The sequence below is a fragment of the bacterium genome (genome assembly GCA_020444065.1).
GTDB lineage: Bacteria > Sumerlaeota > Sumerlaeia > SLMS01 > JAHLLQ01 > JAHLLQ01.
Genome location: JAHLLQ010000003.1, coordinates 749731 through 837064, shown reverse-complemented (window position 1 = coordinate 837064; position 87334 = coordinate 749731). Strand labels below are relative to the sequence as shown.

The 87334-nt window shown below is 60.0% G+C and carries 81 protein-coding genes and 1 rRNA gene (1 of these 82 cut by a window edge); 35 read left to right on the top strand and 47 right to left on the bottom strand.

Going from position 1 to position 87334, the window contains the following annotated elements:
- Nucleotides 1-940, bottom strand: a 16S ribosomal RNA gene (locus KQI84_11195); the annotation flags it as partial.
- A gap of 651 nt (nt 941-1591) precedes the next feature.
- A complete protein-coding gene (locus KQI84_11190) occupies nt 1592-2875 on the bottom strand; it encodes a hypothetical protein (GenBank protein ID MCB2155443.1) in 1284 nt (427 codons plus the stop codon).
- A gap of 159 nt (nt 2876-3034) precedes the next feature.
- On the opposite strand from KQI84_11190, the gene KQI84_11185 reads away from it, so the two are divergent.
- The 7 genes from KQI84_11185 (at nt 3035) to KQI84_11155 (ending at nt 10290) form a co-directional block, all read left to right on the top strand.
- Nucleotides 3035-4150, top strand: a complete 1116-nt coding sequence (locus KQI84_11185; protein ID MCB2155442.1) for a hypothetical protein — start codon at nt 3035-3037, stop codon at nt 4148-4150.
- Between the two features lie 163 nt (nt 4151-4313).
- Nucleotides 4314-5135 carry a superoxide dismutase gene (locus tag KQI84_11180; protein MCB2155441.1) on the top strand — a complete coding sequence of 274 codons (822 nt, stop codon included), beginning with the start codon at nt 4314-4316 and terminating at the stop codon, nt 5133-5135.
- Between the two features lie 207 nt (nt 5136-5342).
- Nucleotides 5343-5990: a biliverdin-producing heme oxygenase gene (locus KQI84_11175; GenBank protein MCB2155440.1), complete on the top strand. Its 648-nt coding sequence runs from the start codon at nt 5343-5345 to the stop codon at nt 5988-5990.
- A 39-nt stretch (nt 5991-6029) separates the two neighbouring features.
- Nucleotides 6030-7502, top strand: a complete 1473-nt coding sequence (locus KQI84_11170; GenBank protein ID MCB2155439.1) for an AMP-binding protein — start codon at nt 6030-6032, stop codon at nt 7500-7502.
- A 159-nt stretch (nt 7503-7661) separates the two neighbouring features.
- Complete coding sequence (locus tag KQI84_11165) at nt 7662-8573, top strand: response regulator (protein ID MCB2155438.1); 912 nt, start codon at nt 7662-7664, stop codon at nt 8571-8573.
- Nucleotides 8574-8672: 99 nt separating this feature from the next.
- Nucleotides 8673-9131 carry a dTDP-4-dehydrorhamnose 3,5-epimerase family protein gene (locus tag KQI84_11160; GenBank protein ID MCB2155437.1) on the top strand — a complete coding sequence of 153 codons (459 nt, stop codon included), beginning with the start codon at nt 8673-8675 and terminating at the stop codon, nt 9129-9131.
- Between the two features lie 298 nt (nt 9132-9429).
- Complete coding sequence (locus tag KQI84_11155; protein MCB2155436.1) at nt 9430-10290, top strand: hypothetical protein; 861 nt, start codon at nt 9430-9432, stop codon at nt 10288-10290.
- 285 nt (nt 10291-10575) lie between these two features.
- Here the strand turns inward: KQI84_11155 and KQI84_11150 are convergent, their stop codons facing one another.
- Both KQI84_11150 and KQI84_11145 read right to left on the bottom strand, forming a co-directional pair.
- Nucleotides 10576-11811 (bottom strand): redoxin domain-containing protein, encoded by a 1236-nt coding sequence (locus KQI84_11150; GenBank protein ID MCB2155435.1) that lies wholly within the window; start codon nt 11809-11811, stop codon nt 10576-10578.
- A gap of 159 nt (nt 11812-11970) precedes the next feature.
- Nucleotides 11971-13107, bottom strand: a complete 1137-nt coding sequence (locus KQI84_11145; GenBank protein ID MCB2155434.1) for a 4-phosphoerythronate dehydrogenase — start codon at nt 13105-13107, stop codon at nt 11971-11973.
- Nucleotides 13108-13219: 112 nt separating this feature from the next.
- On the opposite strand from KQI84_11145, the gene KQI84_11140 reads away from it, so the two are divergent.
- The 3 genes from KQI84_11140 (at nt 13220) to KQI84_11130 (ending at nt 16177) form a co-directional block, all read left to right on the top strand.
- Nucleotides 13220-14503 carry a hypothetical protein gene (locus tag KQI84_11140; protein MCB2155433.1) on the top strand — a complete coding sequence of 428 codons (1284 nt, stop codon included), beginning with the start codon at nt 13220-13222 and terminating at the stop codon, nt 14501-14503.
- The gene (locus KQI84_11135; GenBank protein ID MCB2155432.1) at nt 14500-15042 is read left to right on the top strand and encodes a hypothetical protein; all 543 of its coding nucleotides are present in this window, start codon (nt 14500-14502) and stop codon (nt 15040-15042) included. Before KQI84_11140 ends, KQI84_11135 begins: the two co-directional genes overlap by 4 nt.
- Nucleotides 15043-15106: 64 nt before the next feature.
- Nucleotides 15107-16177: a UvrB/UvrC motif-containing protein gene (locus KQI84_11130; GenBank protein MCB2155431.1), complete on the top strand. Its 1071-nt coding sequence runs from the start codon at nt 15107-15109 to the stop codon at nt 16175-16177.
- A 112-nt stretch (nt 16178-16289) separates the two neighbouring features.
- Here KQI84_11130 and KQI84_11125 read toward each other — a convergent pair whose 3' ends face one another.
- Both KQI84_11125 and KQI84_11120 read right to left on the bottom strand, forming a co-directional pair.
- Entirely contained in the window at nt 16290-16910 is a 621-nt protein-coding gene (locus KQI84_11125) for a class I SAM-dependent methyltransferase (protein ID MCB2155430.1), read from the bottom strand.
- Nucleotides 16907-17515, bottom strand: coding sequence for a prepilin-type N-terminal cleavage/methylation domain-containing protein (locus KQI84_11120; GenBank protein ID MCB2155429.1), 609 nt, complete (start codon nt 17513-17515; stop codon nt 16907-16909). Before KQI84_11120 ends, KQI84_11125 begins: the two co-directional genes overlap by 4 nt.
- A gap of 161 nt (nt 17516-17676) precedes the next feature.
- Between KQI84_11120 and KQI84_11115 the strand changes: the two genes are divergently transcribed.
- The 6 genes from KQI84_11115 (at nt 17677) to KQI84_11090 (ending at nt 23525) form a co-directional block, all read left to right on the top strand.
- Nucleotides 17677-18042 (top strand): BlaI/MecI/CopY family transcriptional regulator, encoded by a 366-nt coding sequence (locus KQI84_11115; protein ID MCB2155428.1) that lies wholly within the window; start codon nt 17677-17679, stop codon nt 18040-18042.
- Between the two features lie 13 nt (nt 18043-18055).
- The gene (locus KQI84_11110) at nt 18056-20077 is read left to right on the top strand and encodes a M56 family metallopeptidase (protein MCB2155427.1); all 2022 of its coding nucleotides are present in this window, start codon (nt 18056-18058) and stop codon (nt 20075-20077) included.
- 187 nt (nt 20078-20264) lie between these two features.
- A complete protein-coding gene (lpxA, locus tag KQI84_11105; protein MCB2155426.1) occupies nt 20265-21110 on the top strand; it encodes an acyl-ACP--UDP-N-acetylglucosamine O-acyltransferase in 846 nt (281 codons plus the stop codon).
- A 36-nt stretch (nt 21111-21146) separates the two neighbouring features.
- A complete protein-coding gene (locus tag KQI84_11100) occupies nt 21147-22184 on the top strand; it encodes a glycosyltransferase family 2 protein (GenBank protein MCB2155425.1) in 1038 nt (345 codons plus the stop codon).
- Entirely contained in the window at nt 22184-23347 is a 1164-nt protein-coding gene (locus tag KQI84_11095) for a glycosyltransferase family 4 protein (GenBank protein MCB2155424.1), read from the top strand. The genes KQI84_11100 and KQI84_11095 overlap by 1 nt, the downstream gene beginning before the upstream one ends.
- Nucleotides 23348-23384: 37 nt before the next feature.
- Nucleotides 23385-23525, top strand: coding sequence for a hypothetical protein (locus KQI84_11090; GenBank protein MCB2155423.1), 141 nt, complete (start codon nt 23385-23387; stop codon nt 23523-23525).
- Nucleotides 23526-24279: 754 nt separating this feature from the next.
- Here KQI84_11090 and KQI84_11085 read toward each other — a convergent pair.
- The 4 genes from KQI84_11085 to KQI84_11070 all read right to left on the bottom strand — a co-directional run bounded on the left by KQI84_11085 (nt 24280) and on the right by KQI84_11070 (nt 34376).
- Nucleotides 24280-26268 carry a tetratricopeptide repeat protein gene (locus KQI84_11085; protein ID MCB2155422.1) on the bottom strand — a complete coding sequence of 663 codons (1989 nt, stop codon included), beginning with the start codon at nt 26266-26268 and terminating at the stop codon, nt 24280-24282.
- Between the two features lie 232 nt (nt 26269-26500).
- The gene (locus KQI84_11080; protein ID MCB2155421.1) at nt 26501-28780 is read right to left on the bottom strand and encodes a hypothetical protein; all 2280 of its coding nucleotides are present in this window, start codon (nt 28778-28780) and stop codon (nt 26501-26503) included.
- A gap of 168 nt (nt 28781-28948) precedes the next feature.
- Entirely contained in the window at nt 28949-31021 is a 2073-nt protein-coding gene (locus tag KQI84_11075; protein MCB2155420.1) for a proprotein convertase P-domain-containing protein, read from the bottom strand.
- A 271-nt stretch (nt 31022-31292) separates the two neighbouring features.
- Nucleotides 31293-34376, bottom strand: a complete 3084-nt coding sequence (locus KQI84_11070; GenBank protein ID MCB2155419.1) for a S8 family serine peptidase — start codon at nt 34374-34376, stop codon at nt 31293-31295.
- A gap of 450 nt (nt 34377-34826) precedes the next feature.
- Between KQI84_11070 and KQI84_11065 the strand changes: the two genes are divergently transcribed.
- Nucleotides 34827-35111, top strand: coding sequence for a septum formation initiator family protein (locus KQI84_11065; GenBank protein ID MCB2155418.1), 285 nt, complete (start codon nt 34827-34829; stop codon nt 35109-35111).
- 9 nt (nt 35112-35120) lie between these two features.
- On the opposite strand, the gene KQI84_11060 is transcribed toward KQI84_11065, so the two are convergent.
- A complete protein-coding gene (locus KQI84_11060; protein MCB2155417.1) occupies nt 35121-37562 on the bottom strand; it encodes a DNA internalization-related competence protein ComEC/Rec2 in 2442 nt (813 codons plus the stop codon).
- 334 nt (nt 37563-37896) lie between these two features.
- Here KQI84_11060 and KQI84_11055 point away from each other — a divergent pair, with 334 nt between their 5' ends.
- Nucleotides 37897-38643, top strand: coding sequence for a hypothetical protein (locus KQI84_11055; protein MCB2155416.1), 747 nt, complete (start codon nt 37897-37899; stop codon nt 38641-38643).
- Between the two features lie 42 nt (nt 38644-38685).
- On the top strand, nt 38686-39171 hold the full coding sequence (locus KQI84_11050) for a GNAT family N-acetyltransferase (GenBank protein MCB2155415.1): 486 nt from the start codon (nt 38686-38688) through the stop codon (nt 39169-39171).
- Between the two features lie 6 nt (nt 39172-39177).
- On the opposite strand, the gene KQI84_11045 is transcribed toward KQI84_11050, so the two are convergent.
- The 33 genes from KQI84_11045 to tuf form a co-directional block, all read right to left on the bottom strand.
- Nucleotides 39178-40002, bottom strand: a complete 825-nt coding sequence (locus KQI84_11045; GenBank protein MCB2155414.1) for a BtpA/SgcQ family protein — start codon at nt 40000-40002, stop codon at nt 39178-39180.
- Nucleotides 40003-40154: 152 nt separating this feature from the next.
- Entirely contained in the window at nt 40155-40559 is a 405-nt protein-coding gene (gene rplQ / locus KQI84_11040; GenBank protein MCB2155413.1) for a 50S ribosomal protein L17, read from the bottom strand.
- Between the two features lie 53 nt (nt 40560-40612).
- On the bottom strand, nt 40613-41641 hold the full coding sequence (locus KQI84_11035) for a DNA-directed RNA polymerase subunit alpha (protein ID MCB2155412.1): 1029 nt from the start codon (nt 41639-41641) through the stop codon (nt 40613-40615).
- Between the two features lie 115 nt (nt 41642-41756).
- The gene (rpsD, locus tag KQI84_11030; GenBank protein MCB2155411.1) at nt 41757-42386 is read right to left on the bottom strand and encodes a 30S ribosomal protein S4; all 630 of its coding nucleotides are present in this window, start codon (nt 42384-42386) and stop codon (nt 41757-41759) included.
- 80 nt (nt 42387-42466) lie between these two features.
- Nucleotides 42467-42859, bottom strand: coding sequence for a 30S ribosomal protein S11 (gene rpsK / locus KQI84_11025; protein ID MCB2155410.1), 393 nt, complete (start codon nt 42857-42859; stop codon nt 42467-42469).
- A 29-nt stretch (nt 42860-42888) separates the two neighbouring features.
- Nucleotides 42889-43257, bottom strand: a complete 369-nt coding sequence (rpsM, locus tag KQI84_11020; protein MCB2155409.1) for a 30S ribosomal protein S13 — start codon at nt 43255-43257, stop codon at nt 42889-42891.
- A 27-nt stretch (nt 43258-43284) separates the two neighbouring features.
- Nucleotides 43285-43398 carry a 50S ribosomal protein L36 gene (gene rpmJ / locus KQI84_11015; GenBank protein ID MCB2155408.1) on the bottom strand — a complete coding sequence of 38 codons (114 nt, stop codon included), beginning with the start codon at nt 43396-43398 and terminating at the stop codon, nt 43285-43287.
- 77 nt (nt 43399-43475) lie between these two features.
- A complete protein-coding gene (gene infA, locus KQI84_11010) occupies nt 43476-43694 on the bottom strand; it encodes a translation initiation factor IF-1 (GenBank protein ID MCB2155407.1) in 219 nt (72 codons plus the stop codon).
- A 115-nt stretch (nt 43695-43809) separates the two neighbouring features.
- A complete protein-coding gene (gene map / locus KQI84_11005) occupies nt 43810-44583 on the bottom strand; it encodes a type I methionyl aminopeptidase (GenBank protein ID MCB2155406.1) in 774 nt (257 codons plus the stop codon).
- A gap of 37 nt (nt 44584-44620) precedes the next feature.
- Nucleotides 44621-45274, bottom strand: a complete 654-nt coding sequence (locus KQI84_11000; GenBank protein ID MCB2155405.1) for an adenylate kinase — start codon at nt 45272-45274, stop codon at nt 44621-44623.
- A gap of 45 nt (nt 45275-45319) precedes the next feature.
- Nucleotides 45320-46756, bottom strand: a complete 1437-nt coding sequence (gene secY / locus KQI84_10995; GenBank protein MCB2155404.1) for a preprotein translocase subunit SecY — start codon at nt 46754-46756, stop codon at nt 45320-45322.
- Nucleotides 46757-46802: 46 nt separating this feature from the next.
- Entirely contained in the window at nt 46803-47243 is a 441-nt protein-coding gene (rplO, locus tag KQI84_10990; GenBank protein ID MCB2155403.1) for a 50S ribosomal protein L15, read from the bottom strand.
- Nucleotides 47243-47428: a 50S ribosomal protein L30 gene (rpmD, locus tag KQI84_10985; protein MCB2155402.1), complete on the bottom strand. Its 186-nt coding sequence runs from the start codon at nt 47426-47428 to the stop codon at nt 47243-47245. Before rpmD ends, rplO begins: the two co-directional genes overlap by 1 nt.
- A 68-nt stretch (nt 47429-47496) precedes the next feature.
- The gene (gene rpsE / locus KQI84_10980) at nt 47497-48225 is read right to left on the bottom strand and encodes a 30S ribosomal protein S5 (GenBank protein MCB2155401.1); all 729 of its coding nucleotides are present in this window, start codon (nt 48223-48225) and stop codon (nt 47497-47499) included.
- Between the two features lie 64 nt (nt 48226-48289).
- Nucleotides 48290-48682 carry a 50S ribosomal protein L18 gene (gene rplR, locus KQI84_10975; GenBank protein ID MCB2155400.1) on the bottom strand — a complete coding sequence of 131 codons (393 nt, stop codon included), beginning with the start codon at nt 48680-48682 and terminating at the stop codon, nt 48290-48292.
- A 71-nt stretch (nt 48683-48753) separates the two neighbouring features.
- Nucleotides 48754-49293 carry a 50S ribosomal protein L6 gene (gene rplF / locus KQI84_10970; protein ID MCB2155399.1) on the bottom strand — a complete coding sequence of 180 codons (540 nt, stop codon included), beginning with the start codon at nt 49291-49293 and terminating at the stop codon, nt 48754-48756.
- 20 nt (nt 49294-49313) lie between these two features.
- Nucleotides 49314-49712 (bottom strand): 30S ribosomal protein S8, encoded by a 399-nt coding sequence (gene rpsH, locus KQI84_10965; protein MCB2155398.1) that lies wholly within the window; start codon nt 49710-49712, stop codon nt 49314-49316.
- Between the two features lie 48 nt (nt 49713-49760).
- Nucleotides 49761-49946, bottom strand: coding sequence for a type Z 30S ribosomal protein S14 (locus KQI84_10960; protein ID MCB2155397.1), 186 nt, complete (start codon nt 49944-49946; stop codon nt 49761-49763).
- Nucleotides 49947-49960: 14 nt separating this feature from the next.
- Nucleotides 49961-50554: a 50S ribosomal protein L5 gene (gene rplE / locus KQI84_10955; protein ID MCB2155396.1), complete on the bottom strand. Its 594-nt coding sequence runs from the start codon at nt 50552-50554 to the stop codon at nt 49961-49963.
- Between the two features lie 46 nt (nt 50555-50600).
- Nucleotides 50601-50951, bottom strand: a complete 351-nt coding sequence (gene rplX, locus KQI84_10950; protein ID MCB2155395.1) for a 50S ribosomal protein L24 — start codon at nt 50949-50951, stop codon at nt 50601-50603.
- Between the two features lie 37 nt (nt 50952-50988).
- Nucleotides 50989-51357, bottom strand: a complete 369-nt coding sequence (rplN, locus tag KQI84_10945; GenBank protein MCB2155394.1) for a 50S ribosomal protein L14 — start codon at nt 51355-51357, stop codon at nt 50989-50991.
- Between the two features lie 54 nt (nt 51358-51411).
- Nucleotides 51412-51696: a 30S ribosomal protein S17 gene (gene rpsQ, locus KQI84_10940; GenBank protein MCB2155393.1), complete on the bottom strand. Its 285-nt coding sequence runs from the start codon at nt 51694-51696 to the stop codon at nt 51412-51414.
- A gap of 47 nt (nt 51697-51743) precedes the next feature.
- A complete protein-coding gene (gene rpmC / locus KQI84_10935) occupies nt 51744-51941 on the bottom strand; it encodes a 50S ribosomal protein L29 (protein MCB2155392.1) in 198 nt (65 codons plus the stop codon).
- 17 nt (nt 51942-51958) lie between these two features.
- Complete coding sequence (gene rplP / locus KQI84_10930) at nt 51959-52396, bottom strand: 50S ribosomal protein L16 (protein ID MCB2155391.1); 438 nt, start codon at nt 52394-52396, stop codon at nt 51959-51961.
- Between the two features lie 36 nt (nt 52397-52432).
- Nucleotides 52433-53074 carry a 30S ribosomal protein S3 gene (gene rpsC / locus KQI84_10925; protein MCB2155390.1) on the bottom strand — a complete coding sequence of 214 codons (642 nt, stop codon included), beginning with the start codon at nt 53072-53074 and terminating at the stop codon, nt 52433-52435.
- Nucleotides 53075-53115: 41 nt separating this feature from the next.
- Nucleotides 53116-53520 carry a 50S ribosomal protein L22 gene (gene rplV, locus KQI84_10920; GenBank protein MCB2155389.1) on the bottom strand — a complete coding sequence of 135 codons (405 nt, stop codon included), beginning with the start codon at nt 53518-53520 and terminating at the stop codon, nt 53116-53118.
- A 37-nt stretch (nt 53521-53557) separates the two neighbouring features.
- Nucleotides 53558-53836, bottom strand: a complete 279-nt coding sequence (gene rpsS, locus KQI84_10915; GenBank protein ID MCB2155388.1) for a 30S ribosomal protein S19 — start codon at nt 53834-53836, stop codon at nt 53558-53560.
- Between the two features lie 45 nt (nt 53837-53881).
- The gene (gene rplB, locus KQI84_10910; protein MCB2155387.1) at nt 53882-54712 is read right to left on the bottom strand and encodes a 50S ribosomal protein L2; all 831 of its coding nucleotides are present in this window, start codon (nt 54710-54712) and stop codon (nt 53882-53884) included.
- Between the two features lie 37 nt (nt 54713-54749).
- The gene (gene rplW, locus KQI84_10905) at nt 54750-55034 is read right to left on the bottom strand and encodes a 50S ribosomal protein L23 (protein MCB2155386.1); all 285 of its coding nucleotides are present in this window, start codon (nt 55032-55034) and stop codon (nt 54750-54752) included.
- Nucleotides 55031-55660 carry a 50S ribosomal protein L4 gene (gene rplD / locus KQI84_10900; protein ID MCB2155385.1) on the bottom strand — a complete coding sequence of 210 codons (630 nt, stop codon included), beginning with the start codon at nt 55658-55660 and terminating at the stop codon, nt 55031-55033. Before rplD ends, rplW begins: the two co-directional genes overlap by 4 nt.
- Before the next feature lie 28 nt (nt 55661-55688).
- Entirely contained in the window at nt 55689-56339 is a 651-nt protein-coding gene (gene rplC / locus KQI84_10895; protein MCB2155384.1) for a 50S ribosomal protein L3, read from the bottom strand.
- A 118-nt stretch (nt 56340-56457) separates the two neighbouring features.
- A complete protein-coding gene (rpsJ, locus tag KQI84_10890; GenBank protein ID MCB2155383.1) occupies nt 56458-56769 on the bottom strand; it encodes a 30S ribosomal protein S10 in 312 nt (103 codons plus the stop codon).
- A 69-nt stretch (nt 56770-56838) separates the two neighbouring features.
- Nucleotides 56839-58041 (bottom strand): elongation factor Tu, encoded by a 1203-nt coding sequence (tuf, locus tag KQI84_10885; GenBank protein ID MCB2155382.1) that lies wholly within the window; start codon nt 58039-58041, stop codon nt 56839-56841.
- 553 nt (nt 58042-58594) lie between these two features.
- Here tuf and KQI84_10880 point away from each other — a divergent pair.
- Nucleotides 58595-60028: a hypothetical protein gene (locus tag KQI84_10880; GenBank protein MCB2155381.1), complete on the top strand. Its 1434-nt coding sequence runs from the start codon at nt 58595-58597 to the stop codon at nt 60026-60028.
- On the opposite strand, the gene KQI84_10875 is transcribed toward KQI84_10880, so the two are convergent.
- Entirely contained in the window at nt 60012-60755 is a 744-nt protein-coding gene (locus KQI84_10875) for a class I SAM-dependent methyltransferase (protein ID MCB2155380.1), read from the bottom strand. The two genes, KQI84_10880 and KQI84_10875, sit on opposite strands and share 17 nt — an antisense overlap.
- A gap of 285 nt (nt 60756-61040) precedes the next feature.
- Here KQI84_10875 and KQI84_10870 point away from each other — a divergent pair, with 285 nt between their 5' ends.
- The 4 genes from KQI84_10870 (at nt 61041) to KQI84_10855 (ending at nt 65219) form a co-directional block, all read left to right on the top strand.
- Nucleotides 61041-63020: a hypothetical protein gene (locus KQI84_10870; protein ID MCB2155379.1), complete on the top strand. Its 1980-nt coding sequence runs from the start codon at nt 61041-61043 to the stop codon at nt 63018-63020.
- A gap of 80 nt (nt 63021-63100) precedes the next feature.
- On the top strand, nt 63101-63433 hold the full coding sequence (locus KQI84_10865) for a hypothetical protein (protein MCB2155378.1): 333 nt from the start codon (nt 63101-63103) through the stop codon (nt 63431-63433).
- A 99-nt stretch (nt 63434-63532) separates the two neighbouring features.
- Entirely contained in the window at nt 63533-64219 is a 687-nt protein-coding gene (locus tag KQI84_10860) for an ABC transporter ATP-binding protein (protein MCB2155377.1), read from the top strand.
- 40 nt (nt 64220-64259) lie between these two features.
- Nucleotides 64260-65219, top strand: coding sequence for an EamA family transporter (locus KQI84_10855; GenBank protein ID MCB2155376.1), 960 nt, complete (start codon nt 64260-64262; stop codon nt 65217-65219).
- 108 nt (nt 65220-65327) lie between these two features.
- On the opposite strand, the gene galT is transcribed toward KQI84_10855, so the two are convergent.
- Entirely contained in the window at nt 65328-66416 is a 1089-nt protein-coding gene (gene galT / locus KQI84_10850) for a galactose-1-phosphate uridylyltransferase (protein ID MCB2155375.1), read from the bottom strand.
- A gap of 282 nt (nt 66417-66698) precedes the next feature.
- Between galT and KQI84_10845 the strand changes: the two genes are divergently transcribed.
- The 8 genes from KQI84_10845 to KQI84_10810 all read left to right on the top strand — a co-directional run bounded on the left by KQI84_10845 (nt 66699) and on the right by KQI84_10810 (nt 82894).
- Nucleotides 66699-68231, top strand: a complete 1533-nt coding sequence (locus KQI84_10845; GenBank protein ID MCB2155374.1) for a family 10 glycosylhydrolase — start codon at nt 66699-66701, stop codon at nt 68229-68231.
- Complete coding sequence (gene tadA / locus KQI84_10840; GenBank protein ID MCB2155373.1) at nt 68228-68701, top strand: tRNA adenosine(34) deaminase TadA; 474 nt, start codon at nt 68228-68230, stop codon at nt 68699-68701. Before KQI84_10845 ends, tadA begins: the two co-directional genes overlap by 4 nt.
- Entirely contained in the window at nt 68701-69735 is a 1035-nt protein-coding gene (gene hypE / locus KQI84_10835; protein ID MCB2155372.1) for a hydrogenase expression/formation protein HypE, read from the top strand. Before tadA ends, hypE begins: the two co-directional genes overlap by 1 nt.
- Before the next feature lie 90 nt (nt 69736-69825).
- Nucleotides 69826-73158 carry an O-antigen ligase family protein gene (locus KQI84_10830; protein MCB2155371.1) on the top strand — a complete coding sequence of 1111 codons (3333 nt, stop codon included), beginning with the start codon at nt 69826-69828 and terminating at the stop codon, nt 73156-73158.
- Nucleotides 73155-73613 (top strand): hypothetical protein, encoded by a 459-nt coding sequence (locus KQI84_10825; protein ID MCB2155370.1) that lies wholly within the window; start codon nt 73155-73157, stop codon nt 73611-73613. The genes KQI84_10830 and KQI84_10825 overlap by 4 nt, the downstream gene beginning before the upstream one ends.
- A complete protein-coding gene (locus KQI84_10820; protein ID MCB2155369.1) occupies nt 73610-75055 on the top strand; it encodes an O-antigen ligase family protein in 1446 nt (481 codons plus the stop codon). Before KQI84_10825 ends, KQI84_10820 begins: the two co-directional genes overlap by 4 nt.
- Before the next feature lie 128 nt (nt 75056-75183).
- Entirely contained in the window at nt 75184-81489 is a 6306-nt protein-coding gene (locus tag KQI84_10815; GenBank protein MCB2155368.1) for a right-handed parallel beta-helix repeat-containing protein, read from the top strand.
- A gap of 139 nt (nt 81490-81628) precedes the next feature.
- Nucleotides 81629-82894 carry an APC family permease gene (locus KQI84_10810; protein ID MCB2155367.1) on the top strand — a complete coding sequence of 422 codons (1266 nt, stop codon included), beginning with the start codon at nt 81629-81631 and terminating at the stop codon, nt 82892-82894.
- 10 nt (nt 82895-82904) lie between these two features.
- Here the strand turns inward: KQI84_10810 and KQI84_10805 are convergent, their stop codons facing one another.
- On the bottom strand, nt 82905-84461 hold the full coding sequence (locus KQI84_10805) for a hypothetical protein (GenBank protein ID MCB2155366.1): 1557 nt from the start codon (nt 84459-84461) through the stop codon (nt 82905-82907).
- Nucleotides 84462-84723: 262 nt separating this feature from the next.
- Here KQI84_10805 and KQI84_10800 point away from each other — a divergent pair, with 262 nt between their 5' ends.
- From KQI84_10800 to KQI84_10790, 3 genes are all read left to right on the top strand, one after another.
- Nucleotides 84724-85056 (top strand): hypothetical protein, encoded by a 333-nt coding sequence (locus tag KQI84_10800; GenBank protein ID MCB2155365.1) that lies wholly within the window; start codon nt 84724-84726, stop codon nt 85054-85056.
- 58 nt (nt 85057-85114) lie between these two features.
- The gene (locus KQI84_10795) at nt 85115-86935 is read left to right on the top strand and encodes a hypothetical protein (GenBank protein MCB2155364.1); all 1821 of its coding nucleotides are present in this window, start codon (nt 85115-85117) and stop codon (nt 86933-86935) included.
- 197 nt (nt 86936-87132) lie between these two features.
- Nucleotides 87133-87334, top strand: partial view of an ornithine carbamoyltransferase gene (locus tag KQI84_10790; protein MCB2155363.1) — the beginning only. 788 nt of this gene lie beyond the right edge of the window; the window shows 202 of its 990 coding nt (coding positions 1-202); its start codon is at nt 87133-87135; its stop codon lies off the right edge, out of view.

Sequence of the window (87334 nt, the reverse complement as noted above, 5' to 3'; positions counted from 1 at the left end):
CCGCTTGTGCGGGCCCCCGTCAATTCCTTTGAGTTTCAACCTTGCGGCCGTACTTCCCAGGCGGGATACTTAATGCGTTAGCTGCGGCACAGGGGGATAGGGACCCCCCACACCTAGTATCCACCGTTTACAGCGTGGACTACCGGGGTATCTAATCCCGTTCGCTCCCCACGCTTTCGCGCCTCAGCGTCAGTTACGGGCCAGTGAGCCGCCTTCGCCACCGGTGTTCTACCTGATATCTACGCATTCCACCGCTACACCAGGTATTCCGCTCACCTCTCCCGTACTCAAGCCAAGCAGTATCCAGCGCATTCGCTCCGTTAAGCGGTAGCGTTTTCACACCAGACTTGCCCGGCCGCCTACGCGCCCTTTACGCCCAATAAATCCGAATAACGCTTGCACCCTCCGTGTTACCGCGGCTGCTGGCACGGAGTTAGCCGGTGCTTCTTCTCCCGGTACCGTCAAACCTGGATTCACCATCCAGGCGTTCTTCCCGATCGAAAGCGGTTTACACCCCAAGGGGCTTCATCCCGCACGCGGCGTCGCTCGATCAGGCTTTCGCCCATTGTCGAAGCTTCTAGACTGCTGCCCCCCGTAGGAGTCGAGGCCGTATCTCAGTCCTCGTGTGGGTGACCACCCTCTCAGGCCACCTACCCATCGTTGCCTTGGTAGGCCGTTACCCTACCAACAAGCTAATGGGAGTCGGGCCCATCCGGAAGCGCATCACTGCTTTAGACAACAGATCCGAGGATCTGCGATCCACATGCGGTATTAGCCCCGATTTCTCGGAGTTGTCCCCCACTTCCGGGCAGGTTACCCAACTTGTACTCACCAGGTCGCCACTTTCCACTCTATCCGAAGAAAGAGCTTCTCGTACGACTTGCATGCCTAATCCACGCCGCCAGCGTTCATTCTGAGCCAGGATCAAACTCTCCATTGGAAAGATATCCTGTATGTCTAGCCACCGTCCGAAGACGACGGCAGAACAAACTATTGCAAGGTTTTCAACAAAGGTCGAAGCGCTCTTGCGAGACACTTCTTAGGGACCTCGCGCAATCTTGCTTGCTGGCTTCCAGTTGGAGGTTCCAACTGGTTGCACACTCTACTCAGTTTTCAAAGAACAGGCACTCAGGGCGTTTATTTCCCGCAGTGCGTGGCGAAGAACTCTCGGCGATTCCTCGCAACAGCGTCAAGCGTTATTTCGCAAGCTCATCCACTTTTTTCAAAACCCTCATCGGTGCTTCATACTTCGAGAGGCCGAGGGGGCCTTGTGGCTATCGACAGAGCCCGTTGAACTTTGTCGATATCCCGGATGCGCTGCGTTCGTAACACTCAGCTGTTTCGGGAGTTCTTCCTCTCTCTGGGCGGCCAGTTGCCATCCCGTCGAGGGGCCGGAAGTCAACGTCAGGAAGCAGTCCTGAGTCAACCCCCTTTTTTGCTCTTTTCACGATTTTTTTTCGGGGGCTTGGAAGCCTGTCCGAGACCGTGTCTGGAGCCCTGCGCAGCGGCCGTTACTGTCGCCGCACAAGGATCGGAAGCCTACTCACACCGGCTGGGAAGTCAACCCCCAAAACGCACGTTTTTCGTTTTTTTAATTCCCGCCCAAAAAAGACTGATTTTGTTGGGTTTGAGAAGCATTCCGACTCTGTTCTATTTCGGTCCTGTAGGCCGGCTGAGGCAATTCCGGCATCGTGCTCCGCTCGATTGCCTCGAAAGCGGCGGCGCTTCGGGGGGCAATCGGGCTGTTCGGGTCGAGTTGGAAGCCCGCGGCGAAGTGCCGGGCGGCCAGCTTCGCGTCCGCTCCACCCATGAGTAACATCACGCCCAGATAGTAATGGGCGATCGGCTCGTTCGGGCGATTCACAAGGTAGCTGATCAGCAGATCCGCCCCGGCGCGGGGATGCCCGAGTTGGAAGAGGGCCAGTCCGCGGTTCAGATCGGCGCTGAAGAGCTCCTCGTTCCCCCAGAAGTTGGGATGCGGGCGGCGTGTGGCCACGGCCCGGCTGGCAGCGCCAACCACCGCCAGGTACTTCTTGTCCTCCAGCAGGCGCATGGCGGTCAGAGCGTCGTCTTCCGAGGCCGGAATGCCCGGATACTCCGCATCGGGCGGCGGGGGCGGCGTCAGGCGATCGATGTCCCGCCAGGCGTCATCGAGGCGGTTGAAGGCCTGATCCCGCGTGACCCCCTGTCGTCCGTGCCAGGCCATCAGGTCGCCCAGGCCAAGCGCTCCGTTCGTCGGATCATATGTTAGCGTACGGACATCGCGCCCGATCAGGGCAAACGGCGCGAGCGGATCGTTCGGCTGGGCGTCGATCACCGGCTGGGGCAAGGGCATCTCGGGTACGCCGTCCTGCCCGACACTGATAATGAGAGCCCCCAGGTTCCCGACTGGGGCGACGCGGACGACGCGGGCCGGGGCGAACGGGTCCTTCGGAAGGATCGGAACGTCCGCCGGATTGATCTCCAGGCGCGAGCCGTCGGGATTGAACATCGGAAGAGCCGCGCCGCTCTCCCCCAGCGCCGGATATTGACCGTATTTGGAGGCGAAAGCATCCAGGCGCTGGCCCAGGGCGGCGGCATTGGTGTCGAACGCCTTATAGAGTGGGGCCGTCTCGCGCGCTCGGATGGCCTCGCGCCGCTGCAGAGCCAACTGATCGATGAAGGGCTTCGCCACCGGCAGGAATGCGATCGCAATCGCAAACCCCGCCAGGACTCGGCCGTTTCGCGGATTCTCGTTCCCAGGCTTGGCAAATCCAAGGCACCCAATCACAGCGGCCACCGCGAAAATCGGCAGAGCGAGGCCGTTCATGCCGCCGAACATCAGGATGACGCTGGCGACGGCAATCAGGGTGGTCAGCAGTGGAATCGGACCCATGGACTGCGCCTCGAAGGATGATGGTGCATCTGTTCTATAAAGAACGTGCGAAGCGTGCTCGGCGTCAAGCCGATGGATGGAGAATCGCAGCGGTTCGTTTGCCCTTGATCGAATCGACCGACGCGAGAGGATGGAAGCTCGAAGCCTGGAGGAGAGATCATGTCCGTTGAAATCGAACGCGCTCTGAATATCATGAAGGATGCGCTGCTGCGCGAATTGGGAGACGAAGTCGATCTGATCTTTCAATACGGTTCGCAGATCCGCGGCAACACGCACGCGTACTCGGATGTCGACGTTTCGTTTGTTCCGAAGAGCAACGATACGTGGCACAACATCACCGTGTTGGTCGATGGAACGCTGATCGACTTGTATCCGATTCACTGGTCACGGCTCGAACACCTTGCGAACTACGGCCACGTATCGTGTTCGATCATTCATCGTTCGAAGATCGTGTATCAGCGAACTCCGGAAGTCGCTGCGCGGTTCGAAGCGTTGAAGGAGAAGTTGAACGATCGCCTGAAACCGGAGGCGCGCAAGGACACACTGAACCAGGCGGAGGAGATCTTCCAGAAGTCATGCTATGAGTACTACCTGCTCAAACAGTTGGAAGATACCGATCGTCGACTCGCGATTCACCATCATGCGCGCCACATCATGGATGACATGTTGCACTGTATCGGCGTCTGCAACCAGCAGGTCGTCGACACGCGCAGGCTGGAGGATGTGAGAGCGCTGTCGCGATTGCCGGATGGGTTCAGCGAGATCGTCGATCGACTGATTCAAGAAATCGAGCCTCGACAGATTGTCGCAGAGTGCGAAGAACTCATGCGAGCAACGCGCAGTTTCCTGCTGGCGGAACATGCAGAAGTCCATCGCAGCAAGAAGACGATGAGTGAGGTTTTCGATTCGGCGTACCCCGAACTGAAGGCCGATCTGCAACACGTAATGCTGGCGTGTGAACGGGGAGACCGATTTGCGATGCGCCTGACGTCGCCGATTTACGAAGTCCTCGTGCATATGGTGGAAGCCCAATCGGACGTCTGGCATTCGGACTTCCACAGCTTGGCGGAATACGAGAAGGACCTGACAACGCTCGGGTTCCCCGACTTGCTGGCGCGACTAGAGGCGGATGGCCTGGATGGATTGCGAGAGGCCTGCGAGGCATTCGACCTGCGGCTCCGGGATTTCCTTCAAGAGAACGGCGCCGATCTGAAGGAATATGCGACGCTGGACGAACTGGAGGCGGCGCTGGCCACGCCAAAGACCGGCGAGTAGGTGCCAGAACGGGCACTCGAGGCGGGAATAGAAGTTGTTACCTTCCACTGGCGACGAGCGGGGAAGCGAGCAGATGCGGCCCGGCGGCGGCTTTCTCTATAGAGGTTTCGCGCCGACCGTATAAGCGTTTCCCAACTGACGACTCCCTGGAAGGAGATCCCCAATGAGTGGAACCAACCGTAGAGAATTCTTGAAGTCCGGTGGAGCTGCGCTGGCCGGCGCCGCCTTGGCGGGCATTGGAAATGCCCAGGATGATCCCCATAACTCCCCTCACCATGGGCCAATGAGCCATCCGGCCATGATGCGCCAGTTGTTCCCCGGCGCCTACGACGAGGAATCCGGCAAGTGGGTTCTGCCGCCGCTGGCGTACCCGTATGAATCCCTCGAGCCCTACATCGATGCGATGACGATGCGCCTTCATCACGACAAGCACCACCAGGGCTACGTGAACGGCCTCAACAACGCGGAAGAGAAGCTGAAGGAAATGCGCGCGTCGGGCGACTACTCGATGATCGAATACTGGACAAACCAGGCGTCGTTCCACGGCGCCGGGCACTTCCTGCACACGGTTTTCTGGGATAGCATGGGGCCGAATGCGGGCGGCGAGCCGACGGGCTTCATGAAGGAGCAGTTGGATGCCAATTTCGGAGGCTTCAAGCCGTTCAAGGACCAGTTCAGCGCCGCGGCCAAGAAGGTTCAGGGCTCCGGATGGGGCATTCTGGGCTACCAGTTGGCCGGCGGAGGCCTGACGGTCCTGCAGGCACGCAATCATCAGTTGCTCTCGCAGTGGGGAGTAGTGCCGGTGCTGTGCATCGACGTCTGGGAGCACGCCTACTACCTGAATTACCAGAATCGGCGCGGCGATTACGTCGAAGCATTCTGGAACATCGTGAACTGGGAAAACGTCGGGAAACGCCTCGGCTCCCTGGTTGGACAAATGCCGGGAATGCCGAAACCTGAGCACCACATGCCGGGTGGGATGTGATTCCAGTAGACTGGAAAAACGACTGACTGCCGCCGGGACCCATGGGTTCCGGCGGTTCTTTTGGTCCTGCGTTGGCCCATGCCATGCGAACGAGTCTGGCGACGGTTTTGCTACCGCTTGCGGGACGCGCAAGCGATTCGGCACAAGCGCCATGTCGAGGAATCTCAGTCCGAAACATACTGAATTCGGAACGAAGGGCCCAGGATTATGAAGAAGGATCTCGCGCTGGCAGAGATGTTGAAGAATGAGACGGATGTCCTGCATCGGCAGGCCGAGACGGAGGAGTTTCAGACGCTCCTGATGCGCGGCCAGCTCGAGCGCCGTCAACTTGCCGCGTTCTTCGAGCAGTTGTATTGCCTTCACGATTTCCTCGAAACCTGCTGGCGCAAGGCCGAGAAACACTTCCCGGCACTGTCTGGACTGTTGGCTCCGGAGCAGTTTCACACCAACCGTATTGCGCATGATGTCGAGTTCTGGGGCGGGAGCCTGGATGCCGAACCGGGTCCGAGTGTCGACCACCTGATTCGCTGCATCGATTGCGCGGCGACCCAGGATCCGGGATTCCTGGCGGGCGTGGTCTACGTTCTGGAGGGCAGCCGAAACGGGGGGCGCTACCAGGCACTGGCGATTCGCCGGAATCACGATCTGAAAGAAACTGAGGGCACGGAGTACTTCGATCCGTATGGCGATGATCAGCGCAAGACCTGGAAGGCATTCCGCGATCGCTTGAATGCGTTACCGCTGTCTGAGGCGGATCAGTTGGAAGCGTTGGCCGGCGCCCAGCGAACCTTCCAGGCCGTAACCGGTGCGGGCGCCGAAGCATTGCAGCGCGACTCCGACGCCCTGGCGCAATAGCGCTTGCCCGGACATCCGGCGAGCGGTACGACGCGAGGCATGAAGACGCTGATCGACTTGCTGCGCGACGCCGCAAAGGCCGAAGGAACCCGCCCCGCGTTGTTCATCGGAGGGCGAAGATACTCTTTCCAAGACCTCCACAAACAAAGCGATGCGTTCGCGAAAGGCCTTGTGGCTCAGGGCGTTTCAAGCGGCGATCGCATTTCTTGCTTCCTGCCAAATGGAATTGAGTTTCTGGTTTCCTACCTGGGCGCGTTGAAAGCGGGCGCGATCTTCAATCCGCTGAACAGGGTCTATCGGAGTGGCGAGATTCGCCAGGCAGTGGAGGATTATACTCCACGCTTCTTTATCGCGGACAGCGATGGCTGGCAGGTCTCGGCGGAAGTCCTGCAGGACGCGGAGTGCGTCGAGCGGATCATTCTCGTCGGCGATTCGAGCGCTGAGGATGACCGGATTCTCTCATGGGAAAAAGTGGGGACGGAGTCAAAGAACGTCGTCCTACCGAAGATCGATTCGGAAAGCACGGCGGGGATTTTCTCGACATCGGGAACAACAGGGCGGGCGAAAGGTGCGATGCTCAGCCATCGCAACTTCGTCACAAACTCCCGCGCGATTGTCAGCGCATGGCGCTGGACGCGCGATGACATTCTAGTCATCGCCCTGCCGCTGTTTCACATGCACGGACTGGGCGTCGCGTTTCACGGCTGGATGACAACGCGTTCCACATTGCACGTGTTGCCTCGGTTCGACGCGGAGAAGGTCCTCGTCGCGCTTCAGAAGAACCGAGCGACGATGTTCTTTGGCGTCCCGACGATGTATGCTCGCTTGAATGCCGTCGAAAGACCGGAGCGATTCGATCTCTCTCAGATGCGGCTGTTTGTTTCGGGTTCCGCCCCCCTTCCGCCCAAGCAATTTGTCCGCTTCCGCGAGCGCTTCGAGCACGAGGTCCTCGAACGCTACGGCATGACGGAGACAGGGATGCTGCTGGGAAATCCGTACGAGGGGGCACGCGTGCCCGGCACCGTCGGATTCCCATTTCCCGAAGTCGAAGCGCGTCTTGTCGATGGCGAAGTCCAGGTCCGCGGACCCAATGTGTTCGCAGGATACTGGCAACGACCAGAAGAAACGGCCGAATCTTTCGATGGCGACTGGTTTCGGACAGGCGATTTGGGAACACAGGACGAAGAAGGCCGTTTTACGCTGTGCGGGCGGCGTTCCGAGTTGATCCTGGTCGGCGGATACAATGTCTATCCGCGCGAGGTCGAGGAGGCGATTGAGTCGCACCCGGGCGTGCAGGAGTGCGCGGTCGCAGGAGTCGACGACGATGATCTGGGGCAAGTTCCAGCTGCGTGGATCGTGGACGCGGAGTCGCCCGCGACCGACGAGGAACTGGCCGCATGGTGCGCTGATCGGCTGGCTCGGTACAAGGTCCCAAGGCGTTTCGCCAGGGTCAATGAGCTCCCCAGGAATGCGATGGGAAAGGTCGCCCGCCACCGTCTGGAGGTCGATTGACGGGGGTTTGCAGCGAATTCCCGGCTTTTTTGTCCAAAGTTTCCTGTGAAGCCCCATTTCGGGCTTTCCCCAACAGACGCCCCCCGCTAGCAATTGAGATGCAATGGTTCAGACGCCTCGCCGCCTGGCGAGAGAGTATTGGCGTGGGCACGGTAAACGATGCGCGTACTGGTCATCGAGGATTGCGAGAGCAACGCGGAGATCCTGGCGGAGCTCGTGAAGTCCTCTGGCCATGAGGTTCGCGTCGCCTACGACGGCGAGTCCGGCCTCGAACAGGCTCGCCTCTACTGCCCTCACGTCGTCTTCACAGATTATCGCATGCCGGGCATGGATGGCCTGGAGGTCTGTCAGCGACTCCGCCAGATGAATCGCTACGCGCACGTCGTGATGGTCACGGCGTTCGGAAGCGAGAAGGTCGCGCTGGATGCGCTGCACCACGGCGCGAGCAATTACCTGACAAAGCCGATCAATCCAGACTACCTGATGTATATGCTCGGGAAGTACGACGAGAATGTGCAGTCGCAGGAAGACTTGCGCCGGGTCAACCAGTGCATCTGCCGGATCTCGACTGACATCGAAATGCCGTGCAATCCGCGACTGGTCGCGCCGGTTGTGGATCGGATTCTGCGCGAGGTGGAAGACCAGTGGCCACAGGCGGACATCAACGGTCTGCACTTGGGCCTCGAGGAGATTCTGCGGAACGCGATCGAGCACGGAAACCTCGAGATCGGCATGGAAACAAAGACCATTGCATTGCGCGAGTTCCGTCTGACCGAACTGATCGAAGAGCGCATGGAAGAGCCAAAGCTGGCCGAGCGAACTGTGAAGATCCACTACGAGATCGAAGACGGTTGCATGACGTGCGTGATCGAGGACGAGGGGCCCGGATTCGATTATGAGCACTTGCCGGATCCGCTTTCCGAGGACGGCCTCGAACGCCTGAATGGGCGAGGGATTTTCCTGACCCGTGCATTCTTCGACGAAGTGAACTACCAGGGCCGCGGCAATCGCGTGGAACTCGTTAAGCACCTGGCGGTCGATCCGAGCCTGGATGCGATCCCGACGGGATGACCTCCCCTTCTTCCACTCAACAAGACTGCCTGGAGTTGACGCCGCCCCGAGCGTTTGCAACAAACGCCGGCTGACGATTTTGCGATCGAGGTTCGAGAGATGATTGAAGGTGTCAAGACACACAAACTGACCGTGCACTGCGATGAACGCGGGCGCCTGATGGAAATGCTCCGCCGCGACGATCCGGACATGGACGTGACCTTCGGGCAGGTCTATATGACGACCGCCTACCCCGGCGTTACGAAGGCTTGGCACTATCACAAGTACCAAACGGATCACTTCGTCTGCGTGAAGGGCATGATGAAAGTCGTCCTATACGACGCTCGCCCCGACTCCCTCACCAGCGGCGAAGTGAATGAGTTTTTCATCGGCGAACACAACCAGATGATCGTCGAGATCCCCGCTCTCGTGTATCATGGCTTCAAGTGCATCAGCGACACCGAGGCGATCGTGATCAACACGACGACGAATACCTACAACTACAAAGAGCCAGACGAATACCGCGTCGCCCCCCACAGCGGAGAGATTCCGTACGATTGGTCGCGGAAGGATGGGTAGGAAGTGCAGTGGCTAGTGGCTAGTGGCGAGTAAGAACAAGATCGCTGCAAGCAGGTTCCAGTGATCGCTTCAGATTAATCACTCTGCGTTCTTTGCCTCTCAGCGAGTGATGATTCTCACGCAAAATTCATAGTTCATTCGTTCGTCTTGAACGGCCTGGCGTCAGGCTGCCGATGGCAATGGCGGTTTGGTACGTTCCAGGTGGGTTGTGGTCTGTAAGTCGCAAAGGGATACCGCCATTGCCTATCTCTCCCGGAGCGCGATCCGCCTGGGAAACCAAATGAAGGAGGGCCGAAAGATGAGCATTCGCTTCCCCCGAATCCGCCCAAGTCTTGTCACCGCGGGACTTATCGGCACCATGACCCTCTCCGGCGTGGCGTTGGCCGCTTTGCCTCAAGAAGCTGCCAAGAAAGAAGCACCTTCAATCCAGTGGACGACTTTGAACCAGACGAACAATTTGTACCCGGGAGCCACCTACTTCCTGCGGGCCAAATTGAACAGCGTGATCAATCCAGGGCCTCAATCGGAACGGCCCTGTTGGCTCCAACTGGCAGATGAAACCGGCACGCGCCAGGTGCGTGTCGATCGCGATACCTGGAACAACATGAAGTTCCACGACGAGATCCAGCCGGGCACCTTTGTGGAGATCTTCGTGAAGGGCAAGGATGCCGGCGAACGTGTCGACCTCGTCTTGCCGAATGCATGGAACATCAAGATTCTCGATGGCCAACCGACAGCGGAAGAATCCGAAGAACCGGAAGCAACACCACGAGCCGCGGTTGTTCGCCCGATCACAGTTGGCCCGACGCCCACGGTCACACCGATTCCCGGCGGCGCATCGCTGCTGGTGCCTGAACCCATCAGTGCAATCGCCTCGAAGGCGATCGGCTCCGATGCACGCGTTCGCGGAATGGTAACCAATATCGTTGAGCCGCGCTCAGAGACTGCGCCGGTTCGCGTGGACCTCCAGGACGACAGCGGCACAATCCATGTTGTCTATTGGTCGAATGTGGCCGATGCTATGAATGCGGAAACGCGCCCCGAAATCGGCGCGACCTTGGAAGTACTCGGAGAAGTGGATATCTATCAGGGAGAGACGGAGCTACGCGTGAATGCTCCGAACAATATCAGCAAGTGGGCGGAAGTGGCGATGCGATAATGGGAAAGGAGTCCCACGATGGATTTCCACGGAATGGAGAAGTTGCTGGCAGTCCTGGTAGTGATCCTGATTTGGGCCCTGGGATTCTTGATGGGGATTTGGGCCTCGGATGTGAAAGAAGAACAACTCTGATTCAATAGTTTCCCTCGTGCGGAGATTCCTCGGGTGCTGCAGTTTCTCCGCCAAACGAACCCGCCCACTCCCCCCGGGCGGGTTCGTTGCTTTAACGACGACTCGCCCCGGCCGAGACCGGGGCGAGTTGCCAAATGCTACTGCGGCTATTGCTTACTTGGATTCCATCGCGGACTTGATGTCTTCACGCAGAACGTCCGCAAGATCCGGCACGAGGCCAACGTGCACGTTGGCGATCTTGCCATCGGGTGCGACGATGACCGTAGTAGGAATAGACTTCACGAGGTAATCCGTCATGAGGTCTTCGTCGTCGCCTGTCATGACCTGAGTCATGGTGATGTCATTGCTGGAAGTGAAATCGACAATCTTCGCCTTCCGCTCTTCCATCGGATCCTGGTCCGTGTTCATTGCCCAGAAGACAACGTTCTCATCCTTCATTTCGTCGGCGACCTTCTGAAGGATTGGCATGCCTTTCTTGCACGGAGGGCACCACGTTGCCCAAAAGTCCATGACAACGACTTTGCCCTTCTGGTCGGCCAGAGAGACTTCCTTGCCTTCCATCGTCTTGAGCGTGAAGTCGGGTGCGGGCTGACCGATCAGCTCATCCGGTCCCTTCATCATGGCAACGACCTGCGCCGTGATGTCGTCGTAGCCCTCGGGGATCTCCGTCGAAAGCTCGGGCTTCGGGACGTCTTCGCCAAACGCCTGGTCGTCGTATTCAACGAGCAGCTTCGGACCGCCGTTGCCCATGGAGAGCTGCGAGCGCAATGCTGAACCACTGAGTGGATCGATGAAGAGCGTGTGTGTCCCGTCTTCCGGATCCGTCAAGGCAACGGCCGGCTTCGAATCCAGTTCGGTGACTTCGGCATTCCAGTTGGCAAATCCATCGGTCCCATTCACGACGATGTCGAGAATCGGAATCTGGCCGAGAATGTTACCAACGAGGGGATTCTCTTCCATCAGTGCCTGGATGCCGCCCTCTTCGGGAACGTCCAGAACCATGGCGCTCTTCTCGCCAACGAGGGAGACGAGCATCTCGCCGCCTGTGGATGTGACGTCGAGAGCGTCAAAATCCATCGAGAGATCGTTCGGCGCCCAGTAGGCAAACTCGGCTGTCTGTGCGGGGAACTGATCCATCGGCTTGCCGTCGCCGCCGAGAGCGCTGAGCTTGACGGTCGCGGAGTAGGCGCCCAGACCTGCGTACTTGCCAGCGAAAGCCTCAAGGGCCTTCTTCGGCGAGATCTCGGGGAGCTTCTCCTGGAGTGTCGATTCCATGGACGACTCGGGAACCTTGTCAACGGAGCCGAGCTGGGCCGGCGAGAGCGCCGGTGCGGCGAGCATCAGCGCCAGAGTGGCGGCACCCGCGATCGTTTTCATGCGAAAAATCATGGAGTTTCCTTTCATATGCCCGCGCCTCCTCGGTGCGGTGCTGGTTGTAAAGCCGACTGAGCCGCCGGCGCTCGGGATTGCTAAGTGCAACTTTCCGGCCAAGAGGTTTTTCGAGCCATTTGGCTAAAACTGGATCGGATTAGCCCATTTCCGACCGCTTCAGAGCCGGAATCCCAGCGCTTCGGCGCACGATTTCCATTCTTCGGGCAATTCCGGCGCACTCAGCCGGAAGTTCCGAAACTCGCGCCGCACGGGGTATTCCTTGCGCAGACGGTCGAACCACTCGGGGCGGCGATCCTCAGGGAGCGCCAAGGAGCGGCGCAACCGTTCATCGTCTTCGAGAATCGGGTAGGAATGCCGCACCGCCTCGGCCAGGAAGGCCTCGAAACTGGATTGTGCGCCGATTTCGATGGTCGGCTCTGCAGGTTCCGGAAGACTGGGCTGCCAGAGCTCTTCGAAGCCGAAGAACTCACGAACCGCGGCCGCCAGCATCGTCGTGCCATTCGTCTTCCCGTCCAGGCTGTATCCTGCAATGTGAGGCGTGGCGATGTTGACCATCTCCAAAAGACGGGTGTCTATGTCGGGTTCACCCTCCCAGACGTCAAGGATGGCGCCGCGCAGCCAGCCGGATTGCAGCGCGGTCAAGAGCGCCGCATTGTCGACAACCGGCCCCCGGGAGGTGTTCAGCATGACGGCCGTGGGCTTCATCGCCGCCAGGCCAGCATCCCCAAGCAGGTGGATGGTGCAATCGGGCCCCTCGCGATTGAGCGGAACGTGGAAGGTGACAAAGTCGGATTCTCTGAGCAGATCATCCAGTGCGACGAAAGGACCTGGGTCGCCGGCGCGCTCCAGCGGCGGATCGTTGACCAGGACTTTGAGTCCCAGGGCCGGGGCCACTTTGGCAAGGGCTGAGCCGATGTTCCCTCGCCCAACGATCCCGAGCGTCTTGCCGGCCAGCGGCTCCCCCGCGCGAAGGGAAGTCTCGATAAGCGCCGCGACGACGTACTCGACGACCGACCTGGCATTGCTGCCGGCCGCGCTGGAGAATCCGATTCCCCGCTGCTGGAGATAGGGCAGATCGATGTGATCCGTCCCGATCGTAGCAGTCCCGACGAAACGGACCGGCGTGCCGTCGAGCAAGTCGGCATCGACCCGCGTGACGGACCGCACCAGCAGCACGTCCGCCTCCGCGACATCGCGACGGGTCAACGAGCGGCCGGCCACCAGTCGCACATCGCCGACGGGCGACATGGCTTCGCGAATCAGCGGGATGTTCTCGTCTGCAATTATGAGCATGGGTGGAGGCGGATGGGCTCGCTATCCGTTCTTGTCCTTGCGCGCCCGGGGGCGAGAGCGGAGACTGCTGTCCGCTTTTGAGATCTCAATCGGAGAACCAGATCGCACGACCATGAGAACGCTACTGTTGCCCCGCCGAAGCGAGCAAGGCCGAACCGCGCTCCGCTTGTATGTGATCCTTGCAATGCTGACCGCCCTTGTCGCCGTGGGTTGCGACCATTCGCGGACCGACTTCGACAACGATGGGCCCGTCCTGGCCGTCGCCCCGCCACTGGGAGAGAACCCGAGCATGCAGCCCGTGCTGGCTGCTCTCGGCGCCCTGCGGGATCCGGCGACCGGATTTGGCGGCCAGAAGGTCATTCCCTGGCAGTTCGATGCGCCGGGCAGTTCGTTCGTCGATGCCGCAACGGGCGAAGCAATCGCCACGGGCAACGTCCTGATGCCCGCCGGGGTTGGTTTCTCCGAGGACCTGTCGATGGGACTGGAGATGACTGGAACGGACCTGGACGCGTGGGTCTTTGTGCCGGGTTACCTGCCAAAGCAGGTCAAGGTCGCCGCACTGCTTGGCCTGGAAGACGCATCGGTTGAATTCGAGCGCGCGCTATATGGCGTACATGTCGGCAAGGTCTGGGGTGCTGCAAACGAGGCCATTCCGACATCGCTGACGCCGCCGGCCGGCGCCATTCACCGCACGCAATACGAGGACTTCACCGCGGCACTGAAACGCCGCGGCTACAACGTCGGCGGGCTGGAGTTGCTGGACGCGTACCTCGCCGACCCAGCACAGGTTCCGGTTCGCAGCGTCGTCGTCACAGGACTCGAAGACGTCGAACAGGGCATCTTCGATGTGCAGGATCCATTGCTGACGAAGTTCTATGCGGCAGGCGAACCTGCGCAGTTGTTGCTCCCGTCGGATTCGCTAAACGCGATGCTTCTGAAGGCGGGTGCGCTGACGACTCCGCTGGCCGACGACCCCGTCATCGATGACAACGAAGATGCGAAGTTCAGCGCCACGGGAAATTGGGAGACTCGCCGGAATAGCCGGGAGACATCGACCTACGGATTGAACGCGCTGGTGACAGACGATCCGGAGGCCGAGGCGCTTTGGATTATCGAAGGATTGGAGGAAGGCCGTCATGCCACGTGGTTGTATTGGGATCACCGGGTCGCACGATCGAAGAAGGCGCTGCTCGAGATCGGCCTGGTTGAGCAGGGCCGTCCTTTGGTAACCTGGGAGATCGACATGACGACAGGAACCGGCGCGTGGAATCGGTTGGGCGATTGGGTCGCGATCAGCTCGCGGCCGCTGTTCGTTCGATTGCGCACGGGCGACGGCCGGACAATCATGGCCGATGCGATCAAGTTCCAACCTTTGCCTGAAGAGGACGCGCAATGAGGTTTCGTTTCCAGGCAGTCGATTCACGCGGGAGAGTCGTGCGCGAAATCATGCGCGCGGACAACGAAGAGGAGGCCCGCGAGATCCTGCTGGATGAAGAGCTGTTTCCGAAGTCCCTCGAGCCGGTCGGCGAAGACGAAAAAGTCACGTGGGTGGCGCGTGATCGCGTGAAACGGCGCGCCGGCGAAGCGGCCGCAAGAGCGACCGAGACAGCGCCGCGCGTCAGCGGTTCCGTGCCGCACGCGCACACGACGCTGCACCGCGGCAACGAATCCGTCCAGGGGTTGCTTGGTGTGCGCGAAGACGATACGTTGCTCTTCCAGCCCGACAAATCGAATGAAGCGACGATCGTGCTGACTCCCGATCGTGTGGAGGACGCACAACTGTCGGGATTTCCACTCCGTCAATTGCGGGTCTTCCAGTTGGACGGAGAGTTGCTTGAGTTTCCTGCGGGCTTTCTCTTCTCCGGCCCGATTTTCCGCCGGATCACCAAGACATTCGGACGAAAGAAGGCGAAGAAGGCCGCAAAGGGCAAGTGACTGGCGACGACATTCGTCCGGGATAGTCTTGTCAATTCGGTGAGTTCCGTTCAATAATCCTCGCATGATGCAGAGCATCCTCAACTTCTTCCGCTGGCTGTTCACAAAGACGATCCCCGCCGGTCGCCTGCTGGGCATTCCGTTGCGAGTGCACCTGGCGCTGGTGATCGTGCTCCCTTTCTTTGCGATGCCCTACTTCCAGGAAGGCCTTCCGATTTGGCAGGGAGCAATCCTGGCACTGATCTTCATTGGCGTGCTCTATGGTTCAGTGCTGGCGCATGAGTTCGGTCACGCGTGGGGCAATCGATTGGTTGGCGGTCACACTGAAGTCATTATCCTGACACCGATTGGCGGCATGGCAGTCGGAACAGGTTCGAGCCTCTCACCACGAACGGAGTTGCTGGTCGTTGCGCTCGGTCCTGCGGTTAGTATCGTCCTGGCCGTCATCGGTCAGTTGCTGCTTCTGGGTGTGGGAGGCCTGCTGACAGGGCGCGGCTTTGGATTGTTCGCCGTGTACTGGTTCGTGCTGATGCTTGCGCGGTTGAACACGATGCTGGCTCTCTTCAATCTGCTCTTTCCGTTGTTTCCGATGGATAGCGCCAAGCTGATCCGCGCGGCGCTTTCGCTGAAGTACAATCCCGGGCGCGTGACGTATCGCGTGTCGCAGGTGGGCGTCGTGCTGGGCATTGTTCTTCTGATGGCGCTCCTCACGCACATCGAACTACCATTGATCGGGCCGGCCAACATCTGGCTGGCGATCATCGGTTTGCTCGGCATCCAGGCGTGCCTGATGGAGCAACAGCGAATCCGTTACGGACCCGTGTATGGTCAGGAAGATTCCTGGGGTGATCGAACGGTCTTCTACGACAACGAGATCATGGATCGCGCAAAGCGCCGCGCGCGCGAAGACATGGGCGGACTGATTCCCGGCGGGAAGTCTTCCAAGAAGAAGCGCCCACCTCGCCCGAAGGGCCCCGCCAAAGTCATCGAAATCGGCCCGCGCCCCGAACCCGAAGATGTCACGGACACCGCGCAATTGCGCGAGATGCTGCGCGAAGCGGTCGCCCACGAAGACTTCCGCCGCGCCGCCGCCATCAAGAAACGCATCGAAGAACTGAAATCGCAGTCGGGGTGAGTGTGACTCCGAACCGGTTGCTTCCCAAAACCCCAAGCGTACACGTACTCAGCGAAGCGGTACTCGTACTCGAAGAAACCGAGTACGTGTACGAGTACGAGTTCGAGTACGCTCAGAGGCGCGTGCGTTCGGCGTGAATCGGGTTCTGAACAACCGCACGAACGCGATAGTGGTGGTGGTCTTCCTCCGCGATCTGGATTGCAAACCCGCAGGAGGCGATGAGTTTGGCCGCCTCCTCGACGGGCGGCAGCATGTCTTCCGCCACTTCATCCGAGGAGCCGTGGAGCGCATTCAGTTCTTCGCGGCTCGAGAAGTGAACCAGATCGAGCACGGCCTCCGGCTTCCCCATCCGGTGGCATTGTACCAACGCCTTCGTCCAGGGACGAAGGTGCGGAAACGTGCTGATGATGAAAACGTGATCGAACACATCGGATGCAAGGGTTGTTTCGTGCAACGCCTCATGAACGAAGCGAACGTTCGCACGACCGTCCAGTCTTTCACGGGCGACCCGCAGCATACCCTCCGACGAATCGAGCCCGACGACACTCCCCCGCGGAGCGCGATCAGCCAGTAGTGCCGTATAGCGCCCGGTTCCGCAGCCGATGTCGAGCACGGACGCGTCCGGCGCGATCTGCAGGCTGGCGATCCAGGGCTCGAAGAACGGAAAGGCCTCCGGCGGCGGGACTTCGTCGTCCCACCGCCTGGCCAGTTCGTCGAAGAAATCGTTACTCATGGAGCCGTCGGATTGATGGCGCTCTCGGTCATGTGCTGGCAACGCACGATGTCGCCATCGCTGACCGTACCGTTCGACGGATCGTAGACGCGGTTATTCTTGATGTCGAGGCCGCGATCGCAGTCCGGACCTGCGCACACCAGACGCCAGTGTCCCCAGGCGGGGATCAGCTCGGACGCCCATGCGGGGCCGGGGCTCGGGAAGTTGGCCACGTGCTGGTCGAGGTTCAGGAACTCGATCAAGCGATTCTCTTCCGGGCCGGTGAACTGCGTCGCGAAGTTATCCGGCAGACGCGACGTCATGTACGCGATCGGGGTCGTCAGGGGCGGCCCGACGAAGCAGGTCTGGTCGTTCATGTCGTTCACGGACGCCGGGTACTCGACGACGCCAGCGGAGGTGACACGACCGTACGGCGGATAGTGGTTCGCATCGACGGCATAGGATTCCAGCGCCGTGGCAAAGGACCTCATGTCGCTGAGCGACCGGCTGATTTTCGAGCGGACTTGTGCCTCAAGGAAGTTCGGTACGGCGATGGCTGCCAATATGGCAATAATGGCAACAACAATAAGTAATTCGATCAGAGTGAACGCGCTCCTCCTGCGCATTTCCTCATCCTCCTCTCTCCCAGATTTCCGTCGGTCTAGAATGATCGCGGCAGAGCCACAATCGGAATCGCGGGCGCAAACCTGTGAATCCGTCACATATTTGTCTTGCCAACGGCCCCCGATGTGTGAAGTATTCACACATCCCACCTGTGGATCCCGAAATGATCGAACTCCGCGATAATGAACTGGAAGCGATGCGAGTCCTCTGGGAGGAGTCGCCACTCAAGCCGGCCGATGTGCAGAAGCGTTTCGGCTGGTCGATCGATAACGGCACTCTGCGGTCGGCCCTGGTCAATCTTGTGGAGAAGGGACACGCCCGGCGCGAGAAGCGTGGGAAGGCCTATTTCTATTGGGCTGTCACGAAACGCCCGCGCCTGCTGCGCGAGCTTTCCCGCCGCATGTCGCAGGTATTCGCAGAAGGCTCAACCGCGGGGTTGATCATGGAGCTACTGCGAACGGAGCGCCTGACGCCAAAGCAATTGGAAGAACTTCAACGCATCGCGGGCGAACGCCAGCGAAAGAAGTAGGGGGAGGCAGAGGATGATGTTAATGGGAATGGAAATCGCCTTGAGAAGCACAGTTGTTCTGGCAATCGCAATCGCGGTCACAATGCTCATGGCCAGGGGGCGAGCGAACGTTCGCTTGTTCATCCTGCGCGCGGGAATCCTCGCGGCATTCGGCACTTTGATCGTCAGTGCCTTTGCCCCCCAAATCTCCGTCCCTCTCCTGCCGGCCGACGGAACAGCACCACATTTTTCCCGAATTGCATTGCCGAGCGCAACGAGGTCTGAAGCCAATACTACGCGGTCTTCGAATTCACTCAGGCGGACGGAGAAGGTATCGTCCAGCCTCTCCCCCACTGCCGCTCTTGTTGGAATATGGTTGTTCGGAGTCGCAATCGGCCTCGCCTGGCTCGGCGTGGGTTTCCGCCGAATCGTGGGAGTAATCAAGAACGCGCATCCTGCAGCAGATGAATTGCCAGCGCGCATTCGTGATATATTGCCTCCAGGATTGCGAATTCTGATCTCGGAGGAGATGGTCACGCCTTTTGTGACGATGATATCCGGCTCGGCGATCGTCCTGCCGCGGCGTTTGATCGATGAGGCAACGGAAGAGGAACTACTCGGAGTTGTCGCACACGAGTCGGCTCACTGGCGCCACCGCGATCCGCTTTGGAGTCTCGGCATGCGCGTACTGCAGGTGTTGTTTTGGTTCCATCCGCTGCTGTGGGTGGCAGCGGCGCTGCATCGCGGGCTGTGCGAAGAAGCCTGCGACGCGGCCGCGGCGCGGGACATCGGCGATCGAACTGGCTATGCGCGGACTCTAGCTCGGCTGGCCTTGCTCTTCGCATCATCCCCGAGGTTCGAGCCTGACACCGCCCTGTTCGGAAGTCCGGAGATCCTGCGCCGCTTGCGTAGATTGGAGAATGGAAAGCTCGAATCGCCCGTCAGCGGCCGCCACCGCGCGATCGGAATCGCCGGAGTGCTCGTCGTCGTCGCCGCGGCCGGAATCCTGACGATTGGACGTGTCAGCGGACAGGAGGCGCCCGTGAACGCTCAGGATGAGACCTCGAAGGAGGAACAGCTCCGTCGGGGATTGCTCGGTGATCCCCAAGTTGCCAAAGCCCACGAGGAACTGCTGGCAGAGATCCAACCAGATGGAACTTCGTTGATCCCGAACGCGGCAGACAGGATCCTGGCCCTGCTCGATCAGGCCGACTCGAATCCCGAAGGGAATGCCCGGGCCTCCGCCGCCCTTGTGGCGATGATCGAGTTCGGCGGCCGATTGGATAGGCCAGAGTTGTTCCTTCCACGCGTTCGGCGATTGCTTGCGGCCGAAAGCGAGATCGTGCGGGCGGCCGCTGTCGCCGCTCTTCCATACGCGGGCGGTGACGGGTCCGACGTTCAGCGGCTGGCTCAACTGGTTGATGATCCCTCCGATCTGGTACGTATGCGTCTTGCAATGGCCACGATACAGTGTGGTGGCGACGCAACAGTTCCCCCGGCGGAGACTGTGATTCTGAAGCTGTTGAGTGAGGACGGCCTGGTCGCGTACGCCTCCATTGCGGCGCTTTCTACTCGCCCCATCTCCCCGGGGATCGAGGAAGCCCTGGTGCAGCTTTCCCACGATCCCATGGCAGTCGGAGAGGTTGCGTTTCTCTATCAGAACGCGCCGGAAGTGAGCCTTCCGCTCACGAAGCGCATGCTGGAGGTCTGGCGCGACGAGTCGCTTGCACCGCAGGCCCGCCCGGCGGCGGCACTCGCGCTGGCGACGCATCCGGCCCCCGCGGGACTCCGCCCGGCCGTGGCGAGTGTCCTTGTTGAGGCGTACGACTCGGATTCAATGGAGGATTTCCGTTCCAATCTGATCGCCGGTCTCGGATTCCAGGGCACCGACGAGGCCCGCGAGAAGCTATGGGAGATCCTGCGCTCGGATGAGGATGATCGCCTGCGCGAGCGCGCCTACTATGGGTTGGTGGACATGGGGGAGGATTTCGATACGGTGATCGCTGAATTCCGTCGTGGGATGGGATCGCAGCGCCTTTCCCCCCGGGGGAACTGACAGGTGCTGGCTGGCGCCCCCGTCCAAGCTCCCGATTTACTCCCGTAGCCATTCTCTATCCCGGGCCAGAGCGGAGTTGACCCCGCTGCCTGCGATGGCCTAGCCATCATGGGTTGGCCGCGTGTGGGCGGACGGGCGGCCGGCGGCTTGTTTGATGGCTATTTCCCCAGATCCAGTAGGACACGCGATGGCAATTCATCCCAGTGCAATCATCGACTCCTCGGCCGTCATCCATGAGAGCGTAGAAATCGGTCCCAATGTGATCGTCGACGCCAATGTGGAAATCGGCGAGGGTACGGAAATCATGGCCGGCACGGTGATCGGCCCCAATACCAAGATCGGCAAGCGCAACCGCATTCATTATCACACGGTGATCGGGCACGAGCCCCAGTTCGTCGGATTCGATCGCACCCTGAATACGGGTGTGATCATCGGCGACGATAACGAGATCCGCGAGTTCGCCCAGATTCACCGCGCGATCCACGAGGGCAACAATACGATCATCGGAAATCACAATTTCATGATGGCGACTGCCCATGTGGCCCACGACTGCCACGTGGGCAATCATGTCGTGCTGGCAAGTTTCTCGGCCCTGGCCGGGCACGTCGTCGTAGAGGATCGCGTTTTCCTGTCCGGCATGGTCGCCGTGCACCAGTTCTGTCGAATCGGCAAGGGTGCTATGGCCGGTGGCCATGCGGGCATCAGCAAGGATGTCCCGCCGTTCATGACGGTGAAGGGTGGCTTCGGATTCCTGACTGGGGTCAACGTAATCGGCCTCCGTCGCGCCGGCGTTTCGGGCCAGACTCGGTTGGCGATTCGCCAGGCCTTCCGGAATATCTTCCGCTCCGGCCTATCGGTTCCCCACGCGCTGCGAGCCGTGTGCGAGGAATGGGAAGCGAAGCAGGAGCCGATGCCCGAAGAGTTGAAGTATCTGGTGGACTTCTGCAGCGCTCCGTCGAAGCGCGGCCTGATGAGCGGCCGCAGTCGCGAGTACGGTGTGGAGAATTGGACGGAGGATGATGGTGTCGAATAAGGACCTCTTGCTCTCCGTCTCGACCAAACCCGCTGCATGAATGCTTCCCGCTCCCCAGTTCCCGACCCGAATCCGCAGTCTGCGCCGCTCCTGTCGATCATTACGATCTTCTGGAACAGCCGCGACGATGTGCCTTCGTTCTTCGGGGCCGTGGAGAAAGCACGCGAGGCGTTGGACTTTGAAATCGAGGTCCTGGCGATCGACAATGCCTCCGAGGATGGAACGGCCGACGCGATCGCGAAGCAGTTTCCGTGGGTGCACCTGATTCGCAACGACGAGAATCTCGGTTTCGCCCAGGCCTGCAACCAGGGCCTTGCCGCGGCCACGGGCGACTACCTTCTCTTGCTCAACCCGGACTGTGAAGCGAATTCGAAGGCCTTGGCAGGAATGATCGAATTCCTGAAGAAGCACCCGCGCGTCGGCGCAGCCGGTTGCACGCTGCTGCATGGAGATGGTCTGCCGCAGAACAGTTACCATCGCGAGCCCTCGTGGTGGTCGTACTGGGGAACGCATTCATTGATCAGCCCGCTGGTGCTGCGCATCCGCAAGGCACTGCATGTCCGCCGCCTGCGCAGCCGCAAGGCGCGACCAATCTATGTCGAGTGGTTGATGGGCGCGTGCCTGATGGTTCCGCGGCCTGTTGCAGAAGAAATTGGTGGCCTGGACCCAACATACTTCATGTACGGCGAAGATGTGGATTGGTGCCGGCGTATTCGTGATGCCGGTTACCGCATCGCCCACCTGCCACAATGGCGTATCGTGCATCACCACGGAACGTCGTCGCGACACAGCCCCGAGTTTGCCTTCCGACGGCTCTACCGCAGTCTGCTGATGTATATGCACAAGCACCTGCACGGCGTGCCGGCAAAGGCACTGCGGTACGCGGTGGTGCTGGACATGCTGATGCGACTGCCGATTCACATGCTCGGACGCGAGAGCGAACGACTCGAGTCCGTGCGCCGAGTGCTGGCGATGTATCGATACAACAACCCGACATTGTACCCCGAGGACCGCCCGCGGCCGGAAGCGCCAGGCGTTCGTCGATGGAATCGCACGCACGGCAGGAAGTCCTGATGTCTCCGCGCGCTCCGCTTCGGATCATGATGAATCTGCTGCATGCGCAACGCACGCTGACGGGTTCCGGCTACTACTCGCTCTGCCTTGCGCGCGCCCTTCTCGATCTTCCCGAACGCCCTCAGATTCTCGGAGTCTGTTCACCAATCAATCGGGAATCGTTTCGCATCGAGGGGAAGGAGAACTACTCCCAGATCGTGTGGGGGCGTCCTTGGAACAACGTCATGGCACGCCGCATCGAGGAATGGATCTACCTGAACGATGTGATTCGCGCCAAGAAGCCGAGCCTCTTCTTTGGGCCGTCCAACTTCCTGCCGCCGCGCCGTAGCGGCGTGCCGAATGTTGTAACAATCCACGATATGACGTTCTTCCGTCATCCGGATTTTCTGACGCCCGCGCGGCGAATCTACTGGCACCGCTGGACGCGTCGCACGATCAAGGTTGCCGACTTGATTCTGACCGACAGCGAAGCCTCTCGCGACGACATCATATATTTTGGCAATGCTGATCCATCGCGAATCCAGGTCATCCCGATCGGCACGGACGAGCGTTTCTTCGTCGGTGCGGATCGCGAAGGGCACAGCGATCGGTTCAACGCGCTGCTGGAGCGCTTCCCAAACCTGCCGCAGCGCTATGTGTTCTTCCTCGGGACATTGACATCGCACAAGAATGTGCCGCGCCTTGTGGAGGCTGTCGCTCGCGCGAGAGCGATGGGGTGCGATGACATGCACCTGGTGCTCGCGGGCAAACGCGGCACGGGCTACGACAAAGTCGCCGCCGCGATCGAGCGCAACTCTCTCGGCAGTGTCGTCCATGAACTGGGATACGTGGAAGACGAGTTCATGCCAGCCCTCTACGAAAACGCCAGCACGGCGGTGCTTCCTTCCTTCACCGAAGGCTTCGGCCTTCCGATCACGGAATCGATGGCTTGCGGCACGCCGGTTGTGACGAGCAACTGCTCGTCAATGGCGGAGATCGCCGGCGAAGCGGCGATTCTTGTCGATCCCTGGAATGTCGAAGATATGTCGTCGGGCTTGAAGCGCTTCTGGAGCGATCCGGCGCTGCGGCGCGAGTACCGTGCGCGCGGACTCGAACGCGCGCGGCTCTATACGTGGCCGGAATGCGCCCGGAAGACCTACGATGCGTTTGCGGGAATCGTTTGATCAATCTGCCTGAGCAGCGGTCAGTTCACCCAGCGCAATCACCGTATCCAATTCATGCGAGGCGAGTAATCGTTCCGGTCGGCCGTCCGCCTGGCTGACGCGATACAGAATGTCGCGCGCGCGATTCAGATTCTCGGCGAATCGATCGGCATCGAAACCGAGCGTCGTGGGGGGATGAAGACGCAGTTCTTCCTCTGCCAGACTCCGATGGAATCGCGCGAGGCGAAGTGCGTGCTCAAGGGCTCGACACGATCGGCGGTGATCGTTGACGAGATCGTTCAGAGCTTCGAGCGCCTGGTTCTCGCCATCCGGAAGAATCCAACGATTCGACGCAAGGAGCTCCGCTCGGTCGACCTCGGCCTGCTCCGCCGCGCGACGTGCCAGTGCTGCCGCAAAAGGGTCTTCCGTTTGTGTGGCGTAATCGGCGTAGGCCTTTGCCTGCGTGCGAAGATCCAGGATGTACTGTTCCAGGCTGGCGCCGGGCAAGGCGAGGCGACTGGTTGCGATCAGTTCATCGAGAACATCGATGCGACGCAGACATTCATCGCGCAATTCAGTGTCGAACTCGGCCGCGTCGGCGTAGTTCGCGCGCGCGCTCTCCAGATCGCCGAGCCACTCGTACGCGCGCGCCTTCAACACTGCCACTTCCGGTGTGAACCGTTCGGGATGCAGTGATTGGTAATTCGCCAGACGCACGAGCGTCGCACGAGCGATGTTCTGTCCGGTCAGCTCTTCTGCAGGGCCATCTTCGTAGGGATCGCGGGCGGCAAGAAGTTCAAACTCTGCCGCGATAGATAGCACATTCTCGTGTGGCGAGTAGGGCGGATACTTCTGTCCCGCACAACCGACAAGGAGCGCAATCAGCCCAAGAAGGAAGAGGCCCGCCGAGAAACTCGGGCGGGCCAGAAAGTTCGAAGGAAGCGACAGTCGCATCAGGACTGGCCTCCTCCCGATTCCTTGATCCAATTGCGCACGGTATCGGCATCGCGACCGCCGTTCGAAATATAATCTCTGTAGTTCTTGACGGCTTTCTCCATGTACTCGGCCTTGTTCTCGTCGTCTGCGGAGGCCAGGCTCTGGTGATAGAGAATGCCGAGGCCGAGCGCGTACTCCGGATTCTTCGGATCGATCTCGCGTGCCTTCAGCATATTCTCTTCCGCGCTCTTCAAGTCCGATACGGTCTTCGAGGAGGCGTACTTCTTCTTATAGGCTTCGCCGATCTTATAGTAGGCATCGGCGTAGTCGGGATAGATTTCGAGCGCTTCCCGGAAGTCGCCGGTCGCGGTACCAGGGCCTGTGGTCAGAAGACGAACCTCGCCGCGGGCAATCAAGGCATCTGCCATCAACTGGCGCCCTTCTTCGGATTCCTTTGCATCGGATTTCTCGAGCAGCTTCACGACATTCGTGAAGAACCGAGTCGCGCCCTGGTAGTCTTTCTCGTCGCGCAGGATGCGCCCCATCTCCAGGTTCGCGTCACGATCGTTTGGAGAAAGACGAAGGACTTCCTGCACAAGGGCGCGAGAGTCTTCCAGATTCTCGAGCTGGCGTTCGATCTTTGCCAGTGAGATTGTCGCCTGCGTGCGCTCCGGTTCGTTTTCGTGCGCGGATTCAAAATACCCCTTGGCAACTTCAAGGTCGCCGGCACGCATCGCGATGTCGCCCAATTCGACGAGCGATTCGTAGTGCGAAGGGTAGAACTCGATTTCCTTCTCGAAGGAATCGCGCGCTTTCAGAATCTCGCCTTTGCGCATGTAGCAGAGAGCCAGATTGTAGTTGGCGCGGCGGTACCCTGGATCGACTTCCAGCAGCCTCTGATATTGCTCGATGGCAGCGTCGGTCTCGTCCATCTGCTGCAGGTTATTGGCAAGAGCGTAGCGCAGGTCTGCACTGAACGGACGAACGGCAAGAGCACGCTTCAGTGCTTCCACAGCCCGTGAACGATCGGTCGCCTCGGCGCTGTCTGCTAATTCCTTGTATTCGGTGACGAGGTTCTCTTCGAGGTGGGGCTTGTAGCGAGGATCGATGTTGTAGACGATCTGGAAGTAATGCACGGCGCGGGCGTGATCGCCGATCGTCCGGAACAACTCGCCAAGGCGGAAACCGACGCGCATCTTCTCGGCAGGTGTCAGTGACTTCGAGCCAAGCTGAAGCCCTCTCTGGAAATACTGGATTGCCTGGCGATGCGTACGCGAACTGAGCGCATTCAGATCTCCCAGCTCGATGTAGATGGATGCGTTGTCCGGATCCAACTCGCGGGCCAGTTGAAGCTGGTGCTCGGCACCGATGTAGTCGATCGAATCGCGCAGTTCCTGGGCCTGCATGTAATGGCTGCGTGCCAGTAGACGAAGGACAATCGCGTAGGCTTCTTCAGTCTCAGGGATCGTCCTTTGAAGCTCCTCGAGTGCTATCTGGGCGTGAGAAATATCTCCGTCATCGAGGAGCTTCCGCGCCGCATTGACTTGATCTGCGTATTGAGCCAGCTCGATGTCTTCCTGGGCTCGACGGGCCTGATTGATCAGATCCATCAGTTCCGAACCGTTGCCCCCAAGAGCCATCGCTTTCTCATAATGTGCGATCGCCTCTTCGTAGTTCTCCAACTGGAGCGCTTCGTCGCCCATCTGCTTCTCGTAGACCGAGCTGCTGCCTCGCTCGATCGAGGCGATCCGTGATCGATCCAGAGGTATCGTCAGCTTCAAGGTCTGGACGGTGACGATTTGTTCAGTCTCGGAGATGATGTGGCCTTCGATCACCTCGCCATTCTTGAGGATGATCTTGGCGGCATGCGTGAGGACCGGCAAGGCCAGGAGAATCCCGAGCAGGGCCAGTGTCGCTGCAGCCCGAACTACCGCCCGTCGACTGAAGCTCGCATTCCATGCGTTCATAAGCGTGTTGTCCGCCTCTTCCTTGTCGTTTGGTTCCATTTATTCCCGGCGGCGTTGGGGGCGCAAGAAATTCTGTGGCCCCGGAGGCCGGGACAAGTTCTCAACTATCAAGTGTCGAGCACTCGAACCGGGGCGTCAACGCCGAGCCTTCATTCCGGGTAACGTCCAATGATCAGACCCTGAGGGCGAGGCGGAGGATTGGTGGCAGAAGGCCGCCCCGGCTTTCTCGCAAATGATGGCCGGGGCGTATAGGAAGCTGGAATCAAAAGACTTAGTATGCCGTGGCGCGGTACGAGAGGATGGCCGCATTCAGTTCATCGACGCTGAGCATACCGTCGATTGGGCTCCGATCGGCGCTGGATGGGACGGGCCCCAGACCTCGGAAGCCGATCAGCACCGCGTTGATTTCCAGAAGCGACACCTTTCCATCTGCGTTCTGGTCGCCGATGGGCGGCTCCGGCATGACGGTGGGAACATCGAAGCTGGGCTCCCTGAACGTCATGTTCAGCACGCGACCTGAGGAGTGCCATCCAGCGGTCGTGTGCAGGCGATGGATGTGTCCATTGTAGCTGTAATTGTCCACATTCGTCGGCGCCGGCGAATACTCCGCCGCAGTGAAGTCCCACTGATATTCCGGGTAATCGCCATAGACGGGAACACGGACGCCAAACCGAAAACCGGAGACATCGGGCATGCCGGCCTCGTAGGTCACCGTTGTGGTGTAATAGTAGAAGTCTGCATCCTTGCCGGCGTAGGTCATCTCGTGCGCACCCATCACATCGCGCTCACCGGGCAGATCGCCGCTGGCGTCCGGAATCGCATTGTCGCCGCCGTATGTGGGTCCGGCTTCGACAAAGATGGTCGACGTAGTGGCTTGTGCTTCATCCATGAAGAAGAAAGTGGGAATAGCGAGATTCAATTCGACGTCGATCGAGTTGCAGATCACGCGATTGTCGATGTCATCCACGACCAGGATGGAATTGGTCTGGCAGAGCCCATCGAAATTCTTGTTCGCCGAGTTCCCCCAGTAACCGATGTTCAACGGTCGCATGAAACCACCAAAATCGTAATTGGATTCGATCCGGTAGCGCTGCGGATCGCCGAACTGGTCGAGCAACCCAGCGCTCGTGAATACGCGGCCGCGATAGACTTTGTCACCGGCGATATCGGACGACTCGGTCTGGTCGCCGGGAACATCCGGATAAGGATCCATTCCGTCGGCAAGTGGCCAGCCGGGATTCGCCCACTCGTTCCACGAGCCACGAATGAAAGGATCGGGCAGGAAGTTCTGGCGATTTCCGGAGGCATCGATCGTCACATCGATGATCTCCGCAAAGGCCAGTTGATCGGAGTTCTGCGTCCCCATCGGTGCGCCGGAGACTGCCTCAATAGCGGATGAAGCAACCAGGCGCACACCGGCAGCCTCGTCCGCTGCGGTGATTGGGCGACTGAGCGTCAGAAACAGGTTGTCTTCCTCGGTGCCGGTACCAACTTCCACGTTGGTCACTGTGATATCATTGGGATTGGCGTCAGCGATCGACCAATTGGCAGGATCCGTGGCGGTGGCGACTGTCGCCGGCTCGGAAAACGAGGCGCGCACGAAGTCATTCGCCCAGAAGATGTCCGCGGCGGCGAGTGAGAGATTCTGCTGTGGGTATAGCGGAACACTGACGATGCTATGGGTAATGATTGGCCGTCCTTCGCCAACGCCGGTACAGCCGGCCAAGTCAGCTTCCTGGTCGACTTGCGCGGCGCCGATCAGATCAAAGACATCGGCATCACCATCCTGGCTCTGTGAACCATCCAGGCTTTCGCATCCGCCGTACGGAATCTCGATCGGAGTGAAATTGGACTCCCCTCCGAGACCGGTGCCAACAACCAGGTTCATCGTGATCGGTCCAGTCGGATACCCACCGAGCACCGACCAGGGAATCGCCACTTCGATCAGGTCATTCGCGATGCTCTCGTATTCGCTGCCTGGGCCGCCATAGCTCGGCGTGTCGATCGGCCACTGATAAACGTAGAGCGAACCAAGTCCACCACGATTCGAAACGACGTAGGACCACTCAAAGCTCGGATCGAAATCAGAATCGATCGTTTGCCAGTGCGCGACGTGTAAGCCGGTGTTCGTCGTGCTGGTTCCCGCGATGTCGCTGCGATCGATGTAGACTTGCATGCGCGTGGTGACGGCGGAGTACAACTCCGCGTCGCCCGCCACCTCGAGAAGGAAGTAGATGTTGTTCGCATCATAGCTCATCCGGAACGCGCCGATATCGGCTTCCGTTCCATCGTAGCTGGCACCGGGGTAAGCGTAATCGCCATCGCCGGTGTCATCGCCGGTCGGATCGTTCCATTGGTATTGAGAACCGATCACGCCGGCCGACACGACTGCCCCGGTGTTTTCGGATACGCCGATCGCCCCCCACTCGGCAGCACTGCCGTCGATCGTCGGGGCAACGCTGACATTTGTCAGCGGCTGCGCCCACACAGATGCGCCAAGAACGCAGCAGCCGATGCCGAAGCCGAGCATCTTGCGAATTCCCAACATCATCAGAGATCCCTCCCATGGGTCCGATTGTCACTGGATGTGAAGATTGAATAATGTCCATGTCGGCGTGGTGTCGAGCCGTTTCTAGACCTGTTCATCGTGGCGCGGGACATAGAAGAAGGGCCGCCGGAGGTCGGCGGCCCTTCAGGGTTCTCGGTTGTCGATGGAGGATCAGTAGGCGGTCGCCCGATAGGCCAGGATCGCCGCATTGACTTCCTGCAAGGTCAGAGAGCCATCGGTAGGATCCAGGTCCGCGCTCGGCGGAACCGGGCCAAGGCCGCGGTAGCCGATCAGGACCGCGTTCAGCTCGAACAGATCCACGATGTTGTTGCCATCCGCATCGCCGGCCAGCGTCGCCGGAGTCGGACTCGGAGTGGCCGAAGGCGTCGCCGTCGGCGTGTCCGTAGGCGTCGGGCTCGGCGTATCCGAAGGAGTCGGCGACGGAGTATCCGACGGCGTTGGCGACGGAGTATCCGAAGGTGTCGGAGACGGCGTATCGGAGGGCGTCGGGCTCGGCGTGTCGGACGGAGTGGGGCTTGGCGTATCCGACGGTGTCGGGCTTGGTGTGTCCGAAGGCGTCGGGCTTGGTGTGTCCGAAGGCGTTGGACTGGGCGTATCCGAAGGTGTCGGGCTCGGGGTATCGGTTGGCGTCGGCGATGGGGTATCCGTCGGCGTCGGAGTCGGTGTCACCGATGAGTAGGTCACATTCAGACACCACTCGTTCAGGATACCGGAGTCCGGCGTCACCGCATCCGCGATGGTCAAACGCCAGGTGCCGTTGATATCCTCGCCGTCAAAGGCGCTCAGCGGATTGTTGGGCGAGAAGGTGCCGAAGATCGCTGTCGTGCCAGTATCGCACTGGTCTTCGACGGGGCTGCCGGCTTCGTCATCTAATGTCGCCACGATATCCGACCCGGCACACCCATACCCGCTGGTGGTGTAGCCCGGGCGATCAATGATCACGACGGCCGTGCCGGTGTCGACGTGCGTCAGCGTCAACGTCAGATCGCCAATGTAGCTGTGGTCCAGGTTCACATAAGCATCGAGGTCGCTGATGATGCCATTGTCCAGAATGGTGAATTCGGTGAAGGTGCTGCCGCCATCGACGAGCGGAAGACTCGGCGACTGGCAATACTGCGGCTGGCCGGGACCTGGAGTCGGCGTCGGAGAAGGCGTCGGGCTCGGCGTCGGCGATGGAGCCGTCGAATCCCAACTCCAGAGCGTCGAGGCGATCCAGCAGTGCATACGGCCGGCTTGCTTCGGGGTGAACTCAGAGTAGCACGCATCGTCCGCGTATCCCATGTAGTTCTCGGGAGCCGTCGTTCCCCAGGCCACGCCGCTGCAGGAATCAGTACCGCCCGGATCGGCGCAGTTGTAGTTCACTGGCGTCGGGGGCGTATCATCGCAGAAGTCGCCGGTTGTGTCGCCGTTCAAGCCATCGGCGCGCTCCCAACAATCGGAGCAGGCAGTGACTTCGCTGACGCCATGGTGCGTGTGCCACAGGCCGAGGCAGTGTCCCACCTCGTGGGTCATCGTCTTTTCGCCAGCGCCGAAGTAGTTGTCATCGACGATGAGACCGCCCTGAGCCGAAAGCGCGTCGGGCTCCCAGGCGAACGTTCCCACGCCGAGGTAGCCGGCCTGGATGTTTACCACGTAGACGTTGAGCTGCGTGCTCGGACTGTCTGCGTAGGCATTCTTCATCGCGATCTCTTCCGAATCGGCGAAATCGCGATAGGTGGTGTCGTCGACGAACCCGTAGGTGTAGGCGAATTGAATGTTGTACGGACCGTAATCGGCGTTCATCTGCGCGATCTGGTCGGCGCAATCCTGCGCGGTGGCCGTGGCGCCGGATCCATTATCGCGACGGAACACGTGGAATCTCACATTAATCACGCGGACCGGATCGCCGGGACCGGGAATGTAGCCATCACGGGTTGCCGGGGTATCGCAGGGACCTTCGGTGGCGCAGGCACGGAGGGCTTCGGTCATGTGGTTGTCGCGGAGGAAGTGGGCCTCTGTCTGACACCAGTCCACGCCGTTATCGCGGGCGATCTTCTTGGAATCGTGCGGCCGGGCGAGCATTTCTGCCACCCAGTCGGGTTGGGCTGTTTCGCGTTGGTCCTTGATGACGGTTCCAGCCTCGGGATCGATGTAGGATGGATCGACCGCCAGGGCCAGTGATGCGGCGAGGCCAACGGTTGCGAACAGACCGATCGCCAGCTTTCTGAAGTCTCGTTGCGGCATGGGGGAATACCTCCTCAAAGGTGTGCCTTGAGTGTTGCTAGCCTCCGTTCGTCCAGCGGCTGTCCTCGGCAGCTCGAAAAAGTACCCTCCACCATGACCAGGAACAAGTCACCTGACCTGGGGACAAAGCAGGACGTCCAAACGCAGCAATCCGGCGGATTGGCAGTTCTCAGCCGGATTTTGAGTATAACAGTACATGGAGTAGCAAACATTTGGCCGCCGAGTCAACCCGGCGGCCAAATAATATCGAACATTCTTACTTCACGACTTACTACGGCGTTGCGCGATAAGCCAGGATGACGGCATTCAATTCAGCCAGACTGATCACGCCATCGGTCGGGTCGATGTCGGCACTGGCCGGCACCGCACCAAGGCCACGGAACCCAAGTAGAACGGCGTTCAACTCGAGCAGGTGAACCTCTCCATCGCCGTCTTCATCGCCGGGCACCGGCACCGGTGTCGGTGACGGCGTCGCCGAAGGCGTTGGCGACGGCGTATCCGACGGGGTCGGGCTCGGCGTGTCCGATGGCGTAGGAGACGGCGTGTCGGAAGGCGTCGGGCTCGGCGTATCAGATGGGGTCGCTGTGGGAGTGTCGGAAGGAGTTGGCGTTGGTGTCGGCGTCTGGATCACATTGCCCGTAATGCTGATGTCGTCAAAAGCGACACCGTCGGTCGTGATTTGGTAGTTATCGTACTGGTTCCAGCGGAGCTTGAATTCGGACGAGTAGGAAATCCCGGCGGAAGCAATCGCGGCGTCCAGATCGACCGTCTGCAGTGCGTAGCTGGAACCCAGCGTAGTATGATCATTAATCACATACCAGGTCGTTCCGCCATCGCCGCTCATCGCGAGACCATCGAAGTCGGCTCCACCAGTGAACGGGCTGGTCGTCGAGTCGGCTTCATCGCCAAATTCTTTGGCGTAGTACTGCACGACAACATTCTCGTAACCGGCGAGATCGACGCACAGAGTCGCCTCATTGCGTGCGTAAGACCCGTTGGTGGTCGAGTCCATCGTCAGATGGTAAGAGCCACTGTTGGGTGTATTCGCCGTGGTGACCTGGGTCCGATAGGTATTGGTGCCGGAGATGGTCCACTCGGCCCCGACTGCACCTGCTTCGAATCCCTCGGTGTAGGGAATTGCATCGCAGAATGGAGTTGGAGTGGGCGTCGGGCTGGGAGCGGCAAGTGCGAGAGCAACTGCCGCATTCGCGTTGATGCGTCCGTAGCCGTACTCGTTGTGGAATCCGCCGACGTAAGTCACGCCGCCAATTTCATCGCAGCTATCGCGCATGTAAGTCCGCACCTGCGACCCGGTCAGGGCGCCGTTGGCGGAAAGCATCAGCGCGGCCACACCAGCCGCCGTCGGGGAAGCCGAAGAGGTACCGCCGAAGTTCGGCTTATAGTCGGTGCTCGTCCAGCCGACAGTTCCTGTCGGATCGAGTGTCCAGACGTCATTCCAGCCGCCGTTACTCGGGGCAACGAAGTCGAGATTCGAACCATATTCGCTATATGAACTGCGGTAGTCGTTGTCGGTCGCCGAGCCGACTGCGATCGCATCGGCCTGACTGGCGGGATAGGATACGGCCGTATTGACGGAAGGAACGCCACTGAGAAGACCGTAGTATCCGAGCTGACCCCAGCTACTGTCGTAGACGTAGACCTGGAGGCCATCATAGTTGTACTCGGAAGAGACGCTGGCCGCAAAAGCGAAGGTCTCCGCACCTGTCAAGGTCATCAATGGTGTACGCAACTCGCACCACTGACTATCGCTGATCGATCCGGAAGTGGCGGAGTACGTCCCGCCCGTTCCAACAAGGGCATCCGTTGAACTCCGATACCAGTTGTTCGTGCTGCCGCTGTTCGCCAACGTCCATCCGGTCGGAGGGAATGATCCTTCAAAGTCCTGGCGCCAAGTGTGCGTGTACTCGTCGGAACCGATCAGGCAGACATTGTCAACGCGGGCCAGGTCGGAACCAGAGGAAGTGTTAACATCTTTCAGATAGCGGAATGCGTAATAGAAGTCGCCAACCAAGCCGCTGGTCGAGAAGCGGTAACGCCCACCGCCTTGGTACCACGTGCTGGCGGAGTTGCCACTGGCGAAGAACACCGGGCAGCCGAGTCCGCCACGCCCGTTCGTCGCCGCATTCGTGATGGCTGTGTTGATCTCGCTGCTGCTTGAGCCGCCGCCCCAACTGTTGCTGAGAACGTCAGCGTAAGTCGCCGCGTGGTCGATGCCGTTTGCGATGATGGTATTTGTTCCGAAACTACCATCGGCCACCTTGACCGCAAGGATTGTACAGCCTGGGGCCGTTCCAGCCGTGCGGTAGCTGTTGTTTCCAATCGCCGCCGCAACGCCCGCACAACCGGTGCCGTGTCCATCCGTTCCGGTGGGGCTTGGATCGCTGTCGCTGTTGTAGAAATCGTAACCATTGGCGTCGAAGTTCATGTCCGTATGGGACTCGTCCACGCCGTCATCGATGATGGCGATCACGATCGAGGAACTTCCGGTCGTCGTGTCCCATGCTTCCGGCGCGTCGATATCCGCATCGCTGACCGCGCCGTTCGCACCTGTGTTATGCAGGTATTGCTGCTGGGAGAATAACGGGTCGTTGGGTGTGTAATAAAACTCCATTTCGCGAATGAAGTTGGGCTCTGCCCATTCCACTCCTGGCCAGCTCGAGATCTCGACGCTGACGTCCAGCGGGGAGTTCCTGAGCGGATTGTCCAGGCGGGCGTGATAAATATCAGCGTAGTCGGCGCTGGACTTCTCGAAGATCACGCCGCCAATCCGTGCGAGACCCTTCTCGAGCAAGTCCGTGCTGGAGCCCTTCTCCAGGCATATCGAAAGCTCGTCGGTGGCGATCATCCGCTTCTTGTCCGTCGGATTCACATAGACCGGCAGGACGAACTCGACGCCCGGCTGAGCCTCGGCGAGTGCCTTCAGTTCCGCGGCCCCGCGAGCCTTCATCCCTTTACCGCCGGGGCGATCTTGCACGATGGCAACGCCCTTCGGGTGAAAGCGACCAACGGTATCGAAGTCGCCAAGAGCCCGGGATGACTCCAGTGCGGGATAGTGTTTCTCGAGGGAGGCGCGACTGCCATACTGGATGGCGATCTCGCTGTCGGCGCGTTCCAGTTGAACGGACTTGCCGTCCACCATGTAGAAGTCCCCAACGGAAATTGAGCTGGGGACACGGTTGGAGGTGACTTGCATCTCGGGCAACTTGATGCCCTGCTCGATGCCTTCCTTTGTCAATGTCGGTTTGAGTGTGATGGTCTGACCCGCGACGGCTGCCGCAGCAGCAACCACCACGAGTATCGTCAACGCCGATCGGCGCCACGCTTTACGCAACATGGGGGACTTCCTCCACTTTGGGCCTTAGGGTCGATCCATTTGCATTCCCGAATCCCATCGGATGCATAACCGCATCGAGCCAACGCCCTCTCCATCGAATGGATGCGGTCTGGAACCCCGTGAGTAATGGGGTAGGGTGCCATTTGGAAGTGATGGTTTGTCAACGGATTTCACCTTCTGAAGCAGGCTGCCGGGAGCTCTGCCCACCGGCGAATGGTGGGCAGAGCCCTTTCAGGACAGCCGTCTATCCAAGGCTTGGTGCACCACTCACTCCTCATGCTCGTCAGGCGTGGGAGGGTTGGTATCATCGCGACGGAAGTTGTGGCAGTCGGGATAATTGCATAGGTGAGGGTTGCCGAGGGGGTCGATGCGATTCGGTGCTTCGATCTTGACAGTGTTGCCAGAGAGAGCGCCACAGTCGGGGACACTCGATGGAGGCAGTCTGCGACAATGATGCGGTGGCGATTGGTGATTTGGGCGACGCTTGCCCTGCTCCTGGCTGTGGGAGCCTTCTCGCTGCTGCTCGCGCCGTCGTTGACCGATATGCATCGTGCGAAGGTCCATTACGCGGAGGCCCGAGAGAACCTGGAAGCCGTCGATCTGCAGCAGAAGGTCCTGGAGAACCAGGTGACGGCCCTGCGAACCCACATCGATTCCATCGAACTCGGCGCCCGACGCGAGTATCGCCTGATCAAGCCCGGCGAGAAGCTGGAGATCCTTCAGGTCCAGCAGTAGGTCTCGGACTCACTTGCTCCACGAGGCGATTAGCGGTTCGGCGTCCGTCAGCCGCTCGACACGCACCCACAAGTGCTCCCCATCCGATTCAAAAGACAGCGTTCCCTGGCGATCGGTTCGCCAGATGCGGACTCCCATTTCTTGCAGTCGCGCGAGTGCTTCCGGCGCGGGATGACCATAGCGGTTATTCCGCCCGCAACTGATCACAGCGTGGGCCGGGCGCACCGTCCCAAGGAATGGCATGGATGTCGATGATGCGGAGCCGTGATGCCCGGCCTTCAGAACAACGGAACGCAGATTGGCTTCAGGCAAATGGGCGAGCATGTCCGACTCGGAGTCAAAGTCCGCATCGCCGGTCAGCAGGAAGGACGTCTCCCCCACCGACACGCGGAGGACAACAGAGGCGGCGTTTCGTTCATCGCCTTCGTCGAGGAACTCCGCCGTAGGATGCAGCACATCCGCTTGAATCCCCGACGAGAGATGCAAGACATCGCCTCGCGACACTTGCACGACGGGGATTCGATGGCGGTCGACGGATTCGGCAACGGAAACCCATGACTTCGTCGTTGCGAGACTGCCGCCGACAACGAGGCGCCCGACTGGGAAGGCGTCCATCAGCGCCGGTGCCCCCGCAACGTGATCCGCATCCGCATGCGTCAGGACAAGCGTATCCAGATGATCGACGCCGATGGCCCGTAGCTCCCGCACAAGCGACTGGCCGCGCTCCGGCCCGGCATCGACAAGCATCGTGACTCCGTCCCCCGTTTCTACAAGAACCGCATCGCCCTGCCCGACGTCCAGAAACGTGACGCGGGCCGTGCGATCGATCGGCTGCAGCAACGGAAACCAGATGAGGAAGACCAGCGCGAAGATCGCAGTGAGCCCAACCGACCACGCCCCATCAACCGGGCTGAAGTGGCGGCGCAATCGCATCCAACGTCCGGAAAGGAGAATCAGGTAGTAGATGCCGATCGCCCACGCGGGCCAGGGAGCCAGGCCTTCGATGGCACCGCCCGGCACTCGCGCAAAAAGGGTCGTAGCCATGCTGAGTCCGGCAACCGGCCAATCCAGCAATCCCACCAGCCCTGCCGCCATCTCGGGCGCGATTGGATGGAGAAGCGCGCCGAGGAAACCGACGCCGAGAATCGGTGCGGCAAACGGCAGAATCAGTGCGTTCGCAATTGGAGCGATCAACGACACCATCCCGAATGGCCCGGCCACAATCGGCGCGAGAGCGAGTTGAAGGCACGCGGAGACGAATGCGAGCTGCAGCCATCGTATGGCGATGCGCGCCGGCAGCTTCCAGCCAAGTTTCGGGCCAAGGTGTTCCTGGATTGCGATCACTCCAGGGCTGGCCAACACGAGTGTCAGTGCGCACAAAAATGACAACTGGAAGTCCAACTGCCAAAGCGCGCGCGGGCGAAATACCAATAGCACGAGCGCAACGGAGGAAAGCGCGGAGAGGGGTTCGACTTCGCGCCGCACGAGAGGCTGGAGAACGAACACGCCGACGAGAAGTGAGGCGCGCAACACGCTCGATCGAAACCCTGTCAGGGTACAGAATACAAGCAGACCAACCAGCACAACGATGGCACGACTTCGCGGACCGAGTCCCAGCATCGCCGCGACCAAGACGATCAATCCCGCAATCAATCCCGCGTGCAGTCCGGAAACGGCAAACAAGTGCATCAGTCCGGCGCGTTGGAAGTCATGCCGCTGCTGCTCCGACAATCCGCCCGTTCTCGCCAGCATGATCGCCGACAACAACGATGCGGAGTTCGTCGAGAGGTTTTCGTTCAGAAGTTCCTCGGTGGAATCCGAGAGCCGCCCCATTGCTCGGCGATACCGCAACCAAAACGATGGATCGGCTGGCGGCGTGGATTGAAGCGTCGATGCGCGAACAAGTAGCACCGCCCCCTGCGCATCCAGCCATCGATCCCAGGAGAGGTGATTACCATCGCCATCCACGGGGACAACTCGGCCGAGGGCCTGCAAGTGATCGCCGGTCTCGACTCGCGGCGCGTTGTTGTCTGTCCGGAACTGAACGGGCAACGGAGTGGAAAGGAAGGCCTCAGATCCGTCGGCCGAAAGCTCTGCCCCCGGCTGAAGCCAAAGAAGCAGCGTCTCGGATCCAACGCGTGGGTGGCCGTCCACGGTGCCGGAGACCTCGACAAACGGCGCCTCGGGCAATGAGGCAACCGCTGCTCGATCGTGGAACTCGAAGGATTGGAGCCCAGCCTGGGTGGCGACTCCAACTGATAGGAATCCCAGAAAAAGCGAAACCGCACGCGCATGCCCGGAACGCCTCTTCGAGAGGCCAACCCCGATGGCTGCCACCAGCAGCACAACCGCAACGCCCCAACCTGTGAAACCGACCGACCATGCCAGGACACGACCCAGGATCAGCACAAGGACGGCCAGCAATGTCGGACGGGGCAGGTCGCGTTCCACGGATTCGTCGGTTCCTCGTTCACAGATTCGACGTCTCCGACCTTTTGGCGATGTCCGGGATGGCGCAAGCGGGATTGGGTGGATGACGTTGCAGCCCTGCAAAACGAGTCGCACTTGCTCAAGTGTGACAAACCTTCGCGGCGAGAGCTCTCAAACGAGATCTTTCTCAGCGTTGAACTTACGCGGAATCCGCCACGATCCATGCGGTCTCCGAAAACTGGCACCATCTTTTCATAGCATTTGTTTGTAGTGCCCGCCCGTTGCCCTCTCGCAAGAAACGCCAGCCGGGTTCGCAAACCGAAGTCAGCCCCCGCGAATCCAAGGAGCAAGCGAGATGAAAGAATGCAAACGCTGCGGAACAGTCAACGCGTCCTCGGATAAGCACTGCTATATCTGCGGAGGAACGCGCTTCACTCACCACCATCATCATGACGAGCACACGCATGGCGAGATTCTCGAGGTCGGCCTGCGGATGTCGTACGTGGAACTCGGCATTCTCGGCCTATTCTGGGCGGGGCTGGCGGCGATGTTCTACTATGCGCTCGGGATCCAGATCCCGCCGCATGCAACGGCGGACGTCGCCGCCATTGTGGGCGACATTCTCCCAAATGGGGACGCACTCACGTGGGCGAACGTGTTGCCGATTGCGGGAATTGCATTTGTCGTCACGGGATCGATCTTCCTGGCGCTGCGTGCGTTCTCGCGCCGGTGGCCGATGTCACTGACAGGTCTGCGCCGCCTCCGGAAGCTGGCCTACTCGACGGTTCTTGCCGTAACAGCGGGCCTTGCGACGGCCCTTGCCATCGGGTGGTTCGTCGGACGGACCTGGGCCGGTATGCCGGTATTGTTCACGGGCGCCGTCGCGCTGGTCCTGCCCGCGTTGTTCGCCCTGGTGTTCTGCCACAGCCTGGCGCGGGTGCGTTGCCCCAACTGTGGGTGCCTGATGGAGATCAAGAATCGCCGGATCAGCGGCGATTCGAACATCATCGGCCTGGATCAGGAATTCCATGGCCGCCGCCATCATTGCGATGCGTGCAACGTTGCCTACACAGTGGGCTACTTCAGCGGCCGATGGATCTGATGCGAGTTACGCTCTTGCGGACAGTGCGATGAGCGATGAAGGATGCCCTCAATCATCGAGACGAGGGCAACCATGGAGGAAATCACGATTCGGCCGGCGACGGAGGATGATCTCCCCTACTTGCGCGGCCTGATTGCCGAACTGCTCCAGGTCCTGGAGCAGGCCACCGGCGCAAGCATCAACGACGCAACGGAGAACTGCAGGGCGCTACTGATGGATCCGAATAGCTCCGTGCTCGTTGGTGTCTGGAACGAGATGCCGATCGCATTCATCAACTTCACGACACGACGAACGATCTGTCATCCCGGCCCATCCGGAATCATCGACGAGCTCTTCGTTGCGTCGGGATTTCGCCTGGGAGGACTGGGGCGGCGCCTGCTCGAAGCAGCCGTCGCGAAATGCCGCGAGATGGGTTGCGTAGAGGTCGAAGTCAGCACCGAGCTATCGAACACGCGCGCGCGGGAATTTTATCAGCGCTGTGGATTCGACGAGGATGCGGTGTTGCTCGAGCGGGATCTGGACGACTGACGGCGGTCAGGACTTGCGAATGCTCTCGACCAGCCGGGCCACGCGGTCCGGATCGATTTCATTCTCCCAATAGCCATCGCGCTTGTACCAGCTCCCAACGATCAGAAGATGCGCGTCGCGATACTCTGCAGCGTTCTCCGGCGTGATTCCCGAGCCGATCGCGACAGGCAGGTGGGTCGCGCCGAGAACTTCCTTCAGATCGCCCGGCTTCGCAGGCCGACCTGTCGCCGTTCCGGTCACGATCAGGCCGTCCGAGCCGAAGAACTCGGCAGCGTGGGCCGTCTCCGCCAGGTCGACATCGGCGGTAATGGCGTGGGCCGAGTGCTTTTTCTTGATATCGGTCAAGACCGCGATGTCCTCCGCCCCGACCATGCGGCGGTAGCGCAGCAGTTCCGCCGCGCAGGCCTCGTGGGTGCCTTCGTCCCCGACGTGGGCAAAGACGAATCCCTCCGCACGAATGAAGTTGGCCCCGCAGGACTGCGCCACGGCGATGGCTTCGCAGTTCGCTCCAGCCAGAACCTGGACGCCGAGCGGCATGTCGCCGATCTCTTCGCGAACCGCACAGCCGACGGCCGTCATACCGGCGGTGATCTCCGGCCCCACATTCCGGAGAACGTACGGGGCGTCGTGCATATTCTCGATCATGATCGCGTCGACGCCGGCGTCGGCCAGGGTGCGGGCCTCACGCCGGGCTGCATCGATCACGGCCTTCAGCGACCCGCCGTAGCGCGGGGTGCCCGGCAACGGCAGCACATGAATCATGGCGCAAAATGCTGGGCGACGTTCGTTGAGAAACGACAGTGCGGAGTGGAGCGGGTTGTTGGAAGCCATGGCGATTCCTTTGTGCGAAGTTCAACCCGGGATGATGGCTACGGCGGTTCGGCGTGGCAAACAGGAAGTCGAACGCGGCTGGTCCTCAAAGAAGAAACGCGCCCCCGGCAAACCGGAGGCGCGTTGGTGAATCGAGTTTGTCAGCGTTCGAATCAGGCTTCGGCGGCTGCGGTCTCGGCGGGAGCCGAGGAAGCGGCAGCGCCCTGCTCGACGAATTCGATGTACGCCATCCAGGCGCCGTCGCCGGCACGCTGGTCGTCGCGAATGATGCGCGTGTAGCCACCGGGGCGGCCTTCGAAACGCGGCGCAATATCTTCGAACAGCTTGTGAACAGGGACCTTCTTGCCCAAGGCGGAGAAGGCGCGGCGGCGGTGGTGCTGCTCGCCCTTCTTGCCAAGGGTCACGAGACGCTCGATGAACGGACGAAGAACTTTGGCCTTCGCCTCGGTCGTGCGGATGCGCTCGTGCTCAATCAGGCCTATGGCCAAGTTACGAAGCAGGGCCCGGCGATGGCCAGTCGGCCGGCTGAGTTTTTGGCGGTGTTTTCGATGACGCATGATTCCGATGCCTTCTCAAGAATTGGTGCAATGCTGACCGGCCGTGGCCGGGATTATTCCTTGTCGTCGACGTTCAGGTTCACGGGCAATCCGCGCTCGTCCAGCTTCATGTTGAAGCCGAGGCCGAAGCCCTTGAGGATCGCCTTGATTTCCGACAGCGACTTGCGGCCGAAGTTACGATACTTCAGCATTTCGCTTTCGGTCTTCTGGACCAGGTCGCGGATCGTCTTGATGCCGGCGGCCTCCAGACAGTTGAAGGAGCGGACGGACAGTTCCAGTTCCTCGATCGACTTATCGAGAACGGCCTGGATCGGTGCCGCGCCTTCCGCCTCTTCTTCCCCACCGCCCATTGTCTCGGACATGGCGGAATCGCGATCCTCGACGCGGATGAAGATGTCGAGGTGGTCGCGCAGAATCTTGGCGGCAAAGCTGATCGATTCCTCCGGACGGACGCTGCCGTCGGTGGTCACTTCGAGGGTCAGCTTGTCGTAGTCGGTGCGCTGGCCAACGCGGGCCTCGGCGACTTCGTAGCGGACCTTGCGGATCGGAGAGAAGACCGCATCGATCGGCAGGATGCCGATGTCGTCTTCATCTTCCATCTCGGGGTAGGAGGCGGGCAGGTAGCCACGTCCCTGGGCCACGAGAACTTCCATCTGCAGGTGACCGTCGCCGGTCAATTCTGCGATGTGCTGATCCGGGTTCAGGATCGTCAGGTGCTCGGGCAGTTCGAAGTCGGCAGCGGTAACGCGGCCGGGGCCCTTCTTGTCCAGGAAGATGGTGGTCTTGCCATGGACGCCGTCGAGCTTGAAGACGACCTGCTTGAGGTTGAGGATGACGTCATTAACGTCTTCGCGAGCGCCGGGGATCGCGGTGAATTCGTGGCGAACGCCTTCAAAGCGGACGCTGGTCGCGGCAGCTCCCTGGATCGAGGACAGCAGGATCCGGCGAAGGGAGTTGCCGATGGTTGTACCGAAGCCACGCTCCAGCGGTTCGACGTAGAAACGTCCGAAGTGGTCGCTGAGCGTCAGCTTGTCAGGTACAAGGCGCGTGGGCCGAATGAGCGGCTTAAGTTCCAGCTCCATGAGTCGAGTCATTCTCCTTAGGGTCGGCGATTACCGGTTGGCGCGAGAGTCCGAAACGCAGTTGGAGCCCATTCGCGCAAAAACCGAGCCGATTGTCGCGCGAAAGGGCTGCCGGTTACTTCGAGTAGAGCTCGATGATGAGCTGCTCGCGCAGATCGATGTCGTCCAGGTCCTCGCGAGAGGGAACGCTGACGAACCGAGCCGAGTAGTCTTCGACGTTGAACTCGATCCACGGCTTGCGGCCGCGACGGTCGAGCTGGGACACGAATTCCTGAACCGGAGCCAGTTCGCGAGCCTTGGCGGTTATCGAAATCACGTCGCCGGGGCGAACCTGGTAGGACGGAATGTTGACCCGGGTGCCGTTGACCAAAACGTGGTTGTGGCGGACGAACTGGCGGGCAGCCTTACGGCTGGCCATATAGCCAATGCGGAAGACGACGTTGTCCAGACGGCGCTCCAGAAGCTGGAGCAGCACGGTGCCGGTGACGCCGCGATAGCGGTCCGCAGTGGCGAAGTAGCGCCGGAACTGACGTTCCAGGATGCCATAGATGCGCTTGGCACGCTGCTTCTCGCGCAACTGGACGCCGTAGGTGGACATCTTCTTGCGCGTCTGGCCGTGCTGGCCGGGGGGCACGTTGCGACGTTCAATAGCGCACTTGGCGCCATGGCAACGCTCGCCCTTCAAGAAAAGCTTTTTGCCTTCACGCCGGCAAAGCCGGCAAACTGCTCCGCGATATCGAGCCACGGTGATCTATCCTCTTTCCGACGAAAATTCCTCGAAGTCGATGGGTCAGTCCGACACAGGGCCGGGCTGGATGTATCCCGTCAGACGCGGCGCCGCTTCGGAGGCCGGCAACCGTTGTGGGGAATGGGGGTTACGTCCTTGATGGTGCGAATGACGATGCCTGCGGCCTGAAGCGACCGGATGGCCGATTCGCGTCCGGAGCCGGGGCCCTTGACCTCGACGTCGCAGGAGCTAACGCCATGGTCGCGTGCCTGGTTGGCGGCCCGCTCTGCAGCCTGGCCGGCCGCGAACGGGGTGCTCTTGCGGGAGCCCTTGAAACCGGCGGCGCCGGCGCTTGCCCAGGAAATGGTGTTCCCGGTGGGATCCGCAAAGGTCACGATCGTATTATTGAACGTCGCATGCACATGGACGATGGCATGCCCGATGTTCTTTTTGGCTTTTTTCTTCTGCCGGGGGCCACTCTTCTTGGCCATAGGTCGTTCTCCTCAGAAAAATCCGTAGATTACTTGGAACCCTTACCGACCGTGCGGCGGGGGCCCTTGCGAGTCCGGGCGTTGGTGCGGGTGCGCTGACCGTGGGCGGGAAGGCCCCGGCGGTGGCGAAGGCCGCGGTAACAGCCGATGTCCATAAGGCGCTTGATGTTCTGGCCGACTTCGCGACGCAGATCGCCTTCGACTTTGTAGTTCCCGGTGATGATGGCGGAGATCTTGGAGACCTCGGCCTCTGTCAGGTCGCGCACACGGGTGTCGAGCTCGACACCGGCGGCCTTCAGGATCTCGCGGCTGCGGGTAACCCCGATGCCGAAGATGTAAGTTAGTCCGTACTCGACGCGCTTATCGCGCGGGAGGTCGACGCCAGCAATACGTGCCACAGTCGGTGCTCCTGCCTAAGTCGTGGGTTATCCCTGCCGCTGCTTGTGGCGGGGATTCTTGCAAATGATGCGAACGACGCCGCGACGACGAATCACGCGACAGTCCTTGCAAATCTTCTTTACGGAGGCGCGAACTTTCATTGTTGCCTAACTCCCGTCGAGCGTACTCGCCCTCTGGTATTCAGCGGATTCATCGATTTCGAACCCGCTCGGGTAGTCTATTTGTTGCGGTAGGTAATGCGGCCGCGCGTCAGATCGTAGGGTGAGAGCTCCACGGTGACTCGATCGCCGGGCAGAATGCGGATGTAGTGCATACGCATTTTGCCAGAGATGTGAGCGAGTACATTCATCCCGTTCGTCAGTTCCACTCGGAACATGGCGTTGGGGAGGGTTTCCGTTACGACGCCCTCGACTTCGATGCCTTTTTCCTTGGCCATAAACCTTCCGTTTCAAAAGCTGGACCGCATGGGCACGGTTGACGGGTTTCCCCGAACCGCAATTTCTGATTGCTCCATAGCGGCGGGCGGCCTGTCAAGCCCGAGCTGAGGTTTTTTAGTCCTCGGCCAGAGTCAAGATCTCGGGTCCGCCTTGTGTGATCGCGATCGTATGCTCATAGTGAGCCGACAGACTGCGATCCTTTGTGACGACCGTCCAGTCGTCGTTCAGGACTTCCGTGTCGCCCGTGCCGACAGCCACCATGGGCTCGACGGCGATCACGGTTCCGGGCATCAGGCGTTTGCCTTTTCCTGCCGGGCCGAAGTTCTCGATCTTCGGATCCTCATGCAGGTGGCGGCCAATGCCATGGCCCGTATAATCCCGAATCACGTGGAATCCATTGCTCTCCACGTGGGTTTGCACCGCATGGCCGATGTCGCCGGGGCGACAGCCGGGCTGGCACTTGGCGATCGCCAGTTCGAGCGATTCGCGCGTGACCTGCATCAGCCTCTCAGCCTCTGCGCTGCACTTGCCGACGCCAACCGTATAGGCCGTGTCGGCAAAGAAGCCATCGAGCAAGACCCCGCAGTCGATGGAAAGCAGATCGCCTTCATTCAGGGGGGCTTTGTTCGGAATGCCGTGGACCACCGCCTCGTTGAGCGACACGCAGAGCGTGTTCGGGAACCCGTACATTCCGAGGAAGGCAGGAATGGCGCCCGCTTCCTTGATCCTGGATTTTGCCAGCCGGTCGAGTTCGAGAGTGGTTACTCCGACGTCGACTGCCCGGGCAACTTCCATAATAACGCGCTGGAGCAGATGGCCGGCGCGGCGGATCTTCGAAATCTCCGCCGTGCTTTTCAATTCCAGGGGATGACTCCCAGTCTGCGCCATGACGTCTTTGGCCCGCTGCCAAAGGGCCGAAATCTCCTCAGTATTGCTCCGCCAGGATGGCTCGAATTCTCTCGAAGACTTCCTGGGTAGTGCCCGTCCCGTCGATGTTGCTCAGAACGTGGCGGTTGTCGTACTCATGCAGAACGGGTTTCGTCTGCTGTTCATACACTTCGAGCCGTTCCTTGACTGTCTCCGGCGTATCGTCGACGCGCTTCATCAGCGGGCCGTGGCAGAGATCGCAAACGCCGGTCTGTTTCGGCGGATCGAAGTAAACGTTGTAGGTGCGCCTGCATTCCGAGCAAAGTCGCCGGCCGGTCAAGCGCAGCATCAGGATCTCGGATGGGACTTCCAGATTCACGATCGCCGGCGAACTCAATGTGTGAAATTCGCAGATTCGATCGAGGTCTGCGACCTGGCTGACGGTCCGGGGGTATCCGTCAAAGAGAAAGCTGTCGGTACTCGGACGCTTCTCAACCACGATCTTGTCAACCACTTCCGAGACCAGTTCGTCGGGTACCAGCTCGCCTCGTTCGACGATCGCTTTGACCCGCTTTCCCAGGTCCGTTCCTGCCCGGATGGCGGCCCTCATGGCTTCGCCGGTGGACAGGTGGGAGAGGTGAAACTTCTCACAAACCAGCTCGGACTGGGTTCCTTTTCCCGAGCCGGGGGGGCCGAACAAAACCAGGTTCACAGAAGGCTCCCTCCCTGGCGATGGTTGGTCCGCTCTCCGAGAATCTTACTGCGCCTTGCGTCCCGACCAGCGACGAGACTCGCCGCGGCCGCCGGCACCCGCCTGGCGCCGAATCTTGAAGCCATCGTAGTGGCGCAGCAGCAACTGGCTCTCCACGCGCTTCATGGTGTCCAATATAACGCCGACCACGATGATGAGTCCCGTGCCACCGGCGAACTGTGCAGTACTGTATGCAATGCCGAAGGCATTCGACAGGATCTGAGGAACGAGAGCCACACCGACCAGGAAGATCGCGCCCACCGTGGTGATGCGTGTCAGGACCATGTCGATGTAGTCGGCAGTCTGCTTGCCGGGACGGTAGCCCGGGATAAACGCGCCGGCACGCTTCAGGTTATCTGCGACATCCTGCGGATTGAAGGTCACCGCGGTGTAGAAGAAGCAGAAGAATGCCGTCAGGATCATGTACAACAACGTGTACAGGTTCGCAGACTTCAGCAGAAGGAAGATGCTTTCCTTCTGAATGCCGAAGGCGTCGTAGAGGTTATAGGGGGAATATGGGGAGAACCAGGTGCCGAGACCGGCCATGGCTCCCGACTGGCCAGTGCCGACCCAGCCCAGCAAAGTCTGGGGCAGGGTAAGGATGGCACTGGAGAAGATCACCGGGATAACGCCCGCGGTGTTGACCTTCAGGGGCAGGTAGTTGGTCTGCGCCTGCTGGACACGCCGGCCGACGGTGCGTCGCGCATGCTGGATGGGAATCTTGCGGGATCCTTCCTGCATGGCAATGATGAGGACGGTCATGACGATGCAGAGCCCGGCGATGACCGGAACCCAGATCTTCGAAAGGTCCTGGAAGTGAAGGCGGGCGTAGGTCTGGCTGACGGCGCCGGGATAGGCTGCCATGATGCCGAGAGCAATAATGAGCGAGATGCCGTTGCCGACGCCGTTCTCCGTGATGCGCTCGCCGATCCACATCAACAGCGTGGTGCCGGCGGTCATCGAGAACATCGTGAGCAGCATGAAAATCACGCGGTGCTGTTCCATCATCGGCGTCACCCAGCCCTGGCTGATCATCAGCATGCCGAGGCCAAGAGACTGGAACCCCGCCAGGGCGACGGTGCCGTAGCGGGAGTACTGCTCGATCTTCTTGGTGCCGGCCTCGCCTTCCTTCTTCATCTTCTCAAGGCGTGGGACAACGACCATCAAGAGCTGGATAATAATCTGGGCCGAGATGTAGGGCATGATGCCCAGGGCCATGATCGTCATCTGGCTGAATGCACCGCCGGTGAACATGTCGACCATGGAGAAAACGCCCTGGCCTGCGCCAGAGGCTTTCTCGAAGAACTCACGAACCGTCTCGGTGTTCACGAAAGGCGTCGGAATGTGAGCGCCAATGCGGAACACAGCGATCATCCACAACGTGTAGAGGATCTTCTTACGCAGGTCCTTGATCTTCCAAAGGTTCGCTACTGTACCAAACATTCGCTAACCAACCTGGTTCATGCGCCGGGGCGCTTGAAAGTTAAGTTCAGACGACTTCCGCCGTGCCTCCGGCCGCTGCGATCTTCTCGGCCGCGCTCTTCGAGAAAGCGTTGGCCTTGATCGTCAGAGCCTTGCTGATTTCGCCGTTGCCCAGAACCTTGACGGGCTTGCTCGTGCGAACCAGCTTGGCGGCTTCCAGAGCAGCGCGATCGACGGTGGCGCCAGCCTCGAACTTCTTCTCGAGGGCGGCCACGTTGACGGCTTCGTACTCGACGCGGAAGGGATTGCTGAATCCGAACTTCGGAATACGGCGGATCAGAGGCATCTGGCCGCCTTCGAAGTACGGGCCCTTGCCGGAGCCCGAGCGAGCTTGCTTGCCCTTGTGGCCCTTGCCGGCAGTCTTGCCACGTCCGCTGCCTTCGCCGCGGCCGAGGCGCTTCTTCTTCTGCTTCATCCCGGGATCGCCGGGCAACTCGTGAAGTTTCATTATTCTGTCACTTCCTCGACTTCAACGAGGTAATCGACGTTGTCGATCATCCCCTGGATTTGCGGTGTCAGTTCCTTGACCACACTATGGCCTACGCGGTGCAGGCCGAGAGCCTCGATCGTGCGACGGTGCTTCTGGATCGTCCCGATCGTACTCTTCTTCCATGTAACCTTGACCTTCTTCATCTCGCCAATACTCCCGGTATCAGTGGGAGGGTGGTCTCAGCGAAGGAGACCGCCCGCCGGTTTCGCTCTCAAGATTTGGAGGAGTTGTCGTCGCTGTCTTCATCACGACGGCGACGTCCGCCACCACCGGCGGTGTAAGTGCCGCGGCGTGACTTGTCTTCGCGCTTCTGCTGAACCACTTCCGCTTTACGGCTCATGGCTTCTTCGCGGCCCTTGCGATAGCGCTCGGCGCCCTTGCGGCCCAGGAGTTCCTCCAGGGTCTTGCCGCGCAGCGTTGCAACGTCTTCCGCACTGCCGAGGTCCTTGAGGCCCTGGAAGGTGGCCTTGACCACGTTGAGCTGGTTCTCGGTTCCGAGGACCTTGCTCAAGCAGTCCTGCAGGCCGGCCAGTTCGAGGACGGCACGCACCGCCGGGCCGGCGATCAGGCCGGTACCTTCGGACGCGGGGCGCAGCAGGACCTTACCGGCGCCGTAGCGTCCGATAATATCGTGCGGAATGGTTCGACCAATGATGGGCACGACGATCATCGCCCGCTTGCCCGCTTCGATGGCCTTCTGAATAGCGGCGGGAACTTCATTGGCTTTGCCAAAGCCCACGCCGACGTGTCCGTGTCCGTCGCCAACGACGACCAGTGCGGCGAAGCTGAAGCGCCGGCCACCCTTGACCACCTTGGCAACGCGGTTCAGGCTCACTACTTCTTCGCGAAGGTCCAGCTTCGAGGCATCGATGCGCCCGACGCGGTCATAGGGAGTCACCACGGTTTCTTGAGTCGTTTCCTGATCTTTCTGCTCGTCCATTACCGTCATCTTCGTATCCAGTCGAGTTGAGAGTCGTACTCTGTTTGCCGGCTATCGAGCCTGGTCAGACTTGAATTCCGGATTCGCGCATCGCATCGCACAAGGCCTTCACGCAGCCGTGGTAGCGATATCCGCCGCGATCGAAGACGACGGCCTTGATGCCGCGCTCCTGAAGGGCTGCACCGACGGCGGCACCGACCTTCTTGGCGTTTTCGATGTTGGCGTAGCCCTTGTTCTTCACGCCGTCGCGCTCGACGGTGCTGACGCAGAACAGCGTCTTGCTGCCGGCGGTCGGCGAGTCGTCGATGACCTGTGCGTACAGGTGCTTCAGGGTCTTGCGAACCATCACGCGAGGACGCTCGGTGCTGCCGCTGACCCGATTGCGCACGCGCAGGTGGCGCCGGTACTGGCGGCCCCACTTATCTCTGCGATGCTTGAGTGTTCTCTTCAGTTTCATTTCGCCTGTGCCTCCCGGCTTATTGGAAAGGACGCTTCGTAGCCCTTTCGGCGCGGGTTGAAGTTTATAGGTTACTTACCGCTGGCCTTGCCGACCTTGCGGCGGACGTACTCGCCCTTGTAGCGTACGCCCTTGCCCTTGTAGGGCTCGGGGGGACGCCAGCCGCGGATGTTCGCGGCGAGCTGACCGACGACCTGCTTGTCCGCGCCCTCGACGATCACTTCCGTCGGCTTCGGAGCCTGGAAGACGACGCCTTCCGGCGGCGTCACACGGATGGGATGCGAGTAGCCGAGGCTCAGGACCAGGTCCTTGCCTTCCATGGCAGCGCGGTAACCAACGCCCTGGATCTCGAGCTCCTTGCGGAAACCCTCGGTAACGCCAACAACGTTGTTGGCGATCAGGCGCTGGTAGAGGCCGTGAAAGGCCTTGGACTGGCGCTGGTCGTCAAAGCGCTGGACAATAATGTTATTGTCCTCGACCTTGACTTCCACGCGGCCTTCGGTGTCCACGGCCAAGGTGCCCTTGGGGCCCTTGACGGTGACATTCGACTTGTTGATTTTGACTTCGACACCCTTGGGGATGGGAATCGGAAGTTTACCAATACGAGACACGATTCAGTCCCTCCAGCACCTTACCAGACGGTGCAGAGAATTTCCCCGCCGACCTTCTGTCGGCGGCAGTCTTGCCCAGTGAGGATTCCATGCGAGGTGGACAGGATGGTGATACCCAGCCCGCCGCGAACGCGCGGAATCTCGTCGGATTTCACGTAGCGCCGGATACCCGGCTTGCTGATGCGCTCGAGGCCATTGAGAACCTTTTCGCGGTTCGGCCCGTACTTCAGGAACACGCGAATGGTGCCCTGCTTGTCGGTGCGCATCACTTTGTAGTACTTGATGAAGCCCTCGTCCTTGAGAATACGGGCGATAGCGACCTTCATCTTTGAATTCGGAATATCGACATGGTCTTTGCCCACGCCATTGGCGTTCCGAATTCGGGTCAACATGTCAGCAATGGGATCCGTGTGCGTCATTGTGAACGGATAAACCTCCGTGAGACTTCCAGTGCAAATAGTGCGGGGTTACCAGGACGACTTGGTGACGCCCGGGATCTGTCCTTCGTTGGCCAGCTTGCGGAAACACAGGCGGCACATTTTGAACGTGCGCATGTAGGCGCGGGAGCGTCCACAGATCGGGCAGCGGTTGTTCTGCCGAACCTTGAACTTGGGCTTCCTGCGTGCTTTTGCCATTTGACTTGTGCGTGCCACGTCGTGCCTCCGTCTTAGTTGCGGAACGCCATTCCAAGAAGGCGGAGAAGCTCTTTGGCTTCCTCGTCCGACTTGGCGGTCGTCACGGTCGTAATGTTCATCCCCCGAGCTTTGGAGATGGTGTTATAGTCCAACTCGATGAAGATCGAGTGCTCGCGAATGCCGAGCGAGTGGTTGCCGCGTCCATCGAAAGCGTTGCCGGGAAGGCCGCGGAAGTCGCGAATACGAGGAATCGCAACGTTGATCAGGCGATCCAGGAAGTCCCACATGCGGCGGCCGCGAAGAGTCACGAAACAGCCGACGGGCATACCCTGGCGAATCTTGAACTGAGAGACGCTGATCTTCGCTCGCGTCGTGCGGGGCTTCTGGCCAACCACGAGGGCCAGCTCTTTTTCCGCCGCGTCCAGTTCCTTGATGTCACGAGACGCCTCGCCCACACCCATGTTTACCACAACCTTCTGGATGCGCGGGATCTGCATGACGTTATCGTAGTTGAACTTCTTCTGAAGCTCGGGGACCACTACTTCGCGGTAGCGTGTCTGCAACCGGGGCGGCGCCAGCGGTGCCTGGGTCCCTGCGCCTTCTTCTTTTTTCTTCTTCTCTGCCATGGGTCGATTCTTCCCTTGGGGTCTTCCTGTATATCTTTAGGTCGTCTTATTCGACGATAGAGCCGGAGCTGTTACGTCCGCGGGTCACGCGAACACGTCGTCCGTCGTCTTGCGTTTCGATGCCGACGCGAACGGGCTTGTCGGTCTTCGGATCCACGAGAGCAATATTGCTGATGTGGATGGGCTCTTCGCGCTCAATGATGCCGCCGGTCTGGCCGCCCTGGGTGCTCTGAACTTTCTCGTGATGCACCAGGTGGTTGACTCCCTCGACCAGCACGCGGCTGGCCTTCGGGTAGACTTCCAAAACACGGCCACGCAGGGCGGGTTCGCCTTTGCGGGCGCGGTAGGGTCCGGAAATGACCTCAACGAGGTCGCCTTTACGAATCTTGCACTTCATCGTATCTAGCCGCTCCTTGGCTCGTTGCGATCGTCTCTCAGAATACTTCCGGTGCCAGCGAGACGATCTTCATGAATTTCTTGGCGCGCAGTTCGCGGCCGACGGCACCAAAGATACGAGTGCCGACGGGCTCATTGTTGGCGTTAATAATGACGGCCGCGTTGTCGTAGAAGCGCAGGTAGCTGCCATCCTCGCGGGCGACTTCCTTGGCGGTGCGCACGATGACGGCGCGCACGACCTGGCCCTTCTTGACGTTGCCCTGGGGGTCCGCTTCGCGGACGGAGGCCACGACGACGTCGCCAATCGAGGCGTAACGCCGGCGAGTGCCGCCGAGGACTTTGAAGCAGCGGATCTTGCGGGCGCCGCTGTTGTCCGCTACGTTGAGTACGGTATATTCCTGAATCATCGCTTCCTGCTCCGGTGTTAGCCAGTGTCTGCTCGTCGCGTCGCCGCGGCGGGATTACTTCGCGCGCTCCACGACCTTGCGAAGACGATAACGCTTCGTTTTGGAAAGGGGCCGCGTCATCTCCACAACCTCGACCTTGTCGCCGGGGTTGGCGGTGTTGGTCTCGTCGTGGACGTAGAGTTTCTTGTCGCGCCGAATGTACTTCTTGTACACGCGGTGCTTCACCAGTCGCTGAACTTTGACGACGATGGTCTTATCCATGGAGGAGCTCATCACCAGCCCGATCTGGGTTCTGGGCTTCGCGCGTTCCACGGTGTTTCCGGGCGTTTGTTCGGCCATCGGATTATCTCTCCTAAGTCTACATCAGGGCGATCGGGGATCGCCCCTTAGCCGGCCTGACGGGCTTTCTCTGTCAGGATGGTATTGATACGCGCGATGTCGCGCTTCTTCATCGGAATCTGGTTCGGGTCCGTCAGTTCCTTCGTCGTGGAACGAACCCGCATGTTGAAGAGCTCACGCTTGGATTCTTCCAAGAGCAGGTGAAGTTCCTCAACGGACTGCTCGCGCAGCTTCTCGGCGGTCAGTGTGTTCTTTGCCATGATCAGGCGCCTCCCTCAGAGGACACTGCGAGGTCCTCGCGGTAAACGAACTTGGCCCTGATGGGCAGCTTGTGGATCGCACGGGTCATGGCCTCGCGAGCCAGCTCCATCGAAACGCCTTCCAACTCGAACATGATGCGGCCGGGCTTGACGACGGCGACCCAGTGCTCGGGGTTACCCTTGCCCTTACCCATGCGGGTTTCGGCCGGCTTCACGGTCAGCGGCTTATCGGGGAAGATGTTGATCCACAACTTGCCACCGCGCTTCACGTGACGGGTGATGGCGATACGAGCGGCCTCGATCTGGCGGTTCGTGATCCATCCGCACTCCATGGCTTTGATGCCGAAGGAGCCGAAGGTCAGCGTGCTGCCGCGATAGGCCTTGCCGCGGCGCTTGCCCTTTTGGACTTTGCGATGTTTTGGTCGCTTTGGAAGCAGCATGTCTTTCTTCCTCTAACGGGTCCTGGTCTCAGAACCTCAGGACTTTTTATCCTTGCCAAGAACTTCTCCGCGGAAGATCCAGACCTTGATGCCAATCAGGCCGTACTTGGTCTTGGCTTCGGCGGTTCCGTAGTCGATGTCTGCGCGAAGCGTGTGCAGGGGCACGCGTCCTTCGCGGAACCATTCGCTGCGGGCCATTTCGGCGCCGGCCAGGCGGCCTGCGCAGCCAATCTTGACGCCCAGGGCGCCGGCCTTCATGCAGCTCTGAACCGTGCGCTTCATGGCGCGGCGGAAGCTGATGCGGCGCAGCAACTGGCCTGCGACGTTTTCCGCAACCAGGGTCGCGTCCAGATCCGGGCGCTTCACTTCCTCGATGTTGATGACGATCTGACGACTCGTCATGCCCTCGAGCTGGCGGCGAAGACCTTCGATCTCACTGCCCTTCTTGCCGATGATGATGCCGGGGCGGGCGGTGTGAATCGTGACCTTGGCGCGCTTGGCAGCCCGCTCGATCTCGATCTTCGAGACGCCCGCATGCATGAAGCGCTGCTTAATCGTGCGCCGGATGCGGATGTCCTCGTGGAGCGTATCGGCATAGTCTTTCGGAACGTACCAGCGTGAATGCCAGTCGTGAATGACTCCGAGACGGAAACCGTGAGGATGAACTTTCTGACCCAAGGGAATGCCTCCTGGTGTTCTTCAGTCGTTCGAGCGTTAGCTCACTCGCTGGTGAGCAGAATCGAAAGGTGGCTCATGCGTTTACGGACGCGCACGGCGCGGCCCATCGAGGCGGGACGGATGCGCTTCAACATCGGCGCACCTTCGACCCGGATTTCACCGACGACCAGTTCGTACGGGTCGGGGGCGACGTTTTCGGCGTTGGCGATGGCCGACTTGAGCGTGCGCTCGATGTACGGAATCGCCGAGGGCCGGTGGGTGAACTGGAGGATCTCCAGCGCTTCCACGACGGGCTTGTCGCGGATCAAGTCAGCAACGATAGCCATCTTGCGCGGCGCGCAGCGCACGAAACGGGTCACCGACTTCGAGACAACCTGGCGGCCGTCCTGGGTCGTCGGGATGGTCGCTTCGCGACGCTTCTTCTGTTCTCTTTCTCGCCTACCCATGATCGCTTAATGTCCTTTCGACGTTCTTCCGTATCTATTACCGGACGGTCTTTGCCGTCTTGCCGCCGTGACCGCGGAAGTTCCGCGTCGGGGCGAATTCGCCCAACTTGTGGCCGACCATGTTTTCATTGATGAAGACGGGGACGAATCCCTTGCCATTGTGGATCGCCAGGGTGTGACCGACCATGTCCGGAATGATCATGGAGCGGCGCGACCAGGTCTTCACCACGCGCTTCTGGTTGGATTCGTTCAGAGCCTCGACCTTCTCCAGGAGATGATCGTCAACGAAAGGCGGCTTTTTCAGTGAACGGGGCATCGTTCGTATAACCTCCGAATAAGACGGATTCCGGTCCGGAATCGGTTACTTGCGGTTTCTCGGCGTAACAATGTACTTCGTGCTCGCCTTCTTCTTCTTGCGGGTCTTGTGACCCTTCGCGGGCTGGCCCCAGGGCGAACATGGGTGCCGGCCACCGGACGTACGGCCTTCGCCGCCGCCCATCGGGTGATCGACCGGGTTCATGGTGACGCCACGGTTGTGCGGGCGACGTCCCATCCAGCGCGTGCGGCCGGCCTTGCCGTAAACGACCAGGTTGTGGTCCGGGTTGCTGGTGCTGCCGATCGTCGCGCGGCAGATTGCCATGACGACGCGGACTTCACCAGACGGCAGGCGGAGCGTGGCCATCTTGCCTTCGCGAGCAACGAGCATCGCGGAGGTTCCGGCGCTGCGGCAGAGCTGCGCGCCCTTGCCGGGCTTCATCTCGATCGCGTGAATCGTCGTACCGACCGGGATCTTGTTCAGCGGCAGGCAGTTGCCGAGACGAGCTTCCGCCTCTTTGCCACTGTTCAGCATCTGGCCGACCTTCAAACCGCGCGGGGCGATGATGTAACGCTTCTCGCCGTCCACGTAGTTCAACAGAGCGATGAACGCGCTGCGGTTCGGATCGTATTCGATCGTGGCGACCTTCGCCGGGATACCGTCCTTGTCACGACGGAAGTCGATCTTGCGGTAGTGCTGGCGATGTCCACCGCCACGGAAACGGCAAGTGGTACGGCCGGTGTTGTTGCGGCCACCGGACTTCGACTTCTTGGCGAGAAGGGACTTCTCCGGTGTCGAGGCAGTCAATTCCTCGTAGGAGTTGGTCGTCATCTCGCGACGCGTCGGTGTGTAGGGCTTGTATTTTTTGATTCCCATTATCTTCTCTGCTCCCGAGGATTCGGTTCTCGGTTCGTCAGCTCAGTTCCAACGCCTGACCCGGGGCCAGGGTGATGATCGCTTTCTTGGTTGCCGGACGGCGGCCCGAGGACCGCATGCCGACTCGCTTGACCTTGCCTTCTTTGCGCACGGTGTTGACGGACTTGACCTCAACTCCGAAAGCCTTCTCGACGGCGTTCTTGATCTCGGTCTTGTTCGCATCGATGGCGACGCGGAAGGTGTACTTGCCGCCTTCCTGGGCCAACAGAGCGCGCTCGGTGATCAACGGGCGAACGAGGATATCGTACGGGCTCTTGTTCATTGGAACATCTCCTGAAGTTGCTCGACGGCGGCGCGGGTAGCGACGATGTGGTCGGCAATCAGCAAGTCGTAGACGCTGATGGAGCCGGCAATCTCGACGTCCGCGTACGGGATGTTCCGGGCGGCCCGCATCAGGGACTCGTTGACGGCCTCGGTCACGAACAGAACGCGGCCTTCTTCGATTCCCAGTGCATCGATCAGCGCGACAACGCGGCTGGTCTTCGGTTCGGACGCCAGGTCGATCTGGTCGACGATGTGCAGGCCGTTTCCTTCCACGCGGGCGGAGAGAACGGCACGCAACGCGGCGCGGTTCTTCTTCCGGTTGATCTTCTGGCTGTAGTCCCGGGGATGGGGGCCGAAGATGATGGCACCACCGCGCCACAACGGGCTGCGGGTTGTGCCTGCGCGGGCACGGCCGGTGCCCTTCTGCTTCCAGGGCTTCTTACCACCGCCGCGGACATCGCCGCGCTCTTTGCTGGAAGCGGTCCCCTGACGACGATTGGCCAGGTGGGCGTTCACAGCTTCGCGGACGACGATGGCGTTCTGCGGGGCAGCAAACACGGCGTCGCTAAGTTCGACGTTTCCGACTGCTTCGCCGCTGATGTTTTTGATCGCGATGCTAGGCATGGCTCTAACTCGATCCTTCTTTAGTTACTCACCCGGCGACAGCCTTGGCGGCATTGCTTTTGCGCTTGCGAATCATGACGTAGCCATTGTTGGCGCCCGGCACAGAGCCGCGCACGAACAGCAGGTTACGAACGGGATCGCGCTTGACGATCAACAGGTTCGAGGCGGTGACGCGCGTCGAGCCGAGCTGACCGGGGTTCTTCTTACCCTTCCAGACCCGCGAGGGATCCGAACTGGCGCCACTGGAGCCCGGACGGTTGTGATACATGGAACCGTGGGTCTTGGGGCCGGGGTTGGTCTTGAAGCGACGGCGGGTGCCTTGGAAGCCGCGGCCTTTGCTGGTGCCGATCACGTCGACCCGTTCACCGTCCTCGAAGATTTCGACGTCGAGCGTCTGGCCGACTTCGAAATCCCGGGACTCGGGGCCGCGGAATTCACGCAGCAGGTAGCAGGCCGGGGTTCCCGCTTTCTTGAATGCACCCAGTTCGGGCTTGTTGACCTTGCGCTCGGCCTTCTCATCGAAGCCGAGCTGAAGGGCCTCATAGCCGTCTTTGGCCTCGTCGCGCTTCTGCACAACGTGGCAGGGACCCGCCTGGATCAACGTCACCGGAATCAACGCTCCGGTTTCGTCGAAAATCTGGGTCATTCCAATCTTTTTTCCTAAGAGTCCAAGGGGCATTGTTCCCTTTACCTCTGTCTTGTCATCCCCGTAATTCGCACATCGTCCTCTAAGAGTTCGAGGGCGGAATTCGGGCCTCGTTGGGTCGTTGTTGGGGCTAAAGCCCGCCGGTTCTACTTCAGGTCAGCTTGATTTCCACATGCACGCCGGCGGGGAGCTCAAGATTCTGCAGTTCGTCCAGGGTCTTCTGGGAGGGTTCCACCAAGTCGATCAAGCGCTTGTGCTGGCGCATCTCGAATTGCTCACGGGACTTCTTGTCCACGTGCGGCGAGCGCAGAACCGTGAAACGGCGAATGCGCGTTGGAAGAGGAACCGGGCCGGCTACATTGGCTCCAGTGCTGCGTGCCGTCTCGACGATCGAGGCAACAGACGTATCCAGCAGCCGGGAATCGAAGGACCTCAGGTTGATGCGAATCACTTGTTGCGCCATGAGTATAAAAACCTCGTCCAGTCATGAAAACGGGCGGCGGCTCAGAGGTCTGAACCGCCGCCCGTGGTATTATTCGACGACGTCGGTAACGACGCCGGCGCCAACGGTACGGCCACCTTCGCGAACTGCGAAACGCAGCTCCTTCTCGATGGCGATGGGCACCATGAGCTCAACGTCGATGTCGACGTTATCGCCAGGCATAACCATCTCGACGTCCTGCGGAAGGATCACGGCACCAGTCACGTCCGTTGTGCGGAAGTAGAACTGGGGACGGTAGCCCTTGAAGAACGGCGTGTGACGGCCACCTTCGTCCTTGGTCAGAACGTAGATGGAGGCCTTGAACTTGCGGTGCGGGGTGATGGAGCCGGGAGCCGCCACGACCTGGCCGCGCTCAACGTCTTCCTTCTTGATGCCGCGGAGCAGCAGACCAACGTTGTCGCCCGCGCGGGCTTCATCGAGAAGCTTGCGGAACATTTCAACGTCGGTGACCATCGTCTTGGTCGGCTGGTCGTGAAGACCAACGAGCTCGACTTCGGACATCTTCTTAAGGATACCGCGCTCTGCACGACCCGTAACAACGGTGCCGCGGCCGGAGATCGAGAACACGTCTTCGATCGGCATCAGGAACGGCTTGTCGGTGGGACGCTCGGGCTCGGGGATCCAGGAGTCGACAGCTTCCATCAGCTTGTCGATGGACTCGACGCCGTACTGGCCGGTGTCGCCCTCGAGAGCCTTCAGAGCGGAACCACGGACGATCGGGGCGTCGCCAAGATCGCCACCGCTGAAGTCGTGCTTCTCAAGAAGCTCGGCGACTTCCATCTCGACCAGGTCCAGAAGCTCTTCGTCTTCGACCATGTCGCACTTGTTAAGGAAAACGGCGATACGCGGAACGTTCACCTGCTTGGCCAGCAGGACGTGCTCGCGCGTCTGGGGCATCGGGCCGTCAGTGGCGGCGACGACGAGGATCGCGCCGTCCATCTGGGCAGCACCCGTGATCATGTTCTTAATATAGTCGGCGTGGCCCGGGCAGTCCACGTGCGCGTAGTGGCGATTCGTGGTCTGGTACTCAATGTGGGCCGTGTTGATTGTGATTCCGCGCGCCTTCTCTTCCGGCGCCTTGTCGATGTGGTCGAAATCCACATACTCACCAAATCCAAGCTCCGCCTGGCGCTTGGAGATGGCAGCCGTAAGAGTCGTCTTGCCATGGTCGATGTGACCAATGGTGCCGATGTTTACGTGCGGCTTGTCTCTCTTGAATACCTCTTTTGCCATGATGGCCTCCGGCGAAAAAATTCTGACGGTGTGGTTTATAGCTTCCCGGGGTTTTCCATCCCGAAATCAGTTCCGCTTTTCATAATACTCCGCGGCTTTTGCTGACCTCGGATTATCCCGAAGGAATCTCGAGGGCGGGCCCGAAGGGGTCCCACAAAGCCGCGTTTTCCCAAGTACTTCTTTTGTAAGAGAGAGCGAACAGGAGGGCCGGCCCGAAGGCCATTCGCAGCGAACTGCGAAGTCGGAAGGCGCCCTCGCTTCCTTTCTCTCTCAGCGGTGTCGGGCGAACCGACTGTCCGGGGGAGGGAATCCCGAACCCGCCATTTCCTGCCAGAGCGAACTTCTTTCTCTCGCAGGGGCGGTGAAAACTAGGGATCGGACCCTCCCGAGTCAAGCGCGAAACCGAACGACTCGCAGTTTTTTTTGGGGCCATCCGGTCCAAATGAGGTACATTACTGACAATCCAGCACTTAGGCTCCAAGATAAGCCGTTTTTGCGCCGCTCACGCTTTTCCTTCTTGGCCCGGTCCACCGAAGCGCGCGAAAGCCAAGACATGACCGGGCTCGAACTCAAGGCAAATCAGCTTCCTTCACTGCTGCGGCGCGTGCCGTTCTGGGCGGTTCTAACCAGCTGGACAGCCGTTATGGGGGCGGAGGCCTGGGCCTTTCAGGCTGGAGGTTCGGTCAAGTGGGCGCTCCTGCTGGCCCTGTTGGGCGCCGTCGCGTACCTTAATATATTGGCGCACGTCTGGAGTGATCCCGAATCGCGGTCGGAGCGAATCCTTGCCGTTGCAGGGTGTGCCGTTGCCGTTCGACTGCTGTTGATCGCCGCTCCGCCCCTCCTGAGCGACGACATCTACCGCTATGTCTGGGAGGGCCGGGTCATCGTGGCGGGGCACAATCCGTTCGCGCTGGCTCCGGACGCGGCGGAACTGGTACCGCTTCGAGACGAGCTGTGGTCGCGGATCAACTATCCGGAGATCAGTGCCATCTATCCCCCGCTGACCCAGGCGATTTTCGCCCTTGTGGCTGCGCTGGGTGGCGGCGTGGGAGCCATGAAGCTCACGTTTACAGGGATAGAACTCGGGGCGGCGGCGATTCTGTGGCGCTGGCTCGGCCGAGCGGGCCTTCCCCAGGACCGCATCGCGGTCTGGCTGCTGCATCCGCTAGTAGTTCTCGAAGTCGCCGGGAATGGCCATCTGGACGCCCTTCTTGTCCTTGGCGTGGCCCTGACGTTCCTGTTTGCGGCGCGCCCAACGATCCGAGGAGCCACCGGGGCTGCCGGCGGGCTGGTGGTGGCAACACTGGCCAAGCTGGTGCCTCTGGTAGCGCTCCCCCACCTGGCGCGCTTGTTTCCGCGGCGAGCCTGGGTCCTGTTCCTGGCCGTGCCGGCGGTCGTGGCGTTGAGCTACGTGCCGTTCCTCGGTGCCGGCGGGGATCTCTTCCGGGCGATGGACAACTACGAGAGCCGGTGGCGAAACAACGATTCAGTCTTCCGAGCCATCCTCTGGACGACAGAGCACGTGGACCCGGACGGAGCGATCTTCAAAGCCCTGCCGTGGGATCTCGATGCGCGATTGCTGAAAAGACGAGCCGACTCGGTTCCGGGCGATCCGAACCAGGTCGAGGCGCGGCTGATCGTCTACGCGCTCTTCGGAGCGCTCTGGCTGTTTGTTCTCTGGAATGGCGGGCCTTGGGATCGCCAGTGGCTATGGCTCTTCGGTGGAGCGTTGCTGCTGAGTCCGGTCAATCACCCGTGGTATTTGCTGATGCTGATTCCATGCACGATGCGGAAGTTCCGACCGGAAGTTCTGTGGTGGTCGCTGACGATCCCGGCAACTTACCTGGCGCTGGATCGCTACTGGGCCGAAGGAGTGTGGGAGCCGTCGACGTTTGCGTGGTCGCTGCAGTACGGTGGTCTGGCGGCGATTCTCTTGGTGATGGTCCTGAAAAGATGGAAGGAACGCACTTCTAATCCGATCGCGTGAAAGCCAACACGACTGCCCGCCGACAATCCCTCGGCGGGTTACTTGTTCTTGTCTCCAGATCGTGAGGCGCGAAGAAACACAGATCGTTCAGTCCGGCCTGATCGAAGAGTCGACGCAACCCATCGGGCGTGAAGACCGTCAGCGGAGCACTGCGCGAAACGTTCTGGTGCAACGTGCGAACGTCGATTTGTGTATGCAGCACAGTGCCAAAGCCATTCGAACACTCTGCGTCCAGGTAACGAAACGTGTACTTGAGTTCACGGTCCGTGTGAGTTTCCTCAATGCCCTGAAGTTCTTTCGGACGATGCGCGCAGGGCACATCGAGAATCACCGGTGCGCCGTCGCAGAGGACTTCGCGTAACCATCGCAACGCTGTCAGCAAATCGGATTCGCGCGTCAGATAAGAGAAACTGAGCAAGCCGCTGATGGCTGCGGCAAATCGAATGCGAGAGAACGGTGGTGCTTCCATTCGTGCGGCAACGTAGAGCCCGTTTGGATCGCGACGTGCCGCTTCGCGCGCCATTGCAGGCGAAAGATCCAGTCCGACAAATCGTCTGCTCTTGCTCGATAGCGGCGCTTCCAGACGTCCCTCGCCACAGCCAAGCGATAACACCGTCCCCACTTTTGGGAGCAGCGCGTCGTAGAACGCGATCTCCTCCTCATCCGCGGGACCGAGCGCTCTGCGGTACAGGTCGGGAGCATCATAGAGAAACTCGGCATTGGTCATCGAACGAAGAACCAGTAAATCACCACGATCAGGATGATCGCATCGATGAAGAGACTAATGAGCAGGAGCTTCTGAACTTTCGGCGACATGAAATGGCAGTTCTCCGGAGCCTGACTATTCGTGTTTATCGCTTGAACGAACGGGCTGGGGTTGCTGTCAATCGGTTCTCAACAGGCCTTCCCGCTGTGCATCAGCTCTTCACGTCATTGGCGACGCATGTCGCTTGACCCATGTCTTGGGGGACGTTTCTACTTCCGCTTGGCCTTCAGGCCGGGATGGGATAACTTGAACGACGCAAAACGGCGAGATCTCTGGAAGTTGTGGGGCGTGCTGGCGTTGCTTGCGCTGGGACACTTCGTGTTGGTGGCGTTAGGAGAACGCGCCGGGATGTTCATCCTCTCCGGGGATGAACTCAGTCGCTTCTGGTATGCGAAGTACTTCACGGAGACAGGTTCGTTCGCGACGTTCGAGTACACGTGGCTGCCTCTTCCCATTTGGGTGAACGGGTGCCTGAGTGAACTCCTGAAGTGCGGCGTGGCGGAAGTCACGATGGTCGGAAACTCGCTGCTCTGCCTGGCGATCGTGCTTGTGGGTGCCTACGGTGCCTGGCTGGTGCGTTCGGGATGGGTGGCGCCGCTGGTGGGTGGGCTGTTGGCGCTCACGTCACCCTGGCAGACGTTTGCTTCCCTCAGCGGTTTCGCCGAGCCGTTCAGTTGGGCGGGATTGATGATCGCGACGATCGCCCTGGCTGCGGCCGCAACGGGAGGAGCCGCACGCGTGGCCGTTTCCTTTGTTGTCGCTGGCATCGCCGTTGCCGTTGCCGCCCTTTCGCGATATGAGGCATGGGTGTTTGCGCCGGGAATCCTTGTTGGCGGTGCCATTCTGCTGTGGTGGCGTTATCGAGAAGCAACTGGCGCGAGTGAACGCAGAAAACTGCTGCAATTCGGAATTCCAGCGCTGGCGGTTGCGGTGCTGGTCGCCGCGGCACCAATTGTCTTCTGGTTGAACCTGCACGCGAGAGTCCATGGCGACTGGACGCGCCCGTTTGCTCAAACGCACTGGTTCGCGACGACGGGGATGGGCGAGGCCAGTGGCCTCCGAACGGCGTTCGGGCTCTATGAGAAGTCGCTCCCGTACAACTTCTGGATCCCAGTACTGGCGATCGTAGCATTGATGAAACGGCGCTGGTCGATGACGTACGCGGCGCTCGTCGTTCCGCCGCTTTGTCACTTCCTGGCAATGACAGTCTTCTCCGCGCGGGGCGGAGTGGCCTGGATCTATGGAGGGCGTCTGCTCGGCTTCCACTGCATGGCACTCGCGGTGCCGGCGGGAATCGTTCTCGTGGAGGCAATGAAGGACCGTGATGCAAAGTTGAGGATGTATCTGGCGGGTGGAGTTCTGGCAGTGATCCTGGCATCGCAGGTGGCACTGACGCTGACTCCGCCGGAAGGAGGCTTCGAGCGGCTGCGCATCACTCGCGATGTGTTGCAGGAGGAGTTGGAGGATCATCCGCTCGCCGAGGGTGAGAAGATCGGCGTGCCTTCCGGCGATCAGATCCGAAATGGCTGGGTGCTCCTGACTGACGAACAGGGCGATCTTCTGGAAACGCCCAGTACCTGGCCACCGATTCTCCCGGAGGCGGATGCGATTCTTCAGTGGATAATTCGCGAGAAGGTCGCCTACCTGATCCGATACGAGCCGCTGCCTTATCATCCGCGCCTGAAGAATCTGACGCGGCCGTGGGAGTCCACGCATCACCTGAAACAGTTGATAGAGCGCAACGATGCGCTGCTACTCGCCACACATGGAACAGTCTCTTGGGACTTGCCGGTCGAATGGTCGGAATTCTTCGCCGAGCGAGGATTCGAAGGCCCCCCGAAGGGTCAAGGGCAGTACCGTTATGCTGCTCTGGTCCCGCCAAAGGGGAGTTCCGCGGAGCCGATCGAAGAAGTGCAGGTGGACCTGAGCCAGAATCTCTCTGACCTCCACCGGGTTATTTACGCACGTCCAGATTCTCAACGGCGCGGTTGGCCGGGGCACTACATCATTCGGATCGAGCCCAGCGATTACGGCGGTGCGAGCGTCTTCGCCATCGGAGATCGGGTGGTGCAGCCCCGGCGTCCGGGATTTGTGGCGATCGCTTTCGATGCCGAAACCGGAGAGGTGAACGATTGTTTTCTTGCCGGCCCTGGGAACCAGGCATCCGAGGAGCTATTCCCTCCCTATTGCGTCTACAAGTTGAGGGCCCCGGACAGCGGCGACTGACCTGAGGCTCTCTTTCGCGCTTGACGCTGAGGCGGCCGCGGGTGACTGTAAGGACGACACTTGACCATCGGAGCATTCGCATGAAACGAAAGTTGGGTATCGCCCTACTGGCTCTGGGGATGGTAGCGCTGACAATTCCAGCCGCCGCCCATCGCTATTCGCGCGTCACCGACGGCCATCCGCTTCGCCTGGTGGCGTACATCTTCCACCCGGTCGGCGTGGCATTGGAATACGGCGTGATGCGGCCCGTTCACTGGTTCGTTTCACGTAACGACCTGGACATCGTCTTCGGACATACGCCCTCCATGGCGGAAGAAGACTACTACTTCGAGTGGGTGCATGGCGACTATTCGCCGTCGATCCGCGCGGAGCGTGAAGAGCAACGCCAGGCCGAACGGCGCATGGGCAAGTAAGGCATCGCCGATCAACGCATGAAGGAACTCTTGCCGCGCCCAGGCTTGGCCTGCGGCGTGGCATTCTTTTTTAGCCGTTAGTGCCGACCGGTACGCATCATGGCCTTCCTGGAATTCGATAACATCGTTCGAGACTTCAAGGCCGGGGATGAGTTCCCCGCGCTGCGCGGTGTGAGCTTCTCCGTCGAGGAAGGCAAGACGGCACTATTGCTCGGGCCGTCCGGCTCCGGGAAGACGACGCTGTTGAATCTCGCCGCGGGGCTGGATCGACCGGACTCCGGCGCGATCCGTGTCGACGGAACGGACGTCACGCGCCTGGGAGAGAGCCGCCGAGCGGCCTGGCGCGCAGAGACTGTCGGGTACGTGTTCCAGCATCATCTGCTGGCGCCGGGAACGCGCGTTCTGGATGCCGTGCTGACGCCGCTGCTGTGGCGCGGCGGGAACACACCGGCCGAGGCGCGCAACGTGGCAAAGGCGATGCTGGAAAGCGTCGGGCTGGCATCTCTCGGTCAGCGCAAAGTCGAGCATCTGTCCGGCGGCCAGCGGCAGCGCGTGGCGTTGGCGAGAGCGCTGGCGCCGGAGCCGCGGCTCGTACTTGCGGATGAACCGACGGCGCAGCTCGACAAGGAAACGGGCGATGCGATCACGGCGTTGCTTGTGGAATGGGTTGCAGCGCACGGCGCCACCATGCTGGTTGTGAGCCACGAGCATGACGTCCGGGATTGGGCGGCGACGGCTCGCTTCGTTTTGCGAGAAGGCCAAATGGCCGAATCAACCGTCGCCTGAATTGCCCGCCGGATCATCGAATTCCAAATCGGCGGCCTCCGTGCAGTTCAGTCAGAAATTCAAAGCCAACTTCGCGCTGGTTCTCGTCTGCTTCTTCTGGGGCACAACGTACCTTGCGATTGCCGAAGGCGTCGAGGCGTTGCCTCCATCGGTGCTGCTGGCTCTCCGGTTCGCAATTGCAGGCGGTGTGCTGCTGGTTGTCAGCCTCGCCATGGGAATTCCATTGCCGCGCGATCGCGGCGAGTGGGGCCGGATTGCGATGGTTGGCATCACTCACCTCGCGGTCGGCAGCTACATGCTGGCGTGGGCGGAACAGCGCGTCGAGAGCGGCCTGGCGTCGGTGATCATCGCGGCATTTCCGTTCTTCTTCGTCGGAATGGCAGCGCTGGGCGGCGAGAAGATGAACAAGCGCATCTGGCTCGGGATCCTGGTCGGGTTTCTCGGAATCGGTGTGCTGTTCTGGCCGGACCTGGTGGGAATTCGCGCGCCGCAGGGAACGCTGTATTACGTTTCGATCGGTGCGTTGATGGTCACGAACATTTCGTGGGCCTATGGCAGTTGGTTCGCCCAACGCCATCCCGTGCGCACGCACAAGCTCATGTCCGTCGCGCTGCAGTCGCTGATTTGTGGAGCACTGCTGGTGCCGGTCGGCGCAGTCACGGGCGAACTGTCGGATGTGCAGCTCTCGCTGAAGGGCTGGCTGGCGGTCGGCTACCTGGCGATCTTCGGATCGGTGCTCGCGTACGGGTGCTACATGTACATCCTGGATCACATGTCGGCAGCGAAGGTCTCGCTGCACGCGTACATCAATCCGCTGGTGGCGGTGATCCTGGGGGCGATGCTGCGCGGGGAGGACTTCGGCCCGTGGCGCATTGCAGGCACGGCGGTGATTCTCGCCAGCGTCTTCTTTGTGAACACGGAAACGCTGCACGAGCCCGGGCACGAGGAACAACCAGTGCCCTCGCCCGGCGAGAAGGGCGATGTGGGCGAGGTGATCTGAGGAGTGATTCCCGCGCAGAGACGCAAAGACGCAGAGAGCGGTCTTCGGATGTCATCTGCGTCCCATCGGTCCCATCACCACGCCGGCTGGAAGCCGGCGCTCCCAGGGCTACTTCTTTCCCGAGCTGCGTTTCTTCGAGCTGGCCTTTTCGTCTTCCGTTTGAAGGTCTGCTACCACGGAATCGTCTGAACCGTGCGGAAGTTCCGCCGTGCGCAAGTACTCGGCTGCATCTTCCGGCAACACGGGATTGATGTGGAATCCAGTGCCCCATTCAAAGCCGGCGACGCGCGACAGGGCAGGCAGGATCTCGATGTGCCAATGGTAGAACGGGATCGGGCCTTCGCTGTCCGGGGTGGTGTGGATGATGAAGTTGTAGGCCGGGTCGTCGAGCGCGAGCTTCAGCTTCTTCAGGCAGCCGCGCAGGATGTTCGACAGGTCCATGACCTCGTTCTTCGTGATGTCGCTGAAGAACTGCTCGTGGCTCTTCGGGAGGATCCATGTCTCGAACGGAAAGCGCGACGCGAACGGACAGAAGGCCACGAAGGACTCGTTCTCCATCACGACGCGCTTCTCATCGGCACGTTCCTGGTGAATCATATCGCAGAACACGCACCGTTCCTTGTACTGGAAGTACTTCCGTGCGCCTTCGAGTTCTTCCTGCACATTCTTCGGCACGATCGGCAACGCGATGATCTGGCTGTGCGCGTGCCAGATGGATGCACCGGCTTCCTTGCCATAATTCTTGAAGATGAGCACATAGCGGAATCGCGAGTCCTTGCGCAACTCGACGGAGCGATCGCGGAAGGCCCAGATGACTTCCTGGACCTGCTCTTCTTCCATGTCCGGAAGTTGGATACCCTCTTCCGGCGTTTCGATCACGACCTCGTGCTGACCGATCCCGTTCATGAGGTCGTACATGCCTTCGCCGACGCGTTGCATGCGGCCTTTGCTGTCCAAGGCGGGGAATTTGTTCGGAATGACACGAAGCCACCAGCCGGACGTATCGGGAGCCGTGCCGGGCGGACGATAGGCGAGGACTTCCTTGGGCGTCTTGTCCTCGTTGCCGGGCTTGAAGGGATTGAACTGGTCCACCTTGTCGGTCGGAACAGGCATGACAAGATTCCGAGGCCGATTGGCGCGTTCGGTGGAGATAATGACCCACCGTCCAACGACTGGATCTTTGCGAAGCTCTGGCATGGTGTCTTCTCGATCGGGCTGGGGTTGCTCGCCGTAGCGAACGATTTATGTTTGCAATGGTTCAGGTTCGGCGCAATGGCGAATCCCGTTGCTGGACCGTCCGATTCCTCTGCCATGGATCGGTTAAGGCCAGATACTGAAGGCGGACAGGTTGCGAATCCCCCTTGCCCGCCGGGGAGGGATCGTTCTTGGATGGCAAAATGCGGGTGGGGGGCTTGAACGAGTCCTCCTGGCGCGAATTGCCACCGGGATTATGGATGGCCGAAAGTGAAAGGGGATCTCATGCGAGTCTGGACACGAATCTTGGCCCTGACGGCGTCTGTGACGATGCTGATGTGCCTGGCGGGACACCTGCCGGCGCAGGAAGCTCCGGACGCCGTCCGAGGAGTGGTCGTTTTTGGGAATGGGCCCGGAATGCATTCGGCCACAGAGATTCAGGCGCTGATGGACACCGTCGCCCGCACCCATATGAACCGCATCTACCCCGAGGTAAGAGGAGTAGATGGAGTGTTCTACATCTCGAAGGCAGAGAAGCTGGCCTCCGGCGTAGCCCCGAGTCTCCCGGACCCGATTTCAATGCTCAACCGGGCGGCCCTTTTGGAAGCCGACGAGCCGATCGCCGTCTGGCCTGTGATCACCGTGTTCCCGGCCTACAATGCCGTGTACGGCAACCGCCCGCCGTCGTGGTCGATTCTGGGGCGCTTTCCCGGCGCAGTCGGAATGAACGCGGCCGGCGACAAGCGTACTTCCGACTCGATGATGCTAGCCGATCCCCTGAATCCGGCAGCCCAGGACTATCTGCTGGGGATCATGTTGGAATTTGTTAACCGCTATAAGCCTGAAGGCATCGTCCTGAAGGACTTCGCTTATCCGGATCCGACGTGGGGATACAACGAAGAGACGATCGCCGACTTCCGTCGCCGCGTCGGCGGCAGCGGTCCTCCCCCGCCGGACAACCTCGTCTGGACGGCTTACCGTCGCCAGGGCCTGACGGATTACCTGGATCGGGTCTGCAGGACTCTGCGTCAGGCGCATCCGTCGTTGAAGATCGGTATCATGGCTCACGCAGAGGGCAGCGCCCCGCAGTCTTGGGAGCAGTGGACGAATTCTGCGCCATACGCCCGACACTTCCAGGATTGGGTGCGCTGGGCCGAATCGGGTCTCGTGGATGAGATCGTGCTGATAAACTTGCGCAATCAGTATCGCGAAGAGGATCAGTTCCTGGCTTGGCTGGACTTCGCACGCCGTCATGCCTACGACACCGAAATCGTAACGGCGGTCAGCGGAGAATCCAATTTCACACCGGATGTCCTGAAGCAGATTCGCCTGGCACGTGCCCGCGGGGCGGGGATTGTGCTGTGGGACTACGCACATCCGACTCGCGACGATGCGGCGGGATTCGTCCGCCAATTGGCGTCGACGTTCTCGATTCCGGAAGGCGCCGGCGCGATGCCGAACCCGTTCCCCCACCGTTTGCTCAACCCGTCGTTTGTGCGGATGACCGATCCTCCCCCGTCGATCCAGATCGGCAAGGCAACGCCGACACCGCAGAGGGAGAAGTTCTCGATGGAGATGGTCCGCGAACAGCTCAAGACGCCCGCGCCGACTCCAGATGTAACGGTAATCTCGCCCTCTCAACCGGACAGGCGGGGAGCCGAGGAAGGCTTCAAGAACATTACGCTTTCGAACGGCCGGAAGATGCGCGCCCGTATCCTGAGCCGCGACGATCGAAGCGGCATGATCGTGATTCAACCGGCGGGCGGGGCGAAGATGCAGTTCCCGATCAGCGCCATCAAGAGCATCGAGGACGAATGAGCCCGGAGCAGGCAGCCGAGGACGCGCGGTGGATGGATCGCGCGCTCGGGCTGGCAAAGTTGGCGGCCCGACGGGGAGATGTTCCGATCGGGGCGGTGGTCGTGCGCGATGGCGAGTTGCTGGGTGCCGGGCACGATGCCAAGGAGCTTGATTGGGAGCCCACGGCCCACGCTGAAGTCATTGCGATCCGAGAGGCCGCCCGGCATTGCGGCGACTGGCGTCTCGATGGTGCGACTTTGTACGTCACTCTTGAACCATGCCCAATGTGCGCCGGCGCAATCGTTCATGCCCGAGTAGCGCGGTTGGTCTACGGCGCGTCGAATCCGCGCTGGGGCGTGTTCACGAATCAACTGAATATCCTGCAGCATCCAACCTTCAACCACCGCGTGGAAGTAACCGGCGGCGTCCGCGAAGCGGAGTCGGCCCAGCTTCTGCGCGAGACGTTCCGCCGCTACCGGGAGGGAAACTGATGGACTTCGCGGCGTCGTGCCCCATTCCGCTGAGCGACTATCCCCACGTGCTGATGGCACACGGGGGCGGCGGCCGATTGATGCAGCAATTGATCGATCGCCTGTTTATGGCAGCGTTCGGAAGCCCGGACGATCCGCACGATGCAGCGGTTCTGACTCCCGGAACAGAGCGAGTGGCCTTTACCACAGACTCATTCGTCGTGCGGCCGCTGTTCTTTCCAGGAGGCGACATTGGATCGCTGGCCGTGCATGGAACGGTCAACGATCTGGCGATGCGCGGCGCGCGACCGATGGCGCTGAGCTGTGGATTCATCCTGGAAGAAGGCCTTCCGATGGAGACGCTGTGGGGCGTGGCAAAGTCGATGGGCGAAGCCGCCCATGCCGCAGGCGTCCGCGTCGTGACGGGCGATACGAAGGTCGTGGAGCGCGGCAAAGGCGACGGCATCTACATCAACACCTCGGGCGTGGGCTGCCTTGCGAAGGGCGTATGCATCTCCCCATCACAAATCCAGCCCGGCGATACAGTGCTTGTCAGCGGCGATCTCGGACGGCACGGGATGGCGATTATGGCCGCCCGAGAAGGGCTGGAGTTTGAAAGCGCCATCGAGAGCGATTCGGCCCCGTTGTGGGAGCCGGTGGCGGCGCTTCTGGAAGCCGGCGTGCGCGTGCACTGCCTGCGCGATCTGACGCGCGGCGGGCTGACGAGTACACTCAACGAGATTGCACAGGCGGCGGATTGCGAGATCGCGATCGAGGAGCGTGCCGTGCCCGTCCGAGAGGATGTGCAGGGCGCGTGCGAGATCCTGGGCTTCGATCCCTTCTCGGTGGCGAACGAAGGCCGGTTCGCGGCATTCATCGATCCGGCAGACACGGACAAGGCACTGGAGATTTTGACAGGCCATGCGGTTGCCGACGGGGCAGCTGTCATCGGCGAAGTCCGCAGCGGTCGGCCGATAGTAACGCTGAAGAGCCTGATTGGCGCGACGCGCATTCTGGATATGCTGAGCGGAGAGCAATTGCCAAGGATCTGCTGAGCGCCGGCCGCCGCGATTCGTCCTTGGCATCGTCTCCGGCGGCCCCCCAGAATCCCGGCCGTGCAGGAAACTCCCTGAATCGCGGATTCAATGGACGACAAGACCCGCATCCCCAGGTTCGATGAGAACGAAGCGCCTCCGCCGGCGCCGAGCACCGTCGCGCCGCGTCCGACTCGGGAGTCGCTCGAGCGGCCCGACCTCGTGTTGGAGGATGCGCGGAAACGCGATCGAAGAGCACGACCGATCGAAGCAAAGCTGGAGCGCCCGGAGCTTTCGCTGTCGCTGATGCTGCGCAAGTTCGCCGAGGTCGGCGTGATGGCATCGTTCCTGGCAGCCGTGCTCTCGTATCCACTGTTCCTGCCGCCACGAATCAACTTATGGCTGCTGAGTGCGCCGTCGGGCGATGGTTTCGCACAGATGGTCCATCGGGGAATCACGGCGATTTCGCTGGCCTTCCGACCGGCGATCACGGGTGAGCTCCCGGTCCTGGAATTGAAGTCGGCTGCGTGGCTGCTGACGGGGTTGCTGGTGATTGCTGCGTGGGGCGCGGCGCGACTCGCCGAGTGGCTGCTTCGGATCGATGTTCTGGCCCGTCATCCATCTCAACCTCTGCGCAGGGGCATGCACTGGCTGCGCTTCTTACCGCTGGCGGCCGGTGGTGGCTTCTTGCTTTGGACGCTGATCTCGATTCTTCCGATTGTGGGCTGGGCGCCGGAATTGCCCGCGGAGAGCGTCCTCGCCAACATCCCACAAATTCCGGACAAAACGTGGACGGGATTCGGAGGCGCGTACAACTCCGTCATCGCGTGGTTGCAAGTCGCTGCGGGAGTCGCGCTGTTCTTTGTGATACAGAATCTGATCCGAACGCGGCGATATGCCTTCAAACTGACCGGCCTGATCCTCGGCCTTGGAGTTATGGCAGCGACGACCAGCATTCTTCTGCATGTCGATTTTCCGATCCTCTCCGACATCTGGATCAGATGGGCGCCGGGTGAATTCCGCAACGACATGGGCGGCTTCATTGGCCACAACGTTGCCCTGTCGGCGTTCATGATCGCCCCGATGCTGATGTCTTGGACGTTGTTGCTGGTCTATCGCGGGCGATATTCAAAGGGCGTCGCTGCGGGGTTAATCGCCGGGATCGCGGTAATGGCATTGGCCGTTCTACTGGCACAAAGCCGCGGTGTGATTCCGATCCTCGGCGTCGCATTCATTGCGCTGATCGTTCTGTTGTGGCGTCAGGCCGCCGTGCGTCCGGGCATGGCCTTCTACATCCTGGTTCCGGTGGGCCTGCTGCTGTTGCTGCTGACTCAGACAATCAACCAGGAATGGAATCCACTCTACCGGCGCAATATTCCACTCTCCACGCGTATCGAGCACATCAGCGTCGAACATCTGAAGACGGAAACGCGGCTCCGAATCCTTGTGGCCTCGTTGCCTGTCGTGGCGAAGCATCCAATATTGGGTACGGGCTGGGGAACATTCCAGTACGTCTATCCGCAGGCCCAGGGAGAGTACTACCAGGCGCATCCTGACACAGACATCGCCCCCACGCCAAAGCGAACACAGCGCGCGCATGACGAGTATCTTCAAACGCTATTCGAATCGGGCGTTGTGGGATTGGGACTGGCCCTGACTGCAGTGATTTCTATTCTGCTCTTGGGTTGGCGCCTGATGGGGCGATCGCTGGGTCAACGCAACATCGCGATCCAGATTTCGATCGTCGTTTCACTGATTGCCCTGCTTGCGCATGGGCTCGTCGACTTCCCATTCCGGGTCGCTCCAATTGCGTCGACGGTTGTGATTCTGCTGGCAATTTGGGGAGTTTCCGATCGCTTGTGGCTGATCCGCATCCCCGAAATGTCCGAGCGGGAAATCGAAAACGACAAACAAACACTGGGCGTCGGTCCGCTGTCGATTGAGTCGGCTCCCAAACTCGATTCGGTTCCTGATCCAGGACCGCGAAAGAGAATGCGCATCGCGGCGATCGCCTGGCTGGTATCGGTCTTCGTCTTGGGCGGTTTGTTTGTGATTGCTGGAACGAAAGTCGGCGATTGGCTCTCTTCGGAAACGTATCTCATTCAATCCCAGCAGAAATATGCGAAGGCACGCATCCCCGGTGAGAACGAACCGGCACTGCTTCGCCTTGCCTGGCGCGATGTGCAGAATTCTCTGGCGCTGATGCCCCACAATGGGGGCTCGATGCTGGAAGCTGCGAAGCAATTGCATGCCAGCGCAAGTTCTGGGCTCCAGCATGCCGCGCGCATGCGCAACGAGGGCAAAACACAGGAAGCCGAGCAGGAGTTCCGCGGAGCCGTCAGCGATGCAAACCTGGGCCTTTCATATCTCGACAAGAGCCTCGGCGAGATACGCTTCCACTTCTCCTACAGCCTGCGCGCCGGTCTGCATCATTATCTCTTCTACTTCACATCCGGCAATAAGGCGGAGCAACTGGGGCAGACCATCCGGTATTACTCCAAAGCGGTCGAGATGAACCCGGGCGATGGAGATTCGATCGTTCGATTGCTCTCGATTCTGGAGAGTTCCAGCGGCGACCGCCTGTCCGATCAGAAAGTTCGGGAAGAGGAAGTTGCGAATCTACGAAAGCTGCTTATGCGCTGGCATCCGGGACTCTTCCAGGATAACGTCATCGCCAAAGTCGATGACATGCGATCGATTTTCGCCTTCAAGACGGCGCATGAACTCTCCGGTGAATTGCTGAAGCTGGATCCTCGCGATCCGCGACTGATTCTGGCGCGAACGCTGACCGCGTACGAAGTTCAAGACATGGATACGATCGAGAAGTACACGACGCAACTTGCGCGGGATATGCCGGAGACCGGCGGCGCCGCGCAGGCTCGCATCGCGATTCGAGAAGGCCAGATCGATCGTGCCTACCGGCTCATGCGCGGAACGATCGGCAAGGTCGAAACGCTCGGCGTGCCAACGCAAGTGCTGTACGATCTGATTCGACTGCATGTGGACTTCGGCGAAGACAACGAATCGGAACACAAGGCAGCCGAGGATAATCTGGCGCAACTGGTCAAAGATGAGCCGAACAACCTGACGTGGGTCGCAAACTTCCTGCTCTTCGATTTCGATCAGCCGCTGGATGCGCGAGATGCACTGGAGCGGCGGTTGGCAATCCCCGAGCCCGAGATTCAACCCCAAACGCGTTTGCTGATGGCGATGACGCTGATTGCGCAGCATCGCGATCGGCTCGGCGAGTTGCCGGAGAAGCTTGAGGACGTGCGAGAAGTCCCGTCGCCGGTTACCGATGTTGGAACGCGCCAGGATCTGCAGCAGGCCCTCCAGATCCTCACTCACACGCGAAACGATTTCTCCAGTCGCGAACAACGGATCGTGATGGATGCGCGTATTGCCCAAGTGCGCAACTGGCTCGGGCTGAAGGATGAGCAATGAGAGTCTTGCTCCTCGAATATCAGGCGAGTGATGAAGCTCTGCGCGCAGCGTTGCGTGAGGTCGCGGATTGGTTACTGATTGTGCGTCTTGAGCCTGGGCTCGGCGGTGTCTGGACGGAGTTCGAAGGCGAGCAACTGATCCACCGCATTGGTTTTCCCACGGAATCGAATCGTCTCTGGTTTCAGGTCATGCAGCCGCAAGAGGGCAAAGAAACATGCGCGAAGATGCATCTGGAGCGTATCGCGTTCTCGCAGAAGATTTCCGATGTTGTGACCAATGAGACGGTGGCGATTCCGGTTATTGCGCACGCATTGGCCGGACATGATCTGAAGTGCTGGTTTGCAGGACGCGACAGCGCACCGAGCGAATTCGCGGCGCTTGCGAAGGATCAACCGAGTGACTGGCAGAAGACCGTCGAGGCTCTGAAGGAGTCTCGCGCGGAGGCTTCCTCGTGAGTGCCGCCGAACTCCGATCGCTGCTGTTTGAGGACTCTCTGGAACGCCGTCAACTGAACGTGACGCTGTTCATCGCGTTCATCATTGCGGGCGTCTTCTTCTACCTCCTGGTTGCAATGAAGTTCATTCCCGACTTAGGCGCGCGCATGTTATTGGCCGCCGTGTGTGTCGCGATCATCTCGATCGCCGGCCCACGATGGACGTTCCCGCTCTACTTTGCCACATGGTTCAGCCAGGGCATTCCGGCTCCCGGTCTGCCAGTTACAATCAACAAGATGCTCGCGGGCGCGTTTCTCCTTTCATGGGTCGTCGCGTGGGGACGGAGACACTTCCGGGTCCCGCACACGCCTGTGATCATTCTTCTCGTCATCTACACAATCTATGCCGTGGCGTTTGGTCTGTATTTGAAGGTCCCTGAAGCTCCACCAGCGATCCAGCCGGCGATGTACATGCTGATGATGCTGGCGGTTTCGAGCTACTATCGAAAACGCCCAGAGTTCATGCAGATGCTGGGCATCTTGCTATTCATCACCGTCGCGATCAACTCGATCGGCTTGCTGGAGTTCATCCGCGGGTACGACCTGTTCGGCAGTCTGAGCGATCAGACGACCGAGGGCGAGTGGCTCCGGATTAACGGCATCTCCAAGAATGCCATTCAGTATGCTTTCATTACGGTGTGGATGATTCCCTGGGCGCTGTTTCTGCATATCGAGGCGAAGCGCAAAGCCGCGAAGGTCTTTGCCATGATTGGTTTGGTGCTGCTGCTGGCAATGGCATTGTTGACGTTCAATCGCCAGACACCGATTATCATTGCAGGAATGTTCATTCTGGGACTGCCGTTGATCCGCTATCGGTATCGGCCGGTGATTGCCGCCTTCCTGGTGATTGCAGCGACGGCCGTTGCGCCGCTGGTGATCGTGAAGCTCCTCGGCCGCCTTGAGAACATCGGTGGCGAGGGGAAGCCGGACGCCTCATTGGCGATCCGCTTGGACAAGTTCATTGCCGCCCGACATATGATCGCGGATCACCCGGTGTTCGGAATCGGCCTGACGAATTTCAAGGATGTGTGGCCGGACTACCGTGTTCCGGGAGAGATGTATATCATCCACTACGAGCGAGTATTCAAGCATCACGTCGATCTTGGGTATGTCCAGCTTTTGACAGAAACAGGCTTCGTCGGCTTCAGTTTCTTTCTACTGATCGTACTGTTTACGTTCAGATTATGGCGGAAAACCTTCGTGCAAGCGACGAAATTCCCAGACACGTTCCATCGGAATGCCCTCGCTGCGGCATTTATGGGATTCGTGCAATTGGGGATGTCGCTTTTCCTGCAGGACACGTTTTTCATTCCGCGAACATTCCTTCTTTTTGCCCTCCTGCTGGCCCTCGTCACCATGGTGGAGGATGAACGTCGGCGTTTATCTGTCAGCCGAACTGCTTGACACCCTGGCGGGATTGAGAGACAGAACAACAAACCGCGCAAAAAAAGAGGGACGCGGTTTGGGTTCTCGGACAGGGGAGTCGACATCGGGGCAGGCACCGGGACCGCTCGAAAGTCGGAGGGAATTCGATGAGTTGTTGTATTGTTCTGCCGCGTCGATTGTACGCGGTAGTTTTTCTGTTTATGGGCCTGGCTCTCCTCCCATGTGGCCGCGCTTCGGCCCAAACAATCACCACAGACACAACCTGGAAACTTGCCGATAGCCCCATCCAGTATGCTGGCTGGCTGACTGTCGAGTCGGGAGCGACTCTGACAATCGAGCCCGGAGTAGAGGTGCGCTTCGGCCCGATGGCTTCAGGCCTGGAGACGAACGTCGTCTTCAAGGACGGCGCGAAGCTTGATGCTCAGGGCACGGAAGGCGCACCTATCGTCTTCACGGCCGATACCGCAACAACGCCAACCGCCGGTTTCTGGGCGTACCTGAAGTTCGAGCCCGGATCGCAGGCGACGATTGATCACTGCAGCTTCCTATACGGCGGGCAATACGGTGCGGGAGCCCTGACGATCCAATCGGACCAGGTTACCGTCACCAACACGATTATTCGCGAGAGCAGCAATGCCGGTATCGAAATCGGTACGGCAACGGGCTCCCCAACGATAATGAATGTTGAAATCACAGACTGCGGCACAGCCGGCGTTCGCATCAAGGATGCCCCATGCGCGCCGACATTCGATGGGCTAACGGTCCGCCGTTGTCCCGAGGGGATTCGCCAGGAATCGCTCAACATGTCGCCGGTGTACTCGAACCTGACGTTTGAAGAGAACGATGCGGATGCCGTCGCATGTGGCGTAGGGAGTGTCTTGGATGTCGTGCAGGACGTGACGATTCAAGGCACCGTCCCCCTTTATAACTTCTTCGGCTGGGTTCGTGTTCAGAATGGCTATACGATGAAGATCGAGCCGGGGGTGACGATTGCGTGTGGTGCCTTGGGATCCGCAATGCAAACGAATTTCGAGGTCTACGGCGGCGGCGTGCTGAATGCGCAGGGCACCGCTGAGAAGCCGATTACAATCACTCATCTGTCTGATGATCCGCAGCCCGGCGGATGGGCGCACGTGTATTACTACCCCGGGTCTTCTGGTATCCTCGATCACTGCAATCTGACGTACGGTGGCCAGTGGAACAGCGGCACGCTTCGCATCGAATCCTCCGATGTCGAGGTGCTGAATTGTACGATTGAGAATTCTTCTCAACAGGGAATCATGATGCGCACGGCCGGCATCACACCGCGGATTGAGAATTGCACGCTCCGCAACAATGCGGGAGTCGCGATCTACCAGTCGACGATGGATATGAATCCGACGTATCGTGATCTCGTCGCAGAAGGGAATGAAGGCGATTACATCCATATCGACATTGGCGACTTGAACGGTCAAGTCGAGTGGAACGATGCCGGGATCCCCTATCTTCTGAGCGGCTGGGGCGAGTTGCAGAGCGGAGCCCGCCTCTACATAGGCCCAGGAGCAGAGATCTGGTTCGGCTCGCTGGGATACTCCCTGCAAGGGAACATCGAAATAGTATCCGGTGCAGAAATGATCATCGAGGGCGAGCCTCTCGATCCGGTGATCATCTCTCGGCGACAGGATCAACCAGACCCTGGCTCCTGGTCGCACCTGATGTACAAAGCAGGCTCGCGCGGTTCGATCACGAACTGCATTCTGGAGGGAGGCGGGCAGTATGGATGGGGAGCGCTGAACATAAGAAGCAGCGACGTCTCCGTCATGTACAGCAAAATCATCAATTACGGCAGTTGGGGCGTGCGGATTTACGAGAACGCCCGACCGACGTTCCGCTTCAACCAGATCTACAGCGATGTGTCCACGCTGGGCATGACCAACTCCACGCCCCAGACGCCAGTGAATGCGAAGACTTGCTGGTGGGGCGATGCGAGTGGCCCCTATCATGCCACGCGCAATCCGGGCGGTCTCGGCGAAGAGGTCAGCGATGGAATCGGCTTCGAACCGTGGGCGATCTCAATTACAGAAACTGAGAACCGAGAGGCAGACCCGATCCTTCTCGATACGCCGATTGCGGCTTCTATTCAACATCTCGGGCTGAATGACTATCGGCTCGATTTCACGAACGGCGATGCAACGAATGTGCTGGTACGGATGACCCCAGACGAATCCGGTGGTGAGTGGAAGTTGCTCGGCCTCATGGGCGGATTCCCGAACGGCACTTTGTTCGACTGGGAAGGTGCCGCGAAGGATGGGACCCTTGAGATTCCCATTCCCGATCCCGAGACCGGACCGTACTACTTCTCCGTCTACTACAGCGACGTCGATACAGAGACATCAACGACGTTCGAAATCGCATGCCTCTCGACGGATCGATACCTTTCGAGTCTCGCGGTCGGAACAGGCGGTAACGCCGGAACGATCACAGAGACCGTCAGCGGACTCGGCTTCGAGTCAGGCTGCGTGGTGCAACTGCAGGATCAATCCGGAACGACGATCAAGGAATTCACGCCTTCGTCGCTGTCGTCCTCAAAGATGATTGTCCCGATGGACTTGAACGGCCTGTCGACGCGCGTTGCGAATTTCGCAGTGGTCTGGCCGGACATGGAAGAGAAGGTGCTGGCCGACGCATTCGAAATCACCGAAGGGATCGGCGGCATCCTTGAGGCGAAGCTGATCGCCAATCCCGGGGTTCGTCCGAATCGCGAGTCGGTAATGTGGCTGGAGTACGAGAACACCGGCGATGCCGATATGGGTGCGCCGTACTTCATTCTGAAGAACACGTACAATACGAAGACGCGTCTGGCGCGCGATCTCCCTTACACCACAGACGATCTCCCGCTTCTCGGAGCGCGTATGGATGCTCCGGTGGGGACGCTTCCGCCCGGTTTCGTTGGTCGAGTGCCCATTTACTTCCTGCCCGAAGTGGGCGATTACCTGAGCTACGATCTGCAGGCCCACCCGATCGATTCGTCGACGATCGATTGGGAGGCCTGGAAGGCCAGCCTGCAACCGAACGAGATGGATGCGACCGCCTGGGATACCGCCTGGCCGATGGTGAAGGCCTCGCTTGGTGCGAACTGGGATACCTACTATTCGCGTTTGATCTACATCGCGGATCGCTTTGCCGCGCGCGGGCAGAATAACTCCGACGTAAATGCACTGATCGAGCATCACGTGCTCGACGTGACGGACTACTACCCAGTGGCAGCGATCTCGGGCTGGGTCGAAGACGCCGATACGGGCGCACCGCTGGCCGGCGCTCTGGTCAAGGCCATCGATGTTGGATCGGTCGAGGCGATGGTCGTCGCGACGGCAGATAAGGAAGGACACTTCCTGCTCGAGAATCTTGCCGACGCAACATACAGCATCCAACTGGATCTCAAGGTTCAAGACGAGCCGCCTCAAATCGATATCACAAACCAACAAGACGTGAACGGCCTGGCGCTGAAGGGCAAGAATGCGCCGCCACTCGATGATTCCGAAGAGGAACGTCCGCCGGACACGAACCCCGTATTTGTTTCGCGCGGAACGGACTCTCCGATTCTGATCTGGCAGCACGGCGCCATCACGATGGCTCGCACGTTCAGCGGGACCGAGACCTGGGGCGAGGCATTTCCGATGTCCCAAAGCGTATCCCAGTTTGCCGGCGCGTTCGGCGATGAGTTGCTCGGCACTGATACGTTCGGCTACATCGTTGCCTTCGAGGGCCTGAACGCATCGGAAGAGCGCACGATCTTCTGGTCGCTCGCACGGATCGGCGACAATGGGTTGGAATTCACAGAACCCGTCGCCGCGACGGATGCGACTCATGAAGATATTCAGCCGGCCGTCGTTCTCGATAAGAACGGCGTGCCCATGCTGGTGTGGCTGCAGCGCGACGATGCTCTGACCGACGATACGGACATGTACTACGCGCTACTGGATCCCGCCAATGCAGGCGCATGGCCCGCATCGCCGATACCTCCAAAGGTCGTCGATGTTCTGCGCGACGACACGGATTGCTTCGAGTTCACGATCGGCATGGGAACGTCGATTCCATTCGTCATGCAGCCGATCTTCGGCAAGTCGTACAAGATCAACTTCTTCGGTAATAAGTGCAACGGATCGCCTTCGTGCACCGGGTTCACTCAATCAATCTCCGGCGGTATGAATATCGGCTTCGGCGATATTCTGACCGGCAATGGCACCATCAGCGGAAGCGGAACTTATGGTCTCCGAAAGAACCCGTGCCGGTACGTGATTCGCAAAACGCAGCTCAGCGGATCTGCTGCACTGACGGGTGAGCTCGACCGACCGATTCCCGTCTTCGTGTGGCCGATTCCCTATCCGGTGGGAACATTCTATCCGAGCGTCCAACTCGGAGGATCGGGCGCAGTCAACTTGATCTGGGAAGGCAACGCCGGTGCGATGCCGAATCTTGGCAACATTACTTTCTCGCCCAACGGTGGCGGCGGCGGAGCCTTCTACGCGGCCGGCACGAAAGACAACGGCGGACTCGTCGGAGGCAAGGCCACCATCAACATCTCCGGAAACATCGTCTACGACTTCGTGAAGGGCTGGAACTGGGGCGGCTTCTGCGTGAAGATGATCGGCGAAGCTGTATTCCTGTACGGCCACGGCAAGCGCCAGATCACGAGCTCGTGGGGCAAGGGATGCGGCGGCAAGGACTTCGAGCCGGGCTTCCGCACAATTGTAACCGACAAGAAGATCACGCGCATTTCACGCTACTACAGAGAGGACATCCCGGTCGAAACGATCGTCGAAGATACGATCGATCCCTTCACTGGAACCGGCAACACTTACGAGGGCGATACGGTTCTCGCGGATGTCAGTGCCGATCTCTACAACGATGGCAAGCCATGCGTCATCCGGACGCCCGACGGCGAGACGGTGGCTGTCTGGAGAAAGATGACGGGCGACTACGCCACCGCACTGGGCGGCGAAATTGTAACCGCTTCGTGGGACGGCGCCGCGTGGAGTGCCCCGACAACGATCTCAAGCGGCGTGAACTTCGTTGGCGATCCGGTCGTTGCCAGCGACAACGGCAACAACCTGCTCGTCGTCTGGCCTGAGGCCTCCTCTGCCGGGCTGGATGAGAACTCGCCAATCCTGGATGTTCTCAATGCGACAGAGCAGACAAAGCTGACCTATGTGCGCCGTGTCAGCGGAACCTGGGAAACGCCCGCGCTCATCTCGCCCGCGCCTTCCGGAGTTCATACAGCGCCTTCGCTTTGCTCCTGGGGCAGCTCATGGATCGAACTTGTCTTCCTGAATCAGGAGAACGATGAATCCCACGTCTATGCGATGGGGTGGAGCGGTTCGACATGGCAATCGATGTCGCGAATCAGCTACGCCCATCATTGCGAGCCACCCACGATCGCGCGCATTTACTACGGCTATGAGGTTGTCTGGGCTCAGGATGGAGATGACGATCCGCAGACCGAAGGCGATCAGCTTCTCTACTGCGCTCGCAGCGGCGACGCCGTGTCCTGGTATGCGCCGGTCGCAGTTCCGCTTGTCCCCGTCGAGGAAACGACATCGGCGAAACGTACCGAGAAGGATCTTCTGTCCTTCCTGAAGAAGGGCCAGCGCTCGATCCCGGCCGTTCCAGATGGGTGTTGCGGACCGAAGTGTCCGCCCAAGTGCCCGCCGACCCCGCGCCCGACTCCGGTGCCGACGCCGACGCCGTACAATGGCGCCTTCATCGGGATCTTCCGTCCGCGCGATCCGAACGAGAAGGTTGGTACCGATGGTTGGGGCGGACACAATATCGTCTCGCCGGACCAGGAGTTGACGTACACGATTTACTTCGAAAACGTCAGCGATGCCACGGCGCCGGCGCAGGAAGTGTTCGTCACGGACGATCTGGATCCGAATCTCGACTGGTCGACGTTCCAGATCAGCGAAGTCGCCTGGGGCGATCAGACTGTTGCACCCTCGGGCGATGGGCATTCGATGAACGAACGCGCAATCATCACCGATTACCGCGCGGACGACTCCACAATGTGGTGGGTGGACATCGAAGGCAGCGTCGATCCGGCGACGGGTCGTGCGTCGTTCGCATTCCATACGCTGGACCCCGAGACGGGTGAACTGCCGATGGATGTTCTGGCGGGCTTCCTGCCTCCGAACGACGAGACGGGTCGCGGCGAAGGTCACATCACGTTCCGCATCTCTCCGAAGTCCGGCCTGGCCGACGACTTGTCCGTGCGCATCACGAACGTTGCTAAGATCGTCTTCGATACGGAGAAGACTATCGAGACAAACGAGGTGTTCCACACGCTCGGTGACGCCGCGACTGCAAAGGCAAACGTCATTTCGGTGATTGTTGGCCTGACGCAGATCATCGACGATCTGACAATCTACGACATGAACGACGACACAGTGATCGACGCCGGCGACATGGCGCCGTAATCGCAGCGAACCGACAATCTGTCACACCGACCCGGGAAGGAGACTCTCTCCTTCCCGGGTTTTCCTTTGGAGAGAGTGGCATTCCGACTTCGCACGATGCTTGCATGCTCCCTTCGTGAGACAACCAGAGGGACCCATTATGCCTCATTCGAAGGCCAAGCTGACATTCAACCAGACATGGTCCATGGCCGTTGGTGGCATGGTCGGAGGCGGGATATTCTCTACGCTGGGCGTTGTCATTGCAATTGCCGGTTCGTGGACTTGGTTGAGCTTCATCGCGGCGGGCCTCGTCGCGTTGGTAGCCGGATACAGCTACGAACGACTGGCCGCCAAGTACGGCGAGGGCGGCGGTGCGTTCACGTTCCTGCGAGAGATCAACGCCAAGGGCTTTGCCGGCAGCCTGTCGTGGGTGTTGATCATTGGTTACGTTCTCACCAACGCCGTTTATGCCTTCACGTTCGGACAATATCTCGGACACGTGTTTGGTCTGGAACAATGGTTCGCACGCGCTGCGGCCGTGGGAATCATGGCGGTCTTCATCGGTTTGAATCTGCGCGGCGTTGGCGAAGCGGGCGGCGTGGAAGTCTTCCTTGTCTGGTTCAAACTCGCAGTACTGGTCGGACTCGCCGGATGGGGAATCGCCCAGTGGGATCCGCCGATGTTATCGCGCGGTGTGCCGGATTCAGGATTGGGAAGCGCGCTCTTCGGCGCAGCGTCCGTCTTCATGGCATACGAGGGCTTCCAACTTCTGACCTACGACTACGAGGATATCGATTCGCCAAAGAAGACGCTGCCGCGGGCGGTTTTGTCTGGGATCATCGTCGTCATTGCGGTCTACGTATTAGTCGCCCTCGGCGTCACGATGCTGATCGGTGCCGATCAGGTGGTGGAACACGAAGAGGTTGCGCTTTCAATCGCAGGCAAGGCGGCATTCGGTACGGCGGGCTTGATCCTTGTCACAATTGGAGCCGCGTTCTCCACGGGGTCGGCGATCAACTCGACATTGTTTGCGACGGCGAGGTTGACCCACAAGGTCGCCGAGGATGGCGAGTTACCCGCGATCTTTGAACACCGCAACAGCAACGGGATTCCGGATCGCGCCGTTCTCAGTCTCGGCATTCTTGCGGCCGTACTGGCAGCCCTCGGATCACTGACCACGTTGGTGGAAGCCGCCAGTCTGGCGTTCCTGTTCACATTCGCGGTCGTTTGCGGTCTCGCGTTTCACGAGCGCGCCGGCCGGCGTGTCTTCACGGGCTTTGGTGCGATCGCCGGCACGGCTGCAGCCCTGGCATTAATCTATCGACTCGCCCGAACGGACCTTCTGGCGCTCGCCTTCCTTGTCGTACTTGTTGTGGTCGCCGTGTTCGGACGGAAGCTCCTGCTGCGCCACGTTCAAACAGACTAGGCACCTCTGGTCACATCAACACATTAGTCATGTCGCCGGTGTCCACGGCGCTGTCGCTGTTCAGATCGTAAGTCGTTGTGCAAGGAATGATGCCAAGGATCGCATCGCGAATCGACTCTGCCTTTTGAGGCTTGAACTCATCCGATCCGAGCGCCGTTTCCGCCTGGAAGTAAATCAGTTGGAAATCCCGCGGGGCGTCCTGATCGTAAGGGTATGTGTTGCTGTGATGGATGTGCTCCATTCCGAAGGCGTGAACGGTTTTTCCGCTTGGAGAGACGGCAACAGTGTGTCCCTTGAACATGTTCAGGGGATTAGAGCTGACGGACTGGCCGTCCTGGCTGAAGAGCTTCGTGATCCGCCACGTTCCGCCATCGTCCCGATAGGCATAGCGCAACTGGCCCGGCTCGGTATCGTTGCAATTGATCTCCGGCATGTCCTCGATGCAGTGCCAGTGCCACGAGCTGAGGTCCGCAAAGACGACGTGCGGGCGATTGGTGCCGTCGATCCAGATATCGGGGTACATCCCGGAGTAGTCCGTTCCGTCGCCGCCATTATAGTTGTCGGAGTGCGTGACGATGGTCTCCTTCGCCCACGAGTTCGTTCCCGTTCGGCGATAGTAGACGAGCCGCATCGATTGCATCGAGCCTGTCGTTGCATGCGTGGTGTAAGTTCCGAGGACGTGTGGCGTGTTATTGCTGTCGACGGCGATGCAGCCATCCCACGCCGGCTTGTTGTCGACGTTCGGGCCTTGCTCGACGACTTCGGAGTACCAGGAGGACCCGTTGAAGACAGCCCAGTTCAAACGCTCCCTGGGGAGGTTATTCGGATCGCCCCAAGGTTCGCTGCTCGAAAACGCAAGCACCGGTTCGCCGTTGTGATTCACGATAATCGTGAAAACCGTATCGAGCGTGAACTCGCCATTGGTCAGCGCCGAGCGGTAATCTCCCAAGTTCCGAATCTCCCAGGAGTAAGAGTCCCATGCGCTCGCCTGGAACAGTTCGTACGGCGAACTGCTCGTCTGGCGTGCCGTGAAGAAGACGTGGACCTTGCCGTCGAGCCCATGGATGGCTGCCATGAGACTGCCGAACCGATCGGGCGGGCCTCCATAGATCGGCGTCAGGTCGAAATCCAGTTCCTGCTCCGACCAAACCCCGTTGATTCGCCACATCTGGTACCAGGTACTCCCCTGCTCCACGAAAACGTGCGGGTAATTCGCGTTATCGTAGGCCAGCATTGGGTAGTCGACCGAGGACGTGCTGAACTGCTTCACGGGGGTCATCACCCAATTGCCCCAAACGTCAATCTCGTGCATCAGGACCTCGACCTTGGTGCCGGTCCAGACGTTCTTCTGCACGATGCCGACGGTGCCATTCGGCGCGTAGCTCATTTTGCCGTGATGGTGTTGCCCCCACCAGGAATCGTTGATCGGCATCGTGGTGCCGTTTTCGGAATCCAGCGACTGTTGGCGAACCAGCGTCGCGTACTGCGCCGATGCCGGCATGACCGCCGCCAGTGCTAGGATCAACGCAGCCCCAAACAGGAATCCTCTACGAGTCGAACCCATCATCCATCCTCCTCTCGGCGGCTTCCCCAACCGGCCGATGTGTGCTGTATGTTTTGATGGCATCTTGAGCATCCGAACCATGGAGGGCAAGGTTTTCGTCATTGGGCAGACATTCCAGAATCGCCTTATGCCCTGTTCGTTATACTGAACGCCTTCGATTGACATCCTCGGTGATCCCTGAGAAAAGTGGCGCCATAGAACTAATCGCGCCAAACATCTTCCCAGTATAAGCATAAATGCATGCTGGGCAAGGAGGTGAGGTCTTATGTTCTCTGCAAAGGGGATGGGTTTTTCTGTACCTACGAGTGGCCGAAGAACCCGGCTGATTGCTGTCTTTGCTGCCTTGCTGCTGGCCAGCGCGGTCCTGGCGGCAATGCGAGCCAGTTCCAACTACTCTGTCGCAGTCGATGATGTCACGACGGGAGGAGGAGCCGCACTCTCATTGAACTACGAAGAGGCAGATTCGGCCGTTGGACAATCCTGCGTGATGGGAACGTCCGCGAGTGCGAACTTCGTGGATCATTCGGGCGTCGTCCAGCCAACTGCGGCGGCGGGGCCATCCGCCGTAAACGATTGGAGAATCCTGGATCAGGAGTAATTTGCGGGCGGACACCCTGAACCCTCTGACTTCCAGCTATGGAGCGGGAGATTTGAACATGAAATGGAATCTTTCAAAGTCGCTGAGTGGAGCACTTGTTGTCCTCCTGCTCGGCGCTCAGATTGCCTTCGCGGCGCCCGGCCTCTTGAACTACCAGGGCCGTCTTGCAGACGCCACGACAGGCGATCCGATTACTTCGACGGTGAATGTGACCTTCACATTCTGGGATGCTGACGTTGACGGCAACCAGCTCGGAAGCTCGTTCAGCGATACGGATGCCGTGACGCCGGATTCGGACGGCATTTATGCAACGCTGATTGGCGACGATCCGGCAAACCTCGTTCCGGCATCGATTTTCGAGAACGACAGTGTGTGGTTGAACGTCAACGTCGGCGGCGAGGACCTGGTGCCGCGCAAGCGCATCACCTCCGTGGGGTTTGCCGTTCAGGCCGCATCGGCCGATACAGCCGCCACAGCGGACTACTCGACCGAAGCGGGCAGCGTCACAAAAATCATTCGCGACTTCGTGGTCGCGACGGGCGAATCAGTCACGGCGGGTGATGTCGTGGCCATGATAAATGAAAAAGTCAAACCGTTCAATGCCGTAGAACCAAGTCCCGTCTACGAGTTCAATGCTGGGGCGACCACTTACGTAACCGCTGCGAAATTGACGGATTCAAGGTTCGTTGTCGCGTACACGGACAATTCCAATTCGAGCTATGGGACAGCATTCATTGGAGAGATTTCAGGGACCGAGATTTCCTGGGGAACCCCGAACGTCTTCAATGCCGGGACTACCGGATACAATTCGATCGGCGTGCTGGCAGAAGACAAGATCGTTATCGCCTATCAGGATGGAAGCGCCGGTGGAATTGGCAACTTCATCGTCGGCACGATCAGTGGGACAACGTTCAGTTGGGGTTCGGAAGATACATTCAATGCGACGATGGAAGATACCAACAACGTTGCCGTTCTGACGAGTTCGACCATCGTTTTGGCGTACCGAGAGCTCAATCCCTCGACAGTTGGGCGCGCGTGCGTCGGCTCGGTATCTGGGACGTCGGTCTCCTGGGGAGCCGAATACGCGATTCGAGGCGATCGAACCGATGACATCAAGGCTGTGCCGTTGGATACGTCGCGGTTCATGACAATCTACTTCTCCACAACGACTGGACAAGGGCACGGTCGAATCGGTACTGTATCGGGGGGATCAATTTCATGGGGAACCGAATCGACTCTCGAGAGCAGTACGATTAACGATACGGCCCTGGTGTTCATCGATACGGACAAGGTCGTAGCCGCCTACAGAGATACGACGGCATCCTCCTACGGAGCTTCAAAAGTGGGAACGGTTTCCGGGACAACGATTTCCTGGGGTGCGAAGTCGTACTTCAATCTGACGACATCATCCCAGATATCCCTCGCCAGTTGGTCCCCAACTCAAATCGCCGCCGCGTATCGTTTCGAAGGCACGGCGGGAAGTTGCATCGCTGGCACAGTGAGTGGAACCACCATCACGTGGGATTCGAACCAGGACTTCAACTCCGGCGACCTTTACCACATAACCGCTCTTCCGATGGTTATGGATGGATGGTTGCTACTGACCTATCGGGATGTTGCATCCGGAAACCACGGGTTCTTGAGGCTCTTCATCCCCGGCGGCGAGTCGGCGGATGAGATGCTGGGCATTGCCGATGCCAGCGCCGGGTCCGACGAAACGGTCCCGGTGATTCTTCAGGGCGTCTCCGACCACCATTCCGGCCTCAGCGTTTTCTCCACCTACTACGGAGGCGGAAACGGCGGCCTGACCGCTGCAGATAATGGAGCGACGGTCGGCCGTGCTGTTTCGGATACAGACCTGCTGCTGACGATTCACTGATCTTCTCCGGCAAGAAGAACAACGCACGCGACGCGGTGAAGTGCTCCAATCGGAGCCTCCGCCGCGTCGCTGCTTTGGACCCCGGAACAAAAAGGGCTTGAACCGACGCCGGGATTCCGCATCATAGCCGGTTTTGCCCCAATCGCGGCTCCTCACCGCCGGGCATGGCATACTCCAGCAAGGACAGATGGTACACGATGCAGACACAACTTCGCGGAAAAGACTTCATTTGCACGCAGGACTGGACGGTCGACGAACTGAACACGGCTCTCGACGTGGCAGTGGACCTGAAGCGCAAATTCGCCCTCGGCGAGCCCACCCCGTACCTGTCGTACAAGACGCTCTACATGCTTTTCTTCTTCGCCTCGACGCGCACCCGTAACTCCTTTGAGACGGGCA

What these genes read in the sequence shown, in the direction of transcription:
- KQI84_11190 (MCB2155443.1), bottom strand. Translation starts at nt 2,875, where the DNA reads ATGGGTCCGATTCCACTGCTGACCACCCTGATTGCCGTCGCCAGCGTC.
- KQI84_11185 (MCB2155442.1), top strand. Translation starts at nt 3,035, where the DNA reads ATGTCCGTTGAAATCGAACGCGCTCTGAATATCATGAAGGATGCGCTG.
- KQI84_11180 (MCB2155441.1), top strand. Translation starts at nt 4,314, where the DNA reads ATGAGTGGAACCAACCGTAGAGAATTCTTGAAGTCCGGTGGAGCTGCG.
- KQI84_11175 (MCB2155440.1), top strand. Translation starts at nt 5,343, where the DNA reads ATGAAGAAGGATCTCGCGCTGGCAGAGATGTTGAAGAATGAGACGGAT.
- KQI84_11170 (MCB2155439.1), top strand. Translation starts at nt 6,030, where the DNA reads ATGAAGACGCTGATCGACTTGCTGCGCGACGCCGCAAAGGCCGAAGGA.
- KQI84_11165 (MCB2155438.1), top strand. Translation starts at nt 7,662, where the DNA reads ATGCGCGTACTGGTCATCGAGGATTGCGAGAGCAACGCGGAGATCCTG.
- KQI84_11160 (MCB2155437.1), top strand. Translation starts at nt 8,673, where the DNA reads ATGATTGAAGGTGTCAAGACACACAAACTGACCGTGCACTGCGATGAA.
- KQI84_11155 (MCB2155436.1), top strand. Translation starts at nt 9,430, where the DNA reads ATGAGCATTCGCTTCCCCCGAATCCGCCCAAGTCTTGTCACCGCGGGA.
- KQI84_11150 (MCB2155435.1), bottom strand. Translation starts at nt 11,811, where the DNA reads ATGATTTTTCGCATGAAAACGATCGCGGGTGCCGCCACTCTGGCGCTG.
- KQI84_11145 (MCB2155434.1), bottom strand. Translation starts at nt 13,107, where the DNA reads ATGCTCATAATTGCAGACGAGAACATCCCGCTGATTCGCGAAGCCATG.
- KQI84_11140 (MCB2155433.1), top strand. Translation starts at nt 13,220, where the DNA reads ATGAGAACGCTACTGTTGCCCCGCCGAAGCGAGCAAGGCCGAACCGCG.
- KQI84_11135 (MCB2155432.1), top strand. Translation starts at nt 14,500, where the DNA reads ATGAGGTTTCGTTTCCAGGCAGTCGATTCACGCGGGAGAGTCGTGCGC.
- KQI84_11130 (MCB2155431.1), top strand. Translation starts at nt 15,107, where the DNA reads ATGATGCAGAGCATCCTCAACTTCTTCCGCTGGCTGTTCACAAAGACG.
- KQI84_11125 (MCB2155430.1), bottom strand. Translation starts at nt 16,910, where the DNA reads ATGAGTAACGATTTCTTCGACGAACTGGCCAGGCGGTGGGACGACGAA.
- KQI84_11120 (MCB2155429.1), bottom strand. Translation starts at nt 17,515, where the DNA reads ATGCGCAGGAGGAGCGCGTTCACTCTGATCGAATTACTTATTGTTGTT.
- KQI84_11115 (MCB2155428.1), top strand. Translation starts at nt 17,677, where the DNA reads ATGATCGAACTCCGCGATAATGAACTGGAAGCGATGCGAGTCCTCTGG.
- KQI84_11110 (MCB2155427.1), top strand. Translation starts at nt 18,056, where the DNA reads ATGATGTTAATGGGAATGGAAATCGCCTTGAGAAGCACAGTTGTTCTG.
- lpxA (MCB2155426.1), top strand. Translation starts at nt 20,265, where the DNA reads ATGGCAATTCATCCCAGTGCAATCATCGACTCCTCGGCCGTCATCCAT.
- KQI84_11100 (MCB2155425.1), top strand. Translation starts at nt 21,147, where the DNA reads ATGAATGCTTCCCGCTCCCCAGTTCCCGACCCGAATCCGCAGTCTGCG.
- KQI84_11095 (MCB2155424.1), top strand. Translation starts at nt 22,184, where the DNA reads ATGTCTCCGCGCGCTCCGCTTCGGATCATGATGAATCTGCTGCATGCG.
- KQI84_11085 (MCB2155422.1), bottom strand. Translation starts at nt 26,268, where the DNA reads ATGGAACCAAACGACAAGGAAGAGGCGGACAACACGCTTATGAACGCA.
- KQI84_11080 (MCB2155421.1), bottom strand. Translation starts at nt 28,780, where the DNA reads ATGATGTTGGGAATTCGCAAGATGCTCGGCTTCGGCATCGGCTGCTGC.
- KQI84_11075 (MCB2155420.1), bottom strand. Translation starts at nt 31,021, where the DNA reads ATGCCGCAACGAGACTTCAGAAAGCTGGCGATCGGTCTGTTCGCAACC.
- KQI84_11070 (MCB2155419.1), bottom strand. Translation starts at nt 34,376, where the DNA reads ATGTTGCGTAAAGCGTGGCGCCGATCGGCGTTGACGATACTCGTGGTG.
- KQI84_11065 (MCB2155418.1), top strand. Translation starts at nt 34,827, where the DNA reads ATGATGCGGTGGCGATTGGTGATTTGGGCGACGCTTGCCCTGCTCCTG.
- KQI84_11055 (MCB2155416.1), top strand. Translation starts at nt 37,897, where the DNA reads ATGAAAGAATGCAAACGCTGCGGAACAGTCAACGCGTCCTCGGATAAG.
- KQI84_11050 (MCB2155415.1), top strand. Translation starts at nt 38,686, where the DNA reads ATGCCCTCAATCATCGAGACGAGGGCAACCATGGAGGAAATCACGATT.
- KQI84_11045 (MCB2155414.1), bottom strand. Translation starts at nt 40,002, where the DNA reads ATGGCTTCCAACAACCCGCTCCACTCCGCACTGTCGTTTCTCAACGAA.
- rplQ (MCB2155413.1), bottom strand. Translation starts at nt 40,559, where the DNA reads ATGCGTCATCGAAAACACCGCCAAAAACTCAGCCGGCCGACTGGCCAT.
- KQI84_11035 (MCB2155412.1), bottom strand. Translation starts at nt 41,641, where the DNA reads ATGGAGCTGGAACTTAAGCCGCTCATTCGGCCCACGCGCCTTGTACCT.
- rpsK (MCB2155410.1), bottom strand. Translation starts at nt 42,859, where the DNA reads ATGGCCAAGAAGAGTGGCCCCCGGCAGAAGAAAAAAGCCAAAAAGAAC.
- rpmJ (MCB2155408.1), bottom strand. Translation starts at nt 43,398, where the DNA reads ATGAAAGTTCGCGCCTCCGTAAAGAAGATTTGCAAGGACTGTCGCGTG.
- infA (MCB2155407.1), bottom strand. Translation starts at nt 43,694, where the DNA reads ATGGCCAAGGAAAAAGGCATCGAAGTCGAGGGCGTCGTAACGGAAACC.
- map (MCB2155406.1), bottom strand. Translation starts at nt 44,583, where the DNA reads ATGGCGCAGACTGGGAGTCATCCCCTGGAATTGAAAAGCACGGCGGAG.
- secY (MCB2155404.1), bottom strand. Translation starts at nt 46,756, where the DNA reads ATGTTTGGTACAGTAGCGAACCTTTGGAAGATCAAGGACCTGCGTAAG.
- rplO (MCB2155403.1), bottom strand. Translation starts at nt 47,243, where the DNA reads ATGAAACTTCACGAGTTGCCCGGCGATCCCGGGATGAAGCAGAAGAAG.
- rpmD (MCB2155402.1), bottom strand. Translation starts at nt 47,428, where the DNA reads ATGAAGAAGGTCAAGGTTACATGGAAGAAGAGTACGATCGGGACGATC.
- rpsE (MCB2155401.1), bottom strand. Translation starts at nt 48,225, where the DNA reads ATGGACGAGCAGAAAGATCAGGAAACGACTCAAGAAACCGTGGTGACT.
- rplR (MCB2155400.1), bottom strand. Translation starts at nt 48,682, where the DNA reads ATGAAACTGAAGAGAACACTCAAGCATCGCAGAGATAAGTGGGGCCGC.
- rpsH (MCB2155398.1), bottom strand. Translation starts at nt 49,712, where the DNA reads ATGACGCACACGGATCCCATTGCTGACATGTTGACCCGAATTCGGAAC.
- rplE (MCB2155396.1), bottom strand. Translation starts at nt 50,554, where the DNA reads ATGGCAGAGAAGAAGAAAAAAGAAGAAGGCGCAGGGACCCAGGCACCG.
- rplX (MCB2155395.1), bottom strand. Translation starts at nt 50,951, where the DNA reads ATGAAGTGCAAGATTCGTAAAGGCGACCTCGTTGAGGTCATTTCCGGA.
- rplN (MCB2155394.1), bottom strand. Translation starts at nt 51,357, where the DNA reads ATGATTCAGGAATATACCGTACTCAACGTAGCGGACAACAGCGGCGCC.
- rpsQ (MCB2155393.1), bottom strand. Translation starts at nt 51,696, where the DNA reads ATGGCCGAACAAACGCCCGGAAACACCGTGGAACGCGCGAAGCCCAGA.
- rplP (MCB2155391.1), bottom strand. Translation starts at nt 52,396, where the DNA reads ATGCTGCTTCCAAAGCGACCAAAACATCGCAAAGTCCAAAAGGGCAAG.
- rplV (MCB2155389.1), bottom strand. Translation starts at nt 53,520, where the DNA reads ATGGGTAGGCGAGAAAGAGAACAGAAGAAGCGTCGCGAAGCGACCATC.
- rpsS (MCB2155388.1), bottom strand. Translation starts at nt 53,836, where the DNA reads ATGCCCCGTTCACTGAAAAAGCCGCCTTTCGTTGACGATCATCTCCTG.
- rplB (MCB2155387.1), bottom strand. Translation starts at nt 54,712, where the DNA reads ATGGGAATCAAAAAATACAAGCCCTACACACCGACGCGTCGCGAGATG.
- rplW (MCB2155386.1), bottom strand. Translation starts at nt 55,034, where the DNA reads ATGAACAAGAGCCCGTACGATATCCTCGTTCGCCCGTTGATCACCGAG.
- rplD (MCB2155385.1), bottom strand. Translation starts at nt 55,660, where the DNA reads ATGCCTAGCATCGCGATCAAAAACATCAGCGGCGAAGCAGTCGGAAAC.
- rplC (MCB2155384.1), bottom strand. Translation starts at nt 56,339, where the DNA reads ATGCCCCTTGGACTCTTAGGAAAAAAGATTGGAATGACCCAGATTTTC.
- rpsJ (MCB2155383.1), bottom strand. Translation starts at nt 56,769, where the DNA reads ATGGCGCAACAAGTGATTCGCATCAACCTGAGGTCCTTCGATTCCCGG.
- tuf (MCB2155382.1), bottom strand. Translation starts at nt 58,041, where the DNA reads ATGGCAAAAGAGGTATTCAAGAGAGACAAGCCGCACGTAAACATCGGC.
- KQI84_10880 (MCB2155381.1), top strand. Translation starts at nt 58,595, where the DNA reads ATGACCGGGCTCGAACTCAAGGCAAATCAGCTTCCTTCACTGCTGCGG.
- KQI84_10875 (MCB2155380.1), bottom strand. Translation starts at nt 60,755, where the DNA reads ATGACCAATGCCGAGTTTCTCTATGATGCTCCCGACCTGTACCGCAGA.
- KQI84_10865 (MCB2155378.1), top strand. Translation starts at nt 63,101, where the DNA reads ATGAAACGAAAGTTGGGTATCGCCCTACTGGCTCTGGGGATGGTAGCG.
- KQI84_10860 (MCB2155377.1), top strand. Translation starts at nt 63,533, where the DNA reads ATGGCCTTCCTGGAATTCGATAACATCGTTCGAGACTTCAAGGCCGGG.
- galT (MCB2155375.1), bottom strand. Translation starts at nt 66,416, where the DNA reads ATGCCAGAGCTTCGCAAAGATCCAGTCGTTGGACGGTGGGTCATTATC.
- KQI84_10845 (MCB2155374.1), top strand. Translation starts at nt 66,699, where the DNA reads ATGCGAGTCTGGACACGAATCTTGGCCCTGACGGCGTCTGTGACGATG.
- tadA (MCB2155373.1), top strand. Translation starts at nt 68,228, where the DNA reads ATGAGCCCGGAGCAGGCAGCCGAGGACGCGCGGTGGATGGATCGCGCG.
- hypE (MCB2155372.1), top strand. Translation starts at nt 68,701, where the DNA reads ATGGACTTCGCGGCGTCGTGCCCCATTCCGCTGAGCGACTATCCCCAC.
- KQI84_10830 (MCB2155371.1), top strand. Translation starts at nt 69,826, where the DNA reads ATGGACGACAAGACCCGCATCCCCAGGTTCGATGAGAACGAAGCGCCT.
- KQI84_10825 (MCB2155370.1), top strand. Translation starts at nt 73,155, where the DNA reads ATGAGAGTCTTGCTCCTCGAATATCAGGCGAGTGATGAAGCTCTGCGC.
- KQI84_10815 (MCB2155368.1), top strand. Translation starts at nt 75,184, where the DNA reads ATGAGTTGTTGTATTGTTCTGCCGCGTCGATTGTACGCGGTAGTTTTT.
- KQI84_10810 (MCB2155367.1), top strand. Translation starts at nt 81,629, where the DNA reads ATGCCTCATTCGAAGGCCAAGCTGACATTCAACCAGACATGGTCCATG.
- KQI84_10805 (MCB2155366.1), bottom strand. Translation starts at nt 84,461, where the DNA reads ATGATGGGTTCGACTCGTAGAGGATTCCTGTTTGGGGCTGCGTTGATC.
- KQI84_10800 (MCB2155365.1), top strand. Translation starts at nt 84,724, where the DNA reads ATGTTCTCTGCAAAGGGGATGGGTTTTTCTGTACCTACGAGTGGCCGA.
- KQI84_10795 (MCB2155364.1), top strand. Translation starts at nt 85,115, where the DNA reads ATGAAATGGAATCTTTCAAAGTCGCTGAGTGGAGCACTTGTTGTCCTC.